At 65.2% G+C, this 113,295-nt stretch carries 103 protein-coding genes and 2 tRNA genes (2 of these 105 only partly in view); 30 read left to right on the forward strand and 75 right to left on the reverse strand.

Going from position 1 to position 113,295, the window contains the following annotated elements; genetic code table 11:
• Window positions 1-357, forward strand: the 3' end of a protein-coding gene (locus tag KTJ89_RS03175; protein ID WP_172169499.1) for a DUF3866 family protein. 777 nt of this gene lie to the left of the window's left edge; 357 of the gene's 1,134 nt are visible here — the last part of the coding sequence; the start codon falls outside the window, past its left edge; the stop codon is at window positions 355-357.
• Window positions 358-496: 139 nt separating this feature from the next.
• Here the strand turns inward: KTJ89_RS03175 and KTJ89_RS03180 are convergent, their stop codons facing one another.
• The 7 genes from KTJ89_RS03180 to dop form a co-directional block, all read right to left on the reverse strand.
• Entirely contained in the window at window positions 497-871 is a 375-nt protein-coding gene (locus KTJ89_RS03180; RefSeq protein WP_025778366.1) for an FKBP-type peptidyl-prolyl cis-trans isomerase, read from the reverse strand.
• A 42-nt stretch (window positions 872-913) separates the two neighbouring features.
• Window positions 914-1,870 (reverse strand): FKBP-type peptidyl-prolyl cis-trans isomerase, encoded by a 957-nt coding sequence (locus tag KTJ89_RS03185; RefSeq protein ID WP_229663925.1) that lies wholly within the window; start codon window positions 1,868-1,870, stop codon window positions 914-916.
• A 64-nt stretch (window positions 1,871-1,934) separates the two neighbouring features.
• The gene (gene pafA, locus KTJ89_RS03190) at window positions 1,935-3,338 is read right to left on the reverse strand and encodes a Pup--protein ligase (RefSeq protein WP_172169502.1); all 1,404 of its coding nucleotides are present in this window, start codon (window positions 3,336-3,338) and stop codon (window positions 1,935-1,937) included.
• Window positions 3,339-4,028 (reverse strand): proteasome subunit alpha, encoded by a 690-nt coding sequence (gene prcA, locus KTJ89_RS03195; RefSeq protein WP_172169506.1) that lies wholly within the window; start codon window positions 4,026-4,028, stop codon window positions 3,339-3,341. It lies immediately after the preceding gene.
• 34 nt (window positions 4,029-4,062) lie between these two features.
• Window positions 4,063-4,860, reverse strand: a complete 798-nt coding sequence (gene prcB, locus KTJ89_RS03200) for a proteasome subunit beta (RefSeq protein ID WP_259356765.1) — start codon at window positions 4,858-4,860, stop codon at window positions 4,063-4,065.
• A 1-nt stretch (window position 4,861) separates the two neighbouring features.
• On the reverse strand, window positions 4,862-5,053 hold the full coding sequence (locus KTJ89_RS03205; protein WP_025778371.1) for a ubiquitin-like protein Pup: 192 nt from the start codon (window positions 5,051-5,053) through the stop codon (window positions 4,862-4,864).
• Window positions 5,054-5,064: 11 nt separating this feature from the next.
• Window positions 5,065-6,594 (reverse strand): depupylase/deamidase Dop, encoded by a 1,530-nt coding sequence (dop, locus tag KTJ89_RS03210; RefSeq protein ID WP_172169512.1) that lies wholly within the window; start codon window positions 6,592-6,594, stop codon window positions 5,065-5,067.
• 32 nt (window positions 6,595-6,626) lie between these two features.
• On the opposite strand from dop, the gene KTJ89_RS03215 reads away from it, so the two are divergent.
• Window positions 6,627-7,031, forward strand: a complete 405-nt coding sequence (locus KTJ89_RS03215; protein ID WP_172169515.1) for a DUF3054 domain-containing protein — start codon at window positions 6,627-6,629, stop codon at window positions 7,029-7,031.
• 102 nt (window positions 7,032-7,133) lie between these two features.
• Here KTJ89_RS03215 and arc read toward each other — a convergent pair whose 3' ends face one another.
• The 3 genes from arc to KTJ89_RS03230 are packed head-to-tail and all read right to left on the reverse strand — an operon-like array spanning window position 7,134 to window position 11,062.
• Entirely contained in the window at window positions 7,134-8,786 is a 1,653-nt protein-coding gene (arc, locus tag KTJ89_RS03220; protein ID WP_259356766.1) for a proteasome ATPase, read from the reverse strand.
• On the reverse strand, window positions 8,783-9,856 hold the full coding sequence (locus KTJ89_RS03225) for a tRNA (adenine-N1)-methyltransferase (protein WP_172169521.1): 1,074 nt from the start codon (window positions 9,854-9,856) through the stop codon (window positions 8,783-8,785). The genes arc and KTJ89_RS03225 overlap by 4 nt, the downstream gene beginning before the upstream one ends.
• 45 nt (window positions 9,857-9,901) lie before the next feature.
• A complete protein-coding gene (locus KTJ89_RS03230) occupies window positions 9,902-11,062 on the reverse strand; it encodes a site-2 protease family protein (RefSeq protein ID WP_139467236.1) in 1,161 nt (386 codons plus the stop codon).
• A 127-nt stretch (window positions 11,063-11,189) separates the two neighbouring features.
• On the opposite strand from KTJ89_RS03230, the gene KTJ89_RS03235 reads away from it, so the two are divergent.
• The gene (locus KTJ89_RS03235) at window positions 11,190-11,999 is read left to right on the forward strand and encodes a RecB family exonuclease (RefSeq protein ID WP_172169524.1); all 810 of its coding nucleotides are present in this window, start codon (window positions 11,190-11,192) and stop codon (window positions 11,997-11,999) included.
• A 3-nt stretch (window positions 12,000-12,002) separates the two neighbouring features.
• Here the strand turns inward: KTJ89_RS03235 and KTJ89_RS03240 are convergent, their stop codons facing one another.
• Window positions 12,003-12,677 carry an HAD family hydrolase gene (locus KTJ89_RS03240; RefSeq protein WP_172169527.1) on the reverse strand — a complete coding sequence of 225 codons (675 nt, stop codon included), beginning with the start codon at window positions 12,675-12,677 and terminating at the stop codon, window positions 12,003-12,005.
• A gap of 22 nt (window positions 12,678-12,699) precedes the next feature.
• Here KTJ89_RS03240 and KTJ89_RS03245 point away from each other — a divergent pair, with 22 nt between their 5' ends.
• Window positions 12,700-13,530 (forward strand): proteasome assembly chaperone family protein, encoded by an 831-nt coding sequence (locus tag KTJ89_RS03245; RefSeq protein WP_259356767.1) that lies wholly within the window; start codon window positions 12,700-12,702, stop codon window positions 13,528-13,530.
• Between the two features lie 56 nt (window positions 13,531-13,586).
• Here KTJ89_RS03245 and mshC read toward each other — a convergent pair whose 3' ends face one another.
• From mshC to KTJ89_RS03260, 3 genes are read right to left on the reverse strand one after another with little or no spacing between them, the layout of a single operon-like run.
• On the reverse strand, window positions 13,587-14,846 hold the full coding sequence (gene mshC, locus KTJ89_RS03250) for a cysteine--1-D-myo-inosityl 2-amino-2-deoxy-alpha-D-glucopyranoside ligase (protein ID WP_259356768.1): 1,260 nt from the start codon (window positions 14,844-14,846) through the stop codon (window positions 13,587-13,589).
• 60 nt (window positions 14,847-14,906) lie between these two features.
• Window positions 14,907-15,719 carry an Rv2133c family protein gene (locus tag KTJ89_RS03255; protein WP_139467241.1) on the reverse strand — a complete coding sequence of 271 codons (813 nt, stop codon included), beginning with the start codon at window positions 15,717-15,719 and terminating at the stop codon, window positions 14,907-14,909.
• A 6-nt stretch (window positions 15,720-15,725) separates the two neighbouring features.
• On the reverse strand, window positions 15,726-16,289 hold the full coding sequence (locus KTJ89_RS03260; RefSeq protein ID WP_139467242.1) for an Rv2134c family protein: 564 nt from the start codon (window positions 16,287-16,289) through the stop codon (window positions 15,726-15,728).
• A 57-nt stretch (window positions 16,290-16,346) separates the two neighbouring features.
• Here KTJ89_RS03260 and KTJ89_RS03265 point away from each other — a divergent pair, with 57 nt between their 5' ends.
• Complete coding sequence (locus KTJ89_RS03265; protein WP_025778383.1) at window positions 16,347-16,607, forward strand: hypothetical protein; 261 nt, start codon at window positions 16,347-16,349, stop codon at window positions 16,605-16,607.
• Window positions 16,608-16,636: 29 nt separating this feature from the next.
• Here the strand turns inward: KTJ89_RS03265 and KTJ89_RS03270 are convergent, their stop codons facing one another.
• The gene (locus KTJ89_RS03270) at window positions 16,637-17,551 is read right to left on the reverse strand and encodes an aldo/keto reductase (protein WP_172169536.1); all 915 of its coding nucleotides are present in this window, start codon (window positions 17,549-17,551) and stop codon (window positions 16,637-16,639) included.
• A 69-nt stretch (window positions 17,552-17,620) separates the two neighbouring features.
• Here KTJ89_RS03270 and KTJ89_RS03275 point away from each other — a divergent pair, with 69 nt between their 5' ends.
• Window positions 17,621-18,457 (forward strand): undecaprenyl-diphosphate phosphatase, encoded by an 837-nt coding sequence (locus KTJ89_RS03275; protein WP_139467244.1) that lies wholly within the window; start codon window positions 17,621-17,623, stop codon window positions 18,455-18,457.
• 78 nt (window positions 18,458-18,535) lie between these two features.
• On the opposite strand, the gene KTJ89_RS03280 is transcribed toward KTJ89_RS03275, so the two are convergent.
• Complete coding sequence (locus tag KTJ89_RS03280; RefSeq protein WP_172169539.1) at window positions 18,536-19,249, reverse strand: histidine phosphatase family protein; 714 nt, start codon at window positions 19,247-19,249, stop codon at window positions 18,536-18,538.
• 58 nt (window positions 19,250-19,307) lie between these two features.
• Between KTJ89_RS03280 and KTJ89_RS03285 the strand changes: the two genes are divergently transcribed.
• A complete protein-coding gene (locus KTJ89_RS03285) occupies window positions 19,308-19,490 on the forward strand; it encodes a DUF5703 family protein (protein ID WP_139467246.1) in 183 nt (60 codons plus the stop codon).
• Between the two features lie 4 nt (window positions 19,491-19,494).
• On the forward strand, window positions 19,495-20,523 hold the full coding sequence (locus KTJ89_RS03290; protein ID WP_172169542.1) for a DMT family transporter: 1,029 nt from the start codon (window positions 19,495-19,497) through the stop codon (window positions 20,521-20,523).
• Here the strand turns inward: KTJ89_RS03290 and KTJ89_RS03295 are convergent.
• From KTJ89_RS03295 to KTJ89_RS03315, 5 genes are all read right to left on the reverse strand, one after another.
• On the reverse strand, window positions 20,477-21,784 hold the full coding sequence (locus KTJ89_RS03295) for a M20/M25/M40 family metallo-hydrolase (RefSeq protein WP_172169545.1): 1,308 nt from the start codon (window positions 21,782-21,784) through the stop codon (window positions 20,477-20,479). The two genes, KTJ89_RS03290 and KTJ89_RS03295, sit on opposite strands and share 47 nt — an antisense overlap.
• 245 nt (window positions 21,785-22,029) lie before the next feature.
• Window positions 22,030-22,117: transfer RNA gene (locus KTJ89_RS03300), tRNA-Leu, on the reverse strand.
• An 84-nt stretch (window positions 22,118-22,201) separates the two neighbouring features.
• On the reverse strand, window positions 22,202-23,053 hold the full coding sequence (locus KTJ89_RS03305) for a MaoC family dehydratase (RefSeq protein ID WP_139467249.1): 852 nt from the start codon (window positions 23,051-23,053) through the stop codon (window positions 22,202-22,204).
• Complete coding sequence (locus tag KTJ89_RS03310; protein ID WP_172169548.1) at window positions 23,050-24,402, reverse strand: 3-oxoacyl-ACP reductase; 1,353 nt, start codon at window positions 24,400-24,402, stop codon at window positions 23,050-23,052. Before KTJ89_RS03310 ends, KTJ89_RS03305 begins: the two co-directional genes overlap by 4 nt.
• On the reverse strand, window positions 24,399-25,688 hold the full coding sequence (locus tag KTJ89_RS03315) for an acetyl-CoA C-acetyltransferase (RefSeq protein WP_172169551.1): 1,290 nt from the start codon (window positions 25,686-25,688) through the stop codon (window positions 24,399-24,401). Before KTJ89_RS03315 ends, KTJ89_RS03310 begins: the two co-directional genes overlap by 4 nt.
• Window positions 25,689-25,746: 58 nt before the next feature.
• Between KTJ89_RS03315 and KTJ89_RS03320 the strand changes: the two genes are divergently transcribed.
• Together KTJ89_RS03320 and KTJ89_RS03325 are read left to right on the forward strand one after the other, a co-directional pair.
• Window positions 25,747-26,358 carry a TetR/AcrR family transcriptional regulator gene (locus KTJ89_RS03320; RefSeq protein WP_139467252.1) on the forward strand — a complete coding sequence of 204 codons (612 nt, stop codon included), beginning with the start codon at window positions 25,747-25,749 and terminating at the stop codon, window positions 26,356-26,358.
• A complete protein-coding gene (locus KTJ89_RS03325) occupies window positions 26,355-28,394 on the forward strand; it encodes an acyl-CoA dehydrogenase family protein (protein ID WP_172169554.1) in 2,040 nt (679 codons plus the stop codon). Before KTJ89_RS03320 ends, KTJ89_RS03325 begins: the two co-directional genes overlap by 4 nt.
• 128 nt (window positions 28,395-28,522) lie before the next feature.
• Here the strand turns inward: KTJ89_RS03325 and metX are convergent, their stop codons facing one another.
• The 6 genes from metX to KTJ89_RS03355 form a co-directional block, all read right to left on the reverse strand.
• Window positions 28,523-29,557, reverse strand: coding sequence for a homoserine O-acetyltransferase MetX (metX, locus tag KTJ89_RS03330; RefSeq protein WP_139467254.1), 1,035 nt, complete (start codon window positions 29,555-29,557; stop codon window positions 28,523-28,525).
• Window position 29,558: 1 nt separating this feature from the next.
• Window positions 29,559-30,881, reverse strand: coding sequence for an O-acetylhomoserine aminocarboxypropyltransferase/cysteine synthase family protein (locus KTJ89_RS03335; protein WP_139467255.1), 1,323 nt, complete (start codon window positions 30,879-30,881; stop codon window positions 29,559-29,561).
• A 170-nt stretch (window positions 30,882-31,051) separates the two neighbouring features.
• On the reverse strand, window positions 31,052-34,498 hold the full coding sequence (locus tag KTJ89_RS03340) for an error-prone DNA polymerase (protein WP_172169557.1): 3,447 nt from the start codon (window positions 34,496-34,498) through the stop codon (window positions 31,052-31,054).
• Between the two features lie 65 nt (window positions 34,499-34,563).
• The gene (locus tag KTJ89_RS03345) at window positions 34,564-36,189 is read right to left on the reverse strand and encodes a Y-family DNA polymerase (RefSeq protein WP_172169560.1); all 1,626 of its coding nucleotides are present in this window, start codon (window positions 36,187-36,189) and stop codon (window positions 34,564-34,566) included.
• Window positions 36,179-36,949, reverse strand: coding sequence for a DnaE2-dependent mutagenesis accessory factor ImuA' (gene imuA' / locus KTJ89_RS03350; RefSeq protein WP_253903696.1), 771 nt, complete (start codon window positions 36,947-36,949; stop codon window positions 36,179-36,181). Before imuA' ends, KTJ89_RS03345 begins: the two co-directional genes overlap by 11 nt.
• A gap of 39 nt (window positions 36,950-36,988) precedes the next feature.
• Entirely contained in the window at window positions 36,989-38,803 is a 1,815-nt protein-coding gene (locus tag KTJ89_RS03355) for an HNH endonuclease signature motif containing protein (RefSeq protein ID WP_259356769.1), read from the reverse strand.
• A 234-nt stretch (window positions 38,804-39,037) separates the two neighbouring features.
• Between KTJ89_RS03355 and KTJ89_RS03360 the strand changes: the two genes are divergently transcribed.
• Genes KTJ89_RS03360 through KTJ89_RS03370 form a run of 3 tightly spaced genes read left to right on the forward strand, consistent with a single transcriptional unit; the run spans window position 39,038 to window position 41,070 of the window.
• The gene (locus KTJ89_RS03360) at window positions 39,038-39,715 is read left to right on the forward strand and encodes a class I SAM-dependent methyltransferase (RefSeq protein ID WP_172169566.1); all 678 of its coding nucleotides are present in this window, start codon (window positions 39,038-39,040) and stop codon (window positions 39,713-39,715) included.
• Between the two features lie 20 nt (window positions 39,716-39,735).
• Entirely contained in the window at window positions 39,736-40,200 is a 465-nt protein-coding gene (locus tag KTJ89_RS03365; RefSeq protein WP_139467259.1) for a tRNA (cytidine(34)-2'-O)-methyltransferase, read from the forward strand.
• Window positions 40,201-40,245: 45 nt separating this feature from the next.
• The gene (locus KTJ89_RS03370) at window positions 40,246-41,070 is read left to right on the forward strand and encodes a PfkB family carbohydrate kinase (protein WP_259356770.1); all 825 of its coding nucleotides are present in this window, start codon (window positions 40,246-40,248) and stop codon (window positions 41,068-41,070) included.
• Between the two features lie 174 nt (window positions 41,071-41,244).
• Here KTJ89_RS03370 and KTJ89_RS03375 read toward each other — a convergent pair whose 3' ends face one another.
• Window positions 41,245-41,499: a type B 50S ribosomal protein L31 gene (locus KTJ89_RS03375; protein ID WP_101544255.1), complete on the reverse strand. Its 255-nt coding sequence runs from the start codon at window positions 41,497-41,499 to the stop codon at window positions 41,245-41,247.
• A gap of 177 nt (window positions 41,500-41,676) precedes the next feature.
• Between KTJ89_RS03375 and KTJ89_RS03380 the strand changes: the two genes are divergently transcribed.
• On the forward strand, window positions 41,677-42,228 hold the full coding sequence (locus KTJ89_RS03380; RefSeq protein WP_172169572.1) for a YbaK/EbsC family protein: 552 nt from the start codon (window positions 41,677-41,679) through the stop codon (window positions 42,226-42,228).
• 45 nt (window positions 42,229-42,273) lie between these two features.
• Here the strand turns inward: KTJ89_RS03380 and KTJ89_RS03385 are convergent, their stop codons facing one another.
• The 5 genes from KTJ89_RS03385 to KTJ89_RS03405 form a co-directional block, all read right to left on the reverse strand.
• On the reverse strand, window positions 42,274-43,044 hold the full coding sequence (locus KTJ89_RS03385; RefSeq protein WP_259356771.1) for a phosphatase: 771 nt from the start codon (window positions 43,042-43,044) through the stop codon (window positions 42,274-42,276).
• A 169-nt stretch (window positions 43,045-43,213) separates the two neighbouring features.
• Window positions 43,214-43,993, reverse strand: coding sequence for a virulence RhuM family protein (locus tag KTJ89_RS03390; RefSeq protein ID WP_216656721.1), 780 nt, complete (start codon window positions 43,991-43,993; stop codon window positions 43,214-43,216).
• 32 nt (window positions 43,994-44,025) lie between these two features.
• Entirely contained in the window at window positions 44,026-44,931 is a 906-nt protein-coding gene (locus KTJ89_RS03395; protein ID WP_259356772.1) for a TrmH family RNA methyltransferase, read from the reverse strand.
• Window positions 44,932-44,985: 54 nt separating this feature from the next.
• Complete coding sequence (locus tag KTJ89_RS03400; RefSeq protein ID WP_172169581.1) at window positions 44,986-45,822, reverse strand: sulfite exporter TauE/SafE family protein; 837 nt, start codon at window positions 45,820-45,822, stop codon at window positions 44,986-44,988.
• Window positions 45,823-45,824: 2 nt separating this feature from the next.
• Window positions 45,825-46,610 carry an ABC transporter ATP-binding protein gene (locus KTJ89_RS03405; RefSeq protein ID WP_139908060.1) on the reverse strand — a complete coding sequence of 262 codons (786 nt, stop codon included), beginning with the start codon at window positions 46,608-46,610 and terminating at the stop codon, window positions 45,825-45,827.
• Between the two features lie 44 nt (window positions 46,611-46,654).
• Between KTJ89_RS03405 and KTJ89_RS03410 the strand changes: the two genes are divergently transcribed.
• Both KTJ89_RS03410 and serB read left to right on the forward strand, forming a co-directional pair.
• Window positions 46,655-47,389 carry a hypothetical protein gene (locus KTJ89_RS03410; protein ID WP_139908061.1) on the forward strand — a complete coding sequence of 245 codons (735 nt, stop codon included), beginning with the start codon at window positions 46,655-46,657 and terminating at the stop codon, window positions 47,387-47,389.
• Complete coding sequence (gene serB / locus KTJ89_RS03415; RefSeq protein ID WP_259356773.1) at window positions 47,386-48,063, forward strand: phosphoserine phosphatase SerB; 678 nt, start codon at window positions 47,386-47,388, stop codon at window positions 48,061-48,063. The genes KTJ89_RS03410 and serB overlap by 4 nt, the downstream gene beginning before the upstream one ends.
• Window positions 48,064-48,193: 130 nt before the next feature.
• Here serB and KTJ89_RS03420 read toward each other — a convergent pair whose 3' ends face one another.
• The 3 genes from KTJ89_RS03420 to KTJ89_RS03430 all read right to left on the reverse strand — a co-directional run bounded on the left by KTJ89_RS03420 (window position 48,194) and on the right by KTJ89_RS03430 (window position 50,325).
• A complete protein-coding gene (locus tag KTJ89_RS03420; RefSeq protein ID WP_172169584.1) occupies window positions 48,194-48,700 on the reverse strand; it encodes a SixA phosphatase family protein in 507 nt (168 codons plus the stop codon).
• An 8-nt stretch (window positions 48,701-48,708) separates the two neighbouring features.
• Entirely contained in the window at window positions 48,709-49,467 is a 759-nt protein-coding gene (fabI, locus tag KTJ89_RS03425; RefSeq protein ID WP_101544266.1) for an enoyl-ACP reductase FabI, read from the reverse strand.
• 147 nt (window positions 49,468-49,614) lie between these two features.
• On the reverse strand, window positions 49,615-50,325 hold the full coding sequence (locus tag KTJ89_RS03430) for a beta-ketoacyl-ACP reductase (protein ID WP_139908064.1): 711 nt from the start codon (window positions 50,323-50,325) through the stop codon (window positions 49,615-49,617).
• Window positions 50,326-50,425: 100 nt separating this feature from the next.
• On the opposite strand from KTJ89_RS03430, the gene KTJ89_RS03435 reads away from it, so the two are divergent.
• The 3 genes from KTJ89_RS03435 to KTJ89_RS03445 are packed head-to-tail and all read left to right on the forward strand — an operon-like array spanning window position 50,426 to window position 52,082.
• Window positions 50,426-50,974, forward strand: a complete 549-nt coding sequence (locus tag KTJ89_RS03435; RefSeq protein ID WP_253903698.1) for a DUF3099 domain-containing protein — start codon at window positions 50,426-50,428, stop codon at window positions 50,972-50,974.
• The gene (locus KTJ89_RS03440; RefSeq protein WP_101544269.1) at window positions 50,971-51,183 is read left to right on the forward strand and encodes a hypothetical protein; all 213 of its coding nucleotides are present in this window, start codon (window positions 50,971-50,973) and stop codon (window positions 51,181-51,183) included. The genes KTJ89_RS03435 and KTJ89_RS03440 overlap by 4 nt, the downstream gene beginning before the upstream one ends.
• Complete coding sequence (locus tag KTJ89_RS03445; protein WP_172169590.1) at window positions 51,180-52,082, forward strand: SURF1 family cytochrome oxidase biogenesis protein; 903 nt, start codon at window positions 51,180-51,182, stop codon at window positions 52,080-52,082. Before KTJ89_RS03440 ends, KTJ89_RS03445 begins: the two co-directional genes overlap by 4 nt.
• A gap of 6 nt (window positions 52,083-52,088) precedes the next feature.
• Here KTJ89_RS03445 and KTJ89_RS03450 read toward each other — a convergent pair whose 3' ends face one another.
• The 10 genes from KTJ89_RS03450 to KTJ89_RS03495 form a co-directional block, all read right to left on the reverse strand.
• The gene (locus KTJ89_RS03450) at window positions 52,089-53,687 is read right to left on the reverse strand and encodes an ABC-F family ATP-binding cassette domain-containing protein (RefSeq protein ID WP_092013696.1); all 1,599 of its coding nucleotides are present in this window, start codon (window positions 53,685-53,687) and stop codon (window positions 52,089-52,091) included.
• Window positions 53,684-54,385 (reverse strand): ribonuclease H family protein, encoded by a 702-nt coding sequence (locus KTJ89_RS03455; protein ID WP_181270517.1) that lies wholly within the window; start codon window positions 54,383-54,385, stop codon window positions 53,684-53,686. Before KTJ89_RS03455 ends, KTJ89_RS03450 begins: the two co-directional genes overlap by 4 nt.
• 216 nt (window positions 54,386-54,601) lie before the next feature.
• Window positions 54,602-54,937, reverse strand: coding sequence for a metal-sulfur cluster assembly factor (locus KTJ89_RS03460; RefSeq protein ID WP_025778421.1), 336 nt, complete (start codon window positions 54,935-54,937; stop codon window positions 54,602-54,604).
• The gene (gene sufU / locus KTJ89_RS03465) at window positions 54,930-55,409 is read right to left on the reverse strand and encodes a Fe-S cluster assembly sulfur transfer protein SufU (RefSeq protein ID WP_181270518.1); all 480 of its coding nucleotides are present in this window, start codon (window positions 55,407-55,409) and stop codon (window positions 54,930-54,932) included. The genes KTJ89_RS03460 and sufU overlap by 8 nt, the downstream gene beginning before the upstream one ends.
• Before the next feature lie 16 nt (window positions 55,410-55,425).
• On the reverse strand, window positions 55,426-56,676 hold the full coding sequence (locus KTJ89_RS03470; protein WP_181270519.1) for a SufS family cysteine desulfurase: 1,251 nt from the start codon (window positions 56,674-56,676) through the stop codon (window positions 55,426-55,428).
• A complete protein-coding gene (gene sufC / locus KTJ89_RS03475) occupies window positions 56,676-57,434 on the reverse strand; it encodes a Fe-S cluster assembly ATPase SufC (RefSeq protein WP_139467277.1) in 759 nt (252 codons plus the stop codon). Before sufC ends, KTJ89_RS03470 begins: the two co-directional genes overlap by 1 nt.
• A 26-nt stretch (window positions 57,435-57,460) precedes the next feature.
• Window positions 57,461-57,784, reverse strand: coding sequence for a non-heme iron oxygenase ferredoxin subunit (locus tag KTJ89_RS03480; RefSeq protein WP_139467278.1), 324 nt, complete (start codon window positions 57,782-57,784; stop codon window positions 57,461-57,463).
• Complete coding sequence (gene sufD, locus KTJ89_RS03485) at window positions 57,781-58,956, reverse strand: Fe-S cluster assembly protein SufD (RefSeq protein ID WP_259356774.1); 1,176 nt, start codon at window positions 58,954-58,956, stop codon at window positions 57,781-57,783. Before sufD ends, KTJ89_RS03480 begins: the two co-directional genes overlap by 4 nt.
• 40 nt (window positions 58,957-58,996) lie before the next feature.
• The gene (gene sufB / locus KTJ89_RS03490) at window positions 58,997-60,427 is read right to left on the reverse strand and encodes a Fe-S cluster assembly protein SufB (RefSeq protein ID WP_039207512.1); all 1,431 of its coding nucleotides are present in this window, start codon (window positions 60,425-60,427) and stop codon (window positions 58,997-58,999) included.
• Window positions 60,424-61,143 (reverse strand): helix-turn-helix transcriptional regulator, encoded by a 720-nt coding sequence (locus tag KTJ89_RS03495; RefSeq protein ID WP_139467280.1) that lies wholly within the window; start codon window positions 61,141-61,143, stop codon window positions 60,424-60,426. The genes sufB and KTJ89_RS03495 overlap by 4 nt, the downstream gene beginning before the upstream one ends.
• A gap of 137 nt (window positions 61,144-61,280) precedes the next feature.
• On the opposite strand from KTJ89_RS03495, the gene KTJ89_RS03500 reads away from it, so the two are divergent.
• Genes KTJ89_RS03500 through KTJ89_RS03515 form a run of 4 tightly spaced genes read left to right on the forward strand, consistent with a single transcriptional unit; the run spans window position 61,281 to window position 64,264 of the window.
• A complete protein-coding gene (locus KTJ89_RS03500; protein WP_259356775.1) occupies window positions 61,281-62,198 on the forward strand; it encodes an ABC transporter ATP-binding protein in 918 nt (305 codons plus the stop codon).
• Window positions 62,195-62,926, forward strand: a complete 732-nt coding sequence (locus KTJ89_RS03505; protein WP_259356776.1) for an ABC transporter permease — start codon at window positions 62,195-62,197, stop codon at window positions 62,924-62,926. The genes KTJ89_RS03500 and KTJ89_RS03505 overlap by 4 nt, the downstream gene beginning before the upstream one ends.
• Window positions 62,927-62,934: 8 nt before the next feature.
• Complete coding sequence (locus KTJ89_RS03510; RefSeq protein ID WP_259356777.1) at window positions 62,935-63,837, forward strand: COX15/CtaA family protein; 903 nt, start codon at window positions 62,935-62,937, stop codon at window positions 63,835-63,837.
• A 16-nt stretch (window positions 63,838-63,853) separates the two neighbouring features.
• Window positions 63,854-64,264 carry a VOC family protein gene (locus tag KTJ89_RS03515; RefSeq protein ID WP_259356778.1) on the forward strand — a complete coding sequence of 137 codons (411 nt, stop codon included), beginning with the start codon at window positions 63,854-63,856 and terminating at the stop codon, window positions 64,262-64,264.
• 130 nt (window positions 64,265-64,394) lie between these two features.
• On the opposite strand, the gene KTJ89_RS03520 is transcribed toward KTJ89_RS03515, so the two are convergent.
• Together KTJ89_RS03520 and KTJ89_RS03525 are read right to left on the reverse strand one after the other, a co-directional pair.
• Window positions 64,395-65,381: a heme o synthase gene (locus KTJ89_RS03520; protein WP_101544292.1), complete on the reverse strand. Its 987-nt coding sequence runs from the start codon at window positions 65,379-65,381 to the stop codon at window positions 64,395-64,397.
• 10 nt (window positions 65,382-65,391) lie between these two features.
• On the reverse strand, window positions 65,392-65,949 hold the full coding sequence (locus KTJ89_RS03525) for a hypothetical protein (protein ID WP_259356779.1): 558 nt from the start codon (window positions 65,947-65,949) through the stop codon (window positions 65,392-65,394).
• A 226-nt stretch (window positions 65,950-66,175) separates the two neighbouring features.
• On the opposite strand from KTJ89_RS03525, the gene tkt reads away from it, so the two are divergent.
• Genes tkt through KTJ89_RS03540 form a run of 3 tightly spaced genes read left to right on the forward strand, consistent with a single transcriptional unit; the run spans window position 66,176 to window position 70,985 of the window.
• On the forward strand, window positions 66,176-68,257 hold the full coding sequence (gene tkt, locus KTJ89_RS03530) for a transketolase (RefSeq protein WP_259356780.1): 2,082 nt from the start codon (window positions 66,176-66,178) through the stop codon (window positions 68,255-68,257).
• Entirely contained in the window at window positions 68,254-69,357 is a 1,104-nt protein-coding gene (gene tal / locus KTJ89_RS03535; RefSeq protein WP_259356781.1) for a transaldolase, read from the forward strand. Before tkt ends, tal begins: the two co-directional genes overlap by 4 nt.
• Window positions 69,354-70,985 carry a phosphoglucose isomerase-related protein gene (locus KTJ89_RS03540; protein WP_259356782.1) on the forward strand — a complete coding sequence of 544 codons (1,632 nt, stop codon included), beginning with the start codon at window positions 69,354-69,356 and terminating at the stop codon, window positions 70,983-70,985. Before tal ends, KTJ89_RS03540 begins: the two co-directional genes overlap by 4 nt.
• 155 nt (window positions 70,986-71,140) lie before the next feature.
• Here the strand turns inward: KTJ89_RS03540 and secG are convergent, their stop codons facing one another.
• From secG to KTJ89_RS03590, 10 genes are all read right to left on the reverse strand, one after another.
• Window positions 71,141-71,386: a preprotein translocase subunit SecG gene (secG, locus tag KTJ89_RS03545; protein ID WP_101544300.1), complete on the reverse strand. Its 246-nt coding sequence runs from the start codon at window positions 71,384-71,386 to the stop codon at window positions 71,141-71,143.
• Window positions 71,387-71,441: 55 nt separating this feature from the next.
• Entirely contained in the window at window positions 71,442-72,227 is a 786-nt protein-coding gene (gene tpiA, locus KTJ89_RS03550) for a triose-phosphate isomerase (protein ID WP_259356783.1), read from the reverse strand.
• Window positions 72,228-72,241: 14 nt separating this feature from the next.
• Window positions 72,242-73,459 (reverse strand): phosphoglycerate kinase, encoded by a 1,218-nt coding sequence (locus KTJ89_RS03555; RefSeq protein WP_259356784.1) that lies wholly within the window; start codon window positions 73,457-73,459, stop codon window positions 72,242-72,244.
• Entirely contained in the window at window positions 73,456-74,457 is a 1,002-nt protein-coding gene (gene gap, locus KTJ89_RS03560) for a type I glyceraldehyde-3-phosphate dehydrogenase (RefSeq protein ID WP_259356785.1), read from the reverse strand. Before gap ends, KTJ89_RS03555 begins: the two co-directional genes overlap by 4 nt.
• Before the next feature lie 9 nt (window positions 74,458-74,466).
• Complete coding sequence (gene whiA / locus KTJ89_RS03565) at window positions 74,467-75,450, reverse strand: DNA-binding protein WhiA (RefSeq protein WP_139467292.1); 984 nt, start codon at window positions 75,448-75,450, stop codon at window positions 74,467-74,469.
• A 25-nt stretch (window positions 75,451-75,475) separates the two neighbouring features.
• Window positions 75,476-76,471: a gluconeogenesis factor YvcK family protein gene (locus KTJ89_RS03570; RefSeq protein ID WP_101544310.1), complete on the reverse strand. Its 996-nt coding sequence runs from the start codon at window positions 76,469-76,471 to the stop codon at window positions 75,476-75,478.
• A gap of 1 nt (window position 76,472) precedes the next feature.
• Entirely contained in the window at window positions 76,473-77,363 is an 891-nt protein-coding gene (gene rapZ, locus KTJ89_RS03575) for an RNase adapter RapZ (RefSeq protein WP_373284074.1), read from the reverse strand.
• Between the two features lie 84 nt (window positions 77,364-77,447).
• Window positions 77,448-79,307: an excinuclease ABC subunit UvrC gene (gene uvrC / locus KTJ89_RS03580; RefSeq protein ID WP_139908081.1), complete on the reverse strand. Its 1,860-nt coding sequence runs from the start codon at window positions 79,305-79,307 to the stop codon at window positions 77,448-77,450.
• A 5-nt stretch (window positions 79,308-79,312) separates the two neighbouring features.
• The gene (gene uvrA, locus KTJ89_RS03585) at window positions 79,313-82,183 is read right to left on the reverse strand and encodes an excinuclease ABC subunit UvrA (RefSeq protein WP_139909772.1); all 2,871 of its coding nucleotides are present in this window, start codon (window positions 82,181-82,183) and stop codon (window positions 79,313-79,315) included.
• 57 nt (window positions 82,184-82,240) lie between these two features.
• Complete coding sequence (locus KTJ89_RS03590) at window positions 82,241-84,736, reverse strand: DEAD/DEAH box helicase (RefSeq protein ID WP_259356786.1); 2,496 nt, start codon at window positions 84,734-84,736, stop codon at window positions 82,241-82,243.
• A gap of 65 nt (window positions 84,737-84,801) precedes the next feature.
• Between KTJ89_RS03590 and KTJ89_RS03595 the strand changes: the two genes are divergently transcribed.
• A complete protein-coding gene (locus KTJ89_RS03595) occupies window positions 84,802-85,092 on the forward strand; it encodes a YciI family protein (protein WP_259356787.1) in 291 nt (96 codons plus the stop codon).
• Between the two features lie 132 nt (window positions 85,093-85,224).
• Here KTJ89_RS03595 and KTJ89_RS03600 read toward each other — a convergent pair whose 3' ends face one another.
• The 5 genes from KTJ89_RS03600 to rpsA all read right to left on the reverse strand — a co-directional run bounded on the left by KTJ89_RS03600 (window position 85,225) and on the right by rpsA (window position 93,235).
• A complete protein-coding gene (locus KTJ89_RS03600; protein WP_259356788.1) occupies window positions 85,225-86,283 on the reverse strand; it encodes a TerC/Alx family metal homeostasis membrane protein in 1,059 nt (352 codons plus the stop codon).
• Window positions 86,284-86,469: 186 nt separating this feature from the next.
• Window positions 86,470-88,602: an excinuclease ABC subunit UvrB gene (gene uvrB, locus KTJ89_RS03605; RefSeq protein ID WP_259356789.1), complete on the reverse strand. Its 2,133-nt coding sequence runs from the start codon at window positions 88,600-88,602 to the stop codon at window positions 86,470-86,472.
• 90 nt (window positions 88,603-88,692) lie between these two features.
• A complete protein-coding gene (gene coaE, locus KTJ89_RS03610; RefSeq protein WP_259356790.1) occupies window positions 88,693-89,868 on the reverse strand; it encodes a dephospho-CoA kinase in 1,176 nt (391 codons plus the stop codon).
• Between the two features lie 9 nt (window positions 89,869-89,877).
• A complete protein-coding gene (locus tag KTJ89_RS03615; protein ID WP_259356791.1) occupies window positions 89,878-91,773 on the reverse strand; it encodes a hypothetical protein in 1,896 nt (631 codons plus the stop codon).
• The gene (gene rpsA / locus KTJ89_RS03620) at window positions 91,751-93,235 is read right to left on the reverse strand and encodes a 30S ribosomal protein S1 (protein ID WP_139467300.1); all 1,485 of its coding nucleotides are present in this window, start codon (window positions 93,233-93,235) and stop codon (window positions 91,751-91,753) included. Before rpsA ends, KTJ89_RS03615 begins: the two co-directional genes overlap by 23 nt.
• A gap of 206 nt (window positions 93,236-93,441) precedes the next feature.
• On the opposite strand from rpsA, the gene KTJ89_RS03625 reads away from it, so the two are divergent.
• Window positions 93,442-94,281, forward strand: a complete 840-nt coding sequence (locus KTJ89_RS03625) for a class I SAM-dependent methyltransferase (protein WP_139467301.1) — start codon at window positions 93,442-93,444, stop codon at window positions 94,279-94,281.
• 441 nt (window positions 94,282-94,722) lie between these two features.
• Here KTJ89_RS03625 and polA read toward each other — a convergent pair whose 3' ends face one another.
• Window positions 94,723-97,386 (reverse strand): DNA polymerase I, encoded by a 2,664-nt coding sequence (gene polA, locus KTJ89_RS03630; protein ID WP_259356792.1) that lies wholly within the window; start codon window positions 97,384-97,386, stop codon window positions 94,723-94,725.
• Between the two features lie 42 nt (window positions 97,387-97,428).
• Between polA and KTJ89_RS03635 the strand changes: the two genes are divergently transcribed.
• The gene (locus tag KTJ89_RS03635) at window positions 97,429-97,890 is read left to right on the forward strand and encodes a PaaI family thioesterase (RefSeq protein WP_139467304.1); all 462 of its coding nucleotides are present in this window, start codon (window positions 97,429-97,431) and stop codon (window positions 97,888-97,890) included.
• A gap of 137 nt (window positions 97,891-98,027) precedes the next feature.
• Here KTJ89_RS03635 and KTJ89_RS03640 read toward each other — a convergent pair whose 3' ends face one another.
• Complete coding sequence (locus tag KTJ89_RS03640; protein ID WP_373284070.1) at window positions 98,028-98,648, reverse strand: ANTAR domain-containing response regulator; 621 nt, start codon at window positions 98,646-98,648, stop codon at window positions 98,028-98,030.
• Between the two features lie 192 nt (window positions 98,649-98,840).
• Here KTJ89_RS03640 and KTJ89_RS03645 point away from each other — a divergent pair.
• Window positions 98,841-98,922: transfer RNA gene (locus KTJ89_RS03645), tRNA-Leu, on the forward strand.
• 75 nt (window positions 98,923-98,997) lie between these two features.
• Here KTJ89_RS03645 and KTJ89_RS03650 read toward each other — a convergent pair.
• The 10 genes from KTJ89_RS03650 to KTJ89_RS03695 form a co-directional block, all read right to left on the reverse strand.
• Window positions 98,998-99,558: a GNAT family N-acetyltransferase gene (locus KTJ89_RS03650; protein ID WP_259356793.1), complete on the reverse strand. Its 561-nt coding sequence runs from the start codon at window positions 99,556-99,558 to the stop codon at window positions 98,998-99,000.
• On the reverse strand, window positions 99,515-100,888 hold the full coding sequence (locus tag KTJ89_RS03655; protein WP_259356794.1) for a dicarboxylate/amino acid:cation symporter: 1,374 nt from the start codon (window positions 100,886-100,888) through the stop codon (window positions 99,515-99,517). Before KTJ89_RS03655 ends, KTJ89_RS03650 begins: the two co-directional genes overlap by 44 nt.
• A gap of 218 nt (window positions 100,889-101,106) precedes the next feature.
• The gene (pyk, locus tag KTJ89_RS03660; protein ID WP_139467307.1) at window positions 101,107-102,654 is read right to left on the reverse strand and encodes a pyruvate kinase; all 1,548 of its coding nucleotides are present in this window, start codon (window positions 102,652-102,654) and stop codon (window positions 101,107-101,109) included.
• A gap of 126 nt (window positions 102,655-102,780) precedes the next feature.
• Window positions 102,781-104,238, reverse strand: a complete 1,458-nt coding sequence (locus KTJ89_RS03665) for a glutamate synthase subunit beta (protein ID WP_139467308.1) — start codon at window positions 104,236-104,238, stop codon at window positions 102,781-102,783.
• The gene (gene gltB / locus KTJ89_RS03670; RefSeq protein WP_259356795.1) at window positions 104,231-108,925 is read right to left on the reverse strand and encodes a glutamate synthase large subunit; all 4,695 of its coding nucleotides are present in this window, start codon (window positions 108,923-108,925) and stop codon (window positions 104,231-104,233) included. Before gltB ends, KTJ89_RS03665 begins: the two co-directional genes overlap by 8 nt.
• A 175-nt stretch (window positions 108,926-109,100) precedes the next feature.
• Window positions 109,101-110,276: a prolipoprotein diacylglyceryl transferase gene (locus KTJ89_RS03675; RefSeq protein ID WP_259356796.1), complete on the reverse strand. Its 1,176-nt coding sequence runs from the start codon at window positions 110,274-110,276 to the stop codon at window positions 109,101-109,103.
• Window positions 110,273-111,064 carry a tryptophan synthase subunit alpha gene (trpA, locus tag KTJ89_RS03680; protein WP_259356797.1) on the reverse strand — a complete coding sequence of 264 codons (792 nt, stop codon included), beginning with the start codon at window positions 111,062-111,064 and terminating at the stop codon, window positions 110,273-110,275. The genes KTJ89_RS03675 and trpA overlap by 4 nt, the downstream gene beginning before the upstream one ends.
• Complete coding sequence (gene trpB / locus KTJ89_RS03685; protein ID WP_259356798.1) at window positions 111,061-112,275, reverse strand: tryptophan synthase subunit beta; 1,215 nt, start codon at window positions 112,273-112,275, stop codon at window positions 111,061-111,063. The genes trpA and trpB overlap by 4 nt, the downstream gene beginning before the upstream one ends.
• Before the next feature lie 127 nt (window positions 112,276-112,402).
• Complete coding sequence (gene trpC / locus KTJ89_RS03690; RefSeq protein WP_172169674.1) at window positions 112,403-113,200, reverse strand: indole-3-glycerol phosphate synthase TrpC; 798 nt, start codon at window positions 113,198-113,200, stop codon at window positions 112,403-112,405.
• Window positions 113,197-113,295, reverse strand: partial view of an HGxxPAAW family protein gene (locus KTJ89_RS03695; RefSeq protein WP_139467314.1) — the 3' portion only. Its footprint extends 171 nt past the window's final position; the window shows 99 of its 270 coding nt (coding positions 172-270); its start codon lies beyond the right edge, outside the window — the gene reads right to left on this strand; its stop codon occupies window positions 113,197-113,199. The genes trpC and KTJ89_RS03695 overlap by 4 nt, the downstream gene beginning before the upstream one ends.

Below are 113,295 nucleotides of genomic sequence, written 5' to 3' on the forward strand. Positions count from 1 at the left end.
TCGAACGCCGATGCCCGCGGTCGCCATTTCGGCATCTCCCATCATTCGCTGACGCCCTTGAGTGAGATCGCACGACCGGGGATGACCGTACCGGTGCCCGATTTCTCCACCCTCGCCGAGGCGGAAAGAGCCGAGATGGACCCGGACCCCGGTGTCGTCGCCGAGACCGTGGCCGAACAGCTGCATCGACTCCGGAAGCATGATCTCGTCGACATCGATCTGACGGGGCTATGGGAAGCCCTGCGCACTTCACCTGTCCGGCTGTCGACGATGGGCAGAAAGCTGCCCGCAGATGCGGCGTCGTTCCTCGCAGCAGCCGCCGCTGGCCGCTGCGCCGCCGGGCTCGTCCGCCGCTGACCGCGTCGAACACAGGTCAGCGCCTGATCTCCTCAGAATCCCCCTCCGCGTCGGCGAAGACAGATGTGGCCGGGTTCCGAAGAACCCGGCCACAGCCGTCTCAGTCAGGATCAGCGTGTGCTGATGATCTGGCTGAGTCTCAGCGCACGTTCTCGAGGTCGCAGACGAAGATCAGCGACTCTCCGGGTTGGATGACTCCGCCTGCGCCTTGATCGCCGTACGCCAGGTGCGGTGGGATCTGCAGGGTGCGGCGTCCGCCGACCTTCATGCCCTGGATGCCCTGGTCCCAGCCGGAGATGACCATTCCGGATCCGAGGCGGAACTCCAGCGGGGTGCCGCGGTTGTACGAGGCGTCGAATTCCTCGCCCGTGGAATGGGCGACTCCGACGTAGTGCACGCTCACGGTGTCGCCGGGTCCCGCCTCGGCGCCGGTGCCGATCACATCATCGGTGATGATGAGCTCGGTCGGGGCGTCCCCGCCGGGGAAATCGACTTCGGGCTTCTGCTTGCTCATGTGTTCCTCCTGGTGTCGGTTCTGTTGAGATATCGGACGTTCTCAGCCCTGGGCCGAGAGGATGTCGACGACGAAGATCAGGGTCGCATCACCTGGGATGGACGGTTCGCTGCCCTGTTTGCCATACCCCTTGTCCGGCGGGACGACGAGGACGACCTGGTCGCCGACCTTCTTGCCGACGAGCCCCTCGTTCCAGCCGTCGATGACCTGGGCCTCGCCGACCGGGGCGACGACGAAGGGCTGTCCGTCCTTCTTCCAGTTCGAGTCGAAGGTCTTCGATGTGTCGTCCCAGAGCCAGCCGGAGTACTTCACGGCGACGCTCTGGCCCTTCTTGACCTCGTCGCCTTTGCCTTCGATCGTCGTGTACGACTCGAGCTCGGTCGGCTTCTTGCCCTTCGGCTTCGAGATCGATGGGGCGCCGTCGTCGCCCCACTTCACGGTCACAGGGTTGTCCGACTGATCGGCCTTCTTCCCCTCGGCGCGAGTCAGCGGCTTCTTCGTGTCCTCGATGTCGATGACGTAGACGAGCGTCTGCGACGCCTCCCCCTGCTGGGCGCTGCCGTTGAGCGACATCATCACGCGGGAACCGACCTTGACGTCGATGAGTGCGTTGTAGAGGTCTTCGGAGATCTGGGACTTGTCCATGGGGAATCCGGCGGCGGAGTCCGAATCGTAGCTGGATTCGACGGTCTTGCCGGTCGTCCCGGAGACCAGCGTCATCTGTGCCGTGACCTGCTCGCCGTCGGCGACCTTGTCGCCGGTGCCCTCTTTGAGCACCTTCTTCTCGGTCTTGTCCATGACCAGCGGTGCTTCGAAGCTGACCTTGGGCTTCTTCCCCATCTTGCCGTCGACGGTGATGTCGTCGAGGCTGGTCGACTTCGCGTCCTGAGCGGCCACCGACGGCGGAGGCGTGGTCGAGTCCTCTGACTCATCACCCTGCCCGCAGGCCGAGAGCAGCAACAGGCCCGCCGCGATGGCGCTGAGCACTTTGGTGCGCACTGGTTTCCTTTCGTCACGCCGAGGCCGCGCCCGGGTAGGGGCTCGACCGAATCACAGGGCGATCTTACAGGCCCGCGATGAGTGTTTCCGCCTGCGGGTGAGTCGTGGCGAACGGGTCCTTGAGTGCGACGGCTCGACCGGATTCGTCGTTGAGGCGCAGGTGCACCCAGTCGACGGTGTAGTCGCGACGGGCCGCATGGGCTGAGCGGACGAATTCGCCGCGGATCGCCGCCCGTGTGCTCGCTGGCGGTACGTCCTTCGCTCGTTCGGCTGCCTCGGCGGGGACGAGACTCTTCGCCATTCCCGCGGCCTCGAGCTTGGGAAACAGCCCCGTCGCGGGCGTGATGTCGTGGAAGGCGATGTCGAGTCGGTGGATGCGCGGATCGGCGATATCCGTGATTCCGCGCTGCAGCGACCGTTCGATGAGGGTGCGTTTCATCACCCAGTCAATCTCCGTGTCCACGGTCGAGAAGTCCTGCGATTCGACGGCGGTGAGCATCCGCGTCCACAGGTCGATGACGTAGTGGGCCAGATCATCATCGCCGAGGCTGTGCTCCCCGGACTCCACGATCCGCTGTGCCCGATCCCGGTAGTCGCCGAGCAGTCCCAGCGGAGTCGTCGTGGTTCCGTCGGTGCGTTCGAGCACGACCCGTCCCGTGAGATCACGGGCGACGAGCCTGATATCGCGCACCGGGTGGCGCAGCCCGTTCTCCGGGATCCGTGCGCCCTGTTCGATGAGGTCGAGCATGAGGACTGCGGATCCGATCTTCAGCGCCGAGGTGGCCGTCGACATCGAGGAATCACCGACGATGACGTGCAGCCGTCGGTACTTCTCCGCATCGGCGTGCGGTTCGTCGCGGGCGTTGATGATCGGACGCGACCGTGTCGTCGCCGATGACAGTCCTTCCCACATGACGTCGGACCGCGCGGAGAGGCCGAACATCATCTCCGAGCGGTCGGCTTCCTCGTCGGGGGTGAAGGCCGAACGGCGTGGGATCACGGCTCCGGCTCCGACGAGCAGCTGCCGCGAGACGAGGAAGGGCAGCAGGACCGTGGTCAGCCGGTTGAAGTCGAGGGTGCGGCGGATGAGGAAGTTCTCGTGGGACCCGTAGGAGTTGCCTGCCGCGTCCGTATTGTTCTTGACCATGTGCACGCGTCCGCCGATGCCGTCGACTTCTAGCGCGGTTTGGGCCTTGTCCAGCAGGTCGATCATCAGACCTTCGCCGGCTCGGTCCTGGGCGAGCAGGTCCCCGAGATCATCGCATTCGGCGGTCGCATACTCCGGATGGGATCCGACGTCGAGGTAGAGGCGCGACCCGTTGGGCAGGAACACGTTCGACGACCGGCCCCATTCGACGACGGGACGGAAGAGATACCGGGCGATCTCCTCGGGGCCGATGCGACGTCCGTCGGGGTCGGCGGTGTGGGCGAGTCCGTATTCGGTTTCGAGCCCGTAGATGCGTGCCATTCAGTCCTCCCGCAGTGCGCTCATCGCCGCGTCGTCGAGGCGGCGGAAGGTCCGCAGCTTCGTCGTCGTGCGGTCGAGGACGGCTGCCTCGAGTGCGTCGGTGGCCAGGATCGCCTGGGTCGCGGCTCCCAGTGCGGTCACACCGTGGTTGAATACTTCGCGCAGAGTCATCTGCGAGCTGCGCACCCCGGCCAGGGATGCCGTGATCGCATCGGCCTGACCGCCGATGGCCACATGTTCGGTCTCGTCGATGACGGATCCGTCGTAGCTGAGCCGGTAGAGCTGGTCGGTCTCCGGTGTGAGTCCGAGTTCGGCGACGACGAGTTCGACCTCGAACGGCTTCGACTCGGTGGTGAAGACGCCGGCCAGCGTCTGTGCGTACGCGTTCGTCAGTCCGCGAGCGGTGACGTCGGTGCGGTCGTAGGAGTATCCGCGCAGGTCGGCGTAGCGGACTCCGGCTTGGCGCAGGGTCTCGAATTCGTTGTACTTGCCGACGGCGGCGAAGCCGATGCGATCGTAGATCTCAGCGATCTTGTGCAGTGTCGGTGACGGGTTCTCCGCCAGCAGCAGGATGCCTGTGTCGAAGCGCATGACGACGACGGATCGGCCGCGGGCGATGCCCTTGCGGGCGAAGTCGGCCCGGTCCTTCATCAGCTGTTCGGGTGAGACGTAGAACGGTGCCTGACTCATCGACGGTCCTTTCGCGGTAACGGTGCCGCAGTCATCACCGGGCGGTGGCCGTGCGGCGGGCGACGACCTCGGTGGCGGTGTCCAAGACGGTGGCCGAATCGACCTCGGTGACCCCGTTCTCGAGGTCGACGGTGAAGATCGTCGGGGCGATCTGCCGGACGAAATCCGGTCCGCCCGTCGCCGAGTCGTCGTCGGAGGCGTCGAAGAGGGCTTCGACGGCAACCCCAATCGCCTGCTCGTGGTCGAGGTCGGCCCGCCACAGCTTCTTCAGCGCCCCGCGGGCGAAACCGGAACCGGAGCCGATGGAATGGAATCGGTGCTCTTCGTACTTTCCGCCGGTGACGTCGAAGCTGAAGATCTGACCCTGCGGTCTGGATTCGTCGACTCCGGCGAACAGCGGGACGACGGTGAGTCCCTGCATCGCCAGCCCGAGGTTTCCGCGCAGCATCGCAGCCAAGCGGTTGGCTTTGCCGTTGAGCGAGAGACGGGCGCCTTCGATCTTCTCGTAGTGTTCGAGTTCGAGTTGGAAGAGCCGGATGAGGTCGAGTGCGACCCCGGCGGTGCCGGCGATGCCGATGACGGAGTAGTCGTCGGCGGCTTTGACCTTCTCCATCGAGTGCGAGGCGATGAGGTTGCCGATCGTCGCTCTCCGGTCACCGGCCATGAGGATGCCCGAGGCGGTGCGGAAGCAGATGATCGTCGTGCCCTCCGGGGCCTGTTCGGCCAGATCCCGCACACCGGGGTGCGGCAGCGCTTCAGGCGCCGAGGAGCGGGCGAGTTCGACGAACGAATTGCTCGTCGAACTCAAGAATGCAGGAGGGAATCCTACCATCTCATTGGCCGCCCTTCTGCACGAAGTTCTTGACGAACTCCTCCGCGTTCGACTCGAGCACACCGTCGATCTCGTCGAGGATGGAATCGACGTTCTGAGTGTTGATCTGTCCCTGCACGGCCTCCGGCGGATCGACGGGGGCGTCTCCCCCACCGGACGATTTGTCTCTCTGGACCTGTTCCTGCGAGCTCATCTCACACTCCTTCAGTCGTTCTTCGAACTCAGTCTATCCACTCCGAGTGCCTTGAGCAGGCCCTCGGCGGTCTCGATTCCCTCCACCCGATCGGCAAGCAGCTCACGGGTGCCTTTGAGCGGTTCGTGCATGGGCAGACGCACCACACCGAGGGCTCCCGCGTTGACCACGAGCGAGTCCCAGCTGGCGGCGACCAGATCCTCGCCGAGGCGGCTGACCGCCACGGAGCGCAGGAACGCGCGGGTCCCGTCGGGTGCGTTGACCACGGCGGCTTCGACCTCGGCGTCGGTGGTCATCCGACGGATGCGGCCGGCTCGTTCGAGCTTGTGGAACAGCCCCTTCTCCGGGCGCACATCGTGGTACTGGACGTCGATGAGGGCCAGCTTCGGATGGTCCCAGTCGATTCCCTCACGAGAACGGTAGCTCTCGAGCAGCACCCATTTGGCGACCCAGTCGATGGAGTCGGCCAGGGTCGTCGGGTCGGTCGAGAGCCCATCGAGGAATCGGCGCCATTCGGCGAGCACCTCGGCAGTTTCGGCATCCTCGGCATCGGCGTGTTCGAGGCACGCGGAGTAGAAGGCTTCTTGAATCTCCAACGCCGTTGTCGTCGTACCGTCGCTCAGCGCCAGCGGAGCCCTGAGGGTGAGGTCGTGGCTGACGTCCCACAGTGCCTGCAGGGCATCTGCGAGTTCGATCTGCGGTGCCAGCCCGGCCTCGATGAGTCCGAGGACGAGGGAGGTCGAACCGAAGCGGACGAACGTCGCAGGCTCCGCCAGGGTGGCGTCGCCGATGATCACGTGCAGCCGGCGGTATTTCGCGGGATCGGCATGTGGTTCGTCCCGGGTGTTGACGATGGGACGGCGCAGGGTGGTCTCGAGCCCCACTTCGGCTTCGAAGAAGTCGGCGCGGGACGAGATCTGGAAGCCCTTGCCCTCGCCTTCGCGACCGATGCCGACCCGTCCGGATCCGCACAGGATCTGCCGGGTGACGAAGAACGGGACGAGGCCCGCGACGATGTCGTCGAAGTCCGTGGACCGGTCGACGAGGTAGTTCTCATGGGTGCCGTAGGAGGCTCCCTTGGAGTCCGTGTTGTTCTTGTACAGATTGACCGGTTCCGCGCTCTTCTCGAGGGTCCGCACCGATTCGAGGGCGACGAGGTCGCCGGCCCGGTCGAAGGTGACGATATCGCGTGGAGTGAGGACTTCCGGGGACGAGTACTCGGGATGAGCGTGGTCGACGTAGTAGCGGGCGCCGTTCTCCGTGACGACGTTCGCCAGGTACTGGGCTTCGAGGTCGTCCTGCGGGATATGGGTCAGCTGCGAGGAGTCGGCGTCGGCGATGTTCATGAAGAAGCCGCGGGCGTCGGCCAATGGAGACTCGGTGGCGAAGTCCCAGAAGTTCTGGGACGACTTCAGTCCGCGCGGTCCGGCATAGGCGTCGACGACACGCGCCGAGTCCCGCATCGGGTTCGCTCGCGGATTGCCCGGCTGGCTGAGGCCGAACTCCGTCTCGGCTCCCATGACGCGCCTGACTCTGAGCATCTGATTCTCCTCCAAGGTCTAGACTCGGGGACGTGGCAACGAAGAAATCTCATCTCCCCATCGCACTGATCGTCGACCTCATCCTCGTGGTTCTGTTCACGATCGTCGGTCATTACACACATTCTCACAATTTCGATCCGCAGGGGCTGATGACCACAGCGTGGCCGTTCGTCGTAGCCCTCGTCATCGCCTGGCTGCTCACGGCCGTCTGGGATCGGCCGATCGCTCCGTTGGCCACGGGAACCGGGGTCTGGGCGATCACCGTCCTCGTCGGACTCGTCCTGCGCGGGGTCACCGGAGCCGGCGGCGATCCGGGGTCGGTGCCGGTGAGCTTTATGATCGTCGCGACGTCGCTCAACCTCATCACTCTGGTCGGTTGGCGTCTCATCGCCACGGCCGTCTCCGGGGGTTCGGGCCGCCGCAAGCGCAGCCGTTGAGCATCTTACCCTTCGGCCCTGTGCGCTGCCGGTAACGAGTCGAGCCCGCCGCTTCCGTCAGCTGACGGAAGCGGCGGGCTCGTCGTTCTTACCGGACCCTTCTCAGACGAGGTCGGAGTTGGGCCGCACCTCGGCGATGTCGGTCTCGTACGGCACGGTCGGGGCTCCCCTGGTCGTGTCGAGGTGCATCATCCGCAGATGAGTGACCCGTTCGCCCTTGCGCCCGGAGATCCGTGCCCATTCGTCGGGGTTCGTCGTGTTCGGCAGGTCTTCGTGTTCGCTGAACTCTTCGGCGATCGCATCCTCGAAGTGGCCGGGGCGCAGGCCGCGTTCGCCGGTGTCGAGCAGCGATTTGATTGCCGCCTTCTTCGCACGGTCGACGATGTTGTGGATCATCGCGCCGGAGGCGAAGGCCGAGAAGTGGAGGATTTCCTTCGACCCGTCGGCGTAGCTGACCTCGACGAATTCGTTCTCCGGAGTCTCTGCGAACATCCTTTCGACACAGCTGTCGATGAGTGCCGAGACCGCCTCGCCGGGGGTGTCGTGACCGGCGAGCACGCTCGAGTGCAGGGGCAGCTCCGCGGTGAGGTACTTCTCGAAGATGTCTCGGGCCGCTTCGGCGTCGGGGCGTTCGATGCGGATCTTCACATCGAGTCGGCCGGGGCGCAGGATCGCGGGGTCGATGAGGTCTTCACGGTTCGACGCGCCGATGACGATGACGTTGTCGAGCTGTTCGACTCCGTCGATCTCGGTGAGCAGCTGCGGCACGATCGTCGTCTCCACGTCCGATGACTTGCCGGTGCCGCGGGTGCGGAACAGTGATTCCATCTCGTCGAAGAACACCACGACGGGGAATCCTGCCGAAGCCTTCTCGCGTGCCCGGGCGAAGATCAGGCGCAGCTGACGTTCGGTTTCGCCGACGTACTTGTCGAGCAGCTCCGGACCTTTGATGTTGAGGAAGTAGGTCTTGCTCGTGCGGACCTTGCCGGTGCGGTCGGCCAGGGAGTTCGCCACGGCCTTCGCGATGAGCGTCTTTCCGCAGCCGGGAGGGCCGTAGAGCAGGATGCCCTTGGGCGGTTTGAGTCCGTGTTCGGTGTAGAGCTCGGGATGTTCGAAGGGCAGTTCGACGGCATCCTTGATCTGTTCGATCTGGTCGGCCAGTCCGCCGATGTCCTGGTAGGTGATGTCGGGGACTTCTTCGAGCAGCAGCGAGGAGACCTCGGGCTTCTCGACGACCTGCAGCGCGTAATGGGTCCGGGTGTCGACGATGACGGCATCGCCGACGCGCAGTCCTGCGTCGACGAGGCCGGCGGCGAGGGTGAAGACCTGCTCGTCATCGCCGGGAGCTCCGACGAGGATGCGCTGGGAGTCGACGAACTCACGGACGTTGACGACCGATCCCACGGGTGGGAACTCGCCGGTGCCGATGATGACGAGGCCTTCGGACAGGAGCACATCGGCTCCGGCTCGCAGCGTCTCGGGTTCGATTTCGGGGGCGACGGCCACGCGCATGCGTCGTCCGCCGACGATGACATCGGCCGTCACTGCGTTCTCGCCGAGCGCGATGAGCGTGCCCCAGTTGTTCGGCGGCTCGGTCAGGCGCCGAGCCTCTTCCTTGATCCGGTTCAGCTCATCACGGGCCGTGCGCAGAGTCTTCGACAGTGCTTCATTGCGTTTGCCCGCTGTGTAGAGCTGCTGGCGCAGGGACGCGGTGTCCTCGCGCAGCTTCTTCACCTCGGTCGTGGTCTCTGTCATCGATCCTCCTTCGGCCCTGTGCTGTTGCTGGTCGGGCTGTCTGTGACATCTGTGGGCTGCGCATCTGCGGAGTCCTCGGGCTCGGTGCGCAGGCGTCTGCCGGCATCTCGCATCACCCGGCGCAGCTTCTTGCCGTGCGCGGTGCGGGTGCCGATCGCCGCCTCGGTGACTTCGGGCTCCGTCCACGCCGCCACATCCTCGGCGGCCGCGGTGGCTCCCTGGGGGCGTTTCTTCTTCTCCAACGGACTGATGCCGTCGGCCATTCGGCGGGCCATGATGAGGAACCCGGTGTGGGCGATCATCCGGTGGTCGGGCCGGACGGCGAGTCCGTCGACGTGCCAGCCGCGGACCATGGCCTCCATGGACTCGGGTTCGGCGAACTTGCCGGAAGCGCGCAGGGCTTCGACGAAGCGTGAGAGCTGCGGGACGGTGGCGACATACGCGATGACGATTCCACCGGGTGTCAGGGCTTCGCTGACGGCCTCGAGCGTGTTCCAGGGGGTGAGCATGTCGAGGACGACGCGGTCGACGCTGCCGGGCCCGAAGGTCTGCGGCAGAGTTTCGGCAAGGTCGCCCACGGTGACGGACCAGTTGTCCGGTTCGCCGTCGAAGAAGTCGGCGATGTTTCCGGCCGCGATCGTGGCGAATTCCTCACGCAGTTCGAACGAGTGCACGGATCCCGTCGCGCCCACGGCGCGCAGCAGCGCCATCGACAGGGCTCCGGATCCGACGCCGGCTTCGACGACGGTGGCGCCGGGGAAGATATCGCCGAGGGTGACGATGAGTCCCGAATCCTTCGGGTAGACGACTGCGGCGCCGCGGGGCATGGAGAGCACGAAGTCCTCGTATCGCGGGCGGAAGACCTGGAAGTCGACTCCCCCGGTGTTCGCGACGATGATTCCTTCTGTGCGCCCGATGATGTCGTCGTGGCTGATGAGGCCCTTGTTCGTGTGGAAGTGCTCACCCGGGGCGAGCACGAAGGTGTGCATCCGCCCCTTGGGGTCGGTGAGCTGGACCTTCTCTCCGCGGCTCAGAACGCGCGGGGGCCGGGAATGCAGTGGCTGAGTCATGATGAGTCCACTCTACGCTGGTGAGGATTGCCTCACACAACCGGCTCAGGCTGCCAGGAGTTCGTCGAAGAATTCCTGCAGGTCGATGACTCCGACCAGGGTGTTGCCGTCCATGACCAGGCTGAACTGCGCCTTGGGGCGGTGGGTGAGCGATTCGAGCAGGTGCGGGGCCGTGATGTCCTTCGGCACTCCGATCCACCCGGCCAGAGGGCGGGCGACCTCGCCGGCGGGAACCGCTTCGAGGGTTTCGGCGAGGCGACCGGCTGCGGCGTGCCGGTCGACGAGACCGTACGGCAGCCCCTTCTGGTCGAGGACGACGATGAGGGTGCGTTCCTTCGCGTTCCCGAGCGTGTTCGCATAGTCGAGGGTGTCGGCCAGATCGGCATCCCATGTGGCGGCGATCGCGGGCTGGATGACCTGGGAGAGGTCGTAGGTCTCCATCTTCCGGGCCCGTTTGGCGTGGGTGGCGGCATCTCCTGCGGAGAACCACAGCATGATCGCGATGAGCGACATCCAGGCGACGGTTAGCGGTTCCGGCCGATCACCGCGGAGCAGCGGGGTGATGACCGACCAGCCGATGAAGCCGACGGCGATGATCCGGCCGACCCAGCTGGCCACGATCGTGCCGAGGAACTGCGAACCGGTGATGCGCCACATGATCGCCTGCAGCGCCCAGCCGCCGTCGAGCGGAATGCCCGGCAGCAGGTTGATCGCACCGAGGGCGACGTTGGCGAAGGTGACGGCGATGAGCAGCAGCCACGGCACCGAGGTGGGGCTGGCGGCGCTGAGACACCACCATCCCAGCAGGGCGAGAACGATGTTGACGATGGGGCCGACGATGGAGATGACGAAGCTCGTCATCGCCGCTTTGTCGCGCGGGTTGTCCATCTGGGGCTCGAAGCGGGTGAACCCGCCCCAGATGTTCAGCTCGATCGCGGCGACCTTCTGTCCGTAGAACTGGCCGGCGACGCCGTGCGCGAGTTCGTGGAGGAACACGGAGGCGAACAGGAGGACAGCATAGGCGAAGGCGACGAACCAGGCCCCGATGCCGAGATCCGGTCGGACCTGGTTGAGCCACGGGGTGAAGAGGATGGTGATCACGATGGCGGCGAGGAACCACGACCACGCCAGAATCACCGGAGCGCCGAGGACAGTGCCCAGGCGCAGACCCGATGACGCACCGGGGTGGTGGTTTTTCGCGGCCATTGAAGGGGTTCCTCCGGTCGATGTCGTGGTCAGCGGACCACTGAGGGTCGGTTACTCAGCCTAACAGCGACGACGCACTCATCGCTGGTCGCCACGTCGTGTCCGTGCAGGTCGTTACAGTGGAGTTATGGCCGAGCTCACCAGTTTGTCGCCCTCCCGGGCCAATGACTTCATCCAATGTCCTCTGAAGTTCCGCTTCCGCAGCATCGACAAGCTGCCGGAACCGCCTTCGCAGGCGGCATTCCGCGGCACGGTGGTCCATGCGGTGCTCGAGAAGCTGTTCACCGCACCGGCGGCCGAGCGCACGGCGGAGCTCGCGCAGACGATGCTCATACCGGCGTGGGACGAGCTCGTCGAGAAGGACCCGGATGTGCTCGAGATCTTCGAGGGCGAATCGGAGAAGGAGACGTTCTTCACATCTGCGCGTCGGCTCATCGATTCCTACTTCGTGCTCGAATATCCCGAGCATCTCGAACCGGAGGAGACGGAGAAGTTCGTCCGCACCACACTGGACAGCGGTCTCGAGCTGCGCGGGTTCATCGACCGCGTCGACGTCGCCCCGGGTGGGGAGCGGCGCCTCGTCGACTACAAGACGGGCAAGCAGCCGAAACCTCAGTACGGACGAGAAGCCAAGTTCCAGATGGGCTTCTACGCTCTCGTCGTCTACCGACTCTCGGGCGAGCTCGTCCACACTCTGCAGCTGATGTACCTGGGTTCGCGCAGCGTACTGAAGTCTCATCCGACGATGGCGGAGGTCGAACAGACCCAATTCGAGATCGATGCCGTCTGGAAGGACATCATCGCCTCGGCCGAGTCGGACCGGTGGCGGCCGAAGAAGTCACCGCTGTGCAACTGGTGCACCTTCAAGCCGCTGTGCCCGGCGTGGGGCAACACCGCTCCCCCGACCCCGGAGATCACGAAGATCGTGGGAGCGTAGAGCTCAGGCGCTCTGCTGCGCACGGAGTCGTCGCAGGTCGGCGACGCTGTGGCCTTCGAGACTGTTCCACAGGATCCGCCCCGGACGAGGTTCGAGGTCGATGAAATGCGGGATTCCGATCGCAATGGTGCCGGCCGCCTCGGCACTGGCCAGGCCCGGTTTCGAATCCTCCAGTGCCACACAGTCGGCCGGGTCGAGGTCGAGCAGCGCAGCCCCTCGCAGATAGGGCTCCGGATCCGGTTTGCCGGCGGTCACCTCATCGCCGGCGACGAGACCGGCGAAGCTGTCGGGCGGACAATTGGCGATGACCGCCTCGGCCAGCGGCCGGTACGACATCGTGACCATGACGTTCGGAATGCCTTCGGCCTTGAGCTCGGCCAGCAGCTCCAGCGCACCGGGCCGGAAGGGCACGGATTCGCGGATCTGTCCGATGACGTTGCCCATCAGGGTCTCGACGATCTCCTCAGCGGGCAGATCGAGGCCGGCCTCACGCATCATCCGGGCGGAGACGATGAGCTCGTTGCCGACGAATTCGAGCCCCTGCTCTTCCGACCAGGACAGCCCGTGGGCGTTCATGAGTTCGGTCTCGGCGCGGATCCAATACGGCTCGGTGTCGACGAGGGTTCCGTCCATGTCCCACAGGACGGCGGCAGGGTCGGCTGATGCATGGTTCGTCATACGCCCAGCGTAGTCTGGAACCATGAGTATTCTTCCATCCGGGTCCGGGGCACTCGTCTTCATCGCCTTCGAAGGTCAGGATGCCGATGCTTCCGAAGCGGCGAGCTCACTGGTCAAGGATCTCATCGAGGTCTGGCACCTGGACGACTCCGAGATCCTCGACACCGATGGGTTCTACGAATTCCGCTTCTCCGAACCCGAGATCATCCGCGACGAGGACGGGACGGCGTCGATCGCTTGGCCGGGTGTCGCGGTCCATCGTGGTCTCCTCGGCGAGCAGCCGATCACGGTCATCCACGGTCACGAACCGGGATTGAAATGGCGGGAGTTCCTCTCCCTCGTCCTCGCTCACGTCGGTGACGACGATACCGTCATCCTCCTCGGCGGTCTCCATGCCGAGGTTCCGCATACGCGTCCGCTGCCGGTGGTGGCCAACACGGAGGACGCAGAGCTTGCGTCCGAGCTCGGCATCGACGCCAACGGCTATGAGGGTCCCATCGGCATTCTCGGTCTCCTCGGCGTCGCCTGCCGGTGGCGCGGGGTCCGCGCCGTCAACCTGTGGGTGGGAGTGCCGGACTATCTGGCCGAGTCGCCGTCGCCGAAAGCCGAACTCGCGTTGGCGAAGGCCGTCGAACGCTATGCCGGCATCGAAATCGACATCCACGTGCTCGAAGAGGAGAGTCGGGCATGGGAGCTCGGCGCCGACGAACTCGTCTCCTTCAACCCGCGGCTGGCAGAACTCGTCCAAGCACTGGAGAAGCAGAACGATTCGACGGAGCTGCCCGAAGCCAGCGGGGATGCCATCGCGGCCGAGTTCGAACGCTATCTGCGCAAACGCGGCCGCGATAAGTGAATCACCGACTCCCGGAGGTCAGGCGGTGAGCGCCGGTCGACATCGGTCCTGCGATGTCAGTCGAGCAGGCGGATGCCAAGCAGGGCGTCGACGGCGTCGGCGACTCGGTCGCCGGTGATAGCTGCCGTCTCCGAGGGTTCGGAGTCCGCGTAGTGTTCGGCCCATTCGTCGAGGATCCCCAGAGCCCGCGGGCTGTCGAGGTCATCGGTGAGTGCTTCGCGCAGCAGGCCGATGATGTGCTCGCGCAGACCCTGGCGACATTCTGATTCGCATTTGGCCGCATGCTTCCATGCCTGCAGACGTGCTTCGGCGATGGACAGCTGCTCCTCGGTGAAGCTCCAGTCGCTGCGGTAGTGGTTGGACAGGATCACGGTGCGAATGGCCATGGGGTCGACTCCGCGCTCGCGCAGCTTCGAGACGAGGACGAGGTTGCCCTTGGACTTGCTCATCTTCTCGCCGTCGAGGCCCACCATTCCGGTGTGCATATAGGTCTTCGCCATGGGTGTGTCCCGCCAGGCAGCAGCATGGGCGGCACTCATCTCATGGTGAGGGAAGATGAGGTCGCTGCCGCCTCCCTGCACGTCGACGGGGAAGCCGAGATACCGATCGGCGATGACAGTGCATTCGACATGCCAGCCCGGTCGTCCCTGGCCCAGTGTGCCTCCGTCCCAGGACGGTTCGCCTTCGCGTTCGGCCCGCCACAGCAGCGGATCGATGGGATTCTCCTTGCCCGGAGTCTCGGGGTCACCGCCGCGTTCGGCCGAGAGCGCTGCCATGGTCTCGGCGTCGTCATGGCTGACTGTGCCGAACGGTGGGGTGATCTGCGTCGACACACGGTAGTAGACGTCACCGCTGTCGAGAGTGTAGGCGGCCCCCTTGTCCACGAGATCGCGGACGCCGGCGGCGATCTCGTCGACGGATTCGACGACGCCGATGAAGTTCGCCGGCGGGATCACCCGCAGGGCTTCCATATCCTCTCGGAAGAGATCGATCTGCGACGAGGCGAGTTCGCGCCAGTCGACTCCCGTGGCGTCGGCCCTCTCCAGCAGCGGATCGTCGACGTCAGTGGTGTTCTGTGCGTACTCGACCTCGAGTCCCGCATCACGCCAGATCCGGTTGAGCAGGTCGAAGGCCACATAGGTGGAGGCGTGCCCGAGGTGCGTCGCATCGTAGGGGGTGATGCCGCAGACGTAGAGTCGAGCGGTCTGCTTGGATCCGCGCAGCCTGCGCGGGCTGCGTGTGCTCGTATCAAAAACCGTAGGCACCTTGCCGGTGCTGGTCAGACGGGGCAGTTGAGGTTCGGGCCATGACTTCACGGCACCCAGCCTAACCGAGAGGCAGGCGTTCGGCACTTCCGAAGCAAAGTGATGCCGGTTTCAGATCGGCGGCCAGGGAATTGCGGTTCGATCGTCCGGTGCGTCGGGGAAGAACTCGGCGGCGAGAAGCCGGTCGGCCCTGTCTTTCAGAGCCTCGATCTCGTCTGCCGACAGGCAGTCGCTCAGCTGCGTCCGCAGCCTCTCGTCCATGGCGGTGACTTCCTGAAGCGCATCGATCTCTTCGGCGCAGAACGAGGTGCGAGAGAAACCCCACAGAACGGTGCGCAGCTTCTCCTCATTGTGGAAGGTCAGTCCGTTGTCGATGCCGAAGACGCCGATGTCGGCCGCGGCGGTGCTCGGCAGGCAGCTGCCGGTGATGACATGACCGGCTTTGCGGTCGGCGTTGTTCGCGAGCAGGTCGAAGAAGGCAATGGAACGCAGGCTCTCGTCGACGGAATGGGAGAGTACGAGGTCGCGTCCGTCCTCGGTGCGCAGAGCGAAGATCGGTGTGTGATCGACGGGGATCGCGTTGACCGTCGACAGGGTCACGGCTTCGTCATCGTCGGAGGCTTCGACGTAGGCCTGCAGGGATCCGCGGCCGGCGGGCAGATCATCGCGCAGAACCGTCGGCGGAACGACCCCCAGGTCGAGTGCGGCGGAGAGTCGATACGCCGCCACCTCGCGCAGGGCCAGTGTCTGTGCCGGGAAATCGTGCAGGGGCCGTTCGCCCGAGATGGGTTTGTAGACGGCCTTGATCGCCCGGCCCTCGTGTTCGAGCACGAGCAGTCGGGTGTCGTTGCTGGCGCGTGGGATCGATCCCATCTCCGTCCACTCCCCCGCAGCCAGTGCGTCGAGGAGAATCCCGTGGTCCATCACGGTTCAGGCGCGCGGGATCCCGTTGGCCCGGGGACACAGATGGCCATCGGGTTCGAGCGGGAGGGAGCAGAACGGGCAGTCTCCGCGTCCGGCGCTGACGACCTGTTCTCCGCGGCGGGCGAATTCTCGGGCGGCGGCGGCGCCGAGGACGATGCGCAGGACTTCGCGTTCGACTTCGTCGTCATCGGGGTCAGCGGAGGTTCCGGCCTGGGCGTCCGCCTCGGTGAGTTCGAAGCATTCGATGACGAGTTCGTGCTTGACGGTGTCCCAGCCCAGGCTCATCGTGCCGACGCGGAACTCCGGTTCGATGGGCACGTTGAGCCCGGCGTTGTCGATGAGATCGTCGAGCGCCGTCTGCGGCACCCGCGCGGCCGGATCCTTGATCATCACCATATCGAGCAGTTCGGTGATCCGGTCGGAGAGGATCTCGACCTGCTCCTTCTCGACGACCACGGTCGTCAGCGCGTTGCCGGACTTCGCCTGGAGGAGGAACGTCCTCTCACCGGGGAGTCCGATTGTGCCGACGACGAAACGATCGGGTGTGGGGTGGTCGTACAGAGCTGCCATGTCTTCAGCCTAGTTCAAAGACTTACATGACGGTCCGGCCTGGGATACATTTGAGTCATGAGCACTGATCCTCGTGAGGCCCTGGACGCATTCCTCGAAGCAGTGAGAGAGCACTACGCTGCATCCGCGCACCGCAATGGTGACCAAGACCCCCGAGTCGAAGCCGCTTATATGGCTTTGGCCGATGCCTTCGAAATCTACGAAGACGCGATCTACACCGCGTTCGACGAAGTCACTCCATTCGAACTCTTCGATGACGTCGAGGATGCCAAGGACGATGACGAGTTCCTCCTCGACGATGACGACGAGGACGACTGAGGGCCTGACAGAGCGTCGGACCTGCCGCTCTAGTCCGACGGACCCCAGGAGATCTGGTCGAGCACTTCGGCGATCTCATCCGCCAGTTCGACCTCGCTGGCGGTGACCTCGGCCAGCTGTGCCGAAGTGCGCGGCGAGACCAGAGTGCTCGCGATACCGTGCTGTCGGTTGAACGCCAGGGCGATGTCCAATGTCGACACGCCCAGAGCGGTCGCGGCACGACGGACGCCGGCAAGCACACGGTTCGACCGCTCGTCGAGGTAGGCACCGGCGTATTCGCTCAGCTCCCCCGCCAACCGCGAATCCTGGGGAGTCGCGTTCCGGTACTTGTCGGTGAGCACTCCGCGCCCCAGTCCCGCTCCGGCGATGAGTGAGACTCCCGCATAGTCGGCGGCCGGAACGAGCTCTGCCTCGGCCTCGCGGTTGAGCAGCGAGTATTCTGCGACGACACACGCGACCGGAATCCCGGCCCCGCGCATCTCCGCCAGCTGCCAACCGGTGTGGTGGGACACGCCCACGTAGCGGATCTTCCCGAGAGTGAGCAGGGTCTCGACCGCCGATGCGGTCTCGGCACGGTCGACCTCGGCATCGAAGACGTCGAGGACGAGCACGTCGAGGTGGTCGCGACCGACTGTGCGCAGCAGGGAATCGACTTGGCTGAGGATTCTCGAGCGCCCGAGTCCGGCCTCGATGTGGCCGGGTTCACTGATGGACACGCCCACCCGGGCCAGCAGCAGAATCTCTTCGGGAAGTCTCAGCCGTCCGAGCACCTCGGCGGAGATCGTAGCCGAGCTGGGCAGCTCGATGAGGTTGCCACCTGCGTCTTTGTACTCATCGACGAGGCGCTGGGCGACCTGGTCATCGACCCGATGCCCCCACTCGAAGGTTCCGAGACCCACATCGCTGACGTCCAGACCGGTAGTGCCGAGGCGTTGGTGCTTCATGCTTCTTGAGGTTACCCGATGCTGCGACTACCGTGGTTTCGTTCCCACCTCATATTCTCAAGGAGTCGTATGTACGACTGGCTGGTCGCTGCCGTGCTCGGAATCGTGCAGGCACTCACCGAGTTCCTCCCGATCTCCTCCTCGGCGCATGTGCGCATCGTCGGCGAACTTATGCTTCCCGGTTCGGATCCGGGCGCGTTCTTCACCGCCATCATCCAGATCGGCACCGAGGCGGCCGTCGTCGTCTACTTCTGGCGCGATATCGTCACAATCATCTCCAAATGGTGCAAGGCACTCGTCGGCAAGCATGATCGCAGGGACCCCGAGGTGCGCCTGGGTTGGCTCATCATCGTCGGTTCGATTCCCATCGTCATCATCGGCCTGCTCTTCCAGGACTACATCGAGGGTGCACTGCGCAGCCTCTGGATCACCGCGACGATGCTCATCGTCTTCGGTCTCATCATCGGCATCGCCGACTGGGCCGGGAAACGCGAACGCACCCTCGAGGACATGAACTGGGGTCAGGGCATCCTGTTCGGCTTCGCGCAGGCGCTCGCCGTCATTCCCGGCGTGTCACGCTCGGGCGGCACGATCATGGCCGGCCGTTTCATGGGCTTCGATCGTCCAGCAGCGGCTCGCTACTCGTTCCTGCTCGCCATTCCCGCCGTCGTCGGTTCCGGTCTCTACGGTGTGGCGCAGACGCTCGGTCGGAGTGAAGCCATGGTTCTCGGCTGGGGACCGACGATCCTCGCCACAGTGATTTCATTCGCTCTCGGTCTCGTCGTCATCCACTGGTTCCTCAAGTACGTGGAGACGAAGTCCTTCGCCATCTTCGTCTGGTACCGCGTCGCCCTGGGCATCGTCCTCTACATCCTGCTCGGCACCGGAGTCCTCGCAGCAGTCTGAGTCCGCACATTTCATTTTGGGCTGTCGTCCGACACTCCAGCATCATCTGATCCCGGCATTCACTTACGAGTGCCGGGATCAGCGCATTCCGCCGCCGCCGACGGCGGCCGATTGGGCGAGTCCGGCGGCGGTCACCGACATCGCCGCGAGCACCGGCTGGTCACCGGAGAAGTCGATGACCGTGAACGAACCGGGAGCGACGCTCAGCCGTTGGAAATCATCCAGCGGCATCCCCAGGGCGTCGGCGATGATCGCCTTGATGATGTCTCCATGGGAGACGATCATCGCCCACCGAGGCGGAGCCGATTTCTCGGTACCGTCCGTGGGCACTGCATCGGCCCGGGATTCGGCATCGGCACGTTCCTCCTCACGCAGCCGGGCCACGAGATCACGGACGCGGGCTGTGGAACGATCGGCCGCCTCGGTGATGGATTCCCCTCCGGGGAACCTGGCCTGCGACGCCGACTTCACTACGGTCGCCCACAGGGGCTCCTCGCCCAGTTCCTTGAGTGGCCGGCCCGTCCATTCGCCGTAGTCGAGCTCGATGACGGCCTCGTCGACGTCGATGCGATCGAAGTCAGCTGTTTCGGCTGCGATCGATGCGGTCTGTTCGCAGCGCTGCAGGGGCGAATGCAGCAGCTGGGTGAAGTGCCGATGCGGCAGCAGTTCGAGGTTGGCCCGCAGTGCCCGGGTTCCCTCATCGGTGAGGGACACGCCGGGTGCGCGTCCGGCCAGGATTCCGGAGACGTTGGCGCTGGAGAGGCCGTGCCGCAGCAGAACGATGACGGGCATACCCTCAAGATTAGCCCAGATCGTCTAGGGTGAGGCTATGAAACGTCAGCGTCCACGTATGACATACGAGTTCCGCAAGGTCTCGTTCTCTCGTGATGTGCCGCGGTCGGTCAGCCTGCAGGAACTCAACGACCAGGCGGAATACGGCCAATGGGAGCTCGCCCGCACCCGCATATCGGTCGGCGGAGTCCGCACCGTGTGGCTGCGCCGGAAGATCATGCCGTTGACGATGAGCAGCTGATGGTGTGAGATCGCCTTCCCTCGTTCCTGTTCTCACTGCCGGCCTCGTCACGATCACTGCAGGAGCGGCGATGTCCCTGCAGGGACGAGCGAACGGTCTGCTCGGGCAGGTGCTCGGACATGCCGTCTTCGCCGGGCTCGTCTCATTCTTCGTCGGCCTCCTCTGTGTCGGCATCGCCTTGGCAGTCTCGGCCCGATCCCGTGCTGCCGGCCGACGTCTCATCGTGCTGCTGCGGGATCGTACGCTGCCCTGGTGGATGCTCCTCGGGGGCTTGAGCGGCTGCCTCGTCGTCATCGCACAGGCCACGACCATTCCGCGGATCGGCGTGGCCATGTTCACGATGGCGTTCGTCTCCGGCCAGGTCACCGGTGGGCTCATCGTCGATGCCACCGAGCTGCCGCCGGGCGGCCGTCAGCGTCTGAGCGTCCTGCGCATCCTCGGCGTGGTCATCGTCCTCGCTTCCCTGGCCTTCGCCGCAGGTGACCGCCTGCAGTCGGGGATTCCGCTGTGGACTCCCCTGCTCCCGCTCGTCTCCGGGGCACTGACGAGTGTGCAGCAGGCGTCCAACGGCCATATCCGGGCTGCCACCGAATCGGCGGTGGTCGCGACGACGGTGAACTTCACGGTCGGCTTCGCAGCACTCGTCGTCGGCACATTCGTCCTGCTCATGACCGGACATCCCTGGCGCGAATTCCCGACCGCGCCGGATCAGTGGTGGATCCTCCTCGGCGGGGCCTTCGGGGTGGTCTTCATCGCCCTGACGACGGTCACCGTAGCCAGGCTGGGTGTGCTGCTGCTCAGCCTGTTCGCGCTCTTCGGCAACCTCGTCGGGGCATTGGCCCTCGATGTGCTGCTGCCGATTCCCGGCTCCGATGTCACGCTGACCACGGTGCTCAGCGCCATCGGAGTGCTCATCGGTATCGTCGTGACGATTCTGCCGGTGCCGGTCGGGCCTTCAACTTCAGCGGTCAGGCCCAAATCAGCGGTCAGGCCTTCATCAGGAAGTCGCCGAGGACCCGCGTCCCGAACTTGAGCGCCGAGATCGGCACCCTCTCGTCGACGCCGTGGAACATGGCCGGGAAGTCGAGGTCGCCGGTCAGCTGGAGCGGAGCGAAGCCGTAGCCGGTGATTCCGAGCTCGGCCATCGACTTGTTGTCCGTGCCTCCGGAGAGCGTATAGGGCAGGACGTTCGCGCTCGGGTCGTCGGCGAGCAGGCTCTTCTGCATCTGCGCGACCAGCGGAGTGTCGAACGGCGACTCGAGCGCCTCGCCTTCGTCCTCGGCGGTGATGTCGATCCCCTCCCCCGCGAGTTCCTTGATCTTGAGCATGACGTCCTCGTGCTGTCCCGGCAGAGTGCGACAGTCGACGTAGGCGGTCGCGGTGCCGGGAATGACGTTGTGTTTGTATCCGGCTTCGAGGAACGACGGGTTGGAGGTGTTCTGCAGGGTCGGTGCCACGAACTTCTCGACCGAACCCAGCTCGGCGAGCAGCTGCGGAATCGTCTCTGCCGTGAACTCGATTCCCGTGAGCTCCGAGACGCCTTCGAGGAGCTTCCTTGTGGCCAGGGGGATCTCCTGCGGCCACGGGTGGTTGCCGATCCGGGTGATCGCGGCGGCGAGCCGCGTGACGGGGTTGTCGTCGTTTCGCTGAGATCCGTGTCCGGCGGTGCCGTGAGCGACGAGGTTGAGCCAGGCCAGCCCCTTCTCTGCCGTCTGGATGAGGTAGATCCGCTGGCCGCGGACGTCGACGGAGTAGCCGCCGACCTCCGAGATCGCCTCGGTGGCTCCCGAGAACAGCTCGGGACGGTTGCGCACCATATGGCGGGCACCGTAGTTTCCTCCGGCCTCCTCGTCGGCGAAGAACGCGATCACGAGGTCCCGACGCGGAGTGAGTCCCTGACGGAGCATGGCACGGACGGACGCGACGATCATCGCGTCCATGTTCTTCATGTCCACCGCTCCGCGGCCCCACAGCAGACCGTCTTTGACGACTCCTTCGAAGGGGTCGACGCTCCAGTCCTCCGCGGCCGCCGGAACGACGTCGGTGTGGCCGTGGACGACGAGTGCCGGAGCCTCCGGCTCGGAGCCCTTCACACGAGCGACGAGATTGGCCCGGCCCGGGGAGGATTCGACGATTTCGGACTTCAGGTCAACCTCGGAGAGCCAGGACGCGATGAGTTCGGCGGCCGGCAGCTCCGGGTTGGCTTTGTTCCCGCCCCAGTTCTGTGTGTCGATGCGGATGAGCTGACGGCACAGTTCGGTGACTTCGTCCTCTGCGGTGCTGAAATCAAACACGGGACTCCCCTCGATGGTGGTTCGATCACGCGGCAGTGCTGTGATCGGCCTGACAGTCACCACCGTATCCCACCCGCGAGCCCGGCTCACAGACGATCGGGCGTGTATCAGCGGGTCAGAAGTTCATCCGTGGTGATCGTGATCGGGGCGGATGATCTTTGAACCCGCAGAAGCTGCCGTTGATGGCCCGGAAGCGAATACGAAAATGGCCTCCGGATCGAAATCCGGAGGCCATCTCCTCGTTGTGCGCGAAGGGGGACTTGAACCCCCACGCCCGATAAGTTGGGCACTAGCACCTCAAGCTAGCGCGTCTACCAATTCCGCCACTCGCGCTGGCAACAGAGATAACTCTACATGCGCGAAACGGTGTCGCAAAATCGAAATCGGCTTTTGTGACGCACTGCACTTATCACGCCATCATTCGAGGTGTGCCACCCGCGAGAGGACGTGCGGTTTGCCGTTCTTCAGGTCGAAGACGGCCGACTCCGCAGCCTCGTGACGACGCCCGGAGGTCAGCGCATAGCCGACCGTGCCGGGCAGCAGGATCGGCTTCGCGAAGGACACATCCCAGCGGTAGGACTCGAGCCGCGGATCCATTGCCGAGAACGCCCGGGAGGCGCTGTACATCCCATGGGCGATCTGCCGCGGGAATCCGAATCCCTTCGCGGCCAGACCGTTGAGGTGGATCGGGTTGTAGTCACCGGAGACCTTCGCATAGCGCTGACCGATGATCGGATCCAGACGCCACAGGGCACTGGGCTGCGGCGCCGTGAACTCGAGGTGCGGCACCTGTGCCTTCGGCTTGGCTCCGGAGAGCTTCCGCCCCTTGGCCAGGTACGTCGAGACCTCGTCCATCACGGGACGACCGTCGACCTTCGCCTCGAGCCGAACCTCGATCGTGGTGCCCTTCGTGTGCTCGAAGGGACCGGCGAGCTCGAGGTGGAAGTCCACAACCTCGCCGAGGCGGGCCTGCGAATGCATATCGACGCGATTGTGGATGTGGACCATCCCCATCATCGGCAGCGGCACTTCGGGGTCGGCCAACAGCTGCATGCTCAGCGGGAAGCCGAGGATGTGCAGGTAGCCGGGGTGGACGATATCGTCCAGACCGTGACCGACGACGTGGGCGAATCCCGCATAGGCGACCGGTTCGAGCGGAATGCTGCGATCGATCGCATGATCCGGCAGCTCCGGACCGGTGCGCGGACCCACCGGCAGGGTTTTGAGCAGGGCACGGGCATAGATGGGAAGCATCGAATCCGCCATCATGCACCCACCATGTTCTGACCGCATACGCGCAGCGTCTGTCCGTTGATGCCGCGGGCACCGCTGGATGCGAGGAAGCCGATGGCTTCGGCCACATCGACCGGCTGCCCGCCCTGCTGCAGGCTCGAGAGCCGGCGCGCGACCTGGCGTGTGAGAGTCGGCATCTTCGCGGTCATATCCGTTTCGATGAAGCCGGGTGCCACCGCATTGATCGCTCCCCCGCGGGCGGCGAAGTCCTCCGCCGAGGCGGCCGTGAGTCCGATGACTCCGGCCTTCGAGGTCGCATAGTTCGTCTGGCCGCGGTTGCCCGCGATTCCCGAGGTCGAGGCCAGGGAGACGACCTGGGCGCCGTCGGCGAAGAGTCCCTTCTCCGCCAGGCGCGCATTGATCATCGTCTGCGCGGCGATGTTGACGGCGATGACAGAATCCCATTTGGCCGCGTCCATGTTCGCCAGCATCTTGTCGCGGGTGATGCCGGCGTTGTGGACGAGGATGTCCACGGGTGCCCCGAGCGCCTCGGTGATCTTGTCCGGGGCATCGGCTGCGGTGATGTCGAGCTGCAGCGACTTGCCGCCGATCCGGTTCATCACCTGCGCCAGCGCCTGACCTGCCTGCGGCATGTCCACGCCGATGACGTAGGCGCCGTCGCGGGCGAGGTTCTCGGCGATCGCGGCTCCGATTCCACGTGCGGCACCGGTGACCACGGCGGTGCGTCCGGCCAGCGGGCCGGCGTCACCGGTGGACATGAATTCGTCCAGGCTCAGCCGCTGACCGGCGTCCGAAGACACCGTGAGGAACTGGCCGGAGACATAAGCGGATTTGCCCGAGAGAAGGAACCACAGGGCCGCGTTCACCGAGGGTGCGGTGAGGTCGACGCCGTCGAGCAGGATTCCGTTGGCGGTCGCGCCGGCGCGCATCTCGTGGGCGACCGACCGGGTGAAGCCGGTGATGCCCTGGGCGGTGGCGGCCTGCTCCGGTGTCTGGCTCTGCGCATCCGGTGCCGTCGAGATTGTGATCACTCGACCGCAGGCGGCCAGTGAACGCAGGGCGGCGCCGATCTCGAGGACGACCGGTGACAGGTCGGCCGGGGACTGCGCGTCGTCGAGGACGGCGATGACGGCCCGCAGCTTCTCGCCGGTCTGGGCGTTGCGACGGACCTCGAGTCCGTTCTCCAGCAGCTGATCGGCCAGCCCCTGGGCCCCGGGACCGGTGCCGAGGACGAGGACCGGTTTGTTCTCATAGGACGCCGGGGTGGAGCCGAAGCGGTTGAGTTCGACCGGCTGCGGCAGACCGAGGGTTTTGGCCACCTGCTTCAGCGGTCCGTTGACGAGGGAGAGATAGGTGTCTTTCATGCTGCCTCCACAATCGCAGTGAGCCCCTGTCCGCCTGCGGCGCAGATCGAGACCAGGGAGCGCTTCTTGCCGGTGGTCTTCAGGTGCTTGGCGGTGCTGGCGATGATGCGTCCGCCGGTGGCCGCGAAGGGGTGGCCGGCGGCCAGGCTCGAGCCGAGCGGGTTGAGCTTGTCGCGGTCGATGGTGCCCAGCGCCGCATCGAGACCGACCTTGTCCTTGCAGAACTCTTCGGATTCCCAGGCGGCCAGGTGCGAGAGCACGGTGGAGGCGAATGCCTCGTGGATCTCGAAGACATCGAAGTCATCGAAGGTCAGACCGTTGCGGGCCAGCAGCCGCGGAACTGCGTAGGCGGGGGCCATGAGCAGACCTTCGTCGCCGTCGACGAAATCGACGGCGGCGGCTTCGGCATCGACGAGGCGCGCCAACGGGGTGAAGCCGTGCTCGTTGGCCCAGTCCTCACTGCCCAACAGCACCGAGGAGGCGCCGTCGGTCAGCGGAGTCGAGTTGCCGGCGGTCATGGTCGCCTCGGTGGCGAGCTTCCTGCCGAAGACGGGGTTGAGCTTCGCCAGGGATTCCACGGTCGAGTCGGCACGCATGTTCGTATCGCGGCTGACCCCGAGGTACGGGGTGGTGAGGTCATCGAAGAAGCCGGATTCCCATGCCGCGGCGAGGTTCTTGTGGGAGGCCACGGCCAGTTCGTCCTGGGCCTGTCGGCTGATGCCCCAGGCGGCGGTGGTGATCGCCTGGTGCTCGCCCATGCTCAAGCCCGTGCGCGGTTCGCCCGTGCTCGGAGCCTGCGGTGCGAGGTAGGCGGGGCGGATCTGGGAGGCGATCTTCGCCTTCTGCACCATTGTCTTCGCACGGGTGAGCTCGAGGAGGATCTCGCGCATCGAATCGTTGATGACGATCGGAGCGTCGGACGTCGAATCCACGCCCGAGGCGATTCCGGATTCGATCTGCCCGGCATTGATCTTGTTGTTGAGGCTGACCACGGCTTCGAGGCCGGTGGCGCAGGCCTGACCGAGATCGAAGGCGGGGGTCGTCGGTGCCAGGGCGGAGCCGAGCACGGCTTCCCGGGTGAGGTTGAAGTCCTTCGAATGCTTGAGGACTGCACCTCCGGCGACCTCGCCGATGTTCTCTCCGGCCAGTCCAAAGCGGGCAACGAGCCCGTCGATGGCCGAGGTGAGCATATCGAGGTTCGTGGCCTTCGAGTACTGCTTGTTCGAGCGGGCGAAGGGAATTCGGTTGCCGCCGAGGATGACGGCGCGGTTGTTGGGAGCGGACATGTGCACCTCCGAGTGGTTGATTTAGCCGATACCGACAGTACCTGATACTGTCGGTTACATGAAATCGATCACAGACGGTCGCTCGACGAGATGGCAGAAGCATCGCGATGAGCGTCGTCGCGAACTTCTGCGTTCCGTGCGGCTCGTCGTCGACGAGTACGGCGACGATATGTCGATGGAGCAGATCTCTGACGCGACCGGGACGTCGAAGTCGGTGCTCTACCGATACTTCACCGACCGGGCAGGTCTGCAGGCGGCCATGGGCGAATGGGCGATGGGCGTCATCGTCCGGTCTCTCGACGAGGCCGCGGCCGCCTCGGCGAAGGGCGAGGGCTCAGCCGCGGCGCAGGAGTCCCTGGCCGCGATGATCCGCGCATTCGTCACGCTCGCCGCGAATTCTCCGAACGTGTATCGCTTCTGCGACACCGCGGTCAACCGGTTCGCGCCCGAGGAGACCGGCGGTTTCTTCAATTCAATTGCCGGGCAGCTGGCCGAACGCCTCGGCCTGAGCGGCGAACAGGCTCGGCTGTGGTCGGCCGGAGCGATCGGTTTCGTCCGCGCCGCCACCGAGACGTGGCTGTCCCGACCGGACCGGCCCGAGGAATTCGCCACCACCATCACCCATTGGCTCTGGGCAACCCTGCCCGAACAACGAGGAGTAGAACAATGAAGCTGTCTCTTGACCCGAAAGCCATCAACGACGTCCTCGACGGGCATTGGGCAGAAGCTCGCCGACGCGGGCGGACCCTGGCCGAAGAGCCGTCGACCCATGACGATCCGGCCGATGATCTCGACACCGCACGAGCGAAGACCCTCGACGGGGTCATGATGATGGCCGAGACCGGGCTGCCGATGACCGGGCTGTCACCGGAGATGGGCGGAAAGAACGAACACGCAACGAACGTCGCCGGGTTCGAAGAGACCGTCACGGCCAACCCGAGCCTGCAGATCAAAGCCGGCGTCCAGTTCGGACTCTTCGGCGGAGCGATCCTCCATCTCGGAGACAAGGAGCAGCATCAGAAGTGGCTGCTCGACGCTCAGTCCGGCCGTCTGCTTGGTTCGTTCGCGATGACGGAGATCGGGCACGGCTCCGATGTGGCGAACGTGGCGACCACCGCCACCTACGATGAGGCGACCGAAGAGTTCGTCATCGAGACCCCTTTCCGGGCCGCAACGAAGGAGTACATCGGCAACGCCGCCCGCGATGCCCGGGCCGCCGTCGTCTTCGCTCAGCTCATCACCAAAGGTGTCAAGCACGGGGTGCATGCCTTTTTCGTGCCCGTCCGCGACGAGGCCGGTGAGCCGATGCCGGGAGTCTCGATCGAAGACGACGGCTACAAGGGCGGGCTCAAGGGAGTCGACAATGGTCGCCTCGCCTTCGACTCCGTGCGGATCCCACGCACCAACCTGCTCAATCGCTACGGAGACGTCACCGCCGACGGCACGTACTCCTCCCCCATCGAATCGCCGGGACGCCGCTTCTTCACGATGCTCGGCACCCTGGTCCAGGGCCGGGTCTCGCTCGACGGCGCCTCCGTGGTCGCATCGAAGATCGCCCTCGACATCGCCGTGCGCTACGGACTCGAGCGCAAGCAGTTCACGGCCGGCGATGACTTCGCCGAGACGACTCTGCTCGACTACGGCCAGCATCAGCGTCGCCTCATGCCGGCCCTCGCCGCCGTCTACGCCTCGGCGTTCGCGCACGAGAAGCTGCTGACCTCCTTCGAAGAGGTCTTCGCCGGAGCCGATGACTCCGAGGAGAACCGGGCTCTGCTCGAGACCCGGGCGGCTGCGTTCAAGGCCGACTCGACCTGGATGGCGCTCGACGTCATCCAGGAATGCCGTGAGGCCTGCGGCGGTGCCGGATTCATGGCGGAGAACCGCCTCGTCGGGCTGCGCGCCGACCTCGACGTCTACGTCACCTTCGAAGGCGACAACACGGTGCTGCTGCAGCTCGTGGCCAAGCGCCTCCTCGGCGACTATGCCAAGGAATTCGCGAACCTCGACGTCGGCGGAGCCGCCCGCTTCATCGGCACCCAGGCCGCCGAACATACGCTCTACCGCACCGGTCTGGCCAATGCCGGACGGGCGATCTCGGATGCGCTGACCCCGAACCTCGGCGACAAGCGGATCAGGTCGGGACGCCTGCAGCGAACCCTGCTCGAAACGCGTCTGGAGGTCATGGTCGCCGGAGTCGCTCAGGCGCTGCGGCCCGCGACGAAGATGCCGGCCGCGCAGGCCGCCGATCTGTTCAACGTCCACCAGCATGAGCTCATCGAGATGGCACGCGCCTATGTCGAGCTCGAGAAGTGGAAGGCGCTGGACGAGAAGATGAAGGAGCAGACCGACGCCGATCAGGCCAAGGCTTTCCGTCGTCTGCGTGACACCTACGGTCTCGGACTGATCGAGAAGCACATGGCCTGGCACCTCATGTACGGTCGCCTGCCGATGTCGCGTGCACGCCAGATCAACGAGACGCTGAACCGTCTGTGCAAGAAGCTTGCCGCCAATGCCCTCGACCTCGTCGAAGCATTCGGCTACTCGGATGTCCACCGTCGGGCCACCATCGCCTCCGGTGTCGAAGCCGAGCGTCAGGCAGAGGCCGCCGACTACTACCGTCGGGCGCGGGCTCGTCAGGACTTCCCGGTCGACGAGAAGCAGCTGCGCAAGGCCGCGAAGAAGAAGGCGAAGGCCGCCGCACGGTGACCGCAGGCCCGTGATCCGGGCACACCAGAAGACCCCCGCAGCGAACGGTCTGCGGGGGTCTTCTGGTGCTTGGGGAGATTCGGGTCGCTGGCTGGCGACTGTGCTCGTCGCCAGCGGGCCCGACTGTCTCAGTCGGCGAGGAAGTCGGCGAGCACCGCGGAGATCTTCTCTGTCTCGGTGAGGAACCCGTCGTGACCGACCGGGGAGTCGATGATGTGGTGTCGCACTCTCCCCGGCAGCGCCTCGGCGAGGATGCCCACCTGTTCCGGCGGGAACAGCCGATCCGAGGACACGGAGACCACGAGGTTGTCGGTGCAGGCGTCGGCCAGTGCGACCGTGAGGTCGGAGGAGCGACCTCGGCGCACATCGTGGTCGCGCAGGGCACGTGTGAGCACGATATAGCTGTGCGGATCGAACCGGGCGGTGAGCTTCTTGGCCTGATGGTCCAGGTACGAGGTCACCTCGTAGTAGTCCTCCGAACGCAGGCGGCGGGAGAAGCGTTCATTGAGGTCGGCATCGTTGCGATACGTCAGGTGCGCGATCTGCCGGGCCAGTCCGAGACCATGACTGGGGAAGCTGCCGACGGCCGAATAGTCTCCGGAGTAGTAGTCGGCGTCGAGTTCGATCGCGCGTTCCTGCATCATCGCCCAGGCGATCTGGTCGGCTTCGCAGAAGGCCGGTGCGGCGATGACCGCGCATTTGCGGACCTTCCGGCTGTCCAACAGAGCGAACTCGAGCGCTCGCGCACCTCCCATGGATCCGCCGATGACGGCGACCCAGGAGTCGATGCCGAGGATCTGGGCGAGATTGTGCTCCAGACGTGCCATGTCGCGGATCGAGACCCGAGGGAATCGGGAGCCGTAGGCCAGACCGTCATCATAGGACGACTGCGGCCCGGTCGTTCCCGAGCAGCCTCCGAGGGAGTTCGCACACACCACGAAGTACTTGTCGGTGTCGACGGCTTCCCCGGGCCCGACGACACCCGCCCACCATTCGGTGACGCGGGTGTCGCCGGTCAGAGCATGCTCGATGAGGATCGCATTGGACCGGTCGGCGTTGAGGGCGCCGAAGGTCTCATAGGCGATCTCGACCGTGCCGAAGGTGTGTCCCGAGTCCGTGCCGAAGCCGAGGATCCGTTCGACGGAAGTGCTCTGGGTGGTCATCTCAGGCCGCGGTCTGCGCCTTCGCCGCAGCTGCCGCGAAGCCCTTGTCGAGGTCGCCGATGATGTCGTCGACACCTTCGATGCCCACGGACAGGCGGACCAGTGCCGGGTTGACTCCGGCCGCCTTCTGGGCTTCCTCGTCGAGCTGAGCGTGCGTGGTCGAGGCCGGGTGGATGACGAGCGAGCGGACGTCGCCGATGTTCGCCACCAGCGAGTGCAGTTCGAGGGCGTCGACGAAGGCCACAGCGGCGTCGTATCCGCCGGCGATGTCGAAGGCGAGCACCGAACCCACGCCGTTCGGCAGGTACTTCTTGGCCAGTCCGTTCCAGGGGCTCGACTCGAGTCCGGCGTAGGCGACGCGGTCGACCTGGCTGTGAGCCTCGAGGTAGGCGGCGACCTTGTTCGCGTTCTCCACGTGGCGCTCGATGCGCAGGCTCAGGGTCTCGATGCCCTGGGCCAGCAGGAATGCGTTCGTCGGACTGAGCGAGGGTCCGAGGTCGCGCAGGCCCTGCACGCGAGCCTTGAGTCCGAAGGACACGTTCACTCCGAAAGCTCCGTCGGCGCCGAGGTCGCGAGCGAAGACGAGTCCGTTGTAGGAAGCGTCGGGTTCATTGAAGCCGGGGAACTTCTCCGGCTGTGCTCCGTAGTCGAAGTTGCCGCTGTCGACGAGGACACCGGCAACGGAGTTGCCGTGGCCGCCGAGGTACTTCGTGGCCGAGTGGAGCACGACGTCGGCACCGTGTTCGATCGGACGCACGAGGTAGGGGCTGGCGAGGGTGTTGTCGACGATCAGCGGCACACCGGCATCGTGAGCGATTCCGGCGATCGCCTCGATGTCGAGGATGTCTGAGCGCGGGTTCGACACGACCTCGCCGAAGAGGAGCTTCGTGTTGTCCTGGATCGCGTTCTTCCACGCCTCGTGGTCGTCGACATTGACGAAGGTGGTCTCGATGCCGAGCTTGCGCAGGGTGACGTCGAGGAGGTTGACGGTTCCGCCGTAGAGGCTGGAGCTGGCCACGATGTGGTCACCGGCTCCGGCGACGTTCGTGATCGCGAGGAATGCCGCGGACTGGCCCGAGGCGGTGAGGACGGCGTGGACGCCGCCTTCGAGATCGGCGATGCGGTTCTCGACGACCTCGTTCGTCGGGTTCGTCAGGCGGCTGTAGACGGGGCCGACGTCGGTCAGCGCAAAGCGCGCTGCGGCGTGGTCGACGTCGTTGAACACGAACGAGGTGGTCTGGTGGATGGGCAGGGCGCGCGAACCGGTGGTCGGATCGGGAACCTGTCCGGCATGGATCTGACGGGTTTCGAATGCCTGGGTCATGGTGACTCTCCTGTATGAGTGCGGTGGCGGTGTCGCTGGTTGAGGCGATGTGATGTGTCTACTGTCATCGACTTCGCCGGCTGGCACCCGCCTGTGTGTCATGTTGGCGTCATCGTGTGTCATGTTTCGTCACACCGTGCCGTGCAGCTGTCATCTGGCAGTGCCGACGTTCACCGGAAGTTCCGCGCCTTCGTCGGCAGCTGCACCTCGAGGGGGACGAGTTTGTGCGCGTAGAGGCTGACCACGTCTCCCCCGCGCTGGATGAGTCCGGTGACGACGAGGGCGTTGCGGGAGGTCGCGACCGTGCGGAAGCGTTTCATCAGCCCGGCCGTGGCTACGACGTTGAGCATCCCGAATTCGTCTTCGAGGTTGATGAAGGTGATCCCCGAGGCGGTGGCCGGGCGCTGCCGGTGGGTGACGATCGCGGCCACCGTCATCCGGGTTCCGTCCGCCGCACGCGCCGCATCCGCGGTCGATGAGTATCCGCGGGCGCTCAGCGTCTCGCGCATCATCTCCGTGGGGTAGCCGTCGACGGTGATCCCGGTGGAGAAGAGTTCGGCCAAGGTCGTATCGAAGGCGTCCATGGTCGGCAGGCTCGGCGCCGAGTCCACGCTCGCCGTTCCCGGCAGCAGCCCCGGATGGGCACCGGCGACTCCCCCGGCCAGCCACAGGGCCTGCCGTCGGTCGAGGTCGAATCCGGACAGGGCCCCGGCCGTGGCCAGCGATTCCAGGGCCTGCTTGCCGATGCCGGTGCGTTCGGCCAGGTCCGCCACCGAGGCGAAGGGAGCGATCTCGCGTTCGGTCACGATCACCTCGGCGAAGGAGCCGACATGCGCGACCGTGTCCAGTCCCAAGCGGATCCCCAGCTCCCCCTCCGAGGCGGTCGTGTCCTTGTCCTCCCCCGCTGAGGCGGTGTCCCCATCCCCGGCTTCTGCGACCCATTCGAGGTCCGTGGCCGCCTGGGACCGGCGGATGTCGACGGGCAGGATCGGCACTCCGTGCCGGCGGGCATCGGCGATGAGCGACTGCGGGGAATAGAAGCCCATCGGCTGGCTGCGCAGCAGACCGGCGGTGAAGGCGGCGTGGTGATGGTATTTGAACCAGGCGGACTGATAGACGAGGTTCGCGAAGCTGATGGCATGCGATTCGGGGAATCCGTAGTTCGCGAAGGCCGCGATGGTGGAGAAGATCGTCTCGGCGGTCTCCGCGTCGACTCCGCGTTCCATGGCTCCGGTACGGAACTTCTCGGCGAGTTCGGCCATCCGCTTCTCCGACCGACGGGAGCCCATGGCCTGCCGCAGCCGGTCGGCATCGGCACCGGTGAACCCGCCGACGTCGATGGCCATCTGCATGAGCTGCTCTTGGAACAGAGGGACCCCGCAGGTCTTGGCCAAGGACTTCTCGAGTAGCGGGTGGAGGTATTCGACCTCATCCAGACCCTGCCGTCGGCGGATATAGGGGTGGACGGAGCCGCCTTGGATCGGCCCCGGTCGGATGAGGGCGACCTGGACGGCCAAGTCGTAGAACTTCTCCGGGCGCAGCCGGGGCAGGGTGGCCAGCTGGGCGCGGGATTCGACCTGGAAGACCCCGATCGCATCGGCACGGCAGAGCATCTCGTAGACGGCTTCGTCGTCGTCATCGATCTCCGCCCGGTCGATGAGGACCCCGGTGTGACGGTGGACGAGTCCGACCATCTCGTGCAGGGCAGTGAGCATGCCCAGACCGAGCAGGTCGAACTTGACCAGGTCCATGGCCGCGCAGTCGTCCTTGTCCCATTGGACGACGGTGCGGTGGCCCATCGTCGCCTTCTCGATCGGCACGACTTCGCCGATGGCACGGTCGGCCAGGATCATCCCGCCGGAGTGGATGCCCAGATGGCGCGGTGAGCCGAGCAGATCCTCGGCGACCTTGAGCACCGGTGCGGGCACCGGTGAGTCCTCGGCATCGGGCAGGCTCGACCACCGGTTGCTCGACTTCGAGAACGCATCCTGCTGGCCGGGGGCATAGCCGAGGCTGAAGGCGGCGTCCCGGATGGCCGATTTCGCACGGTAGGTGATGACATTGGCGACCTGGGCAGCCCGGTCACGGCCGAAATGGTCGTACACGTATTGGATGACCTCCTCGCGGCGGCCGGATTCGATGTCGATGTCGATGTCCGGGTACCCCTTGCGGTCCGGGGACAGGAACCGGTCGAAGAGCAGTCCGTGTTTGACGGCGTCGACGGCGGTGATGCCCAGGACGTAGCAGACCGCGGAGTTCGCCGCCGAACCCCGGCCTTGGCAGAAGATGCCCATATTGCGGCAGAACTCGGTGATGTCGAAGACGATGAGGAAGTAGCCGCAGAAGCCCAGTTGGGCGATCATGTCCATCTCCCGGTCCAGCTGCTCCCAGGCCCGCGGGTGCTCTGCTCGGGATCCGTAGCGGGTGCGGCCGCGTTCGGCGATGAGGCCACGCAGATACGTCTCCCCCTCGGTCTCATCGGGCATCGGTGCCTTCGGCAGGTCGGGACGGGCCGAGGAGAGGACGAAGGAGCAGTCCTGACCGATCCGCACCGCATTGTCCACAGCCTGCCGCGGGAATCGCGCGAGCATCTCCTGGCCGGTGTGGATGCGTGCGCTCGCCGTCGCCGGCAGCCATCCGGCCAGTTCGTCCAGGGACTTCCGCGACCGCACCGAGGCGCGCACCTGAGCCGACTTCCACTCGGCCCGGGTGGCGAAGTGGACGGCATTGCTGGCGATGATCGGCAGGCCCGTCCGCTGGGCCAGATCGCCGAGGTGGCCCAGCCTCTCGTCGTCATCCGGGGTTCCGTCCCGGCTGAGTTCGACGGCGACCCGGTCGGGTCCGAAAAGTGCGGTGAGTTCGCGCAGAGCGCTGAGCCCGCCGTCGTCGTCGCCCAACGCTCGTCGCAGCGGTCCTTTGCGGCAGCCGGTGAGGATCATCCAGTCTCCGTCCTCTGCAGCCAGTTCTTCGAGGTCGAAGAGCGGACGGTTCTTCTCACCGCGCAGGTTCGCCTCGGTGATGACCTGAGAGAGCTGGTGGTAGCCCTCGACGCTGCGGGCGAGGACGAGCAGGTGGGTGGCATCGGGGTCGGTCTGTCCGGGGATCTTCTCGGCCAGCCCGATGGACAGTTCGGAGCCGAACACGGTGTCCAGCCCCACCTCGGCGGCGGCATGGGCGAAGCGGACGGCACCGTAGAGTCCGTTGTGGTCGGTCAGCGCCAGGGAGCTCAGCCCGGCGGCGGCGCCGGCGGCGACGAGTTCTTCGGGGTCGGAGGCTCCGTCGAGGAAGCTGAACTGGGAGTGCACATGCAGCTCCGCCCAGTCGACCTGCTTCCGCAGCAGTCCCGGTCCGCGGTTCGGCCCCTGAGCGCTGCCGGCGCCTGCCAGCTCCTGATAGCGGCTGCGTCCGTCCGAACCGCCGGGGCCGACCGAGACTTGGTAGCGGTCGGGGCGGGAGAACGCAGGAGCATCGGAGCCGTCGGCGTGCTTGTCGACAGGCTGTCTTCCTGCCGGGTTCTCACCAGCAGGCTGTTTGTCCGCCGGGGAGGACGGGATGTCCTTGCCCTCGAGGCGGCGGGCCAGCTTCGACCACGGTGTGCGCGGGTTCGAGAATCCCATCGGGATCTCCTCCTCTCAAGTGGGGTCGTTCTCTCGGTTGGGGTCGTTGGTCGGCAGGTTGCCGGTCAGCGGTAACGGCCGGTGAGGTACCACTGGCCGTGCTCTTTGCTCAGCAGAAGGGCACGGCCGGCATCGGTGACCACCTGCAGCCGGGTGCGGTAGACGGCTCGGTTCGGGTCCCACCATCCGGATTCGATGGGCCAGGAACCGGAGTAGTCGGTGATGGTCTCGGTCTGCCCGGTGGGGAATCTGATCGTCGCCGGGGCCGCACCCAGACCCGAGGGGCGTGCTTCCACCGGTGAGCCGTCCGCGGCGAGCACGTCGACGGCGGAATGTTCGACGGTCGTCGGACGGGGTGCGTGCAGAGCACCGGGCCAGGGAGCGGCGGGGCTGCGTTCGGGGACGGCCGCCTGCTGCCACGGGGTCCACAGGTTCGTCTCTGCCGGGTCCCACCCGCCTTGGATGCCCGGAACCAGGACGGCATCGGGACCGAACAGTCCCTGCAGACGCTCGAGCGTATGGGTGATCTGCCCGGTGTTCTCGTCGAACAGGCTGCGTGTGGCACCGATCGGGGTGGTCAGTTCGGCCGCGATGAGGCGCAGCGCGATGATGCCATCCTCGGAGAAGTCCTCGGCGTCGGGTGCCGGCTCGTCGACGATGTCGAGTTCCTGCGGGTCAGGCTGTGCCGTGCGGGGATTCTGTCCCGGAGGCGAACCCCGGCCCACTCCCGCCAGCCAGCCTTCGGCCTGCCACCGCAGGCGGTCGGCGATCGCATTCTCCTGCATGTCCTCGATCCGCCAGGTCCGGGACGAGGACTGGCCGCCCGCGGCATCGAGTTCGATCGTGATCTGGGTGCAGACCAACCTCTGTCTGCGCACCTTGGCCAACAGGTCGGCACCGAGCTGGCGGGCGAGGAAGCCGAGGGTATCGCTGCGGGTCGTCGGGGCATCGAGGTCGAGTTCGACGTCGAGCTGTTCGCCGCGGACATGATCGGCGAGCGGGGCTCCTGCCCGCCCGGAGGCCAGGTCGTGCAGATGCCGACCGAAGGCGCCGAAGCGTGCGTTCACGTCTTTGGTCGCGAGGCGGGCGAGGTCACCGAGGGTGCGCAGCCCCAGCTGCAGGAAGACCTCGATCAGCGCGGTCGCCTCGGCGCCGGCGTATTCCAGGGTGGTGATCGGCTGGGCGGAGAGGAAGTCCACGGTCTGTCCGGGTTCGACGCGGCGCGCCTGTCCGGCGGCGAGGACCGCGGCGAAGACGGTGTCCGCGATCCCGGGGAAGAACTCCCATCCGGTGTCATCGACAAGCGCCGAGACCAGTGTCTCGACCGCATCGGCTTCGTCGGCGTAGCCGTGTCTGAGCGAGTCGAGAGGGATCGCCAATGTTCCCGGGCTGAGCAGGGTGAACCGTGCGACGAGGTTGTCGAGGGCACCGACGCCGGCACTGAAATGTCGGTTGTCGGCCTCTTCGTCCCAGACCGCGATGTGGGCTTCCGGACAGCGGTATCCCACGGCGCGTTTGTTGTTCCCGGCGGTGATTCCGGCGGCACGGGCCGGAGCATCGGCGGCGATGACCTTGCCGGCGTGGAGGACCGCGACAGGGCGGCCCGGTGCGATGTCGTGTTCGACCGCTGCGGCCACCGCCGGCCAGTCGGGAACAGTGAGCACGAGGGTGCGGCCGGACTCATCCGACATGGCTGATCACCTGCCGCAGCTGTGTGATCGTCGACCACCGAGGATCGTCGTCCGTGCCCGTGGCCGGATCTGTGCCCAGATCCGTTGTCGGGGCCTTGGACGCTCCGCCGTCTGCCACCACTTCCAGCGTCCCCGCGGGGACGCTGGCGGGAGTTCCTGACGGTCCCGGCAGCAGGAACCGGTGGGTTCCCGTCTGTGAACGAGCGCGGACGAGGCAGGACTGCAGACGGCCGTGACCGTGTTCGGCACCCGACCAGCGGGTGTCGGTGATCTCGATCTGCTCCGTACTGCCGGAAAGAGGTCGGAGGCTGATGAGGCTCATTCGTCGTTCACGGATCTTCGCCAGGAGTCGGGCCCGTTCCGAAGCACTCGGGGCGAAGCCGGGGTCGACGAGGATGATGTCGAAGGATTCGATGAGGATCGAAGCCACTCGCAGCCAGTCCTCACCAGGGGTCGCGAGGTTGACGAAATGGTCGAGATCGACACCGAGGTCGGCGATCGAGGACACGGACGGTTCGCCGAGCCCGATGCCGGCACACCACTTCTGCTCCCGGGTCGCCGCAGCGATCGTCGCCAGGCCGCAGCTCAGCGACAGCTCACCGGTGACAGTGACAAGTTCCCCACGCGGCAGACCGCCGCGACGGAACAGCGGAGAGAGCACAGGATCCACCGAATGAGGTGAGATCTTGTCGAACAGTGCCGCAGCCGTGGAGATCCCCGTCTCCCGACTGAGCTGTTCGATGACCGGTGCTGCTGACATGACATCCATTATCGAACTGGTGTTCTAAATTGGCAAGATTCAGACAACAGCTTTGCCTTCCCGGGCGTGTCGCCATTCGGCTTCGAACATCCATGCGATACAGAGGCCGAGGTCAAAGCCGTAACCGCCGCCGACAGTGCCGGGATCGGCCGCTTTCGTGATCTGCCTGACCTTGGCAACGCGAACCGCCGTGTTGAACATCATCCGTCCCCTCACCCGGCTTTCCAGAGGAAGCAGCTGGGAGCCGTCGGGCAAGTAGAAGGCAAAGGCGGCGGGACCGCGCATCGCTCCAGCGAAGTCCGCTCCGGTGCGTTCGATGCGCAGCTGGTATTTGTGTACCACGGTGTGATGTCTGCGACAGAGCAGGATGAGATTGTCCATATCGGTCCTCCCGCCCTGCGACCAAGGGCGGATATGGTGGGCATCACATCGCCTGCGGGCACGGCAGCCGGGGAATTGGCAGCAGACATCACGCACGCTCAGTGCCATTCGCTGTCGCCTGCTCACCAGACGCTTCGAGCGCCCGAGCATGAGGACGTCACCTCCGGCATCCTTGATCGCCCCGCTGATCAGCGCCTCACAGCTCAGGCGCTCCGCCGTCGCCGCAGTGATGCCGCCGAACCCTTCGATCCGGCAGGTCGTATCCGCGCCTCCGCTCGGCGTCCCCGCGGGGACGCTTCCCTCGACTCCTGCCGGATGGTCCGGTTCGCTTTCCGTCCCCGCGGGGACGCAGACGGCGGTCGGCTTTGCGGGGATGCTGAGCAGAGGGGGCTTGAACGCGGGCGCGGCTTCCATCGTGGCGCCGCTGCGGGTGATCACCTCTGCGGAGGCATGAACGAGCAGTCGGGCACGATCGGCGTCGATCGAACCCGTGGGCTCGGCACGAGGGAAGGCGTGGATGATCTCCATCAGGCACATGACCTGGGAGACCGGCTCATAAGGAGCCTCGTCCGCTTTGCCGCCCTCGCCCGCAGCCCCATCCCCATCGGAACCGCCATCATGGACGGGACGTTCGAGAACCTGGCGGGCGGCGTCGAGCATCGCGGCGATCTCTGCGGCGTCGTCTTCCTCGAGTTCGATCGTGATCCGGGTCCGACCAGGTGCCACCTGACGCATGCTCACACTGTCCTGAGCCAGGTACAGAGGGAACGGGCCGTTGTCGATCTTGTCGGCCAGCTGCTGGTAGTTCTGCGAGATCCGACTGATCTGGCTGCCGGTGGCGAGGGTGGCCAGACGCAGCGCCTCATCGTCGCCGATCCGCTCCCCCAGTCGGGTCACTTCCCTCACCTTTGAGAAGCTGACATCACCGCCCGCCAGACTCTTCTTCACCTTCGGCATCTCCCGCAGAGCCTTCATCACGCGCACATACTCGCGAGCCGTGTGCATGCTCACCGACGCCACATGCATCACCCACTCGGTCAGGGTCTTCACACCGACCCATTCCGCCCACAATCCCCGTCTCTCGACCTCGTCGATGAGGGTGATGACGCGGGCATGGCAGAAGGAGATGCATGAGATGCTGCGCCGGATATCCGTCACGATCTGCTCACAGGTGAGGGTGCTGGGGTCCGCATCGGCGTCAGCCCCTCCATAGTCCTTCGGATCGACGCTCAACCCCTCGAGCTCCGCGGTCTCGGCTGCGCGCGGTCGGCTCGATTCCTGTGCAGCCGAACTCGCTCCTGCCTCATCCCACCGAGCCGTGGTCTGCTGTCCCTTGCCCCTCGGGCCCGAGCCTGCCCATGCCTGAGCGGACGGAATTCCGCTCTGGCTTGCCGAGGCCACGGCCGCTTCCCTCACACGTCTTTCCCATTCCATGTCCTCGCCCCACGGATCGACCTGATCTTCGTTGTGCATGGCTTCGCTCCTCGTGCCGTTCGGCCCCGCAGCCCCCATGACCACCGACCGTGCTCCCACTCTAGAACTCGGCACTGACACGAGAATTTCCTCTAATACAAGCTGAACTGATTATTCATTGGTCATCTTCGATTCGTTTTCGTTTCTACTGGTGATGACTGCACACCTGCCGAAGCCACCGCAACTTGTTCTCGCCGACGCGCTCGCGTCAGTGCGTCCGGGTAGGGTGGCGTCATGACCGACGGCACAAACGGCACTTCGTCCCGCGAAGCGGCCACGCGTGATTCCTATGATGCGATCGCCCGGACCTACACGGAATGGGTCGCCGATGAGCTCACCGCCAAACCGCATGACCGCGCCGTCCTCGGGGCCTTCTCCGAGCTCGTCCTCGGCACCGGCTCGACGGAGGTCCTCGACCTGGGCTGCGGGCCCGGTCGCATCACCACGTTCCTCGCCGCCCTCGGACTCGAACCGCGTGGACTCGACCTCTCCCCTGCCATGATCGAACTCGCGCAGGGCCTCTATCCGGCGCATCAGTTCGACATCGGGTCGATGACCGCCCTGCCCTATGCCGATGAGTCCTTCTCCGGTCTCGTCGCCTGGTATTCGACGATCCACGTCCCGGACGATGAGCTTGTCCTCACCTTCGCCGAGGCGGCCCGTGCCCTGCGTCCGGGCGGTTGGTTCCAGTTGGCGTTCCAGCTCGGGGACCGGATCGATCACTTCTCCGATCTCGCCGGCTTCGACGTCGATCTCGACTTCCACCGCCGCTCGATCGATGACGTGCTCACCGCGCTCGAACCGCACGGCTTCATTCCTGCCACCCGCCTCGAACGCGAACCCGACCGGACCGGTCGCTTCCCGGAGACGACCAGGCAGGGATACCTCCTCGTTCGTAAGGCCAGCCTCTGAGGTGAGAAGATGAGGGTGATATGAACATCGACATCGTCTTCCACACTCCAGAGATCCCCGGCAACACCGGAAACGCCATCCGGCTCGCCGCGGTCACCGGAGCCCATCTGCATCTCGTCGAGCCTCTCGGCTTCGACCTCTCCGACGCGAAGCTGCGCCGAGCCGGTCTCGACTATCACGACCTCGCCCATGTCACCGTCCATCCATCGATCGACGAACTCTGGGGCCACCTCGGCGAACGTCGGGTGATCGCGTTCAGCACGCATACGGACAATTCCTTCGCCGAGGTGGACTACCAAGACGGTGATGTCCTCCTCTTCGGGCGCGAGTCGACGGGACTGCCCGACGAGGTCGTCAACGACGAGCATGTGGATATGACTGTGCGGATTCCGATGCTGCCGGCACGCCGTTCGCTCAATCTGGCGAATTCGGCATCCATCGCCATCTACGAAGCCTGGCGTCAGCACGGCTATGCAGGGGCCTGAACCCGCGTAGACTTCTTCGCGAACGCTTTACCTGAAAGGACCACTATGACCGCAAAGGTGCTCACTGTCGCCGGATCCGATGTCTCCGGAGGAGCCGGACTCGAAGCCGATCTGAAGATGTTCGACGAATACGGGGCCTTCGGCACTGCCGTCGTCACCTGCATCGTCACTTTCGATCCCGATGACGGATTCGCCCATGTCCTCGAGTTCATCGAGCCCGAGGTCGTCACCCGTCAGCTCGAATCGACGCTGGCCGTGCACGAGTTCACCGCCATCAAGTCCGGCATGCTCGGCTCCGTCGACTCGGCACTGGTCCTCGCCGAAGAGCTGAAGACCAATGATCTGCCGTACGTCTTCGATCCTGTGCTCGTGTGCAAGGGCGCAGGCACCATGGTCGATCTCAAGGATCTCTTCGTCGAGAACCTCGTGCCCCTGGCCACCGTCGTCACCCCGAATCTCGAAGAGGCCGCGACCTTGGCCGGAGTCGACCCCATCGACTCCGTCGAGGGCATGGTCGAGGCCGCGAAGATCATCCACGGGCAGGGCGCGAAGAACGTCGTCGTCAAGGGCGGAGCCCGTCTCGCCGGGGACGATGCCATCGACATCCTCTTCGACGGTGAGACCGTGACGACTCTGCGCTCGCGCAAGGTCAACAACAAGCTCGTCAACGGCGCAGGATGCTCCTTCGCCTCCTCGATCGCGGCAGGAATCGCCACCGGTCTCGACATCAAGGACGCCGTCGTCTCCGCCAAGGAGAAGGTCGCTCACGGAATCGCGAACTGCCTCGACAATGCCACCGGCGTCGCTTCGCTCTACCATCCGGCGGCACGGGTGAGTCCCTCCTCCGAGGTCTCAGTCACCGTCGACTGATCACTGTTGCCAGGGTTGCGTCCCCGCGGGGACGCAACCCTGGCACGGTTCCGCGGAGCCGTCGTAACGGACAGAACTGTCGTAACGGACACTGCGGCCCGCAGACAGCAGATTGCCCCGCACACCTGATCGGTGTGCGGGGCAATCTGAATAAAGCTGTTGGAACGCCCGAGATCAGCGCTTGCCGAAGCCCTTGTAGCGGTCCTTGAACTTCTCCACGCGGCCGGCGGAGTCGAGGATGCGCTGCTTGCCCGTGTAGAACGGGTGCGAAGCGGACGAGATCTCGACGTCGATCACGGGGTAGGTGTTGCCGTCTTCCCACTCGATGGTCTTCTCGCTCTTAGCGGTGGAGCGGGTGAGGAACTTGGTGCCGGAAGCCAGATCGTTGAATACGATCGGTGCGTATTCCGGGTGGATGTCCTTCTTCATTTTCTTACCTCTGCTGAATTCTTTCAGGCGCCTGATATGAGTTGAACTCATCTGCCAGTGCCCGAATTCGTCTGCTGGACACGCTCCGAACCGTAGGAACCGGACACGGAGCGACAATCGATTCTAACTGATGGGCCCGGACAAAGCGATTCGACACGGATCTCCTAAACTGTGGCCATGACCACGAAGGAACGCCTCTCCACTCAGTTCACTCTCCGACCCGCCGCCACCGCCCCCGAACTCATGGCCGAATCGACGGCCACCGCCTTGTCCGCGGTATCCGGCGAAGTCGACGTCTTCGATATCGATCCGCAGATCGCCGATACCGCTGCTCTCCTCGATGCCACGGATCTGCCTCCGGCGACCTCGGCGAACTGCGTTCTCGTCGCCGGCTCGCGGGGCGGCGAGGAGCGGATCGCCGCCTGCATGGTGCTGGCGAACACCCGCGCCGACGTCAACAAGCGGGTCAAGAAGCTCCTCGATGTCCGCAAGGCCTCGTTCCTGCCGCTCGAACGCGCCGTGAACGAATCGGGGATGGAGTACGGCGGCATCGGACCGATCGGCCTGCCGGAGAATTATCGGGTGCTCATCGACTCCCGCGTTGCGGAGGCCGACGAACTCATCATCGGTTCCGGTATCCGCGGCTCCAAGCTGCTCCTCTCCGGATCCGCACTCGCGTCCCTGCCCGGCGCCGAGGTGATCGAGGATCTCGCGAACGAGATCGGCTGACCGTGGCGCTCGGTCCCGCGCCGTCCGTCAGCCAGATGCTGCCCGTCAGTTCAGTCCCGCTCGTTCGATGACGTAGTCGATGAGCGGGGCGTAGAGGTTCGGCACCACATCATCGTCCAAGGGGATGGTGGCTTCGATCTGTCCCTGCGCCTCGGCGACGAAAAGGGCGGGATCGTTGCAGTCGGCGTAGCCGATAGTTCGCAGTCCCCGGCTCGAGGCAGCACCAGCCCAACCATGATCGGCCACAACGAGGTCCGGGGCCGACCCGCCGCGGGCGGCGAAGTCGTTGAGCAGCGCATGCATCGGTTCAGCCAGGTGGGTGTGCGGGCTGCCGCCATGCTGGTGCCAGGTCCACACATTGTGGATCTGACGGACGTCGCCGCCGATCTCCGGGACCGGGATGAAGTGATAATGGGTGTCGATGACGGCGCCGGCGCTTTTCGCCGCGGCGGCAATTGCCATATGCACGGGCAGCAGTCCTGCCGGATGTCCGGTGGCGAAGAGGATCCGGCCGCCGGCGCGGGCGACCTGGCCGACCGCCTCGGCGAGCTTCTCCAGAGCGTCGATGCAGCCTTCGGTGGAGATCGTGTCCACGCCTTCGACGAACTCGGGATCGGGCCGCAGGCCGCAGCGTTCGACCATGAGCGCGAACACTGAGTCATAGTCCCAGTCGCGGGTGAGTTCGACGCCGAAGTCGAATTGGCGTTCCTGGTCGAGGAACCGGTGGATGTGCGAGAGGTTGTTCTCTCTCGGTGTGGCGACCTCCCCGGTGATCCGTCCGGCTTCAAGAGCAAGGGCTAGGGTGCTGCGGTCCACTGGGGTCCTCTCCGTCATGACTGCGGGAATGATCACTGTCTTTCTGAGACGATCATACGGATGATGAGCGCGATCATCAGTTCCTTCTCGGAAGGTTCACTCATCGCGACCAGCAGCGTCATCGCTGCCAGCGCATTGTCGTCGACTCGCCTGTTGCCATCGGGGTCGATCAGCGCGCCGTTGCGGTCAAGGAAGGTGACGAACAGCGCCGAGGCGCTGCGCTTGTTGCCGTCGGAGAGGGGGTGGTCTTCTCTTCGGCGGTCGGATAGGGTTCGTGGTCTCCGAACCCCTGATAGATCGCCCCGATGACAGCCCCTAGAGCATCGCCTCGTTCCCTCCCCAGCAATTTATCGTCGGGAAATGCCAATGACAGTCCGCCGATGATTCTGCGTGCTTCTTCCAGGGCCAATTCCCATCCAGGCACGGAGCTCGATTTCGACGACAAGTATCCTTCGTCATAATCTCTGAGCATGGTGAGACTTGGCAGGTACGTTGACAGTACGTCGGCAACCCCCGCAACCAATTCCTCCTGCGACTTCGTCAGCACGCTGACAATCTTTCCCAATTCTGACAACCGCCGTTGGTTGACGGCGGTTCCTTCGATCGCATAGCGATGAAGGACATCGTTTGCCCAACGGCGAAATCGCACTCCTTCCGACGACTTCACTCGAAATCCCACCGACAGGACCATGTCGAGGCTGTAGTGCTCAACCATACGTGTGACTGTTCGGGCGCCCTCTTTTTGAACTGTCGCAAATTTTGCGACAGTTGGCTCACCGTCGAGTTCCTCCCGCAGAGCGTTGTTGATATGTTTGCCGATCGTCTTCACATCACGTCCGAACAGATGCGAAAGCTGATGCCGTGTCAGCCAAACGGTATCGGAATCAGTGCGCACCTCGAGCGCGGTGTCACCGTCAGCGGTCGGATACAGCTCAATCGAATTGCTCATAATCAAACGTCAAAGTGCGCCACTGACACGGCTCAATCGTCCTGCAGGGCGAAGCAGGTGACCGCCGAGGCGGCCGCGACGTTGAGGGAGTCCACTCCCCCGCTCATGGGGATCATCACGGTCGAGTCACAGGCGACGATCGTCGATCGCCTGAGTCCTTCGCCTTCAGTGCCGAAGACGACTGCGGTGCGCTCCGGTGCCGAGGCGGCGAAGTCGCGCAGCCCCACAGAATCATCGTCGAGTGCCAGGGCGGCCACGTGGATGCCGGCGTCGTGCAGGGCAGAGATTCCGGCAGGCCACGGGTCGATGCGCGTCCACGGCACTTGGAACACCGTGCCCATGGACACACGGATTGACCGGCGATAGAGCGGATCGGCGCAGCGTGGGGTCACGAGCACGGCGTCGACGCCGAATGCGGCCGCAGAACGGAAGATGGCGCCGACGTTCGTATGGTCGACGATGTCTTCGATGACGACGATTCGCTTGGCATCGGCAACCAAGGCCGCGGGGTCGGGAAGGGCCGGTCGGCCCATGGCGGCCAGAGCTCCTCGGTGGAGGTGGAATCCGGTCAGGGACTCCACAGCGGCATCCGTGCCGATGAAGATCGGCACATCGCTCTCAGCGATGATGTCGGCCAGGTCGAACAGCCATTTCGGGCTGGTGAGGAACGACCGAGGCGAGAGGCCGGCTGCATGAGCGCGGCGGATGATCTTCGAGGATTCGGCGATGAACAGCCCCTCGGCGGGTTCACGGACGCTGCGCAGGGCGACATCGGTCAGCTGCGTGTAGTCGCGCATGCCCTCGAGGCGCCCGTGCAGGGCATCGCCGGAATCATCACCCTGGCTCCCAGAGGTCAGGTCCGCCTCGTCGAAGAAGCGCAGACGCTCGACGGCGATCCCGAGCTCAGCGGACCGATCGATGACCTGCTGGCGGGTCATGGGTGCCTTGGCCGGAGTGTTCACAGCGTGCTCCCGTTCACAGCGGAACTCCGTTCACAGCGTGAGGATCCTCCAGATCGCGACGAGTCCGAGGGCCACGATGACGGCGCGCAGCAGCACGGGCGAGAACTTCCGCCCGATTCGGGCACCGAAGTACCCGCCGATGAGTGAGCCGATGGCGATGCAGACAACGGCGATCCAGTTGATCCGGTCGTGGCCGACGATGATGTACGTGCTTGCCGAGACCGTATTGACGACGAGGACGAGGACGTTCTTCAGCCCGTTGAGTCGCTGCAGATCATCGGGCAGCAGCAGACCGAGCAGGGCGATGAGGATGATGCCCTGGGCGGCGGCGAAGTAGCCGCCGTAGATCGCGGTGAGGAAGACGACGATGAGCACGACGATGTACCGGCCCGTGGACAGGCGATCCCCCGCCTTGGCGGCCCGATGCTCGACGCCGGCAGCCTCGGCCCGGCGCAGGGACCGGTTCTTCAGGTAGCGGGAGAGGTACGGCTGCCCGACCACCATGATCAAGGCCACGACGAGGAGGACCGGCACGATCGTCTCGAAAGCATCCTCGGGCAGGTGCAGCAGCAGATACGCACCGGTCAGCGACCCGAGCAGAGAGGCGGGAACGTATCCGAGAATCCGTTTCCACTGCCCTCGCAGCTCTTCACGGTATCCGAACGAGGAGGCGATATTGCCGGGGATGAGACCGACAGCGTTGCTCATCGTCGACACCACCGGCGGCACTCCGAAGGCGACGAGCGCCGGGAAGGTGATGAGCGTTCCGGAGCCGACGACGGCGTTGATGCCTCCTGCCGCGATTCCGGCGACGATGACAAGGCCGATCTGCCACGGCTCGAGGCTCAGGTTCGCCAGAAACTCCATGCTCAGAGGGCGGAACGTGCGTGGTAGCGCTGACCGTCCCGGGTGAGCTTGACGTCGATGCCGAAGGTCGCCGCGAGGTTCTCCGCCGTCAGGGTCTCCTCGATCGGACCTGCGGCCAGATCGGTGCCCTCGGACAGCAGCAGCACATGAGTGATGCCCTCCGGGATCTCCTCGACGTGGTGGGTGACCATGATCGTGGCCGGCGCCCACTTCGATGACAGGATCTCCGAGAGTGCGCCGAGCAGCTCCTCACGCCCGCCGAAATCGAGTCCGGACGCCGGCTCGTCGAGCAGCAGAAGCTCCGGGTCGGTCATGAGCGCACGCGCGATCTGCACACGCTTGCGCTCGCCCTCGGACAGCGTACCGAAGGTGCGATCGGCCAAGTGAGTGATGTGGAACGCGGCCAGCAGATCGCGGGCACGCTCGATATCGTCCTGCTCGTACTCCTCCACCCAACGTCCGGTGACGCCGTAGGCGGCGGTGAGCACGGTGTCGAGGACCGCTTCGGAACTCGGAATGCGATTGGCCAGAATCGTCGAGGCATAGCCGATGCGCGGGCGCAGCTCGAACACATCGACGCGGCCGAGCTGCTCCTCGAGGATGTTGACCGTACCCGTCGTCGGATGCATGCGACCGGCCGCGATTTCGAGCAGGGTCGTCTTGCCCGCACCATTGGGTCCGAGCACTGCCCAGTGCTCGCCTTCGGCGACGGTCAGCGAGAAATCGTCGAGGAGGAAATTCGTCCCCCGGCGCACGGACACAGAATCCAGATTCAGGACTTCACTCATATCTTCAGACTCTATCGCAGACGAGCCGTCTATCCTGGTTCGACATGGACCTCACGACCGACTCACTGCTGCTGACCCTGGCCCTCAACCACCGTCTGCGCTCGACCCTGCCCCCTGACGAGGTGACCTCTGCGTTCCTCGACGATGATCGTGATGTTCCTCTCATCGTCTCCGATGAGGTCTTCGACTCGGTCGTTCCCACCGGTCTGCTGCTCTTCATCGCTGAGGCGGCCGCCTCGGGAATCACCCATGCGCGCTTGGCGCTGCACCACCCGTCTCTGCCGCATGCGACTCCCCCGGTCGATCGCACCGCCCGGACGAAGGTCGGACGCCACACCGCCCCCGTCGTCCTCCATCGCGGCGATGAGCAGGCGGCGATCGCCCTCATCGGCGCCGAGGCGAACGTCGAGATCATCGCCTGTGCGCCCACCGTCTTCCGCCCCGTCACGGTCGGGTCCGCCCCCGAGGCGCTGCGGCGTCTGCGCCTGCTGGTGATGGAGGGCTTACGCCTCGTCGAGACCATCGACGTTCCCGAGGACTGGCGGCAGGGGCCGTGGCGTGACTGGCAAGAGGAGCTGTCGACGATGCACCCGATCTCCCGGCTCATCCCCACTGAGGCGGATTCCCGAGCGATCTACGCCGCCCTCGACATCCACCACCGGATGCGCACCGTGCTCGCACCTGCGACCGTCGCCCCGCCAGAGTTCGGTGCGCTGCTGTCTCAGCTGCACCCGGCCGCCGCGGACTACATCATGGCAGTGGCTACGATGAAGGGGTGAATGAGACGCCTCAGGCCACCGCCTCCCAGATCCCCGTCCAACTGCTCGTCATGGACGTCGACTCGACGTTCATCAACGAAGAGGTCATCGACCTCATCGCCGCCCATGCCGGGGTCGGAGACAAGGTCGCCGACATCACCGAACGCGCCATGGCCGGAGAGCTCGACTTCGCCGAATCCCTGGCTGAACGGGTCGCCCTGCTGAGCGGGCTGCCGGAGACCGTGCTCGATGAGGTGCGAGAGCAGATCACCCTCACCGAGGGAGCCGCCGACCTGGTCGCGACAGTGCACTCCTCGGGTGGCCAGGTGGCTCTGGTGTCGGGCGGCTTCACCGCCATCATCGCTCCCGTCGCCGCACAGCTGGGCATCACCGACGTCTTCGCCAACGGACTCGATATCCATGACGGGCTGCTGACCGGGCGGACGAACGGCCGTGTCATCGACCCGAACGCCAAGGCCGAGATCTTCGAGGATCTGCTCGCTGCCGGCGGATACGATCGTGCCGCCTCGGTGGCGATCGGTGACGGCGCCAATGACATCGGCATGGTCGAAGCCGCCGGTCTCGGAATCGCCTTCTGTGCGAAACCGGCGCTCGTCGCCGCAGCGGACGCGTCCGTGGAGACACGCGACCTGCGAGCCGTCATCGACCTGGTCGCTGCGCGTGCAGACGTGTGAGCGATCCCTCCCAGGGTGTGGCACCGGCGCCATTGAACGCTGACTGACCGAAGACGCCTGTGGCGCTGACGAATGTTTCGTCAGCGCCACAGGCGTCTTGTCGACAGATCGCGTCGGTCAGACGGTGCGTTCAGACTCCGTGGAAGACCCGGATCTGCGGGGCCGGGTAGTGTCCCGGCTCCACGTCCCAGCTCTCGAGGTCGAAGACCGCGATCGACGAGGGACGGAACGTATCGGGAACCCCGCCTTCCGGATTGAGGTGGCCGACCACCTCGGCGACGGTCGGCTGGTGGCCCACGATATACGCGCACTGCGCATCCGCGGGGATCGAGTTGATCGCATCCAACCAGTCGTCGACGGACCCGGAATACAGCGAGGGATCCTCGCGCAGGGTCAGGTCACCCGGTTCGTCGAGAGTTCCTCCATGAGCGCGGTTGACAGCTTCGACGACAGCCTGTCCGGTCTGCACGGTGCGCCTGGCCGCCGAGGCGATGGCCACATCGGGTGACCAGCGCTCGGCGATCTCGGCTCCGGCCTCGACCGCTTGAGCCAGACCCTTCGCATCCAGGGACCGTTCGAAGTCGGTCGGACCGTGCGCTTCCGCCTTGGCGTGGCGGGCGAGGATGAGCACAGGCATGAGTGGTCTCAGGCGCCGGTGGAGTGGAATCCGCCGTCGACGTGGATCATCTCGCCGGTAGTGGCGGGGAACCAGTCGGAGAGCAGGGCGACGATGGCCTTGCCGGCAGGGGTGGTGTCCTTCTGGTCCCAGCCCAGGGGTGCACGGTCGCCCCACATGTCTTCGAGCGTTCCGAAGCCGGGGATGGAGGTTGCGGCGGTGGTCTTCAGCGGTCCGGCCGAGACGAGGTTGACGCGCACGCCGTCTTCGCCGACGTACTTGGCGAGGTAGCGGGCGGTCGATTCGAAGGCGGCCTTGGCCACACCCATCCAGTCGTAGACCGGCCAGGAGATGGTCGCGTCGAAGGTCAGTCCGACGATTCCGGCGCCCTTGTTGAGCACGGGCTTCGCGGCCACGGCGATGGCCTTGAGCGAGTATGCGGAGACGTGGATGGCCGCGGACACGGAGTCCCAAGGCGTGTCGAGGAAGACTCCGCCGAGGGCGTCCTTCGGAGCGAAGGCGATCGCGTGGACGATTCCGTCGATGTTGCCGCCGAGGCGCTCGGGCAGGGCCGCGAGGTCCTCTTCGTTCGTGGCGTCGAGTTCGATGACCTGCGGGGTCTCGGGCAGGCGTTCGGCGATCACCTGAGTGATCTTCATCTGGCGACCGAAGCTCGAGAGAATGACCTCGGCTCCCTGCTCCTGTGCGATGCGAGCAGCGGCGAAGGCGATCGACGCCTCGGTGAGCACGCCGGTGACGAGAATGCGCTTTCCGTCAAGAATTCCCATGGTGGTCCTTTCGAAAGGAAGGTGGTTGCGTGTGCATGACGCCGCTTCGGGCGGTGTCTCTGTATCGAAGTCTACGGGCTGCGGCCCGGCGGGGCCGCATCGTCTGCGGCCGAGGATCCGGTTGTGACCGGCTCAGCGCCGTCTGAGTCAGTGGCCCATGCCTAGTCCGCCGTCGACGGGGATGACGGCACCGGAGATGTAAGCGGCTTCATCGGAGGCCATCCAACGGACGACCTTGGCGACCTCACCGGGTTCGGCGAATCGCTTCGCCGGGATGGTGGCGAGGTACTCTGATCGCTGCTTCTCGCTGAGCTCATCGGTCATATCAGTGCGGATGAAGCCCGGGGCGACGACATTGGCGGTGATTCCGCGGGAGCCGACCTCACGGGTGATGGAGCGGGCGAAGCCGACGAGACCGGCCTTCGAGGCCGAGTAGTTCGCCTGACCGGGCACGCCGTAGAGACCCGACACCGAGGAGATGAGGACGATGCGGCCCTTCTTCGCGCGGATCATCCCGGTGATTCCGCGCTTGACGGTGCGGAAGGCACCGGTGAGGTTCGTGTTGATGACGGACTCGAATTCGTCATCGTTCATCCGCATGAGCAGATTGTCGGCGGTGATTCCGGCATTGGCCACGACGACCTCGACGGGACCGAGCTTCTCCTCGATCTCGGTGAACGCCCGATCGATCGATTCGCTGTCGGTGACATCGGCGGCCACGGCCAGCGCTCCCTCCGGGGCCTGACCGTTGCGGGAGGTGACTGCCACCTTGTCCCCCTGGGCGAGGAATTCCTCGGCGATGGTGCGACCGATTCCGCGGTTGCCGCCGGTGACGAGGACTGTGCGTGGTTCTGACACGTTGGTCTCCTGTTGATCGACTGTGTTCTTCAAATCTATCGTGGACAAACCTATCCTGTCCTTTGGCCGATGGATATGACTCTCACAAAGGACGAGTATCATGTTTGGCAGTCATCGATCGAAGAAGGATATGGTCAGGCACGCTCAGCAGATCACAACGGCAGACACCGCCCTTGATGACGATATGCGGTCTCGGATCATCAAGTATTCGATCACCATGGGCATCAGGACGGTCTGCTTCGTGGCCGCCTATTTCGCTTTCGTCGCAGATATGCACATCCTCATGTGGATCTGCGTGGCAGGGGCGGTCGTCCTCCCCTACCCTGCGGTGATCTTCGCCAATGCGGGCCGCGAACGCACCCGAGATGATCGTTCCGCCCTGCTCGAACAGGCCCCGCTGACAGAGCTGCCGCCGGCGCGCGGTGAGACGATCTCCGGCGACACTCTCGGAGGGGAGACGGTCGATGACGAGACGGTCGACGGTGCAGATCCCGGAGGCGGCTCAGATACCCGAGGCGGCGCCCCTGACGAGACAGGTCCAGGCGCGGATCACCGACACGAAACGATCCGGGGCGAGACGGTCCCGGGCGACACCGTCCAAGGTGAGACCGTCGACGACAACGACGAGGACAGGAGGGACCAGGCTTGAGCGAGCAGCTGCAGTGTTCCGCGAAGGAATGCCGGGCGTTCGCGACCCGCGCCCTGCTGTGGAACAATCCCCGCGTCCACACTCCCGAGCGGAAGAAGACGTGGTTGGCCTGTGATGAGCACCTCGACTATCTGCGTGACTTCCTGACTCTGCGCGACTTCTTCATCACCGACGTCTCCGTCGACGAGATTCCGGAGGACGCAGGTTGAGCCGCTATTCCTTCCTCTTCTCCGCACGCTGGCTCAAATACATCGCCATGGCGATCATCGTCATCATCGCCTGCGTGTTCCTCGCCCTGTGGCAGAAGGACCGCCGCGATCAGCGGGAGCAGGAGATCGCGACGATCACCACGAACTACTCCGCCGAACCCGTCGACATCACCTCGGTGCTCTCGACACCGAATTCGACGCTGGAGACCACCGATGAGTGGACCCAGGTGGAGCTGACCGGATCGTTCTCCGACGAGGACACCGTCCTCGCACGCAACCGGACGGTCGAAGACAAACCCGGCTTCTATGTGGTGACTCCGTTCGAGATCACCGGCGGATCGACGATCGCCGTCGTCCGCGGCTTCACCGCCGAACAGGATTCCGTGCCGCCCGCTCCTCGGGGTCAGCAGACCGTGGTCGCCCATCTGCGTCCCGCTCAGGACGGATCCGAGGATGAGAACCCGAAGGGCCTCATCAAAGCCATCGATCCCGCGCGCATTCCGGGAATGGACGATGCCTATTCGCATGTCTACGTCGAGGCCTCACCGGCGGAGACAGGCGGTGCCCCGGAAGAGGGGCTGACCCCGCTGCCGATGCCCGAGCTCGATCCGGGCAACCACCTGTCCTATATGCTCCAGTGGTTCGCCTTCGGAATCATGATCATCATCGCCGTGGTCATCTCGGCCCGACGTGAGCGCAAGGCAGCCGCCGAGGCGGTCGAGCACGGCGCTGTCGAGAACGAAATGGTCGTCATCGACAAGGCCGCCCTCGACGCGGGCGCGAAGATCAGCCAGCCCGGCAGCCGCTATGGCCGCAACCGCTGGGCCTCGCCCACCGTGCGCGGGCAGGCCGAAGCCGAGGAGGATGCCCTGTTCGAGGAGCGCTTCCGCTCAAAGTGAACTTGCTCAGGCGAGCGTGACGAGATCGAGGTACGTGTCGTTCCACAGGTCCTCGTCGCCGTCGGGCAGCAGCAGCACGCGGTCGGGGTCGAGCGCAGACACCGCACCCTCATCGTGGGTGACGAGCACTATTGCACCTTCATAGCGGCGGATCGCCGAGAGGATCTCCTCGCGGGAGGCCGGATCGAGGTTGTTCGTCGGCTCGTCGAGCAGCAGCACGTTCGCGCTCGAGACCACGAGGGTCGCCAGAGCCAGACGCGTCTTCTCGCCGCCGGAGAGGACCCCGGCGGGTTTGTGCACATCATCACCACTGAAGAGGAACGAACCGAGCACATTGCGCACCGCGGTGTCATCGAGATGCGGAGAGTTCCGCGACATGTTCTCCAGCACTGTGCGTTCGAGGTCGAGGGTCTCATGCTCCTGCGCGTAGTAGCCGAGCTTGAGGCCGTGTCCGGGCACGACTTCTCCGGAGTCGGGTTCGTCGAGTCCGGCGAGCAGACGCAGCAGCGTCGTCTTTCCGGCGCCGTTGTAGCCGAGTACGACGACTCGTGTGCCCTTGTCGATAGCGAGGTCGACACCGGTGAACACCTCGGTCGAACCGAAGCTGCGAGAGAGTCCTTCGGCCGTCAGCGGCACACGTCCGCAGTCGGCCGGGGCCGGGAAGCGCAGATTCGCGACCTTCTCCGTGGCGCGTTCGTCCTCGAGACCGGCGAGCAGTCGGTCGGCACGCTTGGCCATCTGCTGGGCGGCGACGGTCTTCGTCGCCTTCGCCATCATCTTGTTCGCCTGGGCGTTGAGCGCCGCGGCCTTCTTCTCGGCATTGGCACGTTCGCGGCGGCGACGCCGCTCATCGTCCTCACGCTGTTTGAGGTAGAGCCGGTAGCCCATCGAGTAGATGTCGATGGTCTGACGGGTGGCGTCGAGGAAGAAGACCTTGTTGACCACTTCGTCGATGAGATCGAGGTCGTGGCTGATGATGATCAGACCACCGGAGTAGGCCTTGAGGTGGTCGCGCAGCCACAGCACGGATTCGGCGTCGAGGTGGTTCGTCGGCTCGTCGAGGATCATCGTGTCCGGGGCCGAGAACAGGATCCGGGCGAGTTCCACACGGCGGCGCTGACCGCCGGAGAGCGTCCCGATCTCCTGGCTGATCAGTGCTTCGTCGAGGCCGAGGTTCGCGGCGATCGCGAAGGCTTCGGATTCGGCTGCATAGCCGCCGGCGGCGATGAACTCCGCTTCGATGCGCGGGTAGCGGTCGATGGCCTTCGTGGCCACCTTCTCGTCCGGTGAGGCCATCTGCCGTTCGGCCTTGCGCAGACGCTTCACGAGGACGTCGAGGTCGCGCACCGAGAGGATGCGTTCCATTCCGGTGGCGGTGAGGTCACCGCTGCGCGGATCCTGCGGCAGATAGCCGACGGTGCCGGAGATCGACACGGAACCGGATTGCGCCGGGTGTCCGCCCATGATCACCTTGGTCAGGGTCGTCTTGCCGGCGCCGTTGCGGCCGACGAGACCGACTCGGTCGCCCTTGTCGACGCGGAAGGACACCTCGGACATGAGGGTGCGGGCGCCGACGGCGACTTCGAGGCCGGAGGCCTGAATCATTCTGTCTCCAAACTGCGGCCGATGAGTTCGGCCAGAAATTCTTGGGGGTGGATGCCGCGGGCCTGTGCCCGGGCGACGAGTTCATCTGCGACTGAGGACGGCACACGACAGGACACGACAGTGGTGTCCGGCCCGGCCGCTGCGGTCACGGGCTCGACGGAAACATCGTCCTGAGCAACAGGTTCCGTCGGGTCGTCTGCCGGATCATCGTCGGCCGTCGCGGTCGACGTCCCCGCGGGGACGTATCCTGGGCCTTCCGGCACGGACGTGCCCTTTTGGAAGGCGGTGGCAGCCGCACGTGCGCGATCATCGGCGGCCTCATTGAGTTCGTGGTTGTTGTGTCCTTTGACCCACTCGAACTCGACAGTCCGCCCGCTCAGTGCCTCATCGAGAGACGCTAAGAGGTCCTTGTTGAGGACTTCTTTTCCATCGGCCTTCTTCCACCCTTTGCGTTTCCACCCCGGCATCCATTTGGTCAGGGCGTTGATGACGTACTGCGAATCACAGTATATCTTCAGCTCGTCGTCGCTGTCCGCGGTCGACCGGAGCAGGTCGAGGACGGCCATGAGCTCACCGCGGTTGTTCGTCGCGTTCTTCCACCCGCCGGCATGCCAGGAGGTGTCGTCGATGTACCAGGCCCACCCGGCGGGTCCGGGGTTGCCGAGCGCGGATCCGTCGGCGGCAGCGATGATCGTCAATGGTTCTCCTTGGAAAGTCGGATTCCATTCTTTCACGCCGCTCTCGGGTTCTCGGTCCGTGGGGCGGTGATCTCCGCGACCCTGCCCGGACACGAGTGCCGGATCGGACGACGATCGCCGAGGCGGGGCTGACCTTCTCAGGTCGCCCCGCCTCGGCGATGGTGTTCGTCTGCGTCCCCGCGGGGACGCAGACAACCGAACGTCGTCGGTGTCGGATCAGATGTTGAAGCCGAGGGCACGCATCTGTTCGCGGCCGTCCTCGGTGATCTTCTCCGGGCCCCATGGTGGCATCCAGACCCAGTTGATCCGGTAGGCCGGCACGATTCCCTCGAGCGACTGCGCGGTCTGGTCCTCGATGACGTCGGTCAGCGGGCAGGCTGCCGAGGTCAGGGTCATCTCGATCACGGCGGTGCCGTCGTCTTCGACCGAGAGTCCGTACACGAGGCCGAGATCGACGATGTTGACACCGAGCTCGGGATCGACGACGTCCATCATCGCCTCGCGCACTTCGTCGACGCTGGCATTCTGCGGTGCGTCAATGACTTCAGGCATTGTGTTTCTCCTCACGAGCTGCTTGTGCTTGGTTGAGTGCGTCCTTGAACGCCATCCATGCCAGGAGAGCGCATTTGATCCTGGCCGGGAATTTCGACACTCCGGTGAACGCCGCGGCGTCACCGAGAATCGACTCATCCGCCTCCATTGTCCCACGTGAATGCATGAGTTCGTGGAACGCGCCTTCGATCTCGAGCATCTGCGCGACGGAGGATTCGGCGGCCAGCTCCGACAGCACCGAGGCCGAGGCCATCGAGATCGAACAGCCGTCGCCGGTCCACCTCACCGCGATCGTGCCGTCCTCACGCAGTTCGGTCTCGAGCTCGATCTCATCGCCGCACGTCGGGTTCACCTGATGCGAATATCCGTGCGGTGACCCTGCGGCATCACGGAGCAGTTCGGTGTTGCCGACGCGTGCCCGCGACTGGTCGAGGATCACCTGTTGGTAGAGCTGCTGCATCTGTGTGCTCATCGGTTCGCTCCCCTCCTCAGGCGACTCCGAAGAAGGGCCGCACTTCCGCCAGAGCGGTGAGGAAGCGGGTGCAGTCTTCGACGTTGTTGTACAGGTACGTGCTCGCCCGCGTCGAGGCGGTGACCCCGAAGCGGCGGTGCAGCGGCTGAGCGCAGTGGTGGCCCACCCGCACGGCGATGCCCTGCGAGTCGAGATACTGTCCGACATCGTGGGCGTGCACGCCGTCGACGTCGAAGGCCACGGTTCCGATCCGGTCTTCGGCCTCGCCGAGGATGTGGATTCCGGGGATCTGGCCGATCCCGTCGAGGAGGACTCGGGCGAGTTCCTTCTCATGCTCGAGAACATTGTCCAGCCCCACCTCGGTGAGGTATCCGATCGCTGTCGCGAAAGCCGCCACCTCGGCGACCGGCTGAGTGCCGGCCTCGAACCGCTGCGGAGCGGGCATGAACTCGGTCTCCTCCATGGTCACCGTGGTGATCATGGATCCGCCGGTGAGCACCGGCGGCAGAGCGTCGAGCAGTTCGGACTTGCCCCACAGCGCGCCCAGGCCGGTGGGGCCGAGTGCCTTATGAGCGGAGAACGCGGCGAAGTCGACGTCGAGGTCGACGAAGTCCACGGGCATATGCGGAACGGACTGGCAGGCGTCGAGCACGACGTAGGCTCCGATGGCGCGGGCCCGTTGCACGAGGCGGTCGACCGGGTTGATCGTGCCGAGGACGTTGGAGACGTGCGTGAACGCGAGCACCTTCGTCGATTCGTCGACGATCGTGTCGAGATCGGTCAGATCGAGTTCACCGGAGTCAGTGACCGGCAGCCAGCGCAGCTGTGCTCCCGTGGAGGCAGCCAGCTGCTGCCACGGCACGAGATTCGCATGGTGCTCCATCTCGGTGACGACGATCGAGTCACCGGGGGCGAGGGCGAAACGCTCTGCGTCGTCTCCCCCGAAGCCATGGCTGGCCCGATCCATGCCGAGGGCCACGATGTTGAGCGCCTCGGTCGCGTTCTTCGTCCAGCACACCTGTTCCGGTGTCCCGCCGACGAGTCCGGCAGCGGCGATCCGACCGTTCTCGAAGGCGTCCGTGGCCTCGACGGCCAGGGAGTGCGCACCTCGGTGGACGGCGGCGTTGCGCTGCTGGAAGTACTCGACGAAGGTGTCGATGACGCACTGCGGCTTCTGCGATGTCGCTCCCGAGTCGAGATACGACAGCGGCGACTCCCCGACCCTCACATCGAGGATCGGGAAGTCGCCCCTCAGACGTGAGAACATCAGACGCCGGCGGTGAAGAAGCGGTCGTAGCCTTCGTTCTCGAGGCGTTCGGCCAGTTCCGGTCCGCCTTCCTCGGCCACCTTGCCCTTGATGATCACGTGGACGTGATCGGGCTTGATGTAGTTGAGGATGCGCGTGTAGTGGGTGATGAGCATGATGCCGACGTCGGTGGCGTCCTTGACGCGGTTGACGCCTTCGGACACGATGCGCAGCGCGTCGACGTCGAGGCCGGAGTCGGTCTCGTCGAGGACGGCGAACTTCGGCTTGAGCATCTCGAGCTGCAGGATCTCGTGACGCTTCTTCTCGCCGCCGGAGAAGCCTTCGTTGACGTTGCGCGAGGCGAAGGCGGGATCCACACGGAGGTTCTCCATGGCCTGCTTGAGGTCCTTGGTCCAGTTGCGCAGCTTCGGAGCTTCACCGTCGATGGCGGTCTTGGCCGAGCGGAGGAAGTTCGTCACGGTCACGCCGGGAACCTCGACGGGGTACTGCATGGCCAGGAACAGTCCGGCCTTGGCACGCTCGTCGACGGACATCTCGAGGACGTCCTCTCCGTCGAGGGTGACCGAACCGGAGGTCACTTCGTACTTGGGGTGACCGGCCAGAGCGTAGGCCAGGGTCGACTTGCCGGAGCCGTTGGGGCCCATGATGGCATGGGTCTCGTTCGTGTTGATGACGAGGTCGATGCCGTTGAGGATGGGCTTGAGACCGGTATCGGTGTTGACACCGACGTGCAGGTCTTCGATCTTGAGAGTGGACATAATGATCCTTCTTCTTCGGTCTTGAGTCAGTTCAGGGTGGTGTTCGGGTCGACGAGGATGCGACCGGCGATCTCTTTGCAGTCATAGACCGCGACGGGTTCGAACGCCGGCGGATTGACCGGCTTGCCCGTGTTGAGATCGAACTGCGAGCCGTGCAGCCAGCATTCGATGGTGCAGTCCTCGACGTCTCCTTCGGCCAGCGACACCTCACCATGGGTGCACAGGTCGTCGATGGCGTGTATCGTGCCGTCGGAGTCGCGAGCGATGCAGATCTCGTACTCGCCGACCTCGATGCGCATGGTGCCGCCGGGGGCCACCTCGTCGGTGGCCGCCACGTCGATCATGGTCACAGAACACTCCGGGACAATTCGTCTTCGATGCGTTCGTTGAGCACGTCTTCGATCTCGGGCACCTGGATCTTCTGAATCACTTCGTTGAAGAATCCACGGACCACGAGCTGACGAGCGACGTCCTCGGGGATGCCGCGGCTCATGAGGTAGAACAGGTGCTCCTCATCGAAGCGACCCACCGAGGAGGCGTGGCCGGCACCGGCGATGTCGCCGGTCTCGATCTCGAGGTTCGGCACCGAGTCAGCCCGGGCGCCATCGGTGAGGATGAGGTTCCGGTTGAGCTCGTAGGTGTCGATGTCGAGGGCCTCGGGACGGATGAGCACATCGCCGATCCACACGCTGCGCGCGTCCTTGCCCTGCAGTGCGCCCTTGTAATGGACGTTCGACTGGGCCTTCGGCGTGTTGTGGTCGATGTAGGTGCGGTGCTCGAGGTGCTGACCGGCATCGGCGAAGTAGAGTCCGAGCAGTTCGGCCTCTCCCCCGGCTGCCGAGTAGCGCACGTTCGTGTTCAGGCGCACGACGTCACCGCCGAGGGTGATGTGGATGTGCTTGAACTTCGCGTCCTTGCCCACGATCGCGTCGTGCTGACCGAGGTGCTGGGAGCCGTCGTCCCACAGCTGCAGCGATACGAAGGTCACGTCCGCACCATCGCCGATGACGAGGGAGACGAGCTCGGAGTACCGGGCCAGTCCCTCGTGTTCGACGACGATGGTCGCCTTCGAATTCGCACCGACCGTGACGACGACATGGCCGTGGCCGAGCGCCTCACCGGTGCCGTCCGCGTGGATGATCGCGGCCCGCTCGAGTTCGGTGTCCGCGGGGACCGAGTAGTGCGTCACCGCAGAGGCGCGGTTGGCGGCGACGACCGCGGCGCGGTCCTCGGGCTCGAGGATGCCCAGTTCCTGGGCTGACTCGAGCGAGATCTCCTCGACGGACAGGGCCTCGGGCAGATCCGACTCGAACTTCAGCTTCGCCTCGGTGGCGGTGTCCTCGAAGAACTCGCTGAACTTGCGGACGGGAGAGAAGCGCCATTCCTCCTCCCGGCCGGTGGGCACGGGGAAGTCGGCGACATCGAAGCTGCGCGTGCGCGCATCGCGCTTCGAATCGGGCACCTGGACCTCGGAACCGTGCGAATGTTCCGAGAGGCCAAGCGGGTTGGTGGTATCAGTCACAGATTTACTCCTTTGAGTGCAGTGGGCGCCGGGTCGGGTCTCAGCCGACCGCGCCTTCCATCTGCAGTTCGATGAGGCGGTTGAGTTCGAGGGCGTACTCCATCGGGAGTTCGCGTGCGATCGGCTCGACGAAGCCGCGCACGATCATCGCCATCGCCTCGGTCTCCTCCATGCCGCGGGACATGAGGTAGAAGAGCTGATCCTCACTGACCTTCGACACGGTGGCCTCATGGCCGAGTGTGACGTCGTCTTCGCGGATGTCGATGTAGGGGTACGTGTCCGAACGGGAGACGTTGTCGACGAGCAGGGCGTCGCAGAGGACGTTGTTCGACGAGCCTTCGGCGCCCGGGTGGACGTGGACGAGTCCGCGGTAGCCGGCGCGGCCGCCGCCGCGGGCCACGGACTTCGACACGATCGACGAATGGGTGTGCGGAGCGGCGTGGACCATCTTCGCACCGGTGTCCTGGTGCTGTCCCTCGCCAGCGAAGGCCACGGACAGCGTCTCGCCGCGGGCGTGCTCACCGGTGAGCCAGATGGCCGGGTACTTCATGGTCACCTTCGAGCCGATGTTGCCGTCGACCCATTCCATGGAGGCGCCCTCTTCGGCGATGGCGCGCTTGGTGACGAGGTTGTACACGTTGTTCGACCAGTTCTGGATCGTCGTGTAGCGGACCTTCGCATCCTTCTTCGCGATGATCTCGACGACGGCCGAGTGCAGGGAGTCGGTCTTGTAGATCGGAGCGGTGCAGCCCTCGACGTAGTGGACCGAGGAACCCTCGTCGGCGATGATGAGCGTGCGCTCGAACTGGCCCATGTTCTCCGTGTTGATGCGGAAGTAGGCCTGCAGCGGGATCTCGACGTGGACGCCCTTGGGGACGTAGACGAAGGAACCGCCGGACCAGACAGCGGTGTTCAGAGCGGCGAACTTGTTGTCACCGGACGGAATGATCGACCCGAAGTACTCTTCGAAGATCTCCGGGTGCTCGCGCAGGCCGGTGTCGGTATCCATGAAGATGACACCCTGAGCCTCGAGCTCCTCGTTGATCTGGTGGTAGACGACCTCGGACTCGTACTGAGCGGCGACACCGGCGACGAGGCGCTGCTTCTCGGCCTCGGGGATGCCGAGCTTGTCATAGGTGTTGCGGATGTCCTCGGGCAGGTCCTCCCAGGACGTCGCCTGTCCCTCGGTGGAGCGAACGAAGTACTTGATGTCCGCGAAGTCGATTCCGGTGAGGTCGGCGCCCCAGTTCGGCATCGGCTTCTTGTCGAACAGACGCAGAGCCTTGAGTCGACGCTTGAGCATCCACTCCGGTTCGTCCTTGAGCTTCGAGATGTTGCGGACGACTTCCTCGCTGAGGCCGCGGGTCGCGGTCGCGCCGGCATCGTTCTCGTCGTGCCAACCGTATGCGTACTGCCCGAGGTCTTTGAGCTCGGGATTCGCATCGATGATCCGATTTCCTGTGTCAGTCATCGTGAACCTCCTTGAGGTCGATCATTGCTGTGGATGAGTGGTCTGGTCAGTTCCGAAGTCGGAATGTGGGTGGTGCACACATGGTCGCCCTGGGCCAGCGACGACAGCCGCCGCACGTCGACACCGAGGTAGTCGGAGAACATCGCGAGCTCTGCTTCGCAGATCTCCGGGTACTCCGCCGCCACGGCCTGGATCGGGCAGTGTCCCTGGCACAGCTGCATCGCCTCCAACGGGGTTCCGGCCGCGACCGGGGTCGCCGAGGCGGCGTACCCTTCCCGTGTGAGTGCGGCGGCAAGTGCACGTGAGCGAGACGCCACTGTGGTGCCGCCGCGCTTTTCGAGTTCCGGTCCGAGTCGCTCCCGCAGTCGGCTCACGAGGTCTTCCGTGAAGCCCTCCACTGCCGATCTGCCGTGCTTGTCCTCCATGAAGCGCAGGATGTTCACGGCCAACTCGTCGTAGGAATGACTGACCGAATCGTGTCCGGCCGTCGTGACCACATAGTGCCGGGCCGGTCGGCCCCTGCCCGCCTGTTTGCCGGCGAGTTCACGGACCTCGAGAAGGCCCTCACTCTCCAGCGCGTCCAGGTGACGACGGATCGCCGCGGGAGTCAGCTCGAGGGCTTTGGCCAAAGACGAGGCAGTGATCGGACCTTCGTCGAGCACCGACTGGAAGACCTTCTGCCGGGTTCGGCGATCTTCCGTGTCGTTTGCAGCCATAATCCACCTCCTTGACTAACACAACAATATTGTTGCGTAATTTGTTTCGTAAAACTAGGTGAGCCTAACCACCGCCCGAGTCGCGCGCGGACACCTGCGGTTTCGACACCCGTTTCGACGCGTCGTAGAATAGCCTGGTGTCATCTCCGGCCCTGACCATTCGCGGTCTCCAGTACTCCTACGGCACCCACCGTGTCGTCGACGGAATCGACCTCACGGCCGAGTCCGGATCCGTCCTCGGCGTGCTCGGACCCAACGGCGCAGGAAAGTCCACGACCATCTCCCTGGCCGTGGGCACCCGCCGCCCCGAATCGGGCACGGTGGAGATCTTCGGGCACGACCCCGTCGCCGAACACGCGACGACGTCGCAGCTGGCCGGGGTCATGCTCCAAGACGGCGGACTGCCGATGAGCTCGAAGCCCCTGCAGGTGCTGCGGCACCTCTCCACCCTCTATGAGAATCCCGTACCGGTCGACGAACTCGCCGAACCGCTGGGTCTCCACGACTTCGCCGGACGCACGATGCGCAGGCTCTCCGGGGGACAGAAGCAGCGAGTCGCACTGGCCGCGGCCCTCATCGGACGGCCGCGCCTCGTCTTCCTCGACGAACCCTGCGCCGGTCTCGACCCGCAGGCTCGCGAGGTCGTCCACAGCTTCATCCGCGATCTCGCCGACCGCGGAGTCGCCGTAGTCCTCACCACCCACGACCTCGCCGAGGCCGAGGAGCTCTCCGACGAGGTCGTCGTCATCGATCGGGGACGGATCATCGCTCAGGGAGCGCCAGAGGAGCTGCGCAGCGCCTCCGCCGGGTCACGGTCGCTGACGATACGCCTCGACTCCCCCGTTCCCGCCGCCCTCGTCGATCGGCTCACCGAGCTCGGTCCCGCCTCGGCGCAGGGCTCACTCATCTCCCTCGACGGAGCACCGACGGCGAGTCTGATCGCGGCCGCGTGCACTGCCGTCGCCGAGGCGGGACTGCAGATCACGGACATCGGCATGCAGAGGCAGTCCCTGTCCGACGTCTTCTTCGATCTCACCGGGAGGCCGCTGCGATGACCTCGACACGCATCGTCTCGCAGGCGAAGTTCGAGACCCTGTCCGTTCTGCGCAACGGCGAACAACTGCTGCTCTCAATCATCTTCCCGCTGGGCCTGCTCATCTTCCTCGCGAAGACTCCCCTGCTCACCGGGCTCGGGGTCATCGAGGCCGGTACCGATCCGCTGTCGATCGCCGTCCCCGGGGCGCTGAGCCTGAGCCTGGCCTCCAGCGCATTCACCGGGCAGGCGATCGCAACCGCCTTCGACCGCCGCTACGGGGTGCTGCGGCAGCTGGCGACGACTCCGCTGGGGACGAACGGACTCATCCTCGGCAAACTCGGCGCCGTCATCGTCGTCGTTCTCATCCAGTACGCACTCGTCTTCGCCGCGGCGGCGATTCTCGGCTTCCGAGGTCCCGTCGACATCCTCGGACTCTTCCTGGCCACGCTGTTCGGCACCGCCGCGCTGCTCTCGCTCGGTCTGCTCATGGCCGGCACAGTCCGCGCCGAGGCGACTCTCGCGGCGACGAACCTCATCTGGGTGCTCATGGCGGGCGTCGGTGGCCTCGTCATCGCACATCCGGGAGAATGGGGAACGGTTGTGGGCTACCTGCCCTCCGGTGCGCTCGGCGACGCCATGCGGTCCGCCATCGGACACGGCGGCACAGACATCAAAGCAATCATCGTGCTCCTGGTATGGGGGCTTGTGGGAACGCTTGCGGCACGCAGGTGGTTCCGTTTCGAATGAGGAGTGAAGTGGTCACGAAGAAGATCCGCATCGCCGCTTGGGCCATGCTCATCGCCCAGGCAGGGATCATCCTGACCGGCGGAATCGTCCGGCTCACCGGCTCCGGGCTCGGCTGTTCGGACTGGCCGAAGTGCACCCCGGATTCGCTCGTGGCCACCAGCGAGATGGGCATCCACGGCGCCATCGAGTTCGGCAACCGCCTGCTGGCCGTGGCGCTGGCGATCCTCGGCGTGTGCATCGCACTCATGCTGTGGAGGCACCGGAAGCAGCGCCCGGATCTCTTCTGGCTCAATATCGGCCTGCTGGCCATCGTGCCTGTCCAGGCCGTCGTCGGCGGAATCACCGTGTGGACGAAGCTCAACCCCTGGGTCGTCGCCGGACACTTCGTGCCCTCGGCCGTCGCTGTCGGGGTCGCCGCCTACTTCGTCCGCCGCACCTATGACACGGGAGTGCGACTGAGGACCAAGGCCTCAGCTCCGCTGCCGACTCTGGGCTGGATCATCCTCGGTCTCACCGCGATCATCGTCGTCTTCGGCGTGCTCACGACGGGGGCCGGGCCTCATTCGGGTTCGACGATCTCGACCCGCAACAACCTCGACAACATCTGGGTCACCCGGCTGCATGCCGCGCCCGTGTGGCTGCTCGTCATCACCACGATCTCCGCTCTCGTCGTCGCCCGGAAGAAGACGCAGACGGCGATGGTCGCACCGCTGATCGTGCTCCTCGTCGTCGAGGTGGCCCAGGGAATCATCGGCTACGTCCAGTACTTCCTCGGTGTTCCCGAACTGCTCGTGGCCTTACACATGGTCGGCCTGTCGGCTACGATTGCGGCAAGCGTTGCCGTCCTCGACAGCGCATACCCGAGGAGCACCGATGTCAGTCCCGATCGTTCCGTGTCTGTGGTTTCCTGACTGCGCCGAGGAGGCCATGGAGTTCTACTGCTCCGTCTTCCCCGATTCGCGAGTCCTGTCCATCGAACGCTATCCCGACGAATCCCTCGACGAACACTTCAAGGGGATGAGCGGGAAGGTCCTGAACGGCCGGTTCGTCCTCGACGGCACAGATTTCATCTGCCTCGACGGCGGACCGGTGTTCACATTCAACGAGGCGATCTCGCTGACCGTCGAATGCGCGGACCAGACCGAGATCGACCACTATTGGTCGCATCTGTCGGCGTCACCCGAGCACGAACAGTGCGGTTGGCTCAAGGACCGCTTCGGAGTCAGCTGGCAGATCGTTCCCGCGAATCTCGGCGAGCTGATGACCGGTCCGGCACAGACTCAGGCGCTCATGCAGATGAAGAAGATCGTCATCGACGACCTCGTCAACGCCGGCTGAGAATTTGCGTTCCGAACCGAAGCGCAAGGCACAGACGCACAACGGCCCAGTTTGAGTTGGATAGCACTGTTTCAAATCTGTGCTATCCAGCTCAAACTGGGCCGAATGGATCAGCGGGTTCTTCGGCGAATCACCAGATACCGGGGATCAGGGTGGGCACGAACGGGTCGATGGCCACTGCCAGGAAGAGCAGTGACAGGTAGGTGATCGAACCGTGGAAGACCTTCATCGCCTTGAGCGAGGTGCCGTCCTTACCCTGCTTGGCACGGGAGACCAGCGAGTAGCACGACCACAGGAACCAGACTCCGGCGCCGACGGCCACGATCGTGTAGACAGGACCCATCGGAGCGACGGGAATGAGCGCGAGTGAGCAGGCGATCATCGCCCAGGTGTAGAGGATCATCTGACGGCCGACGGATGTCGGCGGAACCTTCGACGGCAGCATGGGCACGTCGGCGGCGTCGTAGTCGGCCTTGTACTTGATCGCCAGCGGCCAGTAGTGCGGCGGGGTCCAGAAGAAGACGACGAGGAAGAGCAGCACGGGCTCCCACGCGATTCCTCCGGTCACGGCCGACCAGCCGATGAGCACGGGCATGCAGCCTGCAGCGCCGCCCCAGACGATGTTCTGTGAGGTGCGGCGCTTGAGGACGAGGGTGTAGAAGACTGCGTAGAGCAGAATCGCCGAGGCGGTGAGTCCCGCCGTGACCCAGTTCGTGAATCCGCCGAGCCAGAAGATCGAACCGATGCCGAGCACGAAAGCGAAGATGAGTGCAGAACGGGGGCTGATCTCACCGGTGACAAGGGGACGGTCCTTCGTCCGTTCCATCTTCGCGTCGATGTCACGGTCGACGTAGCAGTTGAAGACCGAGGCCGACGCCGCAGCAGCGGCTCCGCCGATGAGGGTGTTGATGACCAGCCAGATGTTCGGCAATCCCTGAGCGGCCAGGAACATCACGGGCGCGGTCGTGACGAGGAGCAGCTCGATGACGCGCGGCTTGGTCAGCGCGATATAGGCGCTGATGATCGAACGCGGTCGGGTAGCGAGGCTCTGCTCGTCGATGGCCCTCTGCAGAGGTCGTTCACTCTGCTCTTCCCGGTTCTGACGAAGTTTGCTCACGCCCTAGATTCTACCTGTTGTCGAAGTTTTTGCCAGTCGCGCGCAGGCGAGTCGAGTCACTGACGATGCGGACGAGGAAGGCCACCGCCGCACACACCGGAGCAAGCACGACGACCTGCACGATGAGCACTGAGATGAAGCTCAGCGAGGCCGACTGCGGATCCGTGCGGAGGAGATTCGCATCGACGCACAGGCCGATGAATCCGGTGATGACGGAGTAGACGAGGGCGGTCGTCCACACCAGTCCGCCGCGCCGTGCATTGAGCATCACGGCCAGCGCTGCCGCGAAGGGGATGAGCAGAAGGAGTGTGCCCAACGTCCACAGGCCGAGCTCCCCGATGTCGACGGTGCCGCGGAGCGGCTGGGCGATCGCCGACGACACGGCGACGGTAGCCACGGCGAAGAACACCGGGCACGCCGTGCCGATCCGGGAGATCAGCCGACGGAGCCCCCTCGTCTGTTCGGCCACCTCGGCGAAGTCGGGGCGCCTGCCCGCCGGCCGATCGGATCGCTGGTCCCCGCTGTCTGCGACGGCGGCATTGATCACGGGATCAGCTCCTTTGCTCACCCTGTCATCCCTCCAGTCAGGCACAGTCCATTTTCGGTCTCCGCAGCACACAGCAGCCATTGGATGTCGAACCCGCAACTGTGCGCGAGACCACACTTTACCCGTCGGTAGCCTAAATGTCTCGCTCCCTCTCAGCACGGCGGGTGAACAGGGGCGGCGCTTCAGGCATCCGACGGGTAGAGTTTGAATGCACGCTCTTAAGACGAACGAAGGATCGCTCGACGACATGACAACTCTGTCCTGGACTGAACTCGACAATCGCGCAGTCGACACTGCCCGCCTCCTCGCCGCGGATGCGGTGCAGAAGACAGGGAACGGGCACCCGGGCACCGCCATGAGCCTGGCTCCCATCGCACACTACCTGTATCAGCACGGACTCACTCACGACCCGGCCGACCCGACTTGGGTCGGCCGTGATCGTTTCGTCCTCTCCTGCGGTCACAGTTCGCTCACGCAGTACGTCCAGCTCTACCTGGCAGGGTTCGGGCTCGAGCTCGACGACCTCAAGGCGCTGCGCACATGGGGTTCGCTCACCCCGGGGCACCCGGAAGTCGGCCACACCGCCGGCGTCGAGATCACCACGGGGCCCCTGGGCTCCGGACTGGCCTCGGCCGTGGGCATGGCCATGGCCGCTCGCCGTGAACGCGGACTCTTCGACCCCGAGGCGGCTCCCGGCAGCTCACCGTTCGACCACAACATCGTCGTGCTCGCCTCGGACGGCGACCTCGAAGAGGGAGTGTCCGGTGAGGCGTCATCGCTGGCCGGGACGCAGGAGCTGTCGAACCTGCTGGTGATCTGGGACGACAACAAGATCTCCATCGAAGACGACACCGCGATCGCCTTCGGGGAGGACACGGCCGCCCGGTACGCCGCCTACGGCTGGCACGTCCAGCACGTCGACTTCACTGCCGGTGGTGACTACCACGAGGACATCGAAGCCTTCCACGCCGCCGTCGAGGCCGCTCGCGCGGATTCCCGCCCCTCGTTCATCCGCCTGTCCACGATCATCGCCTGGCCCGCCCCGAACGCGCAGAACACCGGCGGGTCCCACGGTGCGGCCCTCGGCGAGGACGAGATCCGTGCGACCAAGGAGGTCCTCGGCTTCGACCCGGAGTCGACCTTCGCCGTCGACGACGAGGTTCTCGCCCACACTCGTCAGGCCCTGGACCGCGGTCGTGCCGCCCACCTCGAATGGGACAAGTCCTTCGCCGAATGGCGCACCGCCAACCCGGACAACGCTGCTCTCTTCGACCGTCTGTCCAAGCGCGAACTGCCCGCCGGCCTCGATGAGGCCTTCCCGGTCTTCGAAGCCAGCGAGAAGGGCATCGCCACCCGCGCGGCCTCCGGTCAGGTGCTCAATGCGATCGCCGAGACCATGCCCGAACTCTGGGGCGGTTCCGCCGACCTCGCGGGCTCGAACAACACTCTGATCAAGGGTGAACCGAGCTTCCTGCCCGCTCACCGCTCCACGGGTGCATTCTCCGGCCACGAGTACGGACGCAATATCCACTTCGGCGTCCGCGAGTTCTCCGCCGGTCTCATCGGCAACGGCATCGCCCTGCACGGCGGAACCCGCCCGTACAACGGCACGTTCCTCGTCTTCAGCGACTACCAGCGGCCGGCCGTGCGCCTGGCTGCCCTCCAGCAGCTGCCGAACCTGTTCGTGTGGACCCACGATTCGATCGGCCTCGGTGAGGACGGACCGACCCACCAGCCGATCGAGCACCTCTCCGCGCTGCGGGCGATCCCCGGCCTCGACCTCGTCCGACCGGCCGATGCGAACGAGACCGCGGTCGCATGGCGGAAGATCCTCGAACGCACCGACGGCCCCAGCGGACTCGTGCTCACCCGACAGGCCGTGCCGGTCCTCGACCGTGAGAAGTACGCCCCCGCCTCCGAGGCCGCACGCGGCGGCTATGTGCTCACCGATACCGGTGACCAGCCCGAGGTGGCCATCATCGCCAGCGGTTCCGAGGTCGCCATCGCTCTCGAGGCCGCCGAAGCTCTGCAGGCATCGGGCACAGCCGCTCGCGTCATCTCCATGCCGTGCCAGGAATGGTTCGACGCTCAGCCGGAGGACTACCGGGCCACTGTGCTGCCGCGAACGCTGAAGGCACGGGTGAGCATCGAAGCCGCCTCGGCGATGAGCTGGCACAAGTACCTCGGCGATGCCGGTCGTGCCGTGTCCATCGAACATTTCGGTGCATCCGCGGACTACCAGACCCTGTACGAGAAGTTCGGCATCACGGCCTCGGCCGTCGTCGACGCAGCAAAGGAATCCATCAACGCAGCAAAGGCGGAAGCATGAGTGAACGTCTCCAGCAGCTCAGCGCGGCCGGAGTCTCGATCTGGCTCGACGACCTCTCCCGCACCCGACTCGAATCCGGGGATCTCGCCCGCCTCATCGCGGAATCCTCCGTCACGGGTGTGACGACGAACCCGACGATCTTCGCGAACGCGATCTCGGCGGCCGACGACTACGACGCTGCGGTCGCCGAGCTCGGTGCCTCCGGTGCCGATGTGGATGAGGCCATCGAGGCACTGACCACAGCGGATGTCGCCGAGGCGGCCCGCCTGTTCCGTCCGGTCTTCGAGTCCACGAACGGCGAAGACGGTCGCGTGTCGATCGAGGTCGCTCCCCCGCTGGCTCATGATGCGCAAGCGACCGTCGCCTCGGCGAAGGCCCTGTGGGAACGGGTCGGCGAACCGAATGCGATGATCAAGATCCCGGCCACCGAGGAGGGACTCCGCGCGATCTCCGAAACGATCGCGGCCGGGATCAGCGTCAACGTCACGCTCGTGTTCTCCCTGACCCGCTACCGCCACGTCGTCGAAGCCTTCCTCCAGGGGCTGGAGAAGGCCCGCGCCGCCGGCCATGACCTCTCGACGATCCGGTCGGTGGCCTCGGTGTTCGTCTCCCGGGTGGACTCCGAGATCGATTCCCGTCTCGACTCCATCGACGACCCGAAGGCCGTGGAGCTCAAGGGCAAGGCGGGCATCGCGAACTGCGTGCTCGCCCATGAGATCCACTCGCAGCTGTTCACCTCCGAACGCTTCCGAGTCCTCGAACTCGCCGGGGTCCGTCCGCAGCGTCTGCTGTGGGCCTCGACCGGAGTGAAGAATCCCGACTACGCCGACACGATGTACGTGACCGGACTCATCGCACCGAACACCGTGAACACGATGCCCGAACCCACTCTGGAGGCGTTCGCCGACCACGGTGAGGTCACCGGCCAGATCACGTCCGAGCACTACCGTGCCGCCGACGAGGTCTTCGATGCTCTGGCACGACTGGGCATCGACTACGCCGAGGTCATGACCGTGCTCGAAGAGCAGGGGCTGGAGAAGTTCGACGTCAGTTGGACCGAACTCCAGGAAACGATCCGTACGGCTCTGGACCGCTCATGAAGCTCTCACTCTCTGTCCCCGTCGATGAGGAGTTCGAGGCAGAGGCCGCGCGTCTCATCGAGGCCGGCCTGGCTTCCCGGCTGAGCGCCAAGGATGCGGAACTGTTCGACGGGGCCGCCGACGCCGCGGACCGGATGGGCTGGGTGGATCTTCCGCAGAACGCCGCAGATCTGCTCGATAAGATCGAATCCCTGCGGTTGCGTCTGCAGGAGCAGGGTCTGCGCACGATCAGCTTGGCCGGAATGGGCGGATCATCGCTCGCTCCCGAGGTGATGGCTCAGACGGCCGGTGTCCGACTCGAGATCATCGACTCGACTGATCCCAATCAGGTCGCCGAGGCGATCGGCACCGATCTCGAACACACGGTCCTCATCATCGCGTCGAAGTCCGGAACCACGGTGGAGACGGATTCGATCCGCCGCAGCTTCGCCGCGGCCTTCGAGTCGATCGGCGTCGATCCGGCGTCCCGGATGATCGCGATCACCGATCCGGGAACCGAACTCGAGGCGCTGGCCGCCGATCAGGGCTTCCTTGCGACCTTCCTCGCCGACCCCACGGTCGGCGGACGCTTCAGCGCTCTCTCGGCCTTCGGGCTCGTCCCCGCGGGTCTGGCCGGTGCCGATGTGCGCGGGATCATCGCAGAGGCCGCCGCGGCCGCCGCCGACCTGTCTGCCGACGGTCTGGACAATCCTGCACTGCGGTTCGGCGCTTGGCTGAGCATCGCCCACGCCCGGACGACGGAGAAGCTCGTCCTCGCCGAAACCGCCGAGCGGCTGAACGGGCTCGGGGTCTGGATCGAGCAGCTCATCGCCGAATCCCTCGGCAAGGACGGTCAGGGCATCCTTCCCGTCGTCGTCGACTCCCCCGCCGACATCGGGTTCTCCGATGCACGTGCAGACGCACTCCTGTGCCTGCTCGGGCCGGCAGCCGATGGCTCAGAGCTGGGTGCGCCGTCCGGATTCGAAGCGACTATCACCGGTGGGTTGGGCGAGCTGTTCCTGTTCTGGGAATACGCCACGGCCATCGCCGGGTACAGCATCGGGGTCAATCCCTTCGACCAGCCTGATGTGGAGGCCGCGAAGGCACAGGCCAGGCACCTGCTCGACGGACCGGACTCGGGTTCGACGGAGCAGCCGCGGTTCCGTGAGGGAGACATCGACGTTCTCGAGGTCGTCGATGAGGCCACTGATCTCGTCGGAGCCCTTGAGGAGCTGTTCTCGCAGGTCGACGAGTACGGATATGTCGGCATTCAGGCCTACCTCGATCGGATCGCCGATGCCGAGGCTGCGGATCTGCGTCCGCTCGTGTCCACACATGCCGGAGTGCAGACGACCTTCGGCTTCGGCCCCCGCTACCTGCATTCGACCGGTCAGTACCACAAGGGCGGTCATCCGAACGGAGTGTTCCTCCAGATCACCGGTGAGGCTCGCACTGATCTGCTGGTGCCGGGACGCGACTTCGGCTTCGCTCAGCTGCAACGCGCCCAGGCCGCCGGCGATGCGGCGGTGCTGAGTGAGAAGGGCCGACCCGTGGTGCGTCTGCACCTGCTTGATCGTTCTCGTGGGCTCGAACAGCTGCGGGAGGCGATCGGGTCGATCAGCCCGCGCCACCACTTCGGCCACGACTGATCTGTCTGAAACGGCACTGATCCGCCGGCACGACGGACAGAGCACGAACAGAGAAGGACCCCGACCGATTCGGTCGGGGTCCTTCTCATTCGTCCACCGGGGCGTCGCCTCGGTGTCGGTGTCTCACGGTCTCGGCATCAGCGAGCCACGATGGCTCAGGAGTTGAACCGGGTGAGGACGCCCAGCAGGATGATGCAGGCGGCCCAGATGATCGCCATGAGCGTCGTGAACCTGTTGAGGTTGCGCTCTGCGACGCCCGAGGATCCCAGCGACGAGGACATTCCGCCGCCGAACATGTCGGACATGCCACCGCCCTTGCCCTTGTGCATGAGGATCAGCAGGGTGAGGAAGATGCTCGTGAGCACGAGCAGCGCGATGAGAATGATGTTGAGGATTTCCACGTCGGATTCAACCTATGTTTCGTCGAGTGTTTCGTCGAATGATGCGTCTGTCAGTCTACTTCGCGACCGCGGCCTTGCACAAAGCGGCGAAGTCCGGACCGCTGAGGCTCGCACCTCCGACCAGTGCGCCGTCGACGTCCGCAGAGGCGACGATTTCGGCAACGTTGTCGGCCTTGACCGACCCGCCGTAGAGAATGCGGGTGGTCTGGGCAAGAGCCTCGCCATACTTCTCACCGATGCGTGCGCGGATCGCCGATGCCATCTCGGCGGCATCGGCGGCAGTGGCTGTCTCTCCGGTGCCGATCGCCCAGACGGGTTCGTAGGCGATGACGAGGCCGGAGAGGTCGCCTGCGTCGAATCCGGCCAGCGACTCCTCGAGCTGTCCGAGGGTGAACTCGACGTGGCTCTTCTCCTGCCGCTGTTCCAGCGACTCCCCCACGCAGAGGATCGGTGTGAGTTCAGCCGAAAGTGCGGCCTTGATCTTCGCGGCCACGACCTCGTTGGTCTCGTGGTTGTCGGCACGGCGTTCACTGTGGCCGATGACCACGTAGCTGCAGCCGAGGCGGGAGAGGAACGATGCGGCGATCTCTCCGGTATGCGCTCCGGGAGCGTGCTGGGAGACGTCCTGGGCACCGTACTTCAGCCACAGCTTGTCCCCCTGGACGAGTGTCTGCACCGAACGGATGTCGGTGAACGGCGGAATGACGACGACTTCGCAGTCGCTGTCGTCGAGTTTGGCGTCCTCGAGTGCCCAGGCGAGCTTCTGGACAGCGGAGATCGCTTCCAGATGATCGTGGTTCATCTTCCAGTTGCCTGCCAGCAGCAGGGTGCGGTCGCTCATGGTGTCTGTCTTCCTCATCCGAGTGCGTCGAGTCCGGGCAGGGTCTTGCCTTCGAGATATTCGAGGCTGGCACCTCCGCCGGTGGAGATGTGGCCGAAGGCGTCATCGGCGAAGCCGAGGCTGCGCACGGCGGCTGCGGAATCGCCGCCGCCGACCACGGTCAGCCTCTGTCCCCCGCTGCTGCCTTCGTCGGCCAGAGCTTGGGCTACGGCTTTGGTGCCGGCGGCGAAGGCCGGGAACTCGAAGACGCCCATCGGCCCGTTCCAGAACACAGTGGTCGAGCCTGCGATGATCTCGGCATAGGCGCGAGCCGATTCGGGGCCGATGTCGAGGCCGAGGCCGTCGCCTCCGGCCGGAGTGTCTTCGAGTTCGGCGACGGGCCGGACCCAGTGCTCGGCGTCGGCAGCGAAGGAGGCGGCCATGACGATGTCCGTGGGCAGGACGATGCGTGCACCACCGGATCGGGAGCGTTCGAGGTAGCCCTTGACGTCGTCGATGCGGTCCTTCTCGACCAGGCTCGATCCGATGTCGTGGCCGAGTGCGGCGAGGAAGGTGAAGACCATTCCCCCGCCGATGAGCAGATTGTCGGCGCGGTCGATGAGGTTGTCGATGACGCCGAGTTTGTCCGAGACCTTGGATCCGCCGAGGACGACGGTGAACGGTGGTTCGGGGCTGTTGAGCAGCCTGTCGCTGACCTCGACTTCCGCACGCACGAGTGAGCCGGCATAGTGCGGGAGGAAGCCGGCGATGTCGTAGACCGAAGCCTGTTTGCGGTGGACGACGCCGAATCCGTCGGAGACGAAATCGTCGGCCAGCGCTGCCAGCTGGGTGGCGAATTCTTGGCGCTCGGCATCGTCCTTCGCCGTTTCGCCCGGGCTGAAGCGCAGGTTCTCCAGCAGCAGCACGTCACCGTCGGACAGGGCTGCGGCCTTCGTCTGCGCATCGTCACCGACGGTGTCGGCGGCGAAGGCGACCGGACGGCCGATGGCTTCGGCGAGTTCGGGGACGATCGGGGCCAGTGAGAACTGCGGATCCGGTTCTCCCTTCGGCCGGCCCAGATGCGACATCACGATGACCTTGGCTCCCGCCTCGGCGAGGGACCTGATCGTTCCGGCCGAGGCCAGGATGCGACCGCGGTCGGTGACCGTGCCGTCGTCCATCGGCACGTTGAGATCGCTGCGGACGAGCACCGTGTGTCCGGCGAAGATGCCCGCATCGTCGAATGTCCTCATGAGTCCCTTTCGCTGAGAATGTAGCTGACCATGTCTTTGAGTCGGTTCGTGTATCCCCACTCGTTGTCGTACCAGGCCACGACCTTGATCTGGTCGCCCAGCACCATCGTGAGCTTGGAATCGACGATCGCCGAGGCGGTGGTGCCGACGATGTCGCTGGAGACGAGTTCGTCGGTGGAGAAGTCGAGGTAGGGCGATCCGTCCGCGGCGGAGGCGAGGATCGCGTTGACCTCATCGCGGTCGGCGCTCTTGGAGGTGCTGAAGGTGAAGTCGATGATCGATCCGGCGGGCACCGGCACGCGGACGGCGAGTCCGTCGAGCTTGCCCTCGAGGTGGGGCATGACGCGGCCGACGGTGCGTGCGGCTCCGGTCGTGGTCGGCACGATGTTGACGGCGGCGGCTCGGGCGCGACGCAGGTCCCGGTGGGGTCCGTCGACGAGCATCTGGTCGCCGGTGTAGGCGTGAACGGTGTTGAGCAGACCGGATTCGACGCCGAGGGCGTCGTCGAGCGCCTTGACCACGGTGGCCATGCAGTTCGTCGTGCACGAGGCGTTCGAGACGACGGAATGTGCCGACGGGTCGAAGGTGTCTTCGTTCACGCCCATGACGAGGGTCGCGTCGACGTCCTTTCCGGGGGCGGAGAGTACGACGGTCTGCACGGTGCCGCCGAGGTGGGCCTCGGCCTGATCCTGCCGGGTGAAGCGTCCGGTGGATTCGACGACGAGTTCGACCTTGTGCGAACTCCAGTCGATGGCGGACGGGTCGGCTTGACTGGTCACCGCGATCTCTCGTCCGTCGACGATGATCGCCTCGTCGGCGGCGTCGACATCATGGTCGAAGCGAGGCCACACGGACTCGTGGGAGAGCAGATGAGCCAGGGTCGTCGTATCGGTGAGATCGTTGATGGCCACGACCTCGAAATCAGCATCGGGTTCGAGGGACAGACGGAACAGGGCACGGCCGATGCGGCCGAAGCCGTTGATGGCGATTCGTCTCATGCCTCGATCTTAGCGATCCTCGAGCATTTCCGGGGTCAGACTGGCTTCGGTGCCGGGAATTCCCAGTTCTTCCGCATGCTTGTCCGCAGTGGACAGCAGCCTGCGGATCCGGCCGGCCACCGCGTCCTTCGTCATCGGCGGGTCGGCGAGCTGACCGAGCTCTTCGAGGGACGCCTGTTTGTGGGTCACGCGAAGCTGACCGGCGTAGCGGAGGTGTTCGGGGACGTCGTCGCCGAGGATCTCCAGGGCGCGTTCGACCCGGGCGCCGGCGGCCACGGCGGCCCGTGCCGACCGACGCAGGTTCGCATCGTCGAAGTTCGCCAGGCGGTTCGCGGTCGCGCGGACCTCCCTGCGCATCCGCCGTTCCTCCCAGACCAGCACGGCGCTGTGGGAGCCCATGCGGGTGAGCAGCGCGGCGATATCGTCGCCGTCGCGGATGACGACGCGGTCGACGCCCCGGACCTCGCGGGCCTTCGCGCTCAGTCCGAGTCGGCGGGCTGCGCCGACGAGGGCAAGAGCCGCCTCGGGGCCGGGGCAGGTGACTTCCAACGCCGAGGAGCGCCCCGGCTCGGTCAGCGAACCGTGAGCGAGGAAGGCTCCGCGCCAGGCGGCTTCGGCATCGGCGACGGAGCCGTTGACGATGGCCGAGGGCAGTCCGCGCACGGGACGGCCGCGGTTGTCGACGAGTCCGGTCTGGCGGGCCAGTGCTCCCCCGTCACGGGTGACGCGCAGCAGGTAGCGGTTGGAGCGGCGGATTCCGGCGGCATTGATGACGACGATGTCGGCATGCTGACCGTAGAGATCCTTGATCTCCGCTCGCAGCCGCTTGGCGGCCTGGGCAGTGTCGAGTTCGGCTTCGAGAACGATCGAGCCGTTGACGAGATGGAGAGCGGAGGAGAAGCGGAAGATCGACGACACCTCGGCCTTGCGGGCGGAGGTGCGAGTGATCTTCACTCGCGCCAACTCGTCCTTGACCTGAGCGGTCAGTGCCATAGCTCGTCCTCCTGCACCTGAAGTTCTACCACTGCTCGGCGACGCCGATCCCGGCGTCCAACAACATGTCACGGTAGCATGCCGCCAGCTTGAGGCTGTCATGCTGTCCCTGCCTCCGTGAGCGCAGGGGACGTTCCCAGAGTTTCGCTCCGAACATGTCCTCGGCCCGCTGCGGCAGGTCGGGTTCGAGTTCGGTGGCCGCCTCGTCGACGAGAACATAGTCCAAGGTCAGTGAGCGGGCATGACGGTGGAGGGAGACGAGGTGTTCGCCGAGGCTCAGGTCCTTCGTCTCACCGTCAGTGGAACTGAGGTTGAGCGTGAGGGATTTCACCGCTGTCGAGGCCACGATCGCCTCGGCCAGCGAAGGCACGAGCAGGTGCGGCATCACCGAGGTGTACCAGGAGCCGGGGCCGAGGTTGAGAACCTCGGCCTCCTCCACGGCCTCGATCGTCTCGTAGCGGGCCGGTGGAGCCGCCGGGTCGAGGCGCACGGTCTCGACGTGGCCGATCGTGGAGGCGAGCACGGACTGACCGCGCACGACCTGGAAGGAGCCGGGGAACTTCACATCGGCTTCGATCGTCAGCGGCACCGAGGACATCGGCAGCACGCGACCGTGAGCGCGCAGCAGGCGGGCCATCCAGTCCAGGCCGGCCACATGGTCGCCGTGGATCTGCCACAGTGCTGCGATGAGCAGATTGCCCACCGCGTGACCGTGCAGCTCACCCGTCGATTCGAAGCGGTGCTGGATGACATCACGCCAGGTCTGGCCCCACGTGCCGTCGTCGCAGAGCGCGGCCAGAGCCATCCGCAGATCGCCGGGAGGCAGTCCGCCGAGTTCGTCGCGCAGTCGTCCGGATGAGCCGCCATCGTCGGCGACTGTGACGACCGCGGTGAGGTCTTCGGTGAGCAGACGGAACGCCCTCAGCGCCGCGTAGAGTCCGTGACCTCCGCCGAACGAGACGATATTGGGACCGTCCTTCTGAGCGCCCGTGGAGATGACGGGCAGATCTTCGGTCTCCATGTCATTCTCTTCCCAGATCGCGGTGACGCACGGCCACTGGGATCCCGGTCTGGGCCGACAGCAGTCGTCCGACCCTTTCGCTGATCGCCACGGAACGGTGTTTGCCGCCCGTGCAGCCGATTCCGATCATCGCGTAGCCGCGGCCCTCGTGCAGATATCCCTCGGCGACGGTGGACAGGGTTGCGGCATAGCGTTCGATGAATTCCTCGGCACCGTTCTGCTCGAGGACGTAGGCCGCGACATCGGAGTCGAGTCCGTTGTGTCCGCGCAGATGGGGAATCCAGTACGGATTCGGCAGGAAGCGGACGTCGGCGACGTGGTCGGCGTCCTTGGGCAGGCCGTATTTGAAGCCGAAGCTCATCACCGTCAGCCGCAGCGGCGGGGTGTCGTCGTCGCTGAAGCGTTTGCGCACCTCCGCGGAGAGCTGGTGCACGTTGAGGTCGGAGGTGTCGACGATGATATCGGCGCGGTGTTTGAGGGACTCGAGTTCGGCACGTTCGGCTTCGATGCCGTCGAGCAGGGTCCCCTCCCCCTGCAGTGGGTGGGGCCGCCTGGTCGATTCGAAACGTCGGACGAGGACTTCGTCGGAGGCGTCGAGGAAGACGATGCGCAGGGACAGACCCTGATCGACGAAATCGCTGATAGTCTCCTGCAGTTCGGTGTATTTGGTGCGCCCTTTGGCGTCGATGACGATGGCGATCTTCGGCAGGGCGCCGTCGGCACGGGCGACGAGTTCGACGAGCGGACGCATCATCTGCGGCGGCAGGTTGTCGACGACATACCAGTCCATGTCTTCGAGCACATTGGCCACGGTGGTGCGGCCCGCTCCGGACATGCCGGTGACGAGCACAACCTCGATGGGGTGGTCGGATCCGTTCGATTCGGCCTGCACGCTCACTCGTCCTCCTCTGCTCGTGCCCGATCGGTCGGTGGGCACTGTACCTCTCGGCACTACTCTAGGGCAGAATCGCAGAGCTCAGTCGGCCAGAGCCGTGACGATCTTCGCGGCGAGGGAGGGACCGATTCCCTTGACCTCGCAGATCTCCTCGGCGGTGGCAGCACGGACCTTCTTCACAGATCCGAAATGGCGCAGCAGAGCGGTGCGCTTCGACTCTCCGAGACCCGGAATGTCGTCGAGCACGGAACTCGTCATCGCTTTCGCACGTTTCGACCGGTGATAGGTGATGGCGAAGCGGTGGGCCTCATCACGCAGGCGCTGCATGAGGAAGAGCCCTTCGGAGTTGCGTGGGAGGATGACCGGGAACGGATCGTCCGGTATCCAGATCTCTTCGAGCCGTTTGGCCAGACCGACGACGGAGATGTCGACGATGCCGAGATCCGTCAGTGCCCGCGTCGCTGCCGCAACCTGCGGGCCGGCACCGTCGACGACGAGGAGGCTGGGTCGATAGCCGAAGCGCTCATCGGGCTCCTCGGAGGTCATCTGTTCGAGGTAGCGGCTGAAGCGACGGGAGACGACGTCGTACATCGAAGCCGTGTCGTCGGCCGCGGCTTCACCGTGGATGGCGAAGTGTCGGTAGTCGCGCTTCTTCGCCATTCCGTCTTCGAACACGACGAGGGAGGCGACGACGTTCGATCCCTGGGTATGGGAGATGTCGATGCATTCGATGCGCAGCGGTGCTTCCGGCAGGTCGAGGTGCTCCTGGATCTCCTTGAGAGCCTGGCTGCGGGTCGTCAGGTCGGACGAGCGTTTGAGCTTGTGCTGGATGAGCGCTTCCTTCGCGTTCTTCCCCACGGTCTCCAGGGCCGCCTTCTTCTCCCCGCGCTCGGGTACCCGCACGGTCACCCGCGAACCGCGCTGCTCGCTCAGCCAGGCCTCCAGGGACTCCAGATCCGCCGGCAGTGTGTCGACGAGGATCTCCTTCGGAATGGCATCGGCATCGAGTCCGGAGTAGGCCTGTCGCAGGTAGTCGGTGGTCAGTTCCGCGGGCGTGTGATCATCGGAGCGTTCGATGATCCAGCCGCGTTGGCCGCGGATACGACCCTGGCGCACATGGAAGACCTGGACGGAGGCTTCGAGCTCCTCGGTGACGAGGGCGAAGATATCGCAGTCGGCGCTCACCGACAGGACGACGGCGGATTTGTCGAGGACCTTCTGCAGGGCGGAGATTTCGTCGCGCAGACCGGCCGCGCGTTCGTAGTCGAGTTCGGCCGCGGCTTTGGCCATCTCCTTCTGCCGGTGGCTGATGAACCGGCCGGTGTTTCCGGACATGAAGTCGGAGATGCTGCGGGCCAAGTCCTTGTGATCGTCCTTGCTGATCTGACCGACGCAGGGAGCAGCGCATTTGTCGATATATCCTAGCAGGCAGGGCCTGCCGCTGCGTTCGGCCCGCCGGTAGACCCCTGCTGTGCAGGTGCGCATCGGGAAGGCCTTGAGCAGCAGGTCGAGGGTGTCCTTGATCGCCCACACCTGAGCGAAGGGACCGAAGTACTTCACGCCCTTGCGTCGTTTTCCCCGGGTGATGAAGGCCCGAGGCACCTCGTCATTCATCGTGATCGCGAGGTAGGGGTAGGACTTGTCGTCGCGGAACATGACGTTGAACCGCGGGTTGAACTCATTGATCCACGTCCATTCGAGCTGTAGAGCTTCGACCTCGGTGTCGACGACGGTCCACTCCACCGAGTTCGCGGTGTGGACCATCGTCGAGGTGCGCGGGTGCAGCTGGGCAGGGTTGGCGAAGTACGAGTTGAGTCGGTTGCGGAGGTTCTTCGCCTTTCCGACATAGATCACCCGCCGGTCGGGGTCACGGAATTTGTAGACCCCGGCCGACGTGGGGATCGACCCGGTGGCCGGACGGTAGGTGGATGGATCAGGCATTCGGATCAGGACTTGAGCATCGGTTTGAGGAACCTTCCGGTGTGCGATTCGGCCACCTCGGCGACCTCTTCGGGAGTGCCCTGGGCGATGATCTGCCCACCGCCGCGGCCGCCCTCGGGTCCGAGGTCGATGATGTGATCGGCATTGCCGATGACGTCGAGGTTGTGTTCGATGACGATGACCGTATTGCCTTTGTCGACGAGTCCCTGGAGGACCATGAGCAGCTTCGAGATGTCCTCGAAGTGCAGACCGGTCGTCGGTTCGTCGAGCACGTAGACGGTGCGACCGCGGGAGCGCTTCTGCAGTTCGGCGGCGAGCTTGACACGCTGTGCCTCGCCGCCGGAGAGAGTCGTGGCCGGCTGGCCGAGTCGGACATAGCCGAGCCCCACCTCGACGAGGGTCTTGAGGTGTCGCGAGATCGCGGGAATCGCAGCGAAGAAGTCGTTGGCCTCCTCGATGGGCATGTCGAGGACCTCGGCGATGTTCTTGCCCTTGAACGTGACTTCCAGGGTCTCCCGGTTGTACCGGGCGCCCTGGCAGACCTCACAGGGGACGTAGACGTCGGGCAGGAAGTTCATCTCGATCTTGATCGTGCCGTCGCCGCTGCAGTTCTCGCAGCGTCCGCCCTTGACGTTGAAGGAGAACCGACCGGGCAGATAGCCCCGGACCTTCGCCGATTCGGTTTCGGCGAACAGCCGGCGCACATGGTCGAAGACGCCGGTGTAGGTCGCGGGATTCGACCGCGGGGTGCGACCGATCGGAGACTGGTCGACGTGGACGACCTTGTCGAGATTGTCCAGGCCGGTCACGCGCTTGTGCCGTCCCGGCACCCGGGAGGCGCCGTTGAGGACGTTGGCCATCTGTGTGTAGAGGATCTCGTTGACCAGAGTCGATTTGCCCGAACCGGACACGCCGGTGACGGCGGTGAGCACACCGAGGGGGAAGGACACCGTGACGTCGCGCAGGTTGTTCTCCACGGCCTTCTCGACGGTGACCATCCGGTCCTTGTCGACGGGGCGGCGGGTCGGCGGGATCTGGATCGCTCGTCGGCCGGAGAGGTAGTCGCCGGTGATCGATCCTTCGGCATCCTTGAGGCCGGTGACGGGACCGGAGTAGACGACCTCTCCCCCGTGCTCGCCGGCGCCGGGTCCGATATCGACGATCCAGTCGGCGGATTCGATGGTGTCCTCATCGTGTTCGACGACGATGAGGGTGTTGCCGAGATCCTTGAGCTTGTTGAGTGTTTCGATGAGTCGGCGGTTGTCTCGCTGGTGCAGTCCGATCGAGGGCTCGTCGAGGACGTAGAGGACGCCGACGAGGCCGGAGCCGATCTGCGTGGCCAGGCGGATGCGCTGGGCCTCACCGCCGGAGAGCGTACCGGCTGCCCGGTTGAGGCTGAGGTAGTCGAGGCCGACGTCGAGGAGGAACCCGAGTCGGGCGTTGATCTCCTTCATCACCTGCGCCGCCACGGCGGCATCGCGGGAGCTCAGCTCGAGGGAGCCGAGGAAGGAAGCTGCTTCGTCGAGGGCGAGTTCGGAGACCTCGGCGATGGACCTGTCTCCGACCTTGACGGCGAGGATCTCCGGTTTGAGGCGCGTACCGTCACAGCTGGCACACGGGATCTCGCGCATATAGGACTCGTAGCGTTCCCTCGACCACTCGGATTCTGTTTCCTCGTGCTTGCGCTGAATGTATTGGTAGACGCCTTCGAAGCCCGTCGAGTACGTGCGTTCACGCCCGAAGCGGTTCTTGTACTTGACGTGGACCTTGTAGTCCTTGCCCGTCAGAATCGCGGTCTTCGCGGACTTCGGCAGCTTCTTCCACGGCGTCTTCATATCGAAGCCGAGTTCGTCGCCGAGCCCCTTGAGCAGACGGTTGAAGTACTTCGAGACCTGTTTGCCTCCCGACCAGGGGGCGATGGCCCCGGAGCCGAGGCTGAGATCCTCGTCGGGGACGACGAGATCTTCGTCGACCTGCAGGCGCGTGCCGATGCCGTCGCAGGTGGGGCAGGCGCCGAAGGGCGAGTTGAAGGAGAACGAACGCGGTTCGATCTCGTCGATCGTCAGCGGGTGCTCGTTCGGGCACGACATGTGCTCGGAGAAAGTGCGGGTCGTGCCTTCGTCGACGAGTTCGATGTCGATGCGTCCGTCGGCGAGCCCCAGGGCGGTCTCGACGGAGTCGGTCAGCCGCGGGCGCATTCCCGATTTGGCGACGAGGCGGTCGACGACCACGGAGATCGTGTGCTTGTACTGCTTCTCCAAGGTCGGCGGTTCGCTCAGGCTGATCTGCTCGCCGTCGACGATGGCCCTGGAGAAGCCCTTGGACTGCAGGTCGGTGAAGAGGTCGACGAATTCGCCCTTGCGGGACCGGACGACGGGAGCGAGGACGAGGAACTTCGTCCGCTCCTCGAGTTCGAGCAGCTGGTCGACGATCTGCTGCGGGGTCTGCTTGGTGATGACCTCACCGCAGACGGGACAGTGCGGGATGCCGATCCGCGCCCACAGCAGGCGGAGGAAGTCATAGACCTCGGTGATCGTGCCGACGGTCGAACGCGGATTGCGCGATGTCGACTTCTGGTCGATCGACACCGCTGGAGACAGCCCTTCGATGAAGTCGACGTCGGGTTTGTCCATCTGCCCGAGGAACATCCGGGCATAGGAGGACAGGGATTCGACGTAGCGTCGCTGTCCCTCGGCGAAGATCGTGTCGAAGGCCAGCGAGGATTTGCCGGAACCGGACAAGCCGGTGAACACGACCATCGAATCGCGCGGCAGCGCGATTTCGACGTTCTTGAGATTGTGTGCTCGCGCTCCCTTGACCCACAGGGTGTCGAGATGGGAGACGCCTGTCACTTGCTCACCGTTATTGGTTTTCATCACCTGACCACTGTATTACTCGGCACTGACATTGCTGCATTCGCAGCGGTTTCCGGCTCATCTGCCGATCTCTCCGACGGAGAGGATGCGGAGCACGATATCTCCGGATTCGTCGCTGGCGGCCACGTCCACCTCGGCGTCGATGGCCCAGTCCCTGTTGTCGTCGGGATCGGCGAGGATCTGTCGGACGCTCCATGTGTCTGAACCGGGTGTGATGTCGATATATTCCCGACCGCGGGCCTTCTGGTCGACGATGAGCTCCCCGTATTCGTCGTAGAAGTCCTCGATCGCGTCTTCCCAGGCCCGTGAGTCGAATCCGGATTCGGAGTCGAGGCGGCCGAGCTCCGTGTAGTTCGCACGTTCGGCCAGCAGCACTCGGTGGAACAGGGCGTTGCGGACCTCTGCGGTGAACACCTTCGTATTCTCGGAGAAGCGGCGGTCGAGTGCCGGCAGATCGTCGGGAGCTTCGGTGGGGTCGAGTCCCTGCAGGGTGCGCCATTCGTCGAGCAGCGACGAATCCGTCCGGGCGATGGTCTCACCACACCATTCGATGATGGTCTCGAGTTCCTCGGTCCGGTTCTCCGCGGGGATGTTGTGGAGCAGTGCGCGGTAGACGTCGGTGAGGTAGCGCAGCAGGCTGCCCTCGGCCCGGGCGAGGTTGTAGTAGCCGACGAACTGGGTGAAGCCCATGGCCTGCTCGAGCATGTCGCGGACGACGGATTTGGGTTCGAAGCCGCCTCGGTGCAGCCAGGGATGAGTCTCGACGAAGTGGTCGAAGGCCGGGTCGAGCATCTCGGCCAGGGGTGCGGGGCTTTCGATCTCGTCGAGGATCGCCATGCGTTCGGCGTAGTCGACGCCTTCGGCCTTGAGTTCGGCCAGGGTCTCTCCCTTGATCCGGTCGAGCTGGCCCTTCAGTATCTGGAACGGCACTGAGGTGGTCGCCTCGACGATGGATACGACGTCGAGGGCGTAGGTGTCGTCGTTCTCGTCGAGAAGCTCCAGTGCGGCGAGCACGAAGGGAGCGAGCGGCTGGTTGAGCGCGAACTGGGGGCCCAGGTCCTGGGTGGCGATGAGTTCGCTGCCGCGGACCTCGATGAGTCCGGCGTCGATGAGGGAGCGTCCGATGCTGATCGCGGTGAGTTTGAGGTCGAGCCGCCGCTCCCTTGTCTCATGTGTCTTGTCGATGAAGTCGCTGATCGTCGACACATCGGAGCCGGGGCGGGCGACGAGGTTGAGGATCGTCGAATGGTCAATCTTCATCCGCGGCCGCAGAGTCTCGGATTCGCCTTCGATGAGTTTTGCGAAGGTCTCTTCGGACCAGCCGACGAAGCCGACCGGGGCGGCCTTCTTCTTGACCTTCTTCTTTTTCTTCTTGTCATCGTTGGCCGCTTTGGCTTCCGCCTTGAGGTTGTCGATGACATGTTCGGGGGCTTGGGCGATGACGTAGCCGCGGGTGTCGAATCCGGCGCGGCCGGCACGTCCGGCGAGCTGTTGGAACTCGCGGACGCTGAGTCTGCGCATCTTCCGCCCGTCGAACTTCGTCAGTCCGGTCAGCAGCACGGAGCGGATGGGCACATTGATGCCCACACCGAGGGTGTCGGTGCCGGAGATGACGAGCAGCAGTCCCTTCAGCGCGAGCTGTTCTATGAGGCGGCGGTACTTCGGCAGCATTCCGGCATGGTGGACGCCGACGCCGTGCAGCAGCAGTTTGCGCAGGCTGGTCCCGAATCCCTTGCCGAAGGTGAATCCCTTGATGGCTGCGGCGATGGCGGCCTTCTGTTCCTTGGAGGCAAGGTCGACCGAGAGCAGGTTGGTGGCGAGGTCGATGGCACCGTTCTGAGAGTAGGAGACGACGTAGACCGGGGCCTTGTCGTTGCGGACGAGTCCGCGGAGAGTGTCCGAGAGCGTCTCCGTCGAATATTCGTAGTCGAGCGGGACCGGCCGGGTCGCCGAGGTGACCACGGAGGAGTCGCGTCCGGTCGTCTCCGTCATCGTCCGTCGGATGTCGGTGGTGTCGCCCAAGGTGGCGGACATGAGGACGAACTGGGTCTGCGGCATCTCGAGGAGGGGCACCTGCCAGGCCCAACCGCGGGAGGGGTCGGCGACGTAGTGGAATTCGTCCATGACGACCATTCCGGCATCGAGCATTCCGCCTTCGCGCAGCGCCTGGTTGGCCAGGATCTCCGCCGTGGCGCAGATGACGGGCGCCTCCGGGTTGACGGTGGAGTCGCCGGTGATCATCCCGACGTTCTCGGCGCCGAAAGCGTCGATGAGGGAGAAGAACTTCTCGCTCACCAGGGCCTTGAGCGGGGCCGTGTAGTACGACCGGATCCCGCGGGTGAAGGACTGGTAGAGAGCGAACAGAGCGACGAGTGACTTCCCCGAGCCGGTCGGGGTCGCCATGATCGTATTGTCTCCGGCGAGGATCGTGAGGAACGCCTCGTCCTGAGCCGGGTAAGGCTCGACACCGATCTCTCGGCAGTATTCGCCGAAGGACTCGTAGATCGTGTCGTCGTCAGCGAATTCCGCTGGGATCTCCTGCAATCTGGCCACGCTGATGCACAGACCTTTCCGATTAGACTGATTCCATCCTATTGCTCGACACCGAGGAGTCACATATGCCGGTCTTCGCCGTCACCTACCACTATGGTCCCGAAACTGATACGCGGATGGAACATCGCCCCGCGCATCGCCGCTGGCAGGCGGAGCTGAATGAGACCGGTACGATCCTCGCCTCCGGTCCCCTGGACAACGATCCGCAGCCGGGAGGGCTGCTGATCCTCAATGCTGCCGACCGTGCGGAGGTCGAAAGCCACCTCGCCGCCGATCCCTATGCCTCGCTCGGTGTCATCGAGTCGACGGACATCCGCGAATGGACTCCCGTGTTCGGCCCCTTCGCCCAGGGCTGAGCGTCGCACTGCCGGTCCGGTTCTGCCCTGACCGGGAAGACACGAGCGGGGTCCGTCTCGAGAGATCGAGACGGACCCCGCTCGTTCTGTGCCGACACCGAGGCGGTGTCAGCGCGACCGGGTCCGATCGGCTCAGGCCTCTTCGGATTCGTTCGAGCTGACGTCCTTGAAGGAGATGCCGTCCTTCTTCATCTTCACGAGTGAGGCGACGGTGGCCACCACCATGGCGAGGACGATGACGGTCAGGGACAGCCACGTCGGCACCTCGGGGATCGAGTGACCCCACGAGAGGAACTCCCAATCGCTCGAATGCAGAGCGTGGATGATGAGCTTGACGCCGATGAAGCCGAGGATCGCGGCGATTCCGTAGTGGAGGTAGACGAGCTTGTCGACGAGTCCCCCGAGCAGGAAGTACAGCTGACGCAGTCCCATGAGAGCGAACACGTTCGCGGTGAACACGAGGAACGCATTCTGAGTGACGCCGAAGATCGCGGGAATCGAGTCGAGCGCGAACATCACATCGGTCGAGCCGATGGCGATGAACACGATGAACATCGGGGTCCAGTACTTCTTGTTGTCGTCGAGGGTCACCCGCAGCTTGTTGCCGTGGTATTCGTCGACGACGTTGATCCGCTTGCGCAGGAACCGGATGAGACCGTTTTCGCCGTCGCCGTCGTCTTCGGAGCTGAAGGCCTGCCGGTAGGCGACGATGAGGAGGAAGATGCCGAAGATGAAGAAGACCTCGACGAACGCGCTGATGATCGCCGCACCCGCGAGGATGAAGATGCCGCGGAAGATGATGGCGATGATGATGCCGACCATGAGCACTTCCTGCTGGTACTTCCGCGGTACCGAGAAGCTGCCCATGATGATGATGAAGACGAACAGGTTGTCGATGCTCAACGAGTACTCGAGCAGCCAGCCGGTGAGGAACTCGCTGCCGTGCTGGGCATCGCCGATGGCGAAGAGCGCGCCGGCGAAGACCAGAGCCAGGGCGACGTAGAAGGCGACCCAGATGCTCGCTTCCCGCATCGACGGGGTGTGTGGGCGCTTGACGACCAGCAGGAGGTCGAAGATGAGGATCGCAACGACGATGATTCCCGAGGTGATCATGAACCAGACGGGAATCGGAGATTCGCTCGCAGCAGCGGCGTTGCCGCCGGCCGCGAGCGTGGAGGACAGAATATCCATGGATGCCTTTCGTGGTGAACAGGATGTATCCAGGTCGAAAGTCTCTCCCACGCGGTGATGCTGCGTGCGCTCCGCGGCCGGACCCCTTGTGGGGTCGTGGTGACGACCGCGGATGGACGGGATACTCCCTTTCGCCAGCACACCAGTATAAACACGCGAACATCACTCGCGCGTCACCGGTGCGGATCAGGCGTGCCCGGCCTCCTTCATCTGGCGCAGCTCCTGCTTGAGGTCGGAGAGCTCGTCGCGCAGTCGCGCGGCGAGTTCGAACTGCAGCTCCGCGGCGGCCGAATGCATCTGCGAGGTCAGCGATTCGATGAGTTCGGTGAGGTCGGCCGCCGGCGGGCGCAGCGAACCGGGTTTGCCGGCGGCTTCCCTCTGTTCGTCGGTCAGGGTCGAGTTGTAGCCGCGTTTGCCCTTGCCGTAGTCGAATTCGGTGAGCAGCTCTCGAGTGTCCTCATCCTCACGCTGCAGTCGTTCGGTGATATCGGCGATCCGCTTGACCAGCGGGGCAGGATCGATTCCGTGCTCTTCGTTGTAGGCGATCTGGATGGCGCGCCTGCGGTCGGTCTCGTCGATGGCGGTGCGCATCGAGTCCGTGATCGTATCGGCGTACATGTGCACCTGGCCGTTGAGGTTACGTGCGGCACGACCGATCGTCTGGATGAGCGATGTCGACGACCGGAGGAAGCCTTCCTTGTCGGCATCGAGGATCGCCACCAGCGAGACCTCGGGAAGGTCGAGACCCTCACGCAGGAGGTTGATTCCGACCAGCACATCGAATTCGCCCGCACGCAGCTCTGTGAGCAGCTCCACACGTCGCAGAGTGTCGACATCGGAGTGGAGGTACTGGACCCGGATATCGTGTTCGAACAGGTAGTCGGTGAGATCTTCGGCCATCTTCTTCGTCAGCGTCGTCACGAGCACACGTTCGTTCGCGTCGACGCGGGTCTTGATCTCGTCGAGGAGATCATCGATCTGCCCCTTCGTCGGCTTGACCTTGATCTCGGGGTCGACGAGTCCGGTGGGGCGGATGATCTGCTGGACGTATCCGTTGGCGTTGCCGAGTTCGAAGTTGCCGGGTGTGGCCGACAGGTACACGCTCTGTCCCACGCGCTCCCGGAACTCGTCGAATTTCAGCGGCCGGTTGTCCATGGCACTGGGCAGGCGGAATCCGTGTTCGACGAGGGTGCGCTTGCGCGACATATCGCCTTCGTACATTCCGCCGATCTGCGGGACCGTGACATGGGACTCGTCGATGACGAGCAGGAAGTCCTCGGGGAAGTAGTCGAGCAGGCAGTTCGGTGCCGAACCGGGATCGCGGCCGTCGATGTGCCGGGAGTAGTTCTCGATGCCGGAGGTGAAGCCCATCGACTCCATCATCTCGAGGTCATAGGTCGTGCGCATCTTCAGCCGTTGGGCTTCCAGCAGCTTGTTCTGCGATTCGAACTCGCTCAGCCGCTTCTGCAGTTCGTCCTCGATGCCGCTGATCGCGGTGGCCATCCGGTTCTCACCGGCGACGTAGTGGCTGGCCGGGAACACGTGGATGGTGTCCTCGTCGCGCACGATCTCGCCCGTCAGCGGGTGGAGGGTCTGCAGCGATTCGATCTCGTCGCCGAAGAATTCGATCCGCAGCGCGAGCTCCTCGTACTGTGGGATGATCTCGACGGTGTCTCCTCGCACGCGAAAGGTCCCGCGGGTGAAAGCCATGTCATTGCGGGCGTACTGCATCGACACGAAGCGTCTGAGCAGTTCGTCCCGATCGCATTCGTCGCCCTTGTGAAGGGTGACCATCCGGTCGACGTATTCCTCAGGAGTGCCGAGACCGTAGATGCACGACACCGTCGAGACCACGACGACGTCGCGTCTGGTCAGCAGCGAGTTCGTGGCCGAGTGCCGGAGACGTTCGACTTCGTCATTGATCGAGGAGTCCTTCTCGATGAACGTGTCAGTCTGCGGCACATAGGCTTCCGGCTGGTAGTAGTCGTAGTAGGAGACGAAGTACTCGACCGCGTTGTTGGGCAGCAGCTGTCGGAACTCGTTCGCCAGCTGCGCGGCGAGAGTCTTGTTCGGCGCCATGATCAGGGTCGGTCTCTGCACCTGCTCGATGAGCCATGCCGTCGTCGCCGACTTGCCTGTGCCGGTGGCACCGAGGAGGACGATGTCCCGCTCTCCCGCGTCGAGCCGGTCGGAGATCTCTCGGATCGCCGTCGGCTGGTCACCGGAGGGAGAGTACTCGGAGACGACCTCGAACGGCGCCACCTCGCGGGTGACGTCGGGGCGGTGGCCGATCGCTGGCAGGGGGCGTTCTGAGCTCATAGTCCAACCCTAGCCCCCGCCCCTGACATTGGGCAGACCGGAGTCGGAACGACAGCCTCGGCGAAGTGCCTGCCGACATGTGTCAGCGTGTCAGTCGAAGCTGTCGGGCACCAGTCGGCGGCGCATCTGCAGGAAGTACGGTTCCTTCGATTCCGCATATGTTCGCATCATCTGCCCGTTCGTCCCGCCCGCAGCCTTGGCTTCGGCCAAACGGTCTCTCTTCAACTCGAGGTAACGGTCCCGCTCCCCCGTGTCTGCGATAAGCAGGTCACGGAACGCGCGGGCGAAGCGCACACCGACCGAGTCCGCGGTGCGCACATGCAGATTGACGGCGCGGCCCGGGTCCGTGTTCGCGTGGAACCATTTCCCTTCGGTCGACTCTTCGCCGAGGTGGTCGCTCATCTCGGCTCCCGGGTAACCCAGTTCGGCCAGTCGGGGTGCCAGCTCCCTGGCGGCGGTGAGATCGGGGACGAGGAGCTGAAGATCGATGACGTCCTTGGCGGGCAGTCCCGGCACAGAGGTGGAGCCGATATGTTCGATGGCGAACTCCTCGCCCGTGCCGTGTCGCAGCTTCCTGATCGCTCTCTGCGCGTCACCGATCCAGTCGGCATGCGCGGGATCGACGAGTTCGAGGGCTGCCTTCGGTGCCCGCTGCCCGGACGCGAGATTGGCGGAGAAGGGCCGGATCCGCGATTCGATGAGCCGGGCGACCGCGGCCTTCGTCTCTTCGACGGGACCGGAGTTGTCGATGATGACATCGCAGGCTGCTCGGCGGGTGTCGTCATCGGCTTGGCGGGAGATCCGTGCGGCGGCGTCGTCGCGGTCCATTCCGCGGGAGTCCATGAGCCGCTGCAGGCGCACTTCGGCGGGCACGTCGACGAGGAGATTGAGGTGGTAGGCCGGTGTCATGTCGTTCTCGACGAGCAGCGGGACGTCGTGGACGGCGATCTCGGCGTCGGCGTACATGGCGAAGTGTTCGGCGGTGCGGTCGCGGATCGCCGGATGCATGAGGCCGTTGAGCCGTGCTGTGTGCTCGGAATCGACGAAGGCTGCCGCGGCCAGTGCCGGCCGGTCGAGCGAACCGTCGGAGTGCAGCACCTGCGGCCCGAAGGCCTCGGCCAGCTTCTCGAGCAGCGGCTGTCCGGGTTCGACGACTTCGCGGGCGATCCTGTCGGCGTCGACGAGCACTGCCCCGTGTTCGACGAGCATTGCGGACACCGTTGACTTTCCGGCGCCGATTCCTCCGGTGAGACCGATTCTCAGCATGGGATCATCCTACTGATCCAGTCGGTAGACCCGCACTCCCTCATCGGCGAAGATCGGATCTCCGACGGCGGCATCGAGGAAGGCCGCATAGTCTCCGTCGCCTCCCGGCAGGAGCGGAGCTTCGGGGGCGAGGACGATGAAGTCGACCCCGGTCTCCCTCAGTTCGGCGATCGCCGAGGCGACTTCCGGGCTGTCCGCGTCCGGCATGGGCTCGCCGTCGAAGACGGAGCCGTGCAGGAGTTCGTCGAGGGCATCTTCGGGGGCGGAATAGGTCACCGGCGATTCCGGGCTCGAACCGATGAAGTAGCCGCCGGTCTCGTGGTAGCGGAATCCGCTGACCGACTGCCACACCATGGCTTCGTCGGCGTGGGGCTCAGCCCATGCCAGGGGGCGGGGGAAGGTCTTGACGACGGATCCGGCGGGGATCACCTCGGCGATGGAGTGCTCGTAGAAGTCTGGAACTGTCACCTCATGTGCGGTCTGCGGAGCGGGAAGGATGGCCACGGCGGCGAGGACGAGCAGGATGAGGAGGGCGCGGGCGCGAAGCAGCTTCCGGTGGCTCAGCGCCCACTGGAGGCCGATTCCGAGCACGGCGAAGAGCGCGATCGTCGAGTGGAGGACGAGCCGCATGGGCAGGATGTTGTTGAGTACGGGGATGGCTTCGATGAGCGCGAACGGACCGGTCGCGAGGGCGATTCGGCCGCCGAGGAGGATCGGTGAGCCGAGTGCCAGCAGGCCGACGAGGATGCCGGTTGCCGCGGCGATGCGCACCGGCACCGCGTGTGCGGACCGGTGGGCGAGCCCGAGAACGATGAGCACAGCCGCCGCCAGAGCTGGTGCGCCGACGTAGGCGCCGAGTTCGGCGGGGTCGATCTCCATGATTCGGGGCAGAGGAGACACTCCGGAACTTAGCCAGGCCGGGGCTGCGGGCAGGATCGGGTCGAGCAGGTCGGTGTTCCATACTCCGTGTGGGCGGATGGCGCCCTGTGGGGCGTTCGGTCCGGACATGGTCACCAGCAGCGGGATCGCACACAGCATGGCGATACAGCCGGCGACTGCGGAACCGAGACCGAGGGCGACCCATGACCGGGCGCGGTAGAGGCGGCGTCCGAAGACGGCGAGGCTGGCCAGGAAGCAAAGTGCGGCGAGGAAGGTTCCGGCCAGAATTTCGGTGGAGACGTAGAACTGGAAGCCGAGGAGGAGGCCGAACCCTCCTCCGAGCAGCCACAGGCGACGGCTGCGCAGCAGAGAACGACCGGGATCCACCTGTGTCGCGCGGCCGAGGTCGAGGAGAGCGAGGATCGCCCAGGCGGTCAGGGGCGGGGTGACGATATAGGCGAGGTTCGGGTGGCCGCCGAGCTGGGCGATGACATAGCTGGAGAAGCCGACTCCGGCAGCGGCGATGAAAGCGGGCAGGCGGTCGAGGAAGCGGCGGAAGAGCACAGCTGTGGCCAGGCTGCCGAGCACCGGGAAGGCGAGGATGAGGAGGTTGTAGCTCACGATGGGGCCGGCCACCCACGTCACGGGAGCGAGCAGGATCGCAAACCCTGCGAGCGAGGTGTTCCAGGCTCCGTTGACTCCCCCGCCGAGGGCGTTCATCGATTCCGTGTACAGCAGGCCGCCGGTTGCCCCCGGTCCGAATCCGAGGATGTCTGCGAGAACCTGCGCGCCGTGCCCGAGCCACCAGATGAACAGTGAGGTGTCGTCGTTGGAGGCGACAACGCTGCCGCTGGGGTCCGCGGCGACGGAGCCGAAGACGGTCAGGCTGCCGACACAGAGGATGAGGGTGTACCACAGCCACGGGCGCAGGCGTGCCCGAGCCGTGGGGGCATACAGAAAGGGCTCCCGGCCTTCCGACCGGGAGCCCTTCTGGTGGCTGCTATCAGCTGCCTGCAAGCTTCTCACGCAGGGCTGCAAGAGCTTCGTCGCTGGCCAGGGTGCCCTCATCGCTCGCCTCTTCGGAGGAGAACGATCCGGTGGCCGGAGCGGCTTCGGCAGATCCGACGGCATCGGCTGCGGAGGCCTCGGCATCCGCTGCGATGGCCTTGGCGACCTGCTTCTTGTGCTCTTCCCAGCGTTCCTGAGCGGCGGCGTACTGCTGCTCCCAGGTCTCGCGCTGAGCTTCGTAGCCCTCGACCCATTCGTTGGTCTCGGGGTCGAAGCCCTCGGGGTACTTGTAGTTGCCGTCCTCGTCGTACTCCTGCGGCATGCCGTACAGAGCGGGGTCGAGGAACTCTTCGGCCTCGGGGTCGACGCCTTCGTTCGCCTGCTTCAGCGACAGCGAGATGCGGCGGCGTTCGAGGTCGATGTCGATGACCTTGACGTAGATGGTCTCGTCGACCGAGACGACCTGCTCGGGCAGATCCACGTGGCGCACGGCCAGCTCGGAGATGTGGACGAGGCCTTCGATGCCGTCTTCGACGCGCACGAATGCACCGAACGGAACGAGCTTGGTGACCTTGCCCGGCACGATCTGTCCGATGACGTGCGTGCGAGCGAAGTGCTGCCAAGGATCTTCCTGGGTGGCCTTGAGCGACAGCGAAACGCGCTCACGGTCCATGTCGACGTCGAGAACCTCGACGGTGACTTCGTCGCCCACGGTGACGACCTCACCCGGGTGATCGATGTGCTTCCAGGACAGTTCGGAGACGTGGACGAGTCCGTCGACACCACCGAGGTCGACGAACGCACCGAAGTTGACGATGGAGGACACGACACCAGGACGGACCTGGCCCTTCTGCAGGGTCTGCAGGAAGTCGTGACGGACGGCCGACTGGGTCTGCTCGAGCCAGGCACGGCGCGACAGGACCACGTTGTTGCGGTTCTTGTCGAGCTCGATGATCTTGGCTTCGACCTGCTGGCCGATGTAGGGGGCGAGGTCGCGGACGCGGCGCATCTCGACGAGGGACGCGGGCAGGAAGCCGCGCAGTCCGATGTCGACGATCAGGCCGCCCTTGACGACCTCGATGACGGTGCCGGTGACAACGCCGTCGTCTTCCTTGATCTTCTCGATGTCGCCCCAGGCACGCTCGTACTGAGCGCGCTTCTTCGACAGCATGAGACGACCCTCTTTGTCTTCCTTCTGAAGAACGAGGGCTTCGATTTCGTCCCCGACCTCGACGACTTCGCCGGGATCGACATCGTGCTTGATGGAAAGCTCACGTGCGAGGATGACGCCTTCCGTCTTGTATCCGATGTCGACGAGGACTTCGTCACGGTCGACCTTGACGACTTCGCCCTCAACGATGTCGCCATCGTTGAAGTACTTGATGGTCTCATCGACGGCGGCGAGGAAATCCTCAGCGGTTCCGATGTCGTTGACAGCGACCTGCTTCGGCTGCACCGATTCCGGCGTGGTGGTGGTCATATAGGTAGGGACTCCGATGGAATATTGGTCCAGATCCGGTACCCTGGCGACAGGTCGTGTAAGTTGCCGCAAGAACCGAATCCGGTCTCGATTGCGAATTTGGACTTGTATGCACAGGCGCATACGGTTGTCAATGCTAGCACCTTTTCGGGTGTGAATGCACGCCGAAGAGACGAATCATCACCACCTGGGGCCACGGAGGAACCATGAGCGAAGGAACTGACGGAGCCGAGGTCATCAGCGGTGGCTATCTCCCGATCGACGAAGAGGCTTCCGTCCGGGCCAATCGCAGCTATTGGGACAACTCGGCCGAGGAGTATCTCGCCGAACACGGCACGTTCCTCGGGGCTTCGGATTTCATCTGGTGTCCGGAAGGAATTCACGAATCCGATGTGCGCCTCCTCGGCGATGTCGCCCGGAAGCAGGTTCTCGAGGTCGGCTGCGGTGCCGGTCAGTGCTCCCGGTGGCTGGCCGAGCAGGGCGCGATCACCACAGGTGTCGACGTCTCCGCCGGAATGCTCGAGCAGGCCTCGCGTCTGCAGCGCGAACATCCCCTGAGCGCCGAGGCGACTCCCCCGACGTTCCTCCTCGCCGATGCCCGACAGCTGCCGTTCGCATCGAACAGCTTCGATCGCGCGTTCTCCTCCTACGGCGCCCTGCCCTTCGTCAAGGACGCCGAGGTCGTCTTCGCCGAGGTGGCGCGAGTGCTGCGCAACGGCGGACAGTGGGTCTTCTCAACGACTCACCCGATGCGGTGGATGTTCCCCGATGTTCCGGGTGAGGCCGGCCTGACGGTTGAGTACTCGTACTTCGATCGCACTCCGTACGTCGAGCTGTCCTCGGACGGTCAGCCGGTCTACGCCGAGCATCACCGGACGATGAGCGATTGGGTCCGTCTCCTCGTCGAAGCCGGCTTCACGCTCGATTCGGTGACCGAACCCGAATGGCCCGAGGAGAATCGGACCGCTTGGGGCGGCTGGTCACCGCTGCGCGGTGCGCTCATGCCCGGTACCGCGATCTTCTCCACCACCCTGACCAAGGACTGACGGGGCCGGAACGGGGACGATCCTCAGCCGAGGACTGTGAAGTCCTCGGCCAGTCCCCCGCGACCGGTCAGCCCGGCGAGCACTGAACTTCCTTTCCCGCTCTGCATCGCCAGCCCCGCTGCGATCGCCAATGATTCCCGGAGCGCGGCCTCCGGAACAAGTGGTTCGGCACCGAGTGTCGTGGCGATGTCGATGCCGTGGACGACGAGCTCGAAGGTCCGTGTGCGCCTCCCCCTAGGCGACGCCGCGTTCGCGGACTACATCATCGACTCCCGGCTGGGGCAGGACCGCGCAACTCACCCGTCGCGCTCTCGTTCAAGCGCTAGCGCGGATGTCGTGTGGTACACGGCGCGAAAACTGCGGGGACGCTTGAACGAGCGTGGGCGAGATCGTTCTCTGCGCTTGCGCTTGAACGAGTTCGACGGGACAGCGGGCAGCAGCTCAGTGGGCGGCGGCGTGCCAGGAGCGTCCTGTGCCGACGTTGACGTCCAGAGGCACATCGAGTTCGAACGCCGACCCCATCTCCTCCGTGACGATCGTCTTCACCTCATCGATCTCTTCCGGACGGACGTCGACGATGATCTCGTCATGGACCTGCAGCAGCATCGGCGAGCGGAGACCGTCCAGACGGGCGGCCACCTTGAGCATGGCGATCTTCATGATGTCGGCTGCCGAACCCTGGATCGGAGCGTTGAGTGCGGCGCGTTCGGCCATGTCCCGCAGCTGCCGACGGTCGCTGTGCAGCGCCGGCAGATAACGACGACGGCCCATGATGGTCTCCGTGAACCCCTTGGCGCGAGCCTGCTCGACGATGTCGTCGAGGTAGTCCTTGACTGCACCGAAGCGTTCGAAGTACTGGTCCATCAGCCCCTTGGCTTCATCGACGCCGATCGAAAGCTGCCGGGAGAGGCCGTAGGCGGAGAGCCCGTACACCAGCCCGTAGGACATGGCCTTGACCTTCGAGCGCATCTCGGAGTCCACCTCGTCGATGCCGACTCCGAAGACCTTCGAGCCGACATAGGAGTGGAGATCCTCGCCGTCCTTGAACGCCTGGATGAGCGCGGCATCGCCGGACAGATGAGCCATGATCCGCATTTCGATCTGCGAGTAGTCGGCGGTGAGCAGAGTCCCCTCAGCCACCTCGGGGTCGGCGATGAAGATGTCTCGGATGCGGCGGCCTGATTCGGTCCGCACCGGAATGTTCTGCAGGTTCGGGTCCAGGGACGAAAGCCGTCCGGTGGCGGCCACGGTCTGCTGGTAGGTGGTGTGGATACGGCCGTCGTCGGCAACAGTTTTGAGCAGTCCGACGACGGTCTGCTTGAGCTTCGTCGAATCCCGGTAGGCCAGCAGGTGTTGGAGGAAGGGGTGTTCGGTCTTGACGAACAGTTCGGCCAGGGCGTCGGCATCGGTCGTATAGCCGGTCTTCGTCCGCTTGGTCTTGGGCATATCGAGTTCGTCGAAGAGCACGGTCTGCAGCTGTTTGGGAGAACCGAGGTTCACCTCGTGGCCGATCGCCTCATAGGCCTCTCCTGCGCTGGCTTCGGCCTGTTTCGTGAATTCGTCGATGAGGTTCGACAGTCCGGTCTCGTCGACGGCGATCCCGGTCGCTTCCATGCGCGCGAGCACGGGAACGAGCGGCAGTTCGATCTCGCGATAGACCTGCGTCATGTTCGCGTCCTCGACGGCCTTCGCGAGCACCTCGTGGACCTCGAGCAGGGCGGCGGCGCGTTGGCCGTGCGTGGTCACCGCGGCATCGGAGTCGAGGTCGAGGGCGAGCTGTCCGGAATCGGCCTCGGGTTCGCTGAGATCGATTCCGGCGCGGTCGGCGGCGATCTGACCGAGTTCGTAGGACCGGGCATCGGGAACGAGGAGATAGGCGGCCAGGGCCGTGTCCCCGGCGATATCCGTCACGGACAGTCCCATCGACTCCCACGCTTTGATCTGCAGCTTCGAGCTGTGGAGGATGAGCGAATGCCCGCCCAGGGCGGAACCGAGCGCGCCGACGGCCTTCTGTCCCGCCTCGGCGAGGTCGACGACCCAGGCCCGGCCGGGTTCGGCGGAGACCGCCAGGGTCCGTGCCTGACCGTGGCCGAGCTCGAAGGAGGCGTCGGAATCAAGCGCCAGCACATCGTGGTCGGCGATCTTCGTCAGCAGAGTGTCGATGTCGACGGTCTCGATGGTCGTCTCGCGTGTCGGTGCCGGCTCGGACTCGGCTCCGGCCTCGGGGAAGATCGCGGCCAGACGCTTGCCGAGGGCCTGGAACTCGAGTTGGTCGAACAGGCTCGACAGCTCGGCCGGGTCGCCTTCGCCCCAGGCCAGGTCGTCGAACTCCAGTCCCAAGTCGACGTCGTCGAGGAGGCGGTTGAGTCGGTAGTTCCGCTCCACCTCGCTGATATGGTCGCGCAGCTTCTCACCGACCTTGCCGCCGATCTTGTCGGCGTTGTCCAACACCCCGGGCAGATCTCCGTGTGCGGTGAGCCATTTCGCGGCGGTCTTGTCACCGACTCCGGGCACACCGGGCAGATTGTCGGCCTTCTCACCGACGAGCGCGGCCAGCCCCCGGTAGTTCGCGGGGCTCACCCCGTACTTCTCCTCGACCGCGGCCGGCGTCATCCGGTTGAGGTCGCTGACTCCGCGTTTCGGGTAGAGGATCGTCACCCGGTCGGAGGCGAGCTGGAACGAATCCTTGTCTCCGCTCATCACCTCGACGAACGAGCCGGCATCCGTGCCCATCTTCGCCATCGTCGCCAGAGCGTCATCGGCCTCGAAGCCCTCCTTCGTCACCACCCGGATGCCCATCGCCGTGACGATGTCCTTGATGAGGTCGATCTGCGGGTGGAACTCGGGCGGAGTCTTCGCCCGTCCGGCCTTGTACTCGGGGTATTCCTCGAGGCGGAACGTCTGGCGTCCGAGGTCGAAGGCCACGGCCACATGGCTGGGCTCTTCGTCGCGGAGGACGTTGATGAGCATGGAGATGAAGCCGTAGATGGCGTTCGTCGTCTGGCCGGTGCTGGTGGAGAAGTTCTCGACCGGCAGGGCGTGGAATGCCCGGTAGGCCAGGGAGTGTCCGTCGATGAGCAGGAGGGATTCGTTTGAGTGACTCACATGGCATAGCCTAGCGTTCGAAGCTGACTTGAAGGAGAACCGATGCTGCGTCCCGACGTGTCCCTGACCGCTCACACCTCCCCTGAGGAGATCGACACGCTGCTCGGACAGCTGCGCACGCCGGGGTCCGGGGGTGAGCTGGCCGAGAGGATGGGAATCGAGTTCGTCGAGCTCGCCCACGATCATGTCGTGGCCACCGCTCCGGTCGTCGGCAATCGGCAGCCGATGGGTCTCTTCCACGGAGGCGGCCACGTCGTTCTCGCCGAATCCCTGGCGTCGATGCATTCGTATCTGCTCTCCGGCGGTAAGAACGTCGTCGGGGTCGATCTCAACGCCACTCACCTGCGTGCCGCGCGAGAGGGCGTGGTGACCGGTCGCGCCGAGGTGCTCCACCAGGGACGCACGATCGTCTCCCATGAGGTCAAGATGACCGACGAGGCGGGGCGCCTGCTCTCGATCGTGCGGATCACGAATATGATCCTGAAGACCGAGCCGAAGGGCTGAGGCACGGCGCCTCCTCGGCGAAAGTCCACAGCGAAAGCCGAAAGTCCACAGCGAAAGCCGAGGGCCGGCGAATCCATCTCGGGATTCGCCGGCCCTCTCGGGTTCCGGGTCCGGACCGTGACCGGTCCGGGAGGTGATTACTTCTTCGTGCCGATCTGCTTGAGCACGGTCTCAGCGACCTCGCGCATCGTCAGGCGACGGTCCATCGACGTCTTCTGGATCCAGCGGAAGGCTTCGGGCTCGCTCAGACCCATGGAGGTCTGCAGCAGGCTCTTGGCGCGCTCGACGAGCTTGCGGGTCTCGAAGCGTTCGGTGAGATCGGAGATCTCGGACTCGAGCGAGCTGATCTCGGCATGACGCGAGAGCGCGATCTCCAGGGCCGGGATGAGGTCGGCCGAGGTGAACGGCTTGACGACATAGGCCATGGCACCCGCATCGCGGGCTCGCTCGACGAGCTCCTTCTGCGAGAAGGCGGTGAGCAGCACGACCGGCGCGATGCGAGCCCTGGCGATGCGCTCGGCGGCGGAGATTCCGTCGAGGATGGGCATCTTGATGTCCATGACGACGAGGTCCGGGCGCAGCTCCTCAGCCAGGCGGATGGCGGATTCGCCGTCCGCCGCCTCACCGACGACGTCATAGCCGACCTCGCGGAGCATTTCTACGATATCGAGACGAATCACGGCCTCGTCTTCGGCCACGACTACGCGGCGGACCGGCACGGACTCATCTGAAGTTGATTCTTCGCTGTTTGAAAGCACGGCACCAGTCTAGACCAGGCGCTCAGCGTCATGGCCAGCGGACTCGGAAGTTTATTCTGTGAGGGTGGCCACGGGCGGTGACGGTGGCCACCGGAGGGCATCCTCGGCGGGCGGCGATTGTGCAATCGGTCCGCGCGCGCAGTAGAATCGTCCCCGTTGCACAGGCGGTCCTGACAGGACAGCTCGTGACGCGCCGGATTGGCGGAATCGGTAGACGCGGTGCACTCAAAATGCATTGTCGAAAGACGTGCGGGTTCGAGTCCCGCATCCGGTACAGACGAAGGCACTGTCGAACGTGATGTCGACAGTGCCTTCTGCATTTCCCCGGGAGCCGATGGGCGACCGAAGATCAGCGGCCTGCGCGCAGGTCGAGGGAGTACAGCAGCGTGTCGTATCGCTTCTCCCCCACCGCCACGAAGTCCGGGAGTCGTCCGTATCGGGTGAAGCCGAGGGATTCATAGAGGCGGATGGCGGCCGCATTGTCTCCGCGCAGGTCGAGAGTGACCACTTCCGTGCCGTGATGACGTGCCGCCCGAATGAGCGCCTCCATCAGCTTCCTGCCCGCGCCCTGACCTTGGGCGTCCGGGGCGACGGCCACCTTTTCGATGTCGACATGGGGGCGGAACGTCGGGCGAGCGTACCGATTCCAGTACGCGAAGCCGGTGATCTCGGTTCCGGTGCGAGCGATTGCGGCAGCGGAATCCCCGGTGTCAGTGCCCGCGGCCAGGCTGCCGATGAGATCCGCGATCTCCTCGACAGGCGGAGCTGAGACCCAGCCGAGCGCGGCACCTGCATCGACGAGGCGGCCGAGCAGCGATGTCACCTGCAGGACATCGTGCTCGGCCACCCCCTCGGCGGGGAGGAGATCAACTCTGACTGCGGGCGTCCTCGGTGCGGGTCTCGTCGACATCTGCGTCCTCCTCGGTCGGAACGTAGCCGTTGATGCGCGGGGCATCGTAGCGTTCGACGTCCAGGATCTCATGCCGCTTGGCCACGATGGCCGGGACGAGCGCCTGACCGGAGACGTTGAGCGCGGTGCGGCCCATGTCCACGATCGGCTCGATGGCCAGCAGGAGTCCGACGCCCTCGAGGGGCAGACCCAGGGTCGACAGGGTCAGGGTGAGCATCACGGTCGCACCTGTCGTGCCGGCCGTTGCGGCCGAGCCGATGACGGCGACGAAGATGATGAGCAGGTACTGGATGAGGGAGAGATCGATGCCGAAGAACTGTGCGACGAACACGGCAGCGATGGCCGGATAGATCGCAGCGCAGCCGTCCATCTTCGTCGTCGCACCGAAGGGCACGGCGAAGGCGGCGTAGGAGTGGGGCACCCCGAAGTTGTCGGTGGCGACCTTCTGCGTCACGGGCATGGTGCCGATCGACGACCGGGAGACGAAGCCCATCTGAGTGGCCGGCCAGACTCCGGAGAAGTACTGGCGCACCGACAGTCCATTGGCGCGAGCCAGGGCCGGATAGACGATGAAGAAGACGATCGCGAGGCCGATGTAGACGGCGACGACGAACCACAGCAGCGAGCCCATCGTCGACCAGCCGTAGGAGTTCACGGCGTTGCCGATGAGGCCGAGCGTACCGATCGGGGCGATGCGCACGATCCACCAGACGACCTTCTGGACCACGGCCAGGGCCGCCTCGGTGAACTGGAGGAACGGCTCTGCGGCCTTGCCGACCTTGACCGCGGCGATGCCGATGGCACCGGAGACGATGATGAGCTGGAGGATGTTGAAGTTGACCTCGGAGGTCATGACTCCGGCGTCATCGGGTGCGGTGGCCACCTCGAGCCCGAGGAAGTTCACCGGGATCAGTCCGGTGAGGAAGCCCAGCCAGCTGCCCTGGGAGTCTGGTGCACCGGCGTTGAGCGAAGCGGCATCGGCGTGGGCGCCGGGCTGCATGACGATGCCGATGATGAGTCCGAGGACGACGGCGATGAGAGCGGTGAGGGCGAACCACAGCAGGGTCGACATCGCCAGCCTGGCGGCGTTGGTGACCTTGCGCAGGTTGCCGATGCTCGCGATGATCGCGGTGATGACCAGTGGGACGACGGCGGCCTTGAGCAGTGTGACATACGACGAGCCGATGGTGTCCAGGGTCTGGCCGAGCCAGTTGTCAGCGGTGTCGCTGACCGGTCCCCATGAGCGGGCGATGAGCCCGAGGATGACACCGGCGACGAGTGCGATGGTCACCTGCACTCCGAAGGACTTGCTCCACGCGGGCAGTCTCATTGAATTCCTCTCCTAGCGGGTCCTCCCCTCTGAGATCCGCAGGGAGGATTAGGCAACAGAGAGCACAACTGTTGAGCAATCTGCAAAATTCCCGGGCCACCTGTGATCTGTCTCGCAGTTTGGAATCGGTCCACGCGCGGCCCCGGACACAGAGGCGCCGGCGGCGCCCGCCCCGTGATCATGGGGCAGGCGCCGCCGGCGTTTGAGCCTCGTAGCGGTCAGTGGCGGGGAGAGTGGCCCTCGCGCACGATCGGCACTTCACGGGTGATCGGCGCTTCAGCCACGACTCCGTATCCGGCCAGCGGGTCCTCCTCGGAATCCGAGGCATCCTGATAAGCGGCCGTCACACCCTTGGCGGCATCACCGATGGTATGGATGCGCAGGGCGTTCGTCGAACCGGGGATCCCGGGAGGCGAACCGGCCACGAGGATGCTCTGATCGCCTTCGCGGGCGGTGCCGTCCGCGAGCAGAACGGCGTCGACCTGACGCGCCATCTGGTCGGTGTGGCGCACGGTCTTCACGAGGTACGGGCGCACTCCCCAGGTCAGCGCCAGCTGGTGGCGGACCTGCGGGTCGGGCGTGAAGCCGAGGATGGGCCAAGCAGGGCGCAGCCGCGACATGCGCCGCACAGAGTCGCCGGTCTGCGAGAAGGTGCACAGGAGGTCGATATCGAGCTGCTCAGCAATCTGCACGGCAGCGGCGGTGACGGCTCCGCCCTTCGTGTGCGGGACGGTGCCCAGTGCCGGGATCCGCTCGAGACCGTGCTCTTCGGTGGAGCCGATGATCCGGCTCATCGTCCGGATCGCCTCGACCCAGTGCGCACCGACCGAGGTCTCACCGGAGAGCATGAGCGCATCGGCGCCGTCGAGGACGGCGTTCGCGCAGTCGCTGGCCTCGGCGCGGGTGGGCCGCGGCGCATCGATCATCGTCTCGAGCATCTGCGTGGCAACGATGACGGGCTTGGCCTGCTGGCGGGCGATCTCAACGGCCCGCTTCTGCACGATCGGCACCTGTTCGAGCGGCAGTTCGACGCCGAGGTCGCCGCGGGCGACCATGATTCCGTCGAAGGCATCGATGACCTCATCGAGCTGGTCGACGGCCTGCGGCTTCTCGAGCTTGGCGATGACCGGAGCCGTGATGCCGACCTCGTCCATGACCGCGCGCACATCGTTCATGTCCTCGGGGCTGCGAACGAAGGACAGGGCCACCCAGTCGAAGCCGAGCTGAAGCCCCCATTTGAGATCGTCGACGTCCTTCTCCGACAGGGCGGGGACGGAGACCGGGACGCCGGGGAGGTTGATGCCCTTGTGGTTGGAGATGGTTCCGCCGATCTCGACCTCGGTGACCACATCGGTGTCGGTCACCTCGGTGGCGCGCAGGCGCAGGCGCCCGTCGTCGATGAGCAGCGGATCGCCCACGGACACGTCTTCTGCCAAGGTCGGCAGGGTCGTGGATACGAGCTCTGCGGTGCCGGGGACGTCACGGCTGGTGATGGTGAAGGTGGCCCCTTCGACGAGCTCTTCCTTCCCGTTGGCGAAGGTGCCCACGCGGATCTTCGGACCCTGCAGGTCCAACAGGACGGCGACGGGGCGTCCGGTGTCGAGGGCGGCCTGGCGGACCCAGGCGAACTTCTCTTCGTGCTCTTCTCGTTTTCCGTGGCTCAGATTGAATCGGGCGACATCGACGCCCTCATCGACGAGCTCGCGGATCTCTTCATAGGAGTTCTGGTTCGGACCTAAAGTTGCGACTATCTTTGCACGCCTCATACGCTCCACCCTACCTAAAGTCTCAGCGGGCGGTTTCCACCGCTCTACGCTGGTCACGGGCGGTGAGAGTGCGGCACTTCGCTGTGCCGCACCACCACCCTTTCTCAATTCCTGACATGCATTATCTTAGCATTTGAACCCTTCGTCGGTGGGCCGCACGGGTGCCGGAAGTCGCGTCGACCCGGTCAGGAACCGGTCGACTTCCGCGGCCGCGGCACGGCCTTCCGCAATGGCCCAGACGATGAGCGACTGTCCGCGTCCGGCATCACCGGCGACGAAGACTCCCGGCTGCGCCGTATAGTCCTCAGCCCGGTCGAATGCCCCACCTGCACCGGCTTCGAGATCGATCTGCGCGGTCTCCGGTCCGCTGAATCCCAGTGCCAGCAGCACGAGATCGGCGGGGATGACGTGCTCGGTGCCCGGTGTCGGGATGCGGCGGCCGTCGGCGAACTGCGTCTGTGCGACCTCGATTCCGCACACCTTGCCCGAGTCGTCTCCGACGAACCGCGTCGTCGAGGCCAGATACCGCCTGGTTCCGCCCTCCTCATGTGAGGATTGGACCTCGAAGATCCGCGGCACCGTCGGCCACGGCGAGTCGGCACCGCGGTCGACCGGCGGCTGGGCGCCGATGGCCAGGGTCGTCACCGAGGCGGCTCCCTGGCGCAGAGCCGTGCCCAGGCAGTCCGCTCCGGTGTCGCCGCCGCCGATGATGACGACGTGCTTGCCGGCCGCGTCGATGAACGGTGCCGAGTCTGCCGCCGAGGCCGCGTCGGACGCCTGTGCCCGGTTGGACGGCACGAGGTAGTCCATCGCGAATTCGATTCCGTCCAGTCCGCGCCCGGAAAGCTCCATATCGCGCGGCACGGTGGCTCCGGTCGCCACCAGCACCGCGTCGAAGCGGGTCTGCAGTGCGGCGAAGTCGATGTCGCGGCCGATCTCGACTCCGGTTTCGAACCGAGTGCCTTCGGCACGCATCTGGGTCAGGCGGCGGTCGATATGGTGCTTCTCGAGTTTGAAGTCCGGGATGCCGTAGCGCAGCAGTCCGCCGAGGCGGTCCTCGCGTTCGAAGACGACGACCGTGTGCCCGGCTCGGGTCAGCTGCTGAGCGGCGGCGAGTCCGGCCGGTCCGGAGCCGATGACGGCGACGGTGTGCCCGGTGATCCGGTCGGGGACGACGGGGGTGATGAGTCCGGCGGCGAATCCGTCGTCGACGATGGAGACTTCGACCTGTTTGATCGTCACGGCGGGTTGGTTGATGCCGAGCACGCAGGCATTCTCACACGGTGCCGGGCAGGCCCGGCCGGTGAATTCGGGGAAGTTGTTCGTCGCGTGGAGCAGTTCCACGGCGCGGGAGAGCTCCCCGCGATACATGGCGTCGTTGAACTCCGGAATGAGGTTGCCCAGCGGACATCCTTGATGGCAGAAAGGCACTCCGCAGTCCATGCAGCGAGAAGCCTGTCGGCGCAGCTGTGCCGGATCACCCTTTTCGTAGACCTCGGAGTAGTCCATGAGCCGGATCGGCACGGGCCTGCGGGCAGGGAGTTCGCGTTCGGTGGTGGTGAGGAATCCTCGCGGATCAGCCATGTGCGGCCTCCAGAATGGTCTGCCAGGTGTTCTCGGAGTCGGCAGTTTCGCCGCTGTTCTCGAGCTCTTCCTGGATGTCTTTGATTCGCGCATAGGCGACGGGAATGATCTTGGTGAAACGGGACAGGATGTCCTGCCCGCGGTCGAGTCCGGCCAGCAGTTCGCCGGCCAGCGGAGAACCGGTCGCCGCGACATGGTCGCTGAGCAGTCTCTGCAGGATCGGCACATCGGAGTCGCCGATGCCGCCGAATCTGAAGACGCCCGCGGCTCGTTCCTTCGGGTTGAGTCGACTGGGATTGAAGTCGAGGACGAAGGCCGTGCCTCCGGACATTCCGGCCGCGAAGTTGCGTCCGGTGGGTCCGAGGATGACCGCCACTCCCCCGGTCATGTATTCGAGTCCGTGGTCTCCGATGCCTTCGACGACGGCTTCCACGCCCGAGTTGCGCACGAGGAATCTCTCGCCGACCGTACCGGACAGGAATATCGACCCGGACGTCGCACCGTAGCCGATGACGTTGCCGGCGATGACGTTGTGTTCCGGTCGGGTGGAGTTCTCCGGGCGAGGCGCGACGCTGATCGTACCGCCCGACAGTCCCTTCCCGACGTAGTCATTGGCGTCGCCGCGCAGATCGATGCTCACACCGCGCGGCATGAAGGCGCCCAGGGACTGGCCGGCCGTGCCGTTCAGGGATACGCGCACGGTTCCCGAGGGCAGCCCGTCCGCGCCGTGGGCCTGAGTCACTCGGTGGCCCAACAGGGTGCCGACCGACCGGTCCGTATTCTCCACCTCGGCGTTCAGGTGCACCGGGGAGCCAGCAGCGACAGCCGCTCCTGCCTGCTCCAGCAGCCGAACGTCGAGTTCGCCCGCGAAGTCACGTGGTGTGCGCGCCTGGCTCACCCTCGCCGAGGCGGGAGCGCCGTCGAGATCGGTCGGAACCGTCAGGATCGGGGTCAGGTCGAGATCCAGTCCCGATGCGGCCGCCCGATCTGCGTCGATGCGCAGACGTTCGACGGCGCCGATCGCCTCGTCGAGGCTGCGCAGTCCCAGCTGTGCGAGGTAGCCGCGGACCTCCTCCGCGATGAAGGTGAAGAAGTTCACGACATGGTCGGCCTGCCCGTGGAACCGTTCGCGCAGCTTCGGGTTCTGCGTGGCCACGCCGACCGGGCAGGTGTCCTGGTGGCAGACCCGCATCATGATGCATCCGGAGACGACGAGGGCGGTGGTGGCGAAGCCGAATTCCTCGGCCCCGAGCAGGGCGGCGATGATGACGTCGCGGCCGGTCTTCAGCTGCCCGTCGACCTGGACGCTGATCCGCTCGCGCAGACCGTTGAGCACAAGGGTCTGCTGGGCTTCTGCCAGTCCGAGCTCCCACGGGGTTCCGGCGTGTTTGAGCGAGTTGAGCGGGCTGGCACCCGTGCCCCCGTCATGGCCGGAGATGAGCACGACATCGGCTCCGGCCTTCGCCACTCCGGCGGCCACCGTGCCGACTCCGATTCCGGAGACGAGTTTGACGTGGACGCGGGCAGCCGCATTGGCCCGACCGAGGTCGTGGATGAGCTGAGCGAGGTCTTCGATGGAATAGATGTCGTGATGCGGAGGCGGCGAGATGAGACCGACTCCGGGAGTGGCGTGGCGGGTCTTCGCGATCCACGGGTACACCTTCTCCCCCGGCAGCTGACCGCCTTCGCCGGGTTTGGCACCTTGGGCCATCTTGATCTGCAGGTCGTCGGCGGCGGTGAGGTAGTGGCTGGTGACGCCGAACCGACCGGAGGCGATCTGCTTGATCGCCGACCGACGCTCCGGGTCGAGCAGGCGCTCGGTGTCCTCGCCGCCCTCGCCCGTATTCGACTTTCCGCCGATCCGGTTCATCGCGATCGCCAGCGTCTCGTGCGCTTCGGCCGACAGCGAGCCGTAGCTCATGGCCCCGGTGGAGAACCGGCGCATGATGGCTTCGGCGGGTTCGACCTCGGAGATGTCGATCGGACCCGATTCGGTCGGGACCAGGTCGAAGAGCCCGCGCAGAGTCATCAGCTCGGCGGACTGTTCGTCGACGGCACGCGTGTACTGCCGGAAGATGTCGAAGCGACCGGTGGCCGTCGAGTGCTGCAGTTTGAAGATCGTCTCCGGGTTGAACAGGTGCCCCGGGCCTTCCCTCCGCCACTGGAATTCTCCGCCGACGAGCAGGTTCCGGTGAGCCGGACGCGGATGGTCCTCACGATAGGCGTCGGCGTGCCGCGCCGTCGTCTCGGCCGCGATGTCGTCCAGCGTCTTACCGCCGAGCTGATGGGGGGTCGAGGTGAAGTGCTTTTCGATGACCGAATCCGCCAGTCCGAGAGCCTCGAAGGTCTGCGCCCCGTGGTAGGACTGGACGGTCGAGATGCCCATCTTCGACATGATCTTCAGCAGGCCCTTGTTCAGCGCCGTGAGCACATTGGCCACGGCCGCCTCGGCACTGATGCCTCGGATCCGTTCGGACCTGACAAGGTCCTCGGCCGATTCCATGAGCAGGTACGGGTTGACCGCCGAGGCTCCGAAGGACACGAGCGTGGCCGCATGGTGGACCTCGCGGACGTCTCCGGCCTCGACGATGATGCTCACCTGGGTGCGGCTGCGCTCGCGGACGAGGTGGTGGTGCAGTGCCGAGGTGAGAAGCAGCGACGGGATCGGCGCATATTCCGAGTTCGACTCCCGATCCGTGAGGATGAGGAACACGGCGCCGTCGGCGACCGCGGCGCTCGCCTCCGCGCAGAGGTCGGCGAGGCGAGAAGCCATCGCGTCCTCACCGGCGCCGACCGGGTACAGACCCGACAGCGTCACCGAGGGGCGGGTGATTCCCTCGCCGAGGTGGCTGCCGGACAGGTGCGCGATCGCCGTGAGCTCGTCGTTGTCGATCACCGGCCGCTCGAGCAGGATATGTGCGGAGTCCGGCCCGGTGGAGCACAGCAGGTTGCCTTCGCGGCCGATTCCGGCCGACATGCTCGTGACGATGTCCTCGCGGATGGAGTCCAGCGGCGGGTTCGTCACTTGGGCGAAGTTCTGGTGGAAGTGGTCGAAGAGCAGCCGGGGGCGGGTACTCAGCGCCGCGATCGCGGTGTCGCTGCCCATCGCGCCCAGCGGCTCGGCCCCAGTTTCGGCCATCGGGGCGATGAGCACACGCAGCTCCTCCTCCGTGTATCCGAAGGTCCGCTGTCGTCTCCGAACCGAGGCGCCGGGGTGGCTGACGTGGACGCGGGTCGGCAGTTCGGCCAGTCGGGTGGCCGAGGCGTCGACCCATTCCCGGTAGGGATGTTCGGTGGCGAGGCTGTTCTTGATCTCCGTGTCGGAGATGATGCGTCCGGCCTCCACATCGACGAGGAACATCCTGCCGGGGGTCAGTCGTCCGCGGGCGGTGACTTCGGCTTCGGGCAGGTCGACGACTCCGGCTTCGCTGGCGAGCACGACGGTGTCCTCGGTCATGATGTACCGGGCCGGGCGCAGGCCGTTGCGGTCGAGCACGGCTCCGGCGAGTCGGCCGTCGGTGAAGGCGACGCAGGCCGGCCCGTCCCAGGGCTCCATGAGCAGCGAGTGGTATTCGTAGAAGGCCCGCCGCTCCTCGGACATGGCCGGGTTGTTCTCCCAGGCTTCGGGAATCATCATCAGCATGGCCTGCGGCAGCGACCGCCCGGAGGCGACCATGAGTTCGAGGACCGAGTTGAAAGAGGCGGAGTCCGAGGCTCCGGCAGGAATGATCGGGAAGATCCGCTCGAGTCCCTTGGACGTCCCTGCGACCGGAGATTCGAGGAGGTCGCTGGCCAGGGCGGATTCGCGTGCCTGCATCCAGTTCCGGTTGCCGCGCACCGTGTTGATCTCGCCGTTGTGGGCGATCGTGCCAAACGGCTGTGCCAGCTGCCAGGAGGGAAAGGTGTTCGTGGAGAACCGGGAGTGGACGAGAGCGATCGCCGAGGTGAGGCGTTCGTCACCGAGTTCGGTGAAGAAGCGGTCGAGCTGGGCGGTGGAGAGCATTCCTTTGAACGTCAGCGTCGTCGGCGACAGCGACGGGAAGTAGAGGCCGGCGTTGTCGAGTCGCTTCCGCACGATGAACGCCCGGCGAGCGAGATCGTTCTCATCACGGGCGGGATGGTTCTCATCACAGCCGAAGAACACGTAGCGCATGGCCGGCATGGTCTCGGCGGCGATCCGACCGAGCACTCCGGGGTCGACAGCCGCGGATTCCACGTGGAGGACCTGCAGTCCTTCTTCCGCGGCGATCCTGGACACGAGTGCGTCCTGGTCGACGCCTGCGGCGTCAACGCTGAAATCGGGCTGCGTCTCCTTGGTCAGCGGAGCGGTGGCGGCGTTGAGATCGGCGGCGTAGTCCTGAGCGAAGAAGCCGATGCCCATGGCATAGCTGCCCGGCGCCGGAAGAGAGATTCCGGATTCGCCGAGAACGGCGGCGAAATAGTCGTGCGGGATCTGGATGGTCAGTCCGGCACCGTCTCCGGTCCCGTCGTCGGAACCGATTCCGCCGCGGTGTTCGAGCCTGCGCAGAGCGTCGAGGGCCTGGGTGATGACCGTGTGGTCGGCTCCGCCCCTGTAACGGGCGATGAGGGCCAGACCGCAGTTGTCGTGTTCGAGCGCCGGATCGTAGAGCCCGATGCGGCCAGGTGGGGCCGTGGTCTTGGGGGTCGACTGAGCGCTGTGGTTCATATACTGCCTTCTCGGTGTTGAGTGCTTCCCGAAAAGACGGCGCTGTCCTCTGCGGTTTGGACGAGTCCGGAAAGGGTGTCCCCGGACCCGGCTGTGAGATGACTCTCACAGCCGGAGTATCAACTTACACCATGTGCAATTTGAGAAAAAGCAGAAAAAGGAACGAAGTGCGAACCTATTTGTCTTGAGTATCGGACGTTCGAGGGTCTGCGTCGTGCGCTGCGGGGGCTGACTTCCCGCGCACATCCGGCACGATCGAGATCGCCGAGGTGACCGCCCCGAAGAATCCGAAGCTGTGGCGACCGCTGAGATCGATTCCGGATTCGTCCTCGGGCTCCGAGTCGTCCGGGTCGGCGCCAGTCGTGGTGCTGTCCCCTGTCGCAGACGCCGCATCGTCGACGTCTGCACGGCTCGCAGAAGCATCGGCAGTCAAGTCGGAAGCCGAGGCGGGGGACGCGGTCACGGTCGAGCGCCGTGATGTCGGTGCCCCGCCTCCGTCGTGACCGTGCTGATCGTCCGGATCGGCCACCCGCGCTACCGAAGGCAACGGGGCTCCGGAGGCGGCGGCCGCCTCGGCGATATTGGGTGCATTGATCTCAAAGGTGTGCTTTCCGCGGCGATGGCGGCGCAGCAGGGTCCGGGACCCGTGCATGTAGACACCGGTCTCATAGGTGCGGTGACGCAGTCGGGAGACGATGAGCCAGCCGAGGCCGATGAGCAGGGCGAGGATGGCCGTCCACACGTTGAACGGCAGTCCGAACAGCAGGCGCGCGTCCTCGGCCGCGGGGGTGCCGATCCGCAGGGCCTCGAGCAGAATGCGGCCGAGGCCGAACAGGCACAGATACAGGGCGAAGACCTGTCCGTAGCCGAGCCGGAGGCGTTTGGACACGATGATGAGCACAACACAGGCGATGAGGTTCCACGCCGATTCGGTGAGCACCGTGACCAGTTCGAGGCGACCGTCGAACCAATCGCTGAAGGCTCCGGCGACGTGGCCGAGGATGAGCCCCGGTGCGACCGAGTCGAGCAGCGGTCGGAACCTGATGCCTTGGATACGGGTGAGCACCCAGACGGAGAGGAAGCCGAGGATGGTGGCTCCCCAGAAGCTGAATCCGCCGTCCCAGACCGCCAGCGCCCGCAGCGGGCTGCCGTCGGGGCCGAAGTAGGTGTCCGGCGCCGAGAGCAGATGTCCGAGACGTCCGCCGATGATTGCCGCAGGCAGACCGACGACCGTGATGGCCCACAGGTCTCCCTTATGGCCGCCGCGGGCGCGCCATTGGATGCCTGTCATCCACAGCGCGAGTCCGATGCCGAGGACGGTGAAGACGACCCATGCCGGGCTGAAGCTCATGCACACCCTTCTGCGAGCTCGGCGGCGAGTCGACCGACTCCGGCCACTCCTTCGGAGTTCAGCGCCCGAACGAGGGCGGAGCCGACGATGACGCCATCGGCATATTCGGCGACCTCGGCCGCCTGTTCGCGGTTCGACACGCCGAGCCCGACGCAGGCGCGTTCGGCTCCGGCTTCCTTCAGCCGGGCGACGAGATCGCGCGCATGGTTGTCGACTTCGGAACGGACGCCGGTGACACCCATGGTCGAGGCGGCGTAGACGAATCCGGAGCTGTGCTCGACGATGCGGGCCAGGCGCTCCGGCGTCGACGAGGGTGCGGCGAGGAAGATGCGGTCGAGGTGGTGCTTCTCGGAAGCTGCCAGCCACGGTGCCGCCTCATCGGGGATGAGGTCGGGAGTGACGATTCCGCCGCCTCCGGCCGAGGCCAGGTCGCGGGCGAAGCTGTCGACGCCGTACTGGAGCACGAGGTTCCAGTAGCTCATGACGACGGCGGTGCCGCCGGCTTCGGCGATGGCTTCGACTGCGGTGAAGACATCGGAGGTGCGCACACCGTTGTCCAGTGCCGCCTCACCGGCGCGCTGGATGACGGGTCCGTCCATTCCGGGGTCGGAGTACGGCAGACCGACCTCGATGATGTCGACGCCGTTGCGGACGAGTTCGACCATCGCCTCTGTCGAACCGGCCACGGTCGGGAAGCCGACGGGCAGGTAGGCGATGAGTGCGGCCTTGCGGCCAGCCTCGGCGACGGCGTCGAGGGTGGTTCCTGTGCGTGGACCTGAGTGCGTCATACCTGCACCGCTCCTTCGTCGATGTAGTCGAACCATTTCGCGGCGGTCGTCATATCCTTGTCGCCACGGCCGGAGAGATTGACCAGCAGGACCGCGTCGGGTCCGAGCTCACGGCCGATGCGCATGGCTCCGGCCAGGGCGTGAGCGGATTCGATGGCGGGGATGATGCCCTCCGTGCGGGAGAGCAGTCGCATGGCCTCCATCGCCTCCTCATCGAGGACGGGTTCGTACGTCACGCGCCCGGTGTCGTGGAGGTGGGAGTGCTCGGGGCCGACCGATGGGTAGTCGAGTCCGGCGGAGACCGAGTGGGAGGCCTGCGTCTGACCGTCGTCATCCTGGAGGATGTAGGTGGCGGAGCCGTGGAGGACACCGGGGCGTCCGCCGGAGAACCGGGCGGCGTGATGGCCGGAGTCGACTCCTTCGCCGCCGGCTTCGAAGCCGAAGATCTTCACGTCCGCATCGCCGAGGAAGGCGGCGAAGAGTCCCATCGCGTTCGATCCGCCGCCGACGCAGGCGCAGACGGCGTCGGGCAGGCGACCGGCCATGTCCTGGATCTGTTCGCGGGCTTCGACCCCGATGACGTTCTGGAAGGAGCGGACCATCGCCGGGAACGGGTGAGGACCGGCGACCGTGCCGATGACATAGTGGGTGTCATCGACGTTGGCCACCCAGTCGCGCATGGCTTCGTTCATCGCGTCCTTGAGAGTGCGGGTGCCGTTGGTCACGGCGTTGACCGTGGCTCCGAGCAGACGCATGCGTGCGACATTGAGGGCCTGGCGCTGAGTGTCCTCCTCGCCCATGTAGACCACGCAGGACATGTCGAGCAGGGCCGCGGCGGTCGCCGTGGCGACTCCGTGCTGTCCGGCTCCGGTCTCGGCGATGAGACGGGTCTTGCCCATCCGCTTGGCCAGCAGAGCCTGCGCCAGGGCGTTGTTGATCTTGTGGCTGCCCGTGTGGTTGAGGTCTTCGCGTTTGAGGAACACTCGAGCACCGCCGCAGTGCTCGGCGAAGCGAGTGGCCTCGGTGAGCAGAGAGGGCCGGCCGATGTAGCTGCGCTGCAGAGTGAGGAGTTCGTCGGTGAAGGCCGGATCCACCTGGGATTTGCGCCAGGTCTCTTCGATCTCGTCGAGTGCCGGGATCAGCGCTTCGGGGATGAACCTGCCTCCGAACTCGCCGAAGTACGGTCCGGTCTCCTCGCTCAAATCGGTCATTGCGGTCCTTCTCGATCTCCTCGTGGCGCCGGCCTGTGGGGCGGAGAGACTCCGCCTCACCGGACGCCGGAATGGGTGCAGTGTCAGCCCATCGTCGGCCACGTGGAGCGGCCGACGCGGGCAGGGTTCAGGATACGGACAGGGAGCGGCGTTCCCGGCCGAGTGCGGTGTACTCCTCGACTGCGGCCTGCGGACGGCCGCCGGTGACGAGGGCTTCGCCGACGAGCACGAGATCGGCTCCGGAGTCCGCGTACTTCGACACCTCGGCGGCTCCGGCGACGCCGGACTCGGCCACGAGGGTGCAGCCGGCGGGAGCGAGTTCGGCCAGGGGCGCGAACCGGTCGGTGTCGACGCTGAGATCCTTGAGGTTGCGGGTGTTCACGCCGATGAGTTCGGCACCGAGTTCCGTCGCGGTCTCCAGCTCTTCGCGATTGTGGGTCTCGACGAGCGCTGTCATCCCCAGTTCCGTGGCCAGGGCATGGAACTCGCCCAGCTGCACGGGATCGAGTGCTGCGACGATGAGCAGAACGATGTCCGCGCCATGAGCGCGGGCCTCGTGGAACTGATATTCGTCGACCATGAAGTCCTTGCGCAGGACCGGGATGTCCACGGCCGCGCGCACCGAGTCGAGGTCGGCGAGACTGCCGTTGAAGCGGCGGGATTCCGTGAGCACGCTGATGGCCCGGGCTCCCCCGGCGGCGTACAGACCGGCGAGCGTGCCCGGGTCGGGGATCTCGGCGAGGTCACCGCGGGAGGGTGACTTCCGCTTGACCTCGGCGATGACGCCGAAGTCGGCGGACAGGTCGAAGGGGCGGACCGGTTCGGCCGCAGCGGCCCGCGCGGTGATCTCGCTCAGCGGTACCTCGTTCCGGCGTGCCTGCAGATCTTCCCGCACGCCGGAGATGATGTCGATGAGGACTGTCATTTCTTCTTCGGCTTGTTGCCCAGTCCGATGGCGCGCAGGATCAGGCCGACGACGACGCCGAGGGCGACGATGCCGATGGAGATGTAGGTGATCGT

Source organism: Brevibacterium sediminis, from assembly GCF_024895295.1.
In the GTDB taxonomy this organism is placed as follows: Bacteria; Actinomycetota; Actinomycetes; order Actinomycetales; family Brevibacteriaceae; genus Brevibacterium; species Brevibacterium sediminis.

What these genes read in the sequence shown, in the direction of transcription:
- KTJ89_RS03180 (WP_025778366.1), bottom strand. Translation starts at nt 871, where the DNA reads ATGAGCAAGCAGAAGCCCGAAGTCGATTTCCCCGGCGGGGACGCCCCG.
- pafA (WP_172169502.1), bottom strand. Translation starts at nt 3,338, where the DNA reads ATGGCACGCATCTACGGGCTCGAAACCGAATACGGACTCGCCCACACC.
- prcA (WP_172169506.1), bottom strand. Translation starts at nt 4,028, where the DNA reads ATGAGTCAGGCACCGTTCTACGTCTCACCCGAACAGCTGATGAAGGAC.
- prcB (WP_259356765.1), bottom strand. Translation starts at nt 4,860, where the DNA reads ATGGTAGGATTCCCTCCTGCATTCTTGAGTTCGACGAGCAATTCGTTC.
- KTJ89_RS03205 (WP_025778371.1), bottom strand. Translation starts at nt 5,053, where the DNA reads ATGAGCTCGCAGGAACAGGTCCAGAGAGACAAATCGTCCGGTGGGGGA.
- dop (WP_172169512.1), bottom strand. Translation starts at nt 6,594, where the DNA reads ATGCTCAGAGTCAGGCGCGTCATGGGAGCCGAGACGGAGTTCGGCCTC.
- arc (WP_259356766.1), bottom strand. Translation starts at nt 8,786, where the DNA reads ATGACAGAGACCACGACCGAGGTGAAGAAGCTGCGCGAGGACACCGCG.
- KTJ89_RS03225 (WP_172169521.1), bottom strand. Translation starts at nt 9,856, where the DNA reads ATGACTCAGCCACTGCATTCCCGGCCCCCGCGCGTTCTGAGCCGCGGA.
- KTJ89_RS03230 (WP_139467236.1), bottom strand. Translation starts at nt 11,062, where the DNA reads ATGGCCGCGAAAAACCACCACCCCGGTGCGTCATCGGGTCTGCGCCTG.
- KTJ89_RS03235 (WP_172169524.1), top strand. Translation starts at nt 11,190, where the DNA reads ATGGCCGAGCTCACCAGTTTGTCGCCCTCCCGGGCCAATGACTTCATC.
- KTJ89_RS03240 (WP_172169527.1), bottom strand. Translation starts at nt 12,677, where the DNA reads ATGACGAACCATGCATCAGCCGACCCTGCCGCCGTCCTGTGGGACATG.
- KTJ89_RS03245 (WP_259356767.1), top strand. Translation starts at nt 12,700, where the DNA reads ATGAGTATTCTTCCATCCGGGTCCGGGGCACTCGTCTTCATCGCCTTC.
- KTJ89_RS03255 (WP_139467241.1), bottom strand. Translation starts at nt 15,719, where the DNA reads ATGGACCACGGGATTCTCCTCGACGCACTGGCTGCGGGGGAGTGGACG.
- KTJ89_RS03260 (WP_139467242.1), bottom strand. Translation starts at nt 16,289, where the DNA reads ATGGCAGCTCTGTACGACCACCCCACACCCGATCGTTTCGTCGTCGGC.
- KTJ89_RS03265 (WP_025778383.1), top strand. Translation starts at nt 16,347, where the DNA reads ATGAGCACTGATCCTCGTGAGGCCCTGGACGCATTCCTCGAAGCAGTG.
- KTJ89_RS03270 (WP_172169536.1), bottom strand. Translation starts at nt 17,551, where the DNA reads ATGAAGCACCAACGCCTCGGCACTACCGGTCTGGACGTCAGCGATGTG.
- KTJ89_RS03275 (WP_139467244.1), top strand. Translation starts at nt 17,621, where the DNA reads ATGTACGACTGGCTGGTCGCTGCCGTGCTCGGAATCGTGCAGGCACTC.
- KTJ89_RS03280 (WP_172169539.1), bottom strand. Translation starts at nt 19,249, where the DNA reads ATGCCCGTCATCGTTCTGCTGCGGCACGGCCTCTCCAGCGCCAACGTC.
- KTJ89_RS03285 (WP_139467246.1), top strand. Translation starts at nt 19,308, where the DNA reads ATGACATACGAGTTCCGCAAGGTCTCGTTCTCTCGTGATGTGCCGCGG.
- KTJ89_RS03305 (WP_139467249.1), bottom strand. Translation starts at nt 23,053, where the DNA reads ATGATGGCGGATTCGATGCTTCCCATCTATGCCCGTGCCCTGCTCAAA.
- KTJ89_RS03310 (WP_172169548.1), bottom strand. Translation starts at nt 24,402, where the DNA reads ATGAAAGACACCTATCTCTCCCTCGTCAACGGACCGCTGAAGCAGGTG.
- KTJ89_RS03315 (WP_172169551.1), bottom strand. Translation starts at nt 25,688, where the DNA reads ATGTCCGCTCCCAACAACCGCGCCGTCATCCTCGGCGGCAACCGAATT.
- KTJ89_RS03320 (WP_139467252.1), top strand. Translation starts at nt 25,747, where the DNA reads ATGAAATCGATCACAGACGGTCGCTCGACGAGATGGCAGAAGCATCGC.
- KTJ89_RS03325 (WP_172169554.1), top strand. Translation starts at nt 26,355, where the DNA reads ATGAAGCTGTCTCTTGACCCGAAAGCCATCAACGACGTCCTCGACGGG.
- metX (WP_139467254.1), bottom strand. Translation starts at nt 29,557, where the DNA reads ATGACCACCCAGAGCACTTCCGTCGAACGGATCCTCGGCTTCGGCACG.
- KTJ89_RS03335 (WP_139467255.1), bottom strand. Translation starts at nt 30,881, where the DNA reads ATGACCCAGGCATTCGAAACCCGTCAGATCCATGCCGGACAGGTTCCC.
- KTJ89_RS03340 (WP_172169557.1), bottom strand. Translation starts at nt 34,498, where the DNA reads ATGGGATTCTCGAACCCGCGCACACCGTGGTCGAAGCTGGCCCGCCGC.
- KTJ89_RS03345 (WP_172169560.1), bottom strand. Translation starts at nt 36,189, where the DNA reads ATGTCGGATGAGTCCGGCCGCACCCTCGTGCTCACTGTTCCCGACTGG.
- imuA' (WP_253903696.1), bottom strand. Translation starts at nt 36,949, where the DNA reads ATGTCAGCAGCACCGGTCATCGAACAGCTCAGTCGGGAGACGGGGATC.
- KTJ89_RS03355 (WP_259356769.1), bottom strand. Translation starts at nt 38,803, where the DNA reads ATGCACAACGAAGATCAGGTCGATCCGTGGGGCGAGGACATGGAATGG.
- KTJ89_RS03360 (WP_172169566.1), top strand. Translation starts at nt 39,038, where the DNA reads ATGACCGACGGCACAAACGGCACTTCGTCCCGCGAAGCGGCCACGCGT.
- KTJ89_RS03365 (WP_139467259.1), top strand. Translation starts at nt 39,736, where the DNA reads ATGAACATCGACATCGTCTTCCACACTCCAGAGATCCCCGGCAACACC.
- KTJ89_RS03370 (WP_259356770.1), top strand. Translation starts at nt 40,246, where the DNA reads ATGACCGCAAAGGTGCTCACTGTCGCCGGATCCGATGTCTCCGGAGGA.
- KTJ89_RS03375 (WP_101544255.1), bottom strand. Translation starts at nt 41,499, where the DNA reads ATGAAGAAGGACATCCACCCGGAATACGCACCGATCGTATTCAACGAT.
- KTJ89_RS03380 (WP_172169572.1), top strand. Translation starts at nt 41,677, where the DNA reads ATGACCACGAAGGAACGCCTCTCCACTCAGTTCACTCTCCGACCCGCC.
- KTJ89_RS03390 (WP_216656721.1), bottom strand. Translation starts at nt 43,993, where the DNA reads ATGAGCAATTCGATTGAGCTGTATCCGACCGCTGACGGTGACACCGCG.
- KTJ89_RS03395 (WP_259356772.1), bottom strand. Translation starts at nt 44,931, where the DNA reads ATGACCCGCCAGCAGGTCATCGATCGGTCCGCTGAGCTCGGGATCGCC.
- KTJ89_RS03400 (WP_172169581.1), bottom strand. Translation starts at nt 45,822, where the DNA reads ATGGAGTTTCTGGCGAACCTGAGCCTCGAGCCGTGGCAGATCGGCCTT.
- KTJ89_RS03405 (WP_139908060.1), bottom strand. Translation starts at nt 46,610, where the DNA reads ATGAGTGAAGTCCTGAATCTGGATTCTGTGTCCGTGCGCCGGGGGACG.
- KTJ89_RS03410 (WP_139908061.1), top strand. Translation starts at nt 46,655, where the DNA reads ATGGACCTCACGACCGACTCACTGCTGCTGACCCTGGCCCTCAACCAC.
- KTJ89_RS03420 (WP_172169584.1), bottom strand. Translation starts at nt 48,700, where the DNA reads ATGCCTGTGCTCATCCTCGCCCGCCACGCCAAGGCGGAAGCGCACGGT.
- fabI (WP_101544266.1), bottom strand. Translation starts at nt 49,467, where the DNA reads ATGGGAATTCTTGACGGAAAGCGCATTCTCGTCACCGGCGTGCTCACC.
- KTJ89_RS03435 (WP_253903698.1), top strand. Translation starts at nt 50,426, where the DNA reads ATGTTTGGCAGTCATCGATCGAAGAAGGATATGGTCAGGCACGCTCAG.
- KTJ89_RS03450 (WP_092013696.1), bottom strand. Translation starts at nt 53,687, where the DNA reads ATGATTCAGGCCTCCGGCCTCGAAGTCGCCGTCGGCGCCCGCACCCTC.
- KTJ89_RS03460 (WP_025778421.1), bottom strand. Translation starts at nt 54,937, where the DNA reads ATGCCTGAAGTCATTGACGCACCGCAGAATGCCAGCGTCGACGAAGTG.
- sufU (WP_181270518.1), bottom strand. Translation starts at nt 55,409, where the DNA reads ATGAGCACACAGATGCAGCAGCTCTACCAACAGGTGATCCTCGACCAG.
- KTJ89_RS03470 (WP_181270519.1), bottom strand. Translation starts at nt 56,676, where the DNA reads ATGTTCTCACGTCTGAGGGGCGACTTCCCGATCCTCGATGTGAGGGTC.
- sufC (WP_139467277.1), bottom strand. Translation starts at nt 57,434, where the DNA reads ATGTCCACTCTCAAGATCGAAGACCTGCACGTCGGTGTCAACACCGAT.
- sufB (WP_039207512.1), bottom strand. Translation starts at nt 60,427, where the DNA reads ATGACTGACACAGGAAATCGGATCATCGATGCGAATCCCGAGCTCAAA.
- KTJ89_RS03495 (WP_139467280.1), bottom strand. Translation starts at nt 61,143, where the DNA reads ATGGCTGCAAACGACACGGAAGATCGCCGAACCCGGCAGAAGGTCTTC.
- KTJ89_RS03505 (WP_259356776.1), top strand. Translation starts at nt 62,195, where the DNA reads ATGACCTCGACACGCATCGTCTCGCAGGCGAAGTTCGAGACCCTGTCC.
- KTJ89_RS03515 (WP_259356778.1), top strand. Translation starts at nt 63,854, where the DNA reads ATGGAGTTCTACTGCTCCGTCTTCCCCGATTCGCGAGTCCTGTCCATC.
- tkt (WP_259356780.1), top strand. Translation starts at nt 66,176, where the DNA reads ATGACAACTCTGTCCTGGACTGAACTCGACAATCGCGCAGTCGACACT.
- tal (WP_259356781.1), top strand. Translation starts at nt 68,254, where the DNA reads ATGAGTGAACGTCTCCAGCAGCTCAGCGCGGCCGGAGTCTCGATCTGG.
- KTJ89_RS03540 (WP_259356782.1), top strand. Translation starts at nt 69,354, where the DNA reads ATGAAGCTCTCACTCTCTGTCCCCGTCGATGAGGAGTTCGAGGCAGAG.
- tpiA (WP_259356783.1), bottom strand. Translation starts at nt 72,227, where the DNA reads ATGAGCGACCGCACCCTGCTGCTGGCAGGCAACTGGAAGATGAACCAC.
- KTJ89_RS03555 (WP_259356784.1), bottom strand. Translation starts at nt 73,459, where the DNA reads ATGAGGACATTCGACGATGCGGGCATCTTCGCCGGACACACGGTGCTC.
- gap (WP_259356785.1), bottom strand. Translation starts at nt 74,457, where the DNA reads ATGAGACGAATCGCCATCAACGGCTTCGGCCGCATCGGCCGTGCCCTG.
- whiA (WP_139467292.1), bottom strand. Translation starts at nt 75,450, where the DNA reads ATGGCACTGACCGCTCAGGTCAAGGACGAGTTGGCGCGAGTGAAGATC.
- KTJ89_RS03570 (WP_101544310.1), bottom strand. Translation starts at nt 76,471, where the DNA reads ATGGAGACCGAAGATCTGCCCGTCATCTCCACGGGCGCTCAGAAGGAC.
- uvrC (WP_139908081.1), bottom strand. Translation starts at nt 79,307, where the DNA reads ATGCCTGATCCATCCACCTACCGTCCGGCCACCGGGTCGATCCCCACG.
- uvrA (WP_139909772.1), bottom strand. Translation starts at nt 82,183, where the DNA reads ATGAAAACCAATAACGGTGAGCAAGTGACAGGCGTCTCCCATCTCGAC.
- KTJ89_RS03595 (WP_259356787.1), top strand. Translation starts at nt 84,802, where the DNA reads ATGCCGGTCTTCGCCGTCACCTACCACTATGGTCCCGAAACTGATACG.
- KTJ89_RS03600 (WP_259356788.1), bottom strand. Translation starts at nt 86,283, where the DNA reads ATGGATATTCTGTCCTCCACGCTCGCGGCCGGCGGCAACGCCGCTGCT.
- uvrB (WP_259356789.1), bottom strand. Translation starts at nt 88,602, where the DNA reads ATGAGCTCAGAACGCCCCCTGCCAGCGATCGGCCACCGCCCCGACGTC.
- coaE (WP_259356790.1), bottom strand. Translation starts at nt 89,868, where the DNA reads ATGCTGAGAATCGGTCTCACCGGAGGAATCGGCGCCGGAAAGTCAACG.
- rpsA (WP_139467300.1), bottom strand. Translation starts at nt 93,235, where the DNA reads ATGACCACCACCACGCCGGAATCGGTGCAGCCGAAGCAGGTCGCTGTC.
- KTJ89_RS03625 (WP_139467301.1), top strand. Translation starts at nt 93,442, where the DNA reads ATGAGCGAAGGAACTGACGGAGCCGAGGTCATCAGCGGTGGCTATCTC.
- KTJ89_RS03635 (WP_139467304.1), top strand. Translation starts at nt 97,429, where the DNA reads ATGCTGCGTCCCGACGTGTCCCTGACCGCTCACACCTCCCCTGAGGAG.
- KTJ89_RS03650 (WP_259356793.1), bottom strand. Translation starts at nt 99,558, where the DNA reads ATGTCGACGAGACCCGCACCGAGGACGCCCGCAGTCAGAGTTGATCTC.
- KTJ89_RS03655 (WP_259356794.1), bottom strand. Translation starts at nt 100,888, where the DNA reads ATGAGACTGCCCGCGTGGAGCAAGTCCTTCGGAGTGCAGGTGACCATC.
- pyk (WP_139467307.1), bottom strand. Translation starts at nt 102,654, where the DNA reads ATGAGGCGTGCAAAGATAGTCGCAACTTTAGGTCCGAACCAGAACTCC.
- KTJ89_RS03665 (WP_139467308.1), bottom strand. Translation starts at nt 104,238, where the DNA reads ATGGCTGATCCGCGAGGATTCCTCACCACCACCGAACGCGAACTCCCT.
- gltB (WP_259356795.1), bottom strand. Translation starts at nt 108,925, where the DNA reads ATGAACCACAGCGCTCAGTCGACCCCCAAGACCACGGCCCCACCTGGC.
- KTJ89_RS03675 (WP_259356796.1), bottom strand. Translation starts at nt 110,276, where the DNA reads ATGAGCTTCAGCCCGGCATGGGTCGTCTTCACCGTCCTCGGCATCGGA.
- trpA (WP_259356797.1), bottom strand. Translation starts at nt 111,064, where the DNA reads ATGACGCACTCAGGTCCACGCACAGGAACCACCCTCGACGCCGTCGCC.
- trpB (WP_259356798.1), bottom strand. Translation starts at nt 112,275, where the DNA reads ATGACCGATTTGAGCGAGGAGACCGGACCGTACTTCGGCGAGTTCGGA.
- trpC (WP_172169674.1), bottom strand. Translation starts at nt 113,200, where the DNA reads ATGACAGTCCTCATCGACATCATCTCCGGCGTGCGGGAAGATCTGCAG.